General features: G+C 42.8%; 109 protein-coding genes (2 of these 109 cut by a window edge). 56 read left to right on the top strand and 53 right to left on the bottom strand.

The genetic code is table 11. From position 1 onward, the window contains the following. Together tatC and rpiB are read left to right on the top strand one after the other, a co-directional pair. Positions 1–441, top strand: partial view of a twin-arginine translocase subunit TatC gene (tatC, locus tag ACFQ21_RS23700; protein WP_377583365.1) — the 3' portion only. It extends 438 nt beyond the left edge of the window; 441 of the gene's 879 nt are visible here — the last part of the coding sequence; its start codon lies off the left edge, out of view; the stop codon is at positions 439–441. After that, a complete protein-coding gene (gene rpiB, locus ACFQ21_RS23695; protein ID WP_377584060.1) occupies positions 435–869 on the top strand; it encodes a ribose 5-phosphate isomerase B in 435 nt (144 codons plus the stop codon). The genes tatC and rpiB overlap by 7 nt, the downstream gene beginning before the upstream one ends. A 61-nt stretch (positions 870–930) precedes the next feature. Here rpiB and ACFQ21_RS23690 read toward each other — a convergent pair whose 3' ends face one another. Together ACFQ21_RS23690 and ACFQ21_RS23685 are read right to left on the bottom strand one after the other, a co-directional pair. Beyond that, positions 931–2,097 (bottom strand): AIR synthase related protein, encoded by a 1,167-nt coding sequence (locus tag ACFQ21_RS23690; protein ID WP_377583363.1) that lies wholly within the window; start codon positions 2,095–2,097, stop codon positions 931–933. 62 nt (positions 2,098–2,159) lie between these two features. Further along, positions 2,160–2,903: a 1-(5-phosphoribosyl)-5-[(5-phosphoribosylamino)methylideneamino]imidazole-4-carboxamide isomerase gene (locus ACFQ21_RS23685; protein ID WP_377583361.1), complete on the bottom strand. Its 744-nt coding sequence runs from the start codon at positions 2,901–2,903 to the stop codon at positions 2,160–2,162. Between the two features lie 299 nt (positions 2,904–3,202). On the opposite strand from ACFQ21_RS23685, the gene ACFQ21_RS23680 reads away from it, so the two are divergent. Continuing rightward, positions 3,203–4,750, top strand: a complete 1,548-nt coding sequence (locus ACFQ21_RS23680; protein WP_377583359.1) for a hypothetical protein — start codon at positions 3,203–3,205, stop codon at positions 4,748–4,750. A gap of 287 nt (positions 4,751–5,037) precedes the next feature. On the opposite strand, the gene ACFQ21_RS23675 is transcribed toward ACFQ21_RS23680, so the two are convergent. Further along, on the bottom strand, positions 5,038–5,592 hold the full coding sequence (locus tag ACFQ21_RS23675; RefSeq protein WP_377583357.1) for a DUF2911 domain-containing protein: 555 nt from the start codon (positions 5,590–5,592) through the stop codon (positions 5,038–5,040). Between the two features lie 272 nt (positions 5,593–5,864). Between ACFQ21_RS23675 and ACFQ21_RS23670 the strand changes: the two genes are divergently transcribed. Together ACFQ21_RS23670 and ACFQ21_RS23665 are read left to right on the top strand one after the other, a co-directional pair. Then, a complete protein-coding gene (locus tag ACFQ21_RS23670; protein ID WP_377583355.1) occupies positions 5,865–6,407 on the top strand; it encodes an LOG family protein in 543 nt (180 codons plus the stop codon). A 57-nt stretch (positions 6,408–6,464) separates the two neighbouring features. Beyond that, positions 6,465–7,697 carry a pepsin/retropepsin-like aspartic protease family protein gene (locus ACFQ21_RS23665; protein ID WP_377583353.1) on the top strand — a complete coding sequence of 411 codons (1,233 nt, stop codon included), beginning with the start codon at positions 6,465–6,467 and terminating at the stop codon, positions 7,695–7,697. Positions 7,698–7,700: 3 nt separating this feature from the next. Here the strand turns inward: ACFQ21_RS23665 and ACFQ21_RS23660 are convergent, their stop codons facing one another. Beyond that, complete coding sequence (locus ACFQ21_RS23660) at positions 7,701–8,171, bottom strand: hypothetical protein (protein WP_377583351.1); 471 nt, start codon at positions 8,169–8,171, stop codon at positions 7,701–7,703. Between the two features lie 134 nt (positions 8,172–8,305). On the opposite strand from ACFQ21_RS23660, the gene ACFQ21_RS23655 reads away from it, so the two are divergent. Both ACFQ21_RS23655 and ACFQ21_RS23650 read left to right on the top strand, forming a co-directional pair. Continuing rightward, entirely contained in the window at positions 8,306–9,424 is a 1,119-nt protein-coding gene (locus ACFQ21_RS23655) for an NAD(P)/FAD-dependent oxidoreductase (protein WP_377583349.1), read from the top strand. 113 nt (positions 9,425–9,537) lie between these two features. Further along, the gene (locus ACFQ21_RS23650) at positions 9,538–10,560 is read left to right on the top strand and encodes a sugar phosphate isomerase/epimerase family protein (protein WP_377583347.1); all 1,023 of its coding nucleotides are present in this window, start codon (positions 9,538–9,540) and stop codon (positions 10,558–10,560) included. Positions 10,561–10,574: 14 nt separating this feature from the next. Here the strand turns inward: ACFQ21_RS23650 and ACFQ21_RS23645 are convergent, their stop codons facing one another. Together ACFQ21_RS23645 and radA are read right to left on the bottom strand one after the other, a co-directional pair. After that, positions 10,575–11,465: a UbiA family prenyltransferase gene (locus ACFQ21_RS23645; RefSeq protein ID WP_377583345.1), complete on the bottom strand. Its 891-nt coding sequence runs from the start codon at positions 11,463–11,465 to the stop codon at positions 10,575–10,577. 48 nt (positions 11,466–11,513) lie between these two features. Beyond that, positions 11,514–12,887 (bottom strand): DNA repair protein RadA, encoded by a 1,374-nt coding sequence (gene radA / locus ACFQ21_RS23640; RefSeq protein WP_377583343.1) that lies wholly within the window; start codon positions 12,885–12,887, stop codon positions 11,514–11,516. Between the two features lie 120 nt (positions 12,888–13,007). On the opposite strand from radA, the gene ACFQ21_RS23635 reads away from it, so the two are divergent. Together ACFQ21_RS23635 and ACFQ21_RS23630 are read left to right on the top strand one after the other, a co-directional pair. After that, positions 13,008–14,948, top strand: a complete 1,941-nt coding sequence (locus tag ACFQ21_RS23635; protein WP_377583341.1) for a DUF3857 domain-containing protein — start codon at positions 13,008–13,010, stop codon at positions 14,946–14,948. A gap of 13 nt (positions 14,949–14,961) precedes the next feature. Continuing rightward, on the top strand, positions 14,962–16,872 hold the full coding sequence (locus ACFQ21_RS23630; protein ID WP_377583339.1) for a DUF3857 domain-containing transglutaminase family protein: 1,911 nt from the start codon (positions 14,962–14,964) through the stop codon (positions 16,870–16,872). Between the two features lie 3 nt (positions 16,873–16,875). Here the strand turns inward: ACFQ21_RS23630 and ACFQ21_RS23625 are convergent, their stop codons facing one another. Next, positions 16,876–17,685, bottom strand: a complete 810-nt coding sequence (locus ACFQ21_RS23625; RefSeq protein WP_377583337.1) for an SDR family oxidoreductase — start codon at positions 17,683–17,685, stop codon at positions 16,876–16,878. Positions 17,686–17,783: 98 nt separating this feature from the next. Here ACFQ21_RS23625 and ACFQ21_RS23620 point away from each other — a divergent pair, with 98 nt between their 5' ends. Next, entirely contained in the window at positions 17,784–18,638 is an 855-nt protein-coding gene (locus ACFQ21_RS23620) for a lysophospholipid acyltransferase family protein (protein ID WP_377583335.1), read from the top strand. Between the two features lie 59 nt (positions 18,639–18,697). On the opposite strand, the gene metK is transcribed toward ACFQ21_RS23620, so the two are convergent. Both metK and ACFQ21_RS23610 read right to left on the bottom strand, forming a co-directional pair. Continuing rightward, entirely contained in the window at positions 18,698–19,954 is a 1,257-nt protein-coding gene (gene metK / locus ACFQ21_RS23615; RefSeq protein ID WP_377583333.1) for a methionine adenosyltransferase, read from the bottom strand. Between the two features lie 89 nt (positions 19,955–20,043). Beyond that, on the bottom strand, positions 20,044–20,754 hold the full coding sequence (locus ACFQ21_RS23610; RefSeq protein WP_377583331.1) for an SAM-dependent methyltransferase: 711 nt from the start codon (positions 20,752–20,754) through the stop codon (positions 20,044–20,046). An 85-nt stretch (positions 20,755–20,839) separates the two neighbouring features. On the opposite strand from ACFQ21_RS23610, the gene ACFQ21_RS23605 reads away from it, so the two are divergent. From ACFQ21_RS23605 to ACFQ21_RS23595, 3 genes are all read left to right on the top strand, one after another. After that, the gene (locus tag ACFQ21_RS23605; protein WP_377583329.1) at positions 20,840–21,043 is read left to right on the top strand and encodes a DUF2905 domain-containing protein; all 204 of its coding nucleotides are present in this window, start codon (positions 20,840–20,842) and stop codon (positions 21,041–21,043) included. A 148-nt stretch (positions 21,044–21,191) separates the two neighbouring features. Further along, positions 21,192–25,919 (top strand): hypothetical protein, encoded by a 4,728-nt coding sequence (locus ACFQ21_RS23600; protein WP_377583327.1) that lies wholly within the window; start codon positions 21,192–21,194, stop codon positions 25,917–25,919. A gap of 82 nt (positions 25,920–26,001) precedes the next feature. Next, positions 26,002–27,009, top strand: coding sequence for a DUF3500 domain-containing protein (locus ACFQ21_RS23595; RefSeq protein ID WP_377583325.1), 1,008 nt, complete (start codon positions 26,002–26,004; stop codon positions 27,007–27,009). Positions 27,010–27,033: 24 nt separating this feature from the next. On the opposite strand, the gene ACFQ21_RS23590 is transcribed toward ACFQ21_RS23595, so the two are convergent. The 9 genes from ACFQ21_RS23590 to recG form a co-directional block, all read right to left on the bottom strand. After that, positions 27,034–27,516 (bottom strand): GNAT family N-acetyltransferase, encoded by a 483-nt coding sequence (locus ACFQ21_RS23590; protein WP_377583323.1) that lies wholly within the window; start codon positions 27,514–27,516, stop codon positions 27,034–27,036. Positions 27,517–27,529: 13 nt separating this feature from the next. Then, a complete protein-coding gene (gene hutF, locus ACFQ21_RS23585; protein ID WP_377583321.1) occupies positions 27,530–28,900 on the bottom strand; it encodes a formimidoylglutamate deiminase in 1,371 nt (456 codons plus the stop codon). A gap of 1 nt (position 28,901) precedes the next feature. Next, positions 28,902–29,702 carry an N-formylglutamate amidohydrolase gene (locus ACFQ21_RS23580; protein ID WP_377583319.1) on the bottom strand — a complete coding sequence of 267 codons (801 nt, stop codon included), beginning with the start codon at positions 29,700–29,702 and terminating at the stop codon, positions 28,902–28,904. 18 nt (positions 29,703–29,720) lie between these two features. Further along, on the bottom strand, positions 29,721–30,992 hold the full coding sequence (locus ACFQ21_RS23575; RefSeq protein WP_377583317.1) for a glycoside hydrolase family 3 protein: 1,272 nt from the start codon (positions 30,990–30,992) through the stop codon (positions 29,721–29,723). A gap of 18 nt (positions 30,993–31,010) precedes the next feature. Next, a complete protein-coding gene (locus ACFQ21_RS23570) occupies positions 31,011–32,336 on the bottom strand; it encodes a D-alanyl-D-alanine carboxypeptidase/D-alanyl-D-alanine-endopeptidase (RefSeq protein ID WP_377583315.1) in 1,326 nt (441 codons plus the stop codon). Between the two features lie 16 nt (positions 32,337–32,352). Beyond that, positions 32,353–32,862 (bottom strand): DinB family protein, encoded by a 510-nt coding sequence (locus ACFQ21_RS23565; RefSeq protein WP_377583313.1) that lies wholly within the window; start codon positions 32,860–32,862, stop codon positions 32,353–32,355. 54 nt (positions 32,863–32,916) lie between these two features. Further along, complete coding sequence (locus ACFQ21_RS23560; RefSeq protein ID WP_377583311.1) at positions 32,917–35,574, bottom strand: PAS domain S-box protein; 2,658 nt, start codon at positions 35,572–35,574, stop codon at positions 32,917–32,919. 78 nt (positions 35,575–35,652) lie between these two features. Further along, on the bottom strand, positions 35,653–38,403 hold the full coding sequence (locus tag ACFQ21_RS23555; protein ID WP_377583309.1) for a triple tyrosine motif-containing protein: 2,751 nt from the start codon (positions 38,401–38,403) through the stop codon (positions 35,653–35,655). 81 nt (positions 38,404–38,484) lie between these two features. After that, positions 38,485–40,578 (bottom strand): ATP-dependent DNA helicase RecG, encoded by a 2,094-nt coding sequence (recG, locus tag ACFQ21_RS23550; protein ID WP_377583307.1) that lies wholly within the window; start codon positions 40,576–40,578, stop codon positions 38,485–38,487. A gap of 142 nt (positions 40,579–40,720) precedes the next feature. On the opposite strand from recG, the gene ACFQ21_RS23545 reads away from it, so the two are divergent. After that, positions 40,721–40,975, top strand: coding sequence for a hypothetical protein (locus ACFQ21_RS23545; protein ID WP_377583305.1), 255 nt, complete (start codon positions 40,721–40,723; stop codon positions 40,973–40,975). 1 nt (position 40,976) lies between these two features. Here ACFQ21_RS23545 and ACFQ21_RS23540 read toward each other — a convergent pair whose 3' ends face one another. Both ACFQ21_RS23540 and ACFQ21_RS23535 read right to left on the bottom strand, forming a co-directional pair. Next, positions 40,977–41,369, bottom strand: coding sequence for a VOC family protein (locus ACFQ21_RS23540; protein WP_377583303.1), 393 nt, complete (start codon positions 41,367–41,369; stop codon positions 40,977–40,979). Then, a complete protein-coding gene (locus ACFQ21_RS23535) occupies positions 41,366–42,310 on the bottom strand; it encodes an NAD(P)H-dependent flavin oxidoreductase (RefSeq protein WP_377583301.1) in 945 nt (314 codons plus the stop codon). Before ACFQ21_RS23535 ends, ACFQ21_RS23540 begins: the two co-directional genes overlap by 4 nt. A gap of 363 nt (positions 42,311–42,673) precedes the next feature. Between ACFQ21_RS23535 and ACFQ21_RS23530 the strand changes: the two genes are divergently transcribed. Beyond that, complete coding sequence (locus ACFQ21_RS23530; protein WP_377583299.1) at positions 42,674–43,144, top strand: TlpA family protein disulfide reductase; 471 nt, start codon at positions 42,674–42,676, stop codon at positions 43,142–43,144. Between the two features lie 39 nt (positions 43,145–43,183). Continuing rightward, positions 43,184–43,795 (top strand): thioredoxin family protein, encoded by a 612-nt coding sequence (locus ACFQ21_RS23525; RefSeq protein WP_377583297.1) that lies wholly within the window; start codon positions 43,184–43,186, stop codon positions 43,793–43,795. A gap of 4 nt (positions 43,796–43,799) precedes the next feature. On the opposite strand, the gene ACFQ21_RS23520 is transcribed toward ACFQ21_RS23525, so the two are convergent. From ACFQ21_RS23520 to ACFQ21_RS23490, 7 genes are all read right to left on the bottom strand, one after another. After that, positions 43,800–45,035: a BaiN/RdsA family NAD(P)/FAD-dependent oxidoreductase gene (locus ACFQ21_RS23520; RefSeq protein WP_377583295.1), complete on the bottom strand. Its 1,236-nt coding sequence runs from the start codon at positions 45,033–45,035 to the stop codon at positions 43,800–43,802. A gap of 79 nt (positions 45,036–45,114) precedes the next feature. Continuing rightward, on the bottom strand, positions 45,115–45,549 hold the full coding sequence (locus ACFQ21_RS23515) for a nuclear transport factor 2 family protein (protein WP_377583293.1): 435 nt from the start codon (positions 45,547–45,549) through the stop codon (positions 45,115–45,117). Positions 45,550–45,810: 261 nt separating this feature from the next. After that, entirely contained in the window at positions 45,811–46,221 is a 411-nt protein-coding gene (locus tag ACFQ21_RS23510; RefSeq protein WP_377583291.1) for a response regulator, read from the bottom strand. Positions 46,222–46,450: 229 nt separating this feature from the next. Beyond that, positions 46,451–47,101 carry a response regulator gene (locus ACFQ21_RS23505; protein ID WP_377583289.1) on the bottom strand — a complete coding sequence of 217 codons (651 nt, stop codon included), beginning with the start codon at positions 47,099–47,101 and terminating at the stop codon, positions 46,451–46,453. Next, positions 47,088–47,885, bottom strand: coding sequence for a sensor histidine kinase (locus tag ACFQ21_RS23500; RefSeq protein ID WP_377583287.1), 798 nt, complete (start codon positions 47,883–47,885; stop codon positions 47,088–47,090). The genes ACFQ21_RS23505 and ACFQ21_RS23500 overlap by 14 nt, the downstream gene beginning before the upstream one ends. After that, positions 47,831–48,505, bottom strand: coding sequence for a hypothetical protein (locus ACFQ21_RS23495; protein WP_377583285.1), 675 nt, complete (start codon positions 48,503–48,505; stop codon positions 47,831–47,833). The genes ACFQ21_RS23500 and ACFQ21_RS23495 overlap by 55 nt, the downstream gene beginning before the upstream one ends. 23 nt (positions 48,506–48,528) lie before the next feature. Beyond that, positions 48,529–48,921 (bottom strand): hypothetical protein, encoded by a 393-nt coding sequence (locus ACFQ21_RS23490; protein ID WP_377583283.1) that lies wholly within the window; start codon positions 48,919–48,921, stop codon positions 48,529–48,531. Between the two features lie 149 nt (positions 48,922–49,070). On the opposite strand from ACFQ21_RS23490, the gene ACFQ21_RS23485 reads away from it, so the two are divergent. Together ACFQ21_RS23485 and ACFQ21_RS23480 are read left to right on the top strand one after the other, a co-directional pair. Continuing rightward, positions 49,071–50,210, top strand: a complete 1,140-nt coding sequence (locus ACFQ21_RS23485) for a trans-sulfuration enzyme family protein (RefSeq protein ID WP_377583281.1) — start codon at positions 49,071–49,073, stop codon at positions 50,208–50,210. Positions 50,211–50,240: 30 nt separating this feature from the next. Then, positions 50,241–50,690: a GNAT family N-acetyltransferase gene (locus ACFQ21_RS23480; RefSeq protein WP_377583279.1), complete on the top strand. Its 450-nt coding sequence runs from the start codon at positions 50,241–50,243 to the stop codon at positions 50,688–50,690. A 7-nt stretch (positions 50,691–50,697) separates the two neighbouring features. Here ACFQ21_RS23480 and ACFQ21_RS23475 read toward each other — a convergent pair whose 3' ends face one another. Further along, positions 50,698–51,813: a hypothetical protein gene (locus tag ACFQ21_RS23475; protein ID WP_377583277.1), complete on the bottom strand. Its 1,116-nt coding sequence runs from the start codon at positions 51,811–51,813 to the stop codon at positions 50,698–50,700. A 183-nt stretch (positions 51,814–51,996) separates the two neighbouring features. On the opposite strand from ACFQ21_RS23475, the gene ACFQ21_RS23470 reads away from it, so the two are divergent. Further along, a complete protein-coding gene (locus ACFQ21_RS23470; protein ID WP_377583275.1) occupies positions 51,997–52,563 on the top strand; it encodes a DNA-3-methyladenine glycosylase I in 567 nt (188 codons plus the stop codon). 34 nt (positions 52,564–52,597) lie between these two features. Here the strand turns inward: ACFQ21_RS23470 and ACFQ21_RS23465 are convergent, their stop codons facing one another. Together ACFQ21_RS23465 and ACFQ21_RS23460 are read right to left on the bottom strand one after the other, a co-directional pair. After that, complete coding sequence (locus ACFQ21_RS23465; protein ID WP_377583273.1) at positions 52,598–53,248, bottom strand: DedA family protein; 651 nt, start codon at positions 53,246–53,248, stop codon at positions 52,598–52,600. A 105-nt stretch (positions 53,249–53,353) separates the two neighbouring features. Continuing rightward, on the bottom strand, positions 53,354–54,946 hold the full coding sequence (locus ACFQ21_RS23460) for a M20/M25/M40 family metallo-hydrolase (protein WP_377583271.1): 1,593 nt from the start codon (positions 54,944–54,946) through the stop codon (positions 53,354–53,356). Positions 54,947–55,075: 129 nt separating this feature from the next. On the opposite strand from ACFQ21_RS23460, the gene ACFQ21_RS23455 reads away from it, so the two are divergent. Then, complete coding sequence (locus ACFQ21_RS23455; protein ID WP_377583269.1) at positions 55,076–55,300, top strand: Kazal-type serine protease inhibitor family protein; 225 nt, start codon at positions 55,076–55,078, stop codon at positions 55,298–55,300. Position 55,301: 1 nt separating this feature from the next. Here the strand turns inward: ACFQ21_RS23455 and ACFQ21_RS23450 are convergent, their stop codons facing one another. Continuing rightward, positions 55,302–55,802 carry a hypothetical protein gene (locus ACFQ21_RS23450; RefSeq protein WP_377583267.1) on the bottom strand — a complete coding sequence of 167 codons (501 nt, stop codon included), beginning with the start codon at positions 55,800–55,802 and terminating at the stop codon, positions 55,302–55,304. A gap of 121 nt (positions 55,803–55,923) precedes the next feature. Here ACFQ21_RS23450 and prfA point away from each other — a divergent pair, with 121 nt between their 5' ends. Beyond that, positions 55,924–57,000 (top strand): peptide chain release factor 1, encoded by a 1,077-nt coding sequence (prfA, locus tag ACFQ21_RS23445; RefSeq protein ID WP_377583265.1) that lies wholly within the window; start codon positions 55,924–55,926, stop codon positions 56,998–57,000. Between the two features lie 196 nt (positions 57,001–57,196). Further along, complete coding sequence (locus tag ACFQ21_RS23440) at positions 57,197–57,793, top strand: LemA family protein (RefSeq protein ID WP_377583263.1); 597 nt, start codon at positions 57,197–57,199, stop codon at positions 57,791–57,793. A gap of 60 nt (positions 57,794–57,853) precedes the next feature. On the opposite strand, the gene ACFQ21_RS23435 is transcribed toward ACFQ21_RS23440, so the two are convergent. Beyond that, positions 57,854–58,492: a DUF2306 domain-containing protein gene (locus ACFQ21_RS23435; protein WP_377583261.1), complete on the bottom strand. Its 639-nt coding sequence runs from the start codon at positions 58,490–58,492 to the stop codon at positions 57,854–57,856. 56 nt (positions 58,493–58,548) lie between these two features. Here ACFQ21_RS23435 and ACFQ21_RS23430 point away from each other — a divergent pair, with 56 nt between their 5' ends. Continuing rightward, on the top strand, positions 58,549–59,382 hold the full coding sequence (locus ACFQ21_RS23430; protein ID WP_377583259.1) for a YARHG domain-containing protein: 834 nt from the start codon (positions 58,549–58,551) through the stop codon (positions 59,380–59,382). A 55-nt stretch (positions 59,383–59,437) separates the two neighbouring features. Here the strand turns inward: ACFQ21_RS23430 and ACFQ21_RS23425 are convergent, their stop codons facing one another. Then, positions 59,438–60,433, bottom strand: coding sequence for an aspartate-semialdehyde dehydrogenase (locus ACFQ21_RS23425; protein WP_377583257.1), 996 nt, complete (start codon positions 60,431–60,433; stop codon positions 59,438–59,440). Between the two features lie 153 nt (positions 60,434–60,586). Here ACFQ21_RS23425 and ACFQ21_RS23420 point away from each other — a divergent pair, with 153 nt between their 5' ends. Continuing rightward, the gene (locus ACFQ21_RS23420; RefSeq protein WP_377583255.1) at positions 60,587–62,842 is read left to right on the top strand and encodes a lamin tail domain-containing protein; all 2,256 of its coding nucleotides are present in this window, start codon (positions 60,587–60,589) and stop codon (positions 62,840–62,842) included. Between the two features lie 77 nt (positions 62,843–62,919). On the opposite strand, the gene ACFQ21_RS23415 is transcribed toward ACFQ21_RS23420, so the two are convergent. Further along, positions 62,920–63,633: a pyridoxine 5'-phosphate synthase gene (locus tag ACFQ21_RS23415; RefSeq protein ID WP_377583253.1), complete on the bottom strand. Its 714-nt coding sequence runs from the start codon at positions 63,631–63,633 to the stop codon at positions 62,920–62,922. A gap of 74 nt (positions 63,634–63,707) precedes the next feature. On the opposite strand from ACFQ21_RS23415, the gene ACFQ21_RS23410 reads away from it, so the two are divergent. From ACFQ21_RS23410 to ACFQ21_RS23400, 3 genes are all read left to right on the top strand, one after another. After that, positions 63,708–64,160: a GatB/YqeY domain-containing protein gene (locus ACFQ21_RS23410; RefSeq protein ID WP_377583251.1), complete on the top strand. Its 453-nt coding sequence runs from the start codon at positions 63,708–63,710 to the stop codon at positions 64,158–64,160. Between the two features lie 151 nt (positions 64,161–64,311). After that, positions 64,312–65,064, top strand: coding sequence for an alpha/beta fold hydrolase (locus ACFQ21_RS23405; protein WP_377583249.1), 753 nt, complete (start codon positions 64,312–64,314; stop codon positions 65,062–65,064). Between the two features lie 52 nt (positions 65,065–65,116). Continuing rightward, positions 65,117–65,755: a CBS domain-containing protein gene (locus ACFQ21_RS23400; protein WP_377583247.1), complete on the top strand. Its 639-nt coding sequence runs from the start codon at positions 65,117–65,119 to the stop codon at positions 65,753–65,755. Positions 65,756–65,800: 45 nt separating this feature from the next. On the opposite strand, the gene ACFQ21_RS23395 is transcribed toward ACFQ21_RS23400, so the two are convergent. Continuing rightward, complete coding sequence (locus ACFQ21_RS23395) at positions 65,801–66,718, bottom strand: heme-dependent oxidative N-demethylase subunit alpha family protein (RefSeq protein ID WP_377583245.1); 918 nt, start codon at positions 66,716–66,718, stop codon at positions 65,801–65,803. A 29-nt stretch (positions 66,719–66,747) separates the two neighbouring features. Then, positions 66,748–67,527 carry an alpha/beta fold hydrolase gene (locus tag ACFQ21_RS23390; protein WP_377583243.1) on the bottom strand — a complete coding sequence of 260 codons (780 nt, stop codon included), beginning with the start codon at positions 67,525–67,527 and terminating at the stop codon, positions 66,748–66,750. Between the two features lie 198 nt (positions 67,528–67,725). Here ACFQ21_RS23390 and lysA point away from each other — a divergent pair, with 198 nt between their 5' ends. Together lysA and ACFQ21_RS23380 are read left to right on the top strand one after the other, a co-directional pair. Beyond that, on the top strand, positions 67,726–68,958 hold the full coding sequence (lysA, locus tag ACFQ21_RS23385) for a diaminopimelate decarboxylase (RefSeq protein ID WP_377583241.1): 1,233 nt from the start codon (positions 67,726–67,728) through the stop codon (positions 68,956–68,958). Positions 68,959–69,101: 143 nt separating this feature from the next. Next, positions 69,102–71,186 (top strand): protein-disulfide reductase DsbD family protein, encoded by a 2,085-nt coding sequence (locus ACFQ21_RS23380; protein ID WP_377583239.1) that lies wholly within the window; start codon positions 69,102–69,104, stop codon positions 71,184–71,186. 163 nt (positions 71,187–71,349) lie between these two features. On the opposite strand, the gene ACFQ21_RS23375 is transcribed toward ACFQ21_RS23380, so the two are convergent. Further along, positions 71,350–71,700, bottom strand: coding sequence for a YraN family protein (locus ACFQ21_RS23375; RefSeq protein ID WP_377583237.1), 351 nt, complete (start codon positions 71,698–71,700; stop codon positions 71,350–71,352). 135 nt (positions 71,701–71,835) lie between these two features. On the opposite strand from ACFQ21_RS23375, the gene ACFQ21_RS23370 reads away from it, so the two are divergent. From ACFQ21_RS23370 to ACFQ21_RS23340, 7 genes are read left to right on the top strand one after another with little or no spacing between them, the layout of a single operon-like run. Further along, on the top strand, positions 71,836–72,843 hold the full coding sequence (locus tag ACFQ21_RS23370; RefSeq protein ID WP_377583235.1) for a bifunctional phosphoglucose/phosphomannose isomerase: 1,008 nt from the start codon (positions 71,836–71,838) through the stop codon (positions 72,841–72,843). A 53-nt stretch (positions 72,844–72,896) separates the two neighbouring features. After that, on the top strand, positions 72,897–73,088 hold the full coding sequence (locus ACFQ21_RS23365) for a hypothetical protein (protein ID WP_377583233.1): 192 nt from the start codon (positions 72,897–72,899) through the stop codon (positions 73,086–73,088). Between the two features lie 24 nt (positions 73,089–73,112). Then, a complete protein-coding gene (locus tag ACFQ21_RS23360; RefSeq protein WP_377583231.1) occupies positions 73,113–73,910 on the top strand; it encodes a hypothetical protein in 798 nt (265 codons plus the stop codon). Further along, positions 73,891–74,607, top strand: coding sequence for a lipoyl(octanoyl) transferase LipB (lipB, locus tag ACFQ21_RS23355; protein ID WP_377583229.1), 717 nt, complete (start codon positions 73,891–73,893; stop codon positions 74,605–74,607). The genes ACFQ21_RS23360 and lipB overlap by 20 nt, the downstream gene beginning before the upstream one ends. Continuing rightward, the gene (locus ACFQ21_RS23350; RefSeq protein ID WP_377583227.1) at positions 74,604–75,008 is read left to right on the top strand and encodes a hypothetical protein; all 405 of its coding nucleotides are present in this window, start codon (positions 74,604–74,606) and stop codon (positions 75,006–75,008) included. The genes lipB and ACFQ21_RS23350 overlap by 4 nt, the downstream gene beginning before the upstream one ends. 31 nt (positions 75,009–75,039) lie before the next feature. Next, positions 75,040–75,933 (top strand): DUF4349 domain-containing protein, encoded by an 894-nt coding sequence (locus ACFQ21_RS23345; protein WP_377583225.1) that lies wholly within the window; start codon positions 75,040–75,042, stop codon positions 75,931–75,933. 10 nt (positions 75,934–75,943) lie between these two features. After that, positions 75,944–76,660 (top strand): 3'-5' exonuclease, encoded by a 717-nt coding sequence (locus tag ACFQ21_RS23340; protein ID WP_377583223.1) that lies wholly within the window; start codon positions 75,944–75,946, stop codon positions 76,658–76,660. Between the two features lie 5 nt (positions 76,661–76,665). On the opposite strand, the gene ACFQ21_RS23335 is transcribed toward ACFQ21_RS23340, so the two are convergent. Next, positions 76,666–77,358: a metallophosphoesterase gene (locus tag ACFQ21_RS23335; protein WP_377583221.1), complete on the bottom strand. Its 693-nt coding sequence runs from the start codon at positions 77,356–77,358 to the stop codon at positions 76,666–76,668. A gap of 100 nt (positions 77,359–77,458) precedes the next feature. Between ACFQ21_RS23335 and ACFQ21_RS23330 the strand changes: the two genes are divergently transcribed. The 4 genes from ACFQ21_RS23330 (at position 77,459) to ACFQ21_RS23315 (ending at position 83,863) form a co-directional block, all read left to right on the top strand. Further along, positions 77,459–78,445 carry an AAA family ATPase gene (locus ACFQ21_RS23330; protein WP_377583219.1) on the top strand — a complete coding sequence of 329 codons (987 nt, stop codon included), beginning with the start codon at positions 77,459–77,461 and terminating at the stop codon, positions 78,443–78,445. A 422-nt stretch (positions 78,446–78,867) separates the two neighbouring features. Then, positions 78,868–81,699, top strand: coding sequence for a TonB-dependent receptor (locus tag ACFQ21_RS23325; protein WP_377583217.1), 2,832 nt, complete (start codon positions 78,868–78,870; stop codon positions 81,697–81,699). 144 nt (positions 81,700–81,843) lie between these two features. Continuing rightward, entirely contained in the window at positions 81,844–83,217 is a 1,374-nt protein-coding gene (locus ACFQ21_RS23320) for a T9SS C-terminal target domain-containing protein (RefSeq protein ID WP_377583215.1), read from the top strand. 76 nt (positions 83,218–83,293) lie between these two features. After that, the gene (locus ACFQ21_RS23315) at positions 83,294–83,863 is read left to right on the top strand and encodes a hypothetical protein (protein ID WP_377583213.1); all 570 of its coding nucleotides are present in this window, start codon (positions 83,294–83,296) and stop codon (positions 83,861–83,863) included. Positions 83,864–83,908: 45 nt separating this feature from the next. Here ACFQ21_RS23315 and ACFQ21_RS23310 read toward each other — a convergent pair whose 3' ends face one another. Continuing rightward, positions 83,909–84,607 carry a hypothetical protein gene (locus ACFQ21_RS23310; RefSeq protein ID WP_377583211.1) on the bottom strand — a complete coding sequence of 233 codons (699 nt, stop codon included), beginning with the start codon at positions 84,605–84,607 and terminating at the stop codon, positions 83,909–83,911. Between the two features lie 44 nt (positions 84,608–84,651). Between ACFQ21_RS23310 and ACFQ21_RS23305 the strand changes: the two genes are divergently transcribed. After that, the gene (locus tag ACFQ21_RS23305; RefSeq protein WP_377583209.1) at positions 84,652–85,569 is read left to right on the top strand and encodes a TIGR01777 family oxidoreductase; all 918 of its coding nucleotides are present in this window, start codon (positions 84,652–84,654) and stop codon (positions 85,567–85,569) included. Positions 85,570–85,596: 27 nt separating this feature from the next. Here the strand turns inward: ACFQ21_RS23305 and ACFQ21_RS23300 are convergent, their stop codons facing one another. Then, the gene (locus ACFQ21_RS23300) at positions 85,597–86,175 is read right to left on the bottom strand and encodes a nitroreductase family protein (RefSeq protein ID WP_377583207.1); all 579 of its coding nucleotides are present in this window, start codon (positions 86,173–86,175) and stop codon (positions 85,597–85,599) included. A gap of 165 nt (positions 86,176–86,340) precedes the next feature. On the opposite strand from ACFQ21_RS23300, the gene ACFQ21_RS23295 reads away from it, so the two are divergent. Then, positions 86,341–86,847, top strand: a complete 507-nt coding sequence (locus ACFQ21_RS23295; protein WP_377583205.1) for a DUF1905 domain-containing protein — start codon at positions 86,341–86,343, stop codon at positions 86,845–86,847. 61 nt (positions 86,848–86,908) lie between these two features. Here ACFQ21_RS23295 and acs read toward each other — a convergent pair whose 3' ends face one another. Further along, complete coding sequence (gene acs, locus ACFQ21_RS23290; RefSeq protein ID WP_377583203.1) at positions 86,909–88,801, bottom strand: acetate--CoA ligase; 1,893 nt, start codon at positions 88,799–88,801, stop codon at positions 86,909–86,911. 332 nt (positions 88,802–89,133) lie between these two features. On the opposite strand from acs, the gene ACFQ21_RS23285 reads away from it, so the two are divergent. The 5 genes from ACFQ21_RS23285 (at position 89,134) to ACFQ21_RS23265 (ending at position 95,590) form a co-directional block, all read left to right on the top strand. After that, positions 89,134–90,081, top strand: coding sequence for a hypothetical protein (locus ACFQ21_RS23285; protein ID WP_377583201.1), 948 nt, complete (start codon positions 89,134–89,136; stop codon positions 90,079–90,081). Beyond that, complete coding sequence (locus tag ACFQ21_RS23280; protein WP_377583199.1) at positions 90,078–91,544, top strand: B12-binding domain-containing radical SAM protein; 1,467 nt, start codon at positions 90,078–90,080, stop codon at positions 91,542–91,544. The genes ACFQ21_RS23285 and ACFQ21_RS23280 overlap by 4 nt, the downstream gene beginning before the upstream one ends. Positions 91,545–91,616: 72 nt before the next feature. Continuing rightward, complete coding sequence (locus ACFQ21_RS23275; RefSeq protein ID WP_377583197.1) at positions 91,617–92,414, top strand: class I SAM-dependent DNA methyltransferase; 798 nt, start codon at positions 91,617–91,619, stop codon at positions 92,412–92,414. Continuing rightward, positions 92,411–93,823, top strand: coding sequence for a B12-binding domain-containing radical SAM protein (locus tag ACFQ21_RS23270; RefSeq protein WP_377583195.1), 1,413 nt, complete (start codon positions 92,411–92,413; stop codon positions 93,821–93,823). The genes ACFQ21_RS23275 and ACFQ21_RS23270 overlap by 4 nt, the downstream gene beginning before the upstream one ends. A gap of 246 nt (positions 93,824–94,069) precedes the next feature. Beyond that, positions 94,070–95,590 carry an ATP-binding cassette domain-containing protein gene (locus ACFQ21_RS23265; RefSeq protein ID WP_377584057.1) on the top strand — a complete coding sequence of 507 codons (1,521 nt, stop codon included), beginning with the start codon at positions 94,070–94,072 and terminating at the stop codon, positions 95,588–95,590. On the opposite strand, the gene ACFQ21_RS23260 is transcribed toward ACFQ21_RS23265, so the two are convergent. From ACFQ21_RS23260 to ACFQ21_RS23230, 7 genes are all read right to left on the bottom strand, one after another. After that, a complete protein-coding gene (locus tag ACFQ21_RS23260; protein ID WP_377583193.1) occupies positions 95,583–96,611 on the bottom strand; it encodes a glycosyltransferase family 2 protein in 1,029 nt (342 codons plus the stop codon). The two genes, ACFQ21_RS23265 and ACFQ21_RS23260, sit on opposite strands and share 8 nt — an antisense overlap. Continuing rightward, positions 96,611–97,714: a glycosyltransferase family 4 protein gene (locus ACFQ21_RS23255; protein WP_377583191.1), complete on the bottom strand. Its 1,104-nt coding sequence runs from the start codon at positions 97,712–97,714 to the stop codon at positions 96,611–96,613. The genes ACFQ21_RS23260 and ACFQ21_RS23255 overlap by 1 nt, the downstream gene beginning before the upstream one ends. Before the next feature lie 64 nt (positions 97,715–97,778). Continuing rightward, on the bottom strand, positions 97,779–98,888 hold the full coding sequence (locus ACFQ21_RS23250; protein WP_377583189.1) for a glycosyltransferase family 4 protein: 1,110 nt from the start codon (positions 98,886–98,888) through the stop codon (positions 97,779–97,781). Next, positions 98,885–99,799, bottom strand: a complete 915-nt coding sequence (locus ACFQ21_RS23245; protein ID WP_377583187.1) for an FkbM family methyltransferase — start codon at positions 99,797–99,799, stop codon at positions 98,885–98,887. The genes ACFQ21_RS23250 and ACFQ21_RS23245 overlap by 4 nt, the downstream gene beginning before the upstream one ends. Before the next feature lies 1 nt (position 99,800). Beyond that, positions 99,801–100,826, bottom strand: a complete 1,026-nt coding sequence (locus tag ACFQ21_RS23240; protein ID WP_377583185.1) for a glycosyltransferase family 9 protein — start codon at positions 100,824–100,826, stop codon at positions 99,801–99,803. A 24-nt stretch (positions 100,827–100,850) separates the two neighbouring features. Next, complete coding sequence (locus ACFQ21_RS23235) at positions 100,851–101,630, bottom strand: ZIP family metal transporter (RefSeq protein WP_377583183.1); 780 nt, start codon at positions 101,628–101,630, stop codon at positions 100,851–100,853. Positions 101,631–101,642: 12 nt separating this feature from the next. Further along, complete coding sequence (locus tag ACFQ21_RS23230) at positions 101,643–102,641, bottom strand: FAD:protein FMN transferase (protein ID WP_377583181.1); 999 nt, start codon at positions 102,639–102,641, stop codon at positions 101,643–101,645. A gap of 166 nt (positions 102,642–102,807) precedes the next feature. On the opposite strand from ACFQ21_RS23230, the gene ruvB reads away from it, so the two are divergent. From ruvB to ACFQ21_RS23215, 3 genes are all read left to right on the top strand, one after another. Next, on the top strand, positions 102,808–103,839 hold the full coding sequence (ruvB, locus tag ACFQ21_RS23225; protein WP_377583180.1) for a Holliday junction branch migration DNA helicase RuvB: 1,032 nt from the start codon (positions 102,808–102,810) through the stop codon (positions 103,837–103,839). A gap of 80 nt (positions 103,840–103,919) precedes the next feature. Next, a complete protein-coding gene (locus tag ACFQ21_RS23220; RefSeq protein ID WP_377583178.1) occupies positions 103,920–105,500 on the top strand; it encodes an FMN-binding glutamate synthase family protein in 1,581 nt (526 codons plus the stop codon). 88 nt (positions 105,501–105,588) lie between these two features. Then, positions 105,589–106,095: a hypothetical protein gene (locus ACFQ21_RS23215; protein WP_377583176.1), complete on the top strand. Its 507-nt coding sequence runs from the start codon at positions 105,589–105,591 to the stop codon at positions 106,093–106,095. Between the two features lie 11 nt (positions 106,096–106,106). On the opposite strand, the gene ACFQ21_RS23210 is transcribed toward ACFQ21_RS23215, so the two are convergent. Beyond that, entirely contained in the window at positions 106,107–107,180 is a 1,074-nt protein-coding gene (locus tag ACFQ21_RS23210; RefSeq protein ID WP_377583174.1) for a hypothetical protein, read from the bottom strand. Positions 107,181–107,363: 183 nt separating this feature from the next. Between ACFQ21_RS23210 and ACFQ21_RS23205 the strand changes: the two genes are divergently transcribed. The 3 genes from ACFQ21_RS23205 to recO are packed head-to-tail and all read left to right on the top strand — an operon-like array spanning position 107,364 to position 110,910. Then, positions 107,364–107,969 carry a thymidine kinase gene (locus ACFQ21_RS23205; RefSeq protein ID WP_377583172.1) on the top strand — a complete coding sequence of 202 codons (606 nt, stop codon included), beginning with the start codon at positions 107,364–107,366 and terminating at the stop codon, positions 107,967–107,969. Continuing rightward, positions 107,966–110,239, top strand: a complete 2,274-nt coding sequence (porZ, locus tag ACFQ21_RS23200; RefSeq protein ID WP_377583170.1) for a type IX secretion system anionic LPS delivery protein PorZ — start codon at positions 107,966–107,968, stop codon at positions 110,237–110,239. Before ACFQ21_RS23205 ends, porZ begins: the two co-directional genes overlap by 4 nt. A 5-nt stretch (positions 110,240–110,244) precedes the next feature. After that, positions 110,245–110,910: a DNA repair protein RecO gene (gene recO / locus ACFQ21_RS23195; protein ID WP_377583168.1), complete on the top strand. Its 666-nt coding sequence runs from the start codon at positions 110,245–110,247 to the stop codon at positions 110,908–110,910. Positions 110,911–110,912: 2 nt separating this feature from the next. On the opposite strand, the gene ACFQ21_RS23190 is transcribed toward recO, so the two are convergent. The 4 genes from ACFQ21_RS23190 to ACFQ21_RS23175 form a co-directional block, all read right to left on the bottom strand. Then, positions 110,913–111,308 carry a helix-turn-helix domain-containing protein gene (locus ACFQ21_RS23190; protein WP_377583166.1) on the bottom strand — a complete coding sequence of 132 codons (396 nt, stop codon included), beginning with the start codon at positions 111,306–111,308 and terminating at the stop codon, positions 110,913–110,915. A 35-nt stretch (positions 111,309–111,343) separates the two neighbouring features. Continuing rightward, positions 111,344–111,772: a helix-turn-helix domain-containing protein gene (locus tag ACFQ21_RS23185; RefSeq protein ID WP_377583164.1), complete on the bottom strand. Its 429-nt coding sequence runs from the start codon at positions 111,770–111,772 to the stop codon at positions 111,344–111,346. 90 nt (positions 111,773–111,862) lie between these two features. Beyond that, on the bottom strand, positions 111,863–112,750 hold the full coding sequence (locus ACFQ21_RS23180; protein WP_377583162.1) for an SMP-30/gluconolactonase/LRE family protein: 888 nt from the start codon (positions 112,748–112,750) through the stop codon (positions 111,863–111,865). 30 nt (positions 112,751–112,780) lie between these two features. After that, positions 112,781–113,410 (bottom strand): L-threonylcarbamoyladenylate synthase, encoded by a 630-nt coding sequence (locus ACFQ21_RS23175; protein WP_377583160.1) that lies wholly within the window; start codon positions 113,408–113,410, stop codon positions 112,781–112,783. 92 nt (positions 113,411–113,502) lie between these two features. Between ACFQ21_RS23175 and mltG the strand changes: the two genes are divergently transcribed. The 3 genes in view from mltG to ACFQ21_RS23160 are tightly spaced (at most 4 nt apart) and all read left to right on the top strand, a layout consistent with a single transcriptional unit that may run on beyond the window. After that, positions 113,503–114,558 carry an endolytic transglycosylase MltG gene (gene mltG / locus ACFQ21_RS23170; protein WP_377583158.1) on the top strand — a complete coding sequence of 352 codons (1,056 nt, stop codon included), beginning with the start codon at positions 113,503–113,505 and terminating at the stop codon, positions 114,556–114,558. A 4-nt stretch (positions 114,559–114,562) separates the two neighbouring features. Then, entirely contained in the window at positions 114,563–114,970 is a 408-nt protein-coding gene (locus ACFQ21_RS23165; RefSeq protein WP_377583156.1) for an acyl-CoA thioesterase, read from the top strand. Beyond that, positions 114,967–115,343, top strand: the beginning of a protein-coding gene (locus ACFQ21_RS23160) for a YihY/virulence factor BrkB family protein (protein WP_377583154.1). The gene runs 643 nt beyond the window's last position; the window shows 377 of its 1,020 coding nt (coding positions 1–377); the start codon lies at positions 114,967–114,969; its stop codon lies off the right edge, out of view. Before ACFQ21_RS23165 ends, ACFQ21_RS23160 begins: the two co-directional genes overlap by 4 nt.

Below are 115,343 nucleotides of genomic sequence, written 5' to 3'. Positions count from 1 at the left end.
TCAGCTTTGTTCCTGGCCGGTATATCTTTTGGATATTATGTTATTGCTCCGCTGATGGTATATGTTATGGTTAACTACCAGATCAGCGACATGATCAAAAACGAATTTGATATTACTTCGTATGTATCTACGGTAGTAACGCTGGTGTTTGGTAGTGGTTTACTCTTTCAGTTACCGGTAGTGATTTTCTTCCTTTCGAAAGTAGGATTGGTAACACCGGCATTCTTACGCAGATACCGCAAGCACTCGGTTGTAATTATACTCGTAATCGCAGCGATCATTACGCCTCCGGATCCGCTTAGCCAGACACTGATTTCTATACCATTGTATCTGCTTTTTGAAATCAGTATAATTATATCTGCAAGAGTTGAGAAACAACGAATGAGAGACGAGGAGGAAGAACGCAGACGTGAACAAGAATCAACCCCATCACCATCATGAAAAAAATAGCAATCGGCAGCGACCACGCTGGATTTGAATATAAGGAAGCCCTTCGCACCTGGTTGGAAAAGAATGGCTATACCTATAAAGATTTTGGAACCTATAGCACCGCTTCGGCTGACTATCCTGACTTTGCTCACCCGGTAGCCAATGCCGTGGAGGGCAAAGAATTTGATATGGGTATATTGGTATGCGGCAGTGCTAATGGAGTAGCGATTACAGCCAATAAACATCAGGGCATTCGCGCGGCTATCTGCTGGACAGAAGAGCTGGCAGGTTTAGCGCGTCAGCATAATGATGCCAATGTGGTTTGTATTCCTGCGCGCTTCATCAGCCTGGATGATGCAGAGAAAATAACAAATCGTTTTCTGACCGAGAACTTTGAGGGAGGAAGACACGCTAACCGCGTGGGAAAAATAGGTTGCTAGAATTTTAAGTCTGCATTCCTCCTGACTCCTGGTCGGGAAGAATGCAGATATATACCATGTCTCAATAGCTGAACTCGCCAGCTTCGCTTTTCACAGTAACCTTCTTGCTATCTGATGCTTCTACCCGACCGATAATTTTCGCGTCTACCTGATAGCTTCGTGCTATATCAATAACAGATTGAGCGTACTTTTCTTCCAGGTATAGCTCCATGCGATGGCCCATGTTAAATACCTTATACATTTCTTTCCAGTCTGTTTTACTCTGCTTCTGAATAAGCTTGAACAGCGGAGGTATAGGGAAGAGATTATCTTTTATCACGTGTACATTATCAACAAAGTGTAACACTTTGGTTTGTGCACCACCACTGCAATGTACCATGCCGTGAATTTTTGATCGCAGGTCTTTCAGTACTTCAATAATTACCGGTGCGTAAGTACGCGTTGGTGAAAGCACAAGTTTACCAGCATCCAGTGGAGACCCCTCAACTTTGTCTGTCATTCGGCACGTGCCGCCATATACCAGGTCTGCCATAATATTGTTGTCGTACGACTCCGGGTATTTAACTGCGTACTCCTTATGAAAAACATCGTGGCGCGCGGAGGTAAGACCATTGCTACCCATACCACCGTTATAGGAAGATTCGTAGCTAGTTTGTCCGTACGAAGCCAAACCGACAATAACATCACCACCCTGAATTTTACTGTTGTCAATAACATCGCTTCGCTTCATGCGCGAAACAACTGTGCTATCTACTACAATGGTTTTAACAAGATCACCAAGATCGGCAGTCTCGCCACCCGTGCTGACGATGTTAAGTCCGTGACTGCGCAGCATCTCCAGAACTTCTTCCGTTCCGTTAATGACGGCTGCAATTACTTCTCCGGGTATAAGACTTTTATTACGACCAATGGTTGATGAGAGGAGTATATTTTCAGTAGCACCCACACACAGCAAGTCATCTATATTCATGATGATGGCATCCTGTGCTATGCCTTTCCATACAGAAAGGTCGCCTGTTTCTCTCCAGTATACATAGGCCAGCGATGATTTTGTACCCGCACCATCGGCATGCATTACGGTGCAAAAATTTTCATCATGTCCTAAATAGTCGGGCACGATCTTGCAGAAAGCTTTCGGAAAAAGACCTTTGTCCAGTTTGCTGATGGCCTGGTGAACATCTTCTTTGGAGGCCGAAACGCCCCGCTGATTATAGCGATCGGAGTTCAATGGAATATCGATAAAGTAAAAGAAGATCTTTCATAAAAAGATCTTCCGGTTAAGAGTATATATTAAAGTTCTTTCTTGACCAGGAATTGCTCAAGGTCTTTCAGGTTGAGTACGCCTTCATAATATGCTTTGCCAAAAATTACAGCAAATACACCCATGTCATTCAGACGCTTGATGTCATCAACACCGCGAACACCACCACTGGCGAGTACACAGATCTCCGGAAAAGTATTGATGATCTCCTGGTAGTAATCAAACGCAGGTCCTTCCAGAACACCATCGCGCGAAACATCCGTAGACTTTACATATTTTAATCCGCGTGAATAGAAAAATTCAAGCTGCTCGAAAAGTTTAGTCTGCGTTTTACGCTGCCATCCGCGGAAGAGTAACTCTTTTGAATTGCGATCTACAACATCGGCACCCAGTGTTATTTTTTCGCGACCGTACGATATAATCCAGGAAGCAAACAACTCCGGATTTGTTACGGCTATACTGGCGGCAGTTATATAGTCTGCGCCAAACTCATATGCTTTGCTAATGTCTCCATCGGTAGATATACCTCCGGTAAAATCGATTTTGAGATCAGTATACCCGGAGATGGTTTCCAATACAGCCCAGTTAACAGGCGAACCTTTCTCGGCACCATCCAGATCTACCAGGTGCACTACTTCTATACCATGATCTGCAAAGCGCTTGGCCAGATCAAGCGGGTTTTCGTTATAGGCTTTTTCACTGGTCGGATCGCCTTTGCGCATCTTTACGACCTTTCCTTTCCGAATGGCAATAGATGGGATTACCTGGATCATTTATACTGGATTTTCTGAGGAGCCAAGTTACGATGCAAAGCTGAAAAACCCTTGAGGTAGCTGAAAAACTGAAAATTATTCACGGCAACGAATTTGCTTTACAAGCCGCATGGGCTTTGTGTTATTTGTAGCTGCTGTTTCCCCGCAGGGCGAAAAAAATCCGTGCTTCGCGCGCTTTATTTTGGAATAATTCTGCGGGTATCTGTGCAAATCAGCGGGCCATAACTTTTTCCCTATAAGGGGTAATGTAAAAGCTTCGCGTGCTTTTCACTAATTTTAGTAACTACATGAAAACCTATATGAGAAAAATTACTGTGTTGCTAGCACTGGCGAGTGTTGCCTTCAGCGCACTGGGCCAGGCGAAAGTCCGCAGAATGCCAAGTATTATTAATCACCCGTCACTAGATGTTTCCACTCCGTTTATCAGTCTGGATGGTAACGCACTGTTATTCGTTGCCAACAACGGTCAGGATGGTGGGCTTAACATTTTATATACTTCCCGCGAGTCAGACTGGAAGGAACCTGTTGATTTACCGAAGCACCTGAATACGCGTCTTAATTTTTTTAAAGGATATGCACTCAGTGCGGATGGCAAGAAACTATATTTTACCTGTGCGAAATCGCCTGTTATAGGGGGCTACGATATTTTTTCTTCTGAGCTTACCGGCAGCACCTGGAGTCAGCCGGAAAACCTCATGCTTCCTATAAATTCAAAGAGCAATGACGGAGCACCTTCCTTTACAGGCGATGGCAACACTATATATTTTATGCGCTGCGACAAGATGGATCAAAGTAAAGCGAGCGGTTGTAAAATTTTTGTGTCGAAGAAAAAATCAAATGGTCAATGGGAAGAGCCTCTGGAATTACCCGCTACTATCAACACGGGTAATTCACAAACGCCTCGAATTATGGCCGATGGCGAAACGCTCATCTTTTCATCGGATAAAATTACTCCGAACAAAGGAGGAATGGATTTATATATATCCAAACTCAGAAACGGCACGTGGTCAAATCCTGTGGCAATGGATTTTGTAAACACTGAAAAGGATGATCAATATGTAAGCGTAGCAGCATTGGGAAGATACCTGTTGAAAGAAGCGCCCGGTGCCCGAAAAAATTCAGAGATAACAGAGTTCCTGATTCCTGCCGAGATCAAGCCGCGCGGTTTAATGATGGTGGAAGGCAAGGTGACAGACAACACTGGTGCTGCTATACCAGCTTATATTTCCATTACAGATATAAATACCAAGAAGCGTGTTTATAGCGGTCGGCCAAATGCGAATGGAGTATACTCGGTTTTTTTATTGGAGGGTACCCGTTATGAAATGTCGGTAGATCCGGAGCAAAGCAATATATCTTTCTTCTCCAGAACGTTCGATCTTACCAGTGATAAAATTCCGCAGAAAGAGAAAGTAAATATAACATTGAAACAACTTCAACCTGGTGACGAAGTGCCGCTCAATGTTTCATTTAAACCCAACTCAGCTATACCCGATCCATCGGCAGAATCGGAGTTAAAGAGACTGGTGCGTGTTGCTAAAGCAAACCCATCGTTGAAATTTGAGATACAGGTTTTACTAAGCGGCTATGAAGAAGATACGATAAAATCTTCGGCTGATCTTACTGAACTTATTGTTGATTCTGTACACACCATAGTGAATAATGTCGATACCGTTGTTGTACGAAACACCTACCACAATGACAGAACGCGCGCGCAGGCGCAGGCATTGATTGATTATGTTGTTTCGCAGGGAGCAGACTCTAAAAACTTCCGCTACTTCGTAAATGCAATTCCGGCTGTTACTCCGGAAAACAGAAAGCTTACAGTGAAGGCTGTAGTCCGTTAAAAATACAAAGCTGCTACGACAAAAAAATAAAAAGAGCGGTTATCAGTACATCGATAGCCGCTCTTTTTTAATTCTTACAGCGTTTATTGCCTTCAATGCTTTCGGGCTGGCAAACACGGTTCTACATTCTCTCTGTTCGGTACTTCATGCAATTGCGATGGCCATTGCCTGTGATGGAGCTTCCGAAACAATATATAGCTTTATACTATATTTTCTCTGGCACTTATCTCGCTGATACTATACTTCGTACTCCAGCGCCATTAGTAAAGATTCTGAGAACTAAAATTCTAATACGAAAATGGAACAGCCACCAGGGTCTTGTCCCATATCAAAACCATTTCGGCATCCCCGCCTACTTTTTCAAAAGCGATGGTAAATTGTTCAAAGAGTCTGTCTTGCTTCACGGCATGGACATCAATCTTCAGCACATCACGCGCGGGATCGCGGTTGGCTTCACCTCCGGAATTAACACCCCATTGTCCGAATTCAGAATTTAGAATTATGGTCCACGTTTCTTCGCCTGGAATTGTCCACAGAGAATACTTTCCGCTCTTCAAAACCTTTCCTTCAAAGCGGAGGTCTTTCGATGTTTCAAAAGTTGTAGCTTCGTTGGCTCCGGTGCGCCACACAACACCATAAGGCACCAGGGCGCCAAAGATTTCACGTTCCTTTTTATACGGGCGATTGTAGAAAACTTTAACAGTCAGGTCTTTATCATTAAAAACCACCTCTTCTTCAGGACTGAAAGATTTGGTCTGTTTCTTCATATAGTACATCGTAACCCGGCCCAGCAGAATGAGAACAACAATTGCTATTCCGGTAAAAATCAAAAACTTTTTCATACTTACGTTAAGGTGGCCTCGCCGACAAGATCGTTATTCAAAACAATTTTTCAATCTTCTGATACAAAATACTGTCCTAGAACCTATTTTTACGGTCCTAAAAAAATATCAAAGTTATGGACGTAGCATCTTGGTGGCCTTTTTACGTGGTAATCACATTATTTGTTTTAGCCATCGTTTCTCCCTGGATCTTTCCGAACAAACAGGTGAGCAAAAACAAACACGACAACAAATTCTAAGAAGGCTCCCTCCCGGGCTTTCTTACCCAACCCATGAACATTTGTGTTTTCTGCGGCTCTTCATTAGGTCATAGTCCGATCTATGAAGCCGCTGCTAAAGAGTTAGGCGCTTTAATGGCCGCACAAGGTCACACCTTGGTATATGGTGGCGGCAATGTTGGGCTCATGGGTGTCATTGCCGATTCTGTTCTGCAAAATGGTGGTGAAGTGATTGGTGTGATACCAGACTTTTTACTTCAGCGTGAAGTCGGGCATCGTGGTGTATCGAAACTCGAAGTAGTGGGCTCGATGCACGAACGCAAAAAAAGAATGGCTGATCTTTCAGATGCATTTATAGCCATGCCAGGTGGCTGGGGCACACTTGATGAACTTGCGGAGATACTCACCTGGCGACAACTCGATCTCATCACGCAACCTATCGCATTACTGAACACAGCAGATTTTTTCAAAACGCTGGTAGACCAGATGCATAAAATGGTGGATGCCGGTTTTCTTCGGGCTTCCAACCTCGACTTTCTTTTGATCGAGCACTCTCCTGAAAAACTTCTCTCATCGATCCAGAGAGAAAATCAATAAACATTCGCACATTTTGACTTATCTTGACGTATAACCGAATACGGTTCACACGTTTGTATGGTGCGTATAATTCAGGTCTTCGTCCTTGTCATTGCTTGTGTTGGTAATCTCTCCGCTCAAACATTGGGCTTCTCTCTTCCTCCGGGTCAGAAGAAGGTTCAAATGCCCATCGAGATCTATAATAACCTGGTGGTGGTTCCTGTAGTGTTAAACAAAACACTCCCGCTGAAATTTATACTGGATACAGGAGTACGCACCGCCATCCTTACGCAAAAAACATTTACGGATATTCTTAATTTACCCTATTCACGCAAATATACTATATCCGGACCCGGTGGAGAAAAACTTGTAGATGCTTACGTCACCAACAACGTCACACTCGATCTTCCGGGTATACAAGGTCGTGGTCACGCCATGTTGGTACTTGAAGAAGATTACCTTGAACTCAGAAATTATCTTGGCACGGATGTGCATGGGATATTAGGCTATGAATTGTTTAGCCGTTTTATAGTACAGATCGATTACGAAAAGAAAGTGCTTACCTGCACTACTCCCGACCGATTTAGAAAATCACGGAAGTTTCAAACTATACCGATGAAGATTGAAGACACCAAGCCCTATATTATCACACCGATCTCCTTTCAGGATGGGACGAATATGAATGCAAAGTTACTCATGGATTCTGGTGCAAGTCACGGGTTAATGCTCGACCCGGCAACGGATCAGCGAATTACGGTGCCCGCACATGTTGTGAGCAGTGTTATCGGCCGTGGACTTGGAGGTGAGATTGTTGGTAAGGTAGGTCGGATCAAATCCATCGAGTTTGGAACCTACAAATTGAATAACGCGATCGCTAATTTTCCCGATCCCAACAGTTATTCCGATAGTATAAAGATTGGTAATGTGTTTCGTAACGGAGCTGTCGGTGGCGAGATTATGAGTCGCTTTACCATTATCTTCAATTTTCCGCAGGAAGAAATATATATCAAAAAGAACGCAGCCTTTAAAAAAGGATTTCACTATAACCTGAGTGGGCTTATTGTGAAAGCAAAAGGCTCGCAACTAAATGTTTTTGAAGTAACAGAAGTACGCAAACTTTCAGTTGCCGACAGAGCCGGTGTTATGGCTGGCGATATTATTACCAGTATAAATGGTATAACAACACAAATACTCACACTGAATCACCTGAACAGCTTTTTCAACAGTAAGCCTAATAAAAAAATACGTTTAGAGATCGAGCGAAAAGGTCAGCGTATGCGCAAGGAATTTTTGCTGGAAGATCAGATCTGAAAATTATCCGTGTGACAGCTTCAATATAAAATCCTTTCTTTTCTGATACACCTGGTATAAGTAAAGCTGTGTTCTTTTAAAGCGGAGTGAATTCTTCAACGTATTGTAGATCGCATCTGAGGAAAGATTTTTCTTTAACAGAAAATCAAGTATGCTGTTAGCCGTGAGTGATTCATGGTAATTTGAATTCTTCAGCACGGTGATGGGTATATCTTTTGTCTTGGCGTTGCTGGAAAGTGTGTTGATGGTTTCCTTTAATTCTGTCTTGCCGAGGTTATCGTCAATCAGAATAAAGTTTGGATTGAAACGGATCAGGCGTTCCATAATGCTTTTCACATCGAACGCAATCTCGGTAACAATTTTAAAACCACGCACGTCCTGCAGCTTTTTAAGGACAGCACTTAACTCGATCGGGTTATTCCCAACCAGTAATACGTGCATGGGTTCAGATGTAGAGGTGTCTTTCGTAGTCATATTGCCAACTGTGTAATGTAACAGTATATTAACGTAAAAGGTTACTCAACAAGATTTATTCCGGTGCTATTTTTTGTGCGTATACGTACTAATTTTCATCCGGAATTCTCAAATACGGAAATACTGATCTGGAATTGAAAAAAATAGTAATCATTGGTGGCGGGCTTGCTGGTCTTGTATCAGCCATTATCCTTTCGCGAAAAGGACTTCATGTTCATGTTATTGAAAAAAAGGTATACCCCTTTCACCGTGTTTGCGGAGAGTATATTTCGAACGAAACAATTCCATTTCTTAAGTCGCTTGATCTTTTTCCGGAAGAATTTTCACCACCGCACATTCGTAATTTTTTACTTTCAGCTACCAGTGGTAAATATGAAAAACTGCCGCTTGATCTCGGAGGCTTCGGCCTGAGCCGCTATATATTGGATGAATTTTTATTTAAGAAAGCGCAGGCATCAGGTGCCGGGTTCTGGCTTCACACCGAAGCCGAAAATATAATATTTCACGAGCGTGAGAATAAATTTGATATTAGTACTTCGCGGGGAAATATAGCAGCCGATGTTGTTATCGGTTCATTTGGTAAACGCTCCAGGCTCGATGTTCAGCTTAACCGTTCGTTCATACAAAAGCGTTCACCTTACGTTGGCATAAAGTATCACATCAAAACAGATCACCCTGCTGATCTTATAGCACTCCATAATTTTCCGGGCGGCTATTGCGGCATGAGTAATGTAGAGGATGGCAAAACCAATCTTTGCTATTTAACACATCGCGATAATGTGAAGAAGTATAAGAACATTCGCGATATGGAAGAAGCGGTGCTTTTTACAAACCCGTTATTGAAATCTGTTTTTACCAATGCCGATTTTCTTTTTGATAAACCCGAAGTGATCAACGAGATCTCTTTCGAAACGAAGTCTCCGGTTCAAAACAATATACTCATGGCCGGTGATGCTGCGGGTATGATTACACCGCTGTGCGGCAACGGTATGGCTATGGCCATACATGCTTCTAAAATTGTAAGTGAGCTTGTAGAAAGGTATTGTACCGATGAGCATTTCTCAAGAGAAGAACTTGAGAAGACTTATACATATCAGTGGAGGAAAAATTTTGCAACGCGACTGTGGGCCGGCCGGCAGATTCAGAATCTGTTTGGTAATGAATGGGCTTCCAACGTGGCTATAAATCTCGCGATTCATGTAAAGCCGCTGGCGCGAATCATTATGCGCAACACCCATGGAAAGGTGTTCTGACTTTCATAAGACAAATTTACCGTTAGTTGAGCGATACTAAATGTTGGTTGAGTTATAGGTAATTTTTCAGGAATCAATTGTTATCTTCCCTTATAATCAACCATCATACAACCATGAATCAAGAAACGAATCGCAGATCATTTTTACGTTCCCTCGGACTCATCACGGTTGGCGCAACAGCCGGAGCTTCTTTTCTATCTTCCTGCGGAAGTAAACCTTCCGGTGATCAGCAGGCAACGGCTGATACAACAGCCGTTACGCCTGCGGCTCCGAAAGAGCTGTTCTTTAAAATTTCGTTGGCCGAATGGTCGCTGCATAAATCACTTTTCGATGGAAAATTAACGAACCTCGATTTTCCTGCGAAAGCTAAAAATGACTTCGGTATATCTGCCGTGGAATATGTAAATCAGTTTTTTAAAGACAAAGCGAAAGATCAGGCATACCTGGCTGATCTGAAAAAGCGTTGTGATGATCTCGGTGTAACCAGTGTATTGATCATGTGTGATGGTGAAGGTGAGCTTGGTGATGCTGATGTGAAAAAACGGAAACAGGCGGTTGAAAATCATTATAAATGGGTGGAGGCCGCGAAGTTTTTAGGTTGCCACTCCATTCGTGTTAATGCTGCGGGTGAAGGTAAACGCGAAGATGTTGCCAAAGCTGCAACGGAAGGACTGCGTCAGCTTTCTGAATTTGCTAAGGGTGTAGGTATAAATGTTATAGTTGAAAACCACGGAGGTTTTTCTTCGGATGGTCAATGGCTGAGCAGTGTTATTGCCGGCACGCAAATGGATAACTGCGGTACGTTACCAGATTTCGGTAATTTCTGTATTAACCGTACAAAACCTGAATCGAATACTCCGGAAGCCTGGGCGAAAACAAAATGCCTCGAAGAGTACGATCGCTATAAAGGCGTACAGGAGCTTATGCAATATGCCAAAGGTGTAAGCGCTAAAACACATGAGTTTGATGCCCAGGGTAATTGTACCGATACGGATTACACCCGCATGCTGCCCATTGTAAAAGCTGCAGGTTATACCGGCTATATTGGCATAGAGTATGAAGGACAAACCCTTAGCGAAGACGAAGGTATACGTGCAACCAAAGCGCTACTGGAGAAAGCAGGCGCTATAGCGTAACACGATATACACTGTCAGAACATCTGCCAAAGCTGGGTTGAATCCAGCAGCAGGTATATAAAGAATATATTTAAACATGTGGCTGAAATAAAATTCAGCCACATAGTGTTTTTATGGTTCGCCTTTGTCTCATCTTTTATAACGCGAATGAACCAGTATAAAAAGAAGATCATTACGGGAAATAAAGCCGCTACAAATGACACGCTATAGTCATTCACAAAGAATGCATTGAAATACAGTATATATCCGATCGTAACCACAGCGAACAAAGCGCCCACAAAAAGAAACGTTCCGCGTACACCTAGCATCAAACTAAATGTTTTATCTCCACGCTTGGAATCCTCTTCGTGTTGATATACTTGTGTCATGGGATACGTTCCCAACAACATCGCACTGCTCAAGAGTCCAGGTATAATTACAGAAGCCCTTAGTGCATTCTCCAACGGAAAGCGATTGATGCCAACATAGCACATCACAAATGCAAACAGTCCCTGAAACAAACCGACTGTTAACCATCCTCCGATTGGATATTTTTTAAGGCGTATAGCAGGGTGACTATAGGCTTTGGAAATTAAACCGTAAACGAAAATGAGCACGGCAAATACAATAGAGATATTAACAACAGCCAACACCAGCGCGATAACATCAAACAGTAACGAAAGATAATATAGTCCTTTTGTTACTTTGGGAGGATTCTTCAATCCACCAATACTCTTTTCATCTTTATCGAAGTAGCTGTTATAGCCATTGCTGGCCGGATACAGGAACAGGTGTATAATAAGAAAGGTCCAGATCAACGGATTCACACTGATGTTAGGCGAGATAGCCAGACTGAAAAAAAATACCGGCATCAGGTAGTACGAGAACGGTATACGTAAGTGAAGCCAGGCTGAACGCGAAAACATAATTGTTGAAAATATATAGTGAATATCTCTTTGTTACTTGAAGTAAAACTAACCGAATAGCTCCTGAAAGACTTCGGTTAATTTGCCAAACGACTTTACCTGTATATTAGTCTTCTTCAGGTCTATTGATTTTTGATTGAACTTGGAAATATAGATCTCTTCAAATCCAAGTTTTTCCGATTCTGAAATACGTTGCTCGATCCGGTTGACTGCACGAAGCTCTCCTCCCAGCCCGATCTCTGCTGCAAAACATATTTTATCAGACACTGGAATTTCTTCCATGGAGGATATAATGGAAATACAGATTGCGAGATCGATAGCAGGATCTTCTACTTTTATACCGCCCGCCATATTTAAAAATACATCTTGCGTACCCATGCGAAAGCCACAACGTTTTTCAAGTACGGCCAGCAACATGTTCAATCGCTTCTGATCAAAACCGGTAGGGGTGCGTTGTGGCGTACCGTATGATGCCGGGCTCACCAGCGATTGTATCTCGATCAGTAAAGGTCTGTTTCCTTCTATCGTTGCGCCAATGGTAACACCACTCAGTTGTCCGTCTTTCTGTGAAATTAAAATTTCCGATGGGTTGGTAACTTCACGAAGTCCTGTGCCCAGCATTTCATAAATTCCTATTTCAGAAGTAGAGCCGAAACGGTTCTTGGTTGTACGCAAAATTCTATAGGCTAAATGTCTGTCGCCTTCAAATTGCAAAACGGTATCGACCATGTGTTCTAATACTTTCGGACCTGCCAGCATGCCATCTTTAGTAATGTGGCCTATCAGAAAAACAGGGGTCTCTGTTTCTTTGGCAAACTTCATGAGTTCAGCGGCACATTGCCGGACTTGTCCTATACTTCCCGCAGCGGAATCCATCAGCGGAGAGTATAAAGTTTGTATCGAATCGATAATAACCAGTTGGGGTTGCAGCGATTCGATTGCCAGAAATATATTCTTGGTATTGGTCTCGGTAAGTATATAAAAACCTTTGGAAGAGTTGCCAAGGCGGTCGGCCCGCATCTTGATTTGTTGCTCACTTTCTTCACCGGATACATAGAGTACACGAAGCGATTTCAGTTGTAACCCTACCTGTAACATGAGTGTTGATTTACCGATGCCGGGTTCGCCACCAATCAACACGAGCGAACCGGGAACAATGCCTCCGCCCAATACGCGGTTCAACTCATCATCTCCGGCATGGATGCGCGCTTCGGCTGTTGCTTCAATTTCAGATAGCGCTTTTGCCTTTATTGACTTGGCGCGCGAAGATTCCTGTCGCCACTCATTCTTGTTGCTCTCTTCCTTGGTTACTAATTCTTCAGCAAACGTATTCCATGCACTGCACGATGGACACTTGCCAAGCCACTTGGCAGATTCGTACCCGCAGCTCTGACAGAAGTAGGTTGTTTTCGCTTTCGCCAATTTGAATAAATAGTTAAGTGTTAAACGCAGCCCGAAGCTGCAAAAAGAATCGATAAAGTTGCACTAATTTTTTTTATACTTACGGAACAAATAAATCTAACTAACCTGCCTTTGTTGTTTATGAGAGCTTTAATGCTTGGCCTCATGGCCACCCTCTCTGTGCATATAGTCTGTGCGCAGAAATCTCCTGTTAAATTTGGCGACATCCCGTTGGAAGACCTGAAGATGAAGGTCTACGATAAGGATTCATCTGCCGCTGCTGTGATGCTCGTAGATTATGGCGAAGCCTATGTTTCGGTTACCGCCATAAATGCTTCGCTCGTTTTTGAACGACACGTTCGTATCAAAATTCTTACGAAAGAAGGTATGAGTTGGGCCGATGCCGGTATACCCCTATACCATTCGGGTTCTGCCGAAGAACGCGTAACAAAACTGAAAGCAACAACTTACAACCTTGAAAATGGTAAAATTGTTGAAACCGACATGTCGAAGGACGGTATCTTCAAAGAGAAGTTTAATCGCAATATCAACCTTCAGAAATTTACATTGCCGAATGTAAAGGAAGGTTCTGTTATAGAATATTCCTATACCGTTACATCTGAATTTCTTTCCAACTTCCCGAACTGGCAGTTTCAATACGACATCCCGGTTCGCTGGAGTGAGTACTGGGCGATGTTTCCGGAATTTTTCTTCTTCGAAAAGTATATGCAGGGATATATAGCGCCTACATCATACGAGATAAAGAATAAAGCCAATTCTGACTTCCAGATTCAGGCACACCACTGGATATCGAAAGATGTACCAGCCTTTAAAGAAGAACCATTCATGACGTGTGAAGATGACTATGTTTCAAAGATCAATCTGGCCTTATCGCACATCAGTTTTCCTGGTCAGCCGGTAAGAGAAATCATGGGTACATGGTCAAAGCTCAATACGGTGTTGCTGGAAAGTGAAAGTTTCGGTAAAGCTATTTCCGGATCAAACTTCCTCAAGAAAAAAGTAGAAGAGATCACGACAGGAGTTACGGACCCACAACAAAAAGCTGCAGCGATTTTTAGCTACGTACGCAATAACATGGAGTGGGATGGCGTGAAAGACAAGTATACCGATAATCTTAAGAAGGTATTTGAAAGTAAGAAAGGAACAACTGCAGATATTAATCTGCTATTAGGTGCCATGTTGGATAAAGCAGATCTTCCGGTAGAGATGATGCTGCTTAGTACCCGTGACCACGGTTTTGTTCGCGAGACGTATCCGATGGAAGAACAGTTTAACTATGTGATCTGTACTGTGAAAATTGGAGACAAACGCTTATTGCTTGACGCAACAGACAAATATTTACCAATAGGTATACTACCGGAACGATGCCTGAATGGGCAAGGTCTTGTTATATCTAAAATAAATCACGGCTGGATTAGCCTGGATGCGAAGGCAAAATCTAAGACTGTCGTAAGCAGTGATCTTGTTTTGAAAGAGTCTGGCGAACTAACCGGTAAGGTGAATTATACTTTTGATGGATACGATGCACACCGTGTTCGTAAAGATTACTTTGCAAAAGGCGAGACGGACTATCTGAAAAAATTCCTGGAAGATAAAACGTGGGAAATTCAGAAGAGCGAATTCCAAAATCTGAAGGAGATAGATCAAAACGCGAAACAACTTCACGAGCTCATCATCAGCGAACACTGCACACTGGCTGGTAATGTTATATATCTGAACCCCTACGTTACTTCACAAGTAAAGGAAAATATATTCAAGCACGAGAAGCGTGAATACCCGGTTGACTTTGGTAGTCCGGCAGACAGAACCTATATGTGTAAAATTGTTTTACCGGAAGGATATGCGGTAGATGAACTTCCAAAACCAAAAGTCATTGTATTGCCAGGCAACGCAGCCAAATTCAGCTATAACATTTCGCAAACGGGCAATGTACTCAACGTAATCAGCATGCTGCAAATCAACAAGGCGCTGTTTTTACAAGATGAATACCCGCACCTCCGTGAGTTCTATAACCAAGTTGTTGCCAAGCAATCTGAACAGATTGTGTTAAAACGTAAATAAGAGATATACCTCTATGAAAAGAATTGTATCGTTGCTTTTAGTTCTGTTTTCGTGTGCAGCTGTTTTTGCCAAAGAAGATCCAAAGTACCCGGTAAGCGCTATACCGGAAGATATGAAGACGGGTATGTATGCCGTTATACGCGAGCAGGAATTGAGATTCGAAATTAATTCGGTTAGCAGCTCTACTACGTATTATCGCGTTGTCATTACCATTCTTAACTCCAACGCTAAAAGTTATGGCAAGGAAGTTATCGGTTACGATAAGTTCAATGTTGTAAAATCATTCAAGGGTGTTGCGTATGATGCTGCCGGTAACGTCATCAAAAAATTAAAGCAAAGTGATATATATGACCAGAGCGCTTTTGATGGCTTCTCCCTTTATAGTGATAATCGCTTGAAAAGAGCTGACCTGTCGCAAGGCACATACCCATATACCGTTGAGTTTGAATATGAGACAGAACAAAAGTGTCTGTTCTTTATACCGGACTTTCGTTTATATGAAGATGACGAGATCTCGATCCAGAAGTCGAAATATACCTTGGCCTATCCCGTTGCTCTGAAACCACGTTATAAACTTTTTAAAATCCAGGAGCCGAAAACGTTCAGTCTGGATGGAAGAGAAGTACTGGAGTGGAATTTTGAAAACGTTAAACCGGCAAAATTTGAGCGCTTAAGTCCAGATCTCGATCAGATAATTCCAAACATTTCAACAGCACCACAGGCTTTTGAGTTTGATAATTATGCTGGTAGAATGGACTCGTGGGAAAATTTCGGAAAGTGGATAACGCTGCTCAATAAGGATAAAAATGTTTTGCCGGAAGCCACTAAAAAGAAAGTTCAGGAGCTGACAAAGAATGCTGCTACAACGGAAGAGAAAGTGCGTATACTTTACGAATATCTGCAGGGTAAAACCCGCTACGTAAGTATTCAGCTTGGTATAGGTGGCTACCAGCCTTTTGCCGCATCGGTCGTGGAGCAAAACGGTTATGGCGATTGCAAAGCACTTTCAAATTATATGGTATCTATGCTGGATGCTGCAGGTGTGAAAGCAAATTATATACTTATTCGTGCAGGCGAAGACTCTCCGGATATCGATATAAATTTCCCGAGCTCACAATTCAATCATGCTATTGTAGCAGTTCCTGATAAGAAAGATACGTTGTGGCTGGAATGTACGAGTCAGACAAACCCATTTGGCTATATGGGAAGCTTTACCGGTGGTCGCCATGCATTGATGATCACCGAGAACGGAGGAAAACTTATCAGAACCCCGGTATATACTGCCGACCAAAACACACAATCACGTACAGCAGATGTCTTTGTAGAACTAACCGGAGATGCCAAAGCAAAAGTTAAAACGACCTATCGCGGTCTTCAATACGAAAACGGTGATCTCAACTTCATTGTGAATGGTAAATATGATGATCAGAAAGAATGGGTGCAGGATAACACCGAAATACCAGCTTTCGACATCGTGAATTTTAACATGACGAATCATAAAGACAAGATTCCGGCTGCCGTGGTTAACCTTGATCTTACACTGAAGCGTTTTGCAACGGTAAGTGGCAAACGAATATTTCTGACGCCCAACCTGATGAACCGATCAACCTATATTCCGGAGAAACTGGAATCGCGCAAGACGAACGTAGTGTTACGTACGGCCTATACCGATCTTGATACCGTTCGCTATCATTTACCAGAAGGTATATATCCTGAGTTTTTGCCGGAGCCTGCAAAAGTAAAATCGCGCTTTGGTGAGTATGAATCAACGTTCACAGTTGATCAGGGCAGTCTTCTATACATTCGCAGAGTGCGAATGAACAAAGGCGAGTATCCGGCAGAGACCTACAAAGAGCTCACCGAATTTTATCGTAACATCAATAAAGCGGACAACACCAAACTGGTGTTTATGAGTAAAACGTAAAGGTTATTTACGGATGGGAGCGTTGGCTTCCTTCGCCATTACGTTGTAGACCATCTTATCTGCCAGTCCTGGCAACCACTTATTTAGAAATACTGCAAGCTTACCCTGTGTCGTTAAGACCAGGGTACGTTTGCGTTTAACCGTAGCGTTGTATATATGTTCGGCACATTCTTCGGCCGTCATCATTTTTTCTTCCTGCCGTGGCGACTCTCCCTGCTGACTTCCGTCTTTTGTTAACGACCGCTTCCGAATGTTAGAGGCCGTAAATCCAGGGCATGCTGTTAACACATGTACTCCTGTTTTTAAAAGTTCGGTGCGCAATACTTCCAGAAAACCGTTCAGCGCAAATTTAGACGCAGAATATCCGGTGCGCCCGGGCAAACCGCGAAAGCCGGCAATGGAAGATATACCCACAATCGAGCCGTTGTTCTTGGTGATTTCCGGAAGGCAATATTTAGTAGCGTATAGCACACCGTAAAAATTGATATCCATTACTTTTTTCACAACAGCTATATCAACTTCTGAAAAGAGTGCGCGCATGGAAATACCTGCGTTATTGATCAATACATCTATAGTTCCGTAATGTTTGATAGCTTCTTCTGCCATTTTACGGTTGTCTTCCTCCACACTAACATCGGCCTGAAATGATTGAACAGTAATTCCGTTTTGACGAAGTTCTTCCGTTGCTTTTGCAAGCTCCTCTTTGTTTCGGCCGGTGATAAGAATTTTAGACCCTTCACGTCCGAATTTTTCAGCCATTGCTTTTCCGATACCGGAAGATCCCCCGGTAATGATGACAACCTTATTTTTCATGCTGCAAAATAAAAATTACTGAGCACAATGAGATATAGCGCCATGAAGAGGAGACTGAATTACTGAATTCTTAACTTGCCACGAGAACTTTACTTTCAATGTTTGTAATCAGTCTATTATCGCGATTACCTTTTGGTGTACTGTATGCTATTTCTGATTTCCTTTTCTTTATTACCTATCGTGTTGTAGGCTACCGGAGAAAGATGGTACAGAAAAATCTGCGGAATTCTTTTCCTGATAAAACAGAACAGGAGCTTAAAAAAATTGAAAAGCAATTCTATGTCAACCTGTGTGATTATGGAGTTGAGACACTAAAGCTTTATTCCATTCGAAAAGAAGAATTAGCCAGGCGAATGCTTTTCAGAGATGTTAGCGCCATTGAAAAGTATAAACAACAAAATCAGTCGGTACTTATTCTTTCATCTCACCAGTTCAACTGGGAATGGCTGCTTTCTTCCGGTAATTTTAATCTGCCTGTACCTGTTGATTTTGTATACCAGCAACAGAGCAGTGAGTTCTTTAATCGATTCTCGTTACTGTGCCGTACGCGTTTTGGCGCACATCCTATAAAACGATCGGATGTTGCCCGTGAGCTCATCAGACGAAAAGATATACTTCGCGGCATCGCTATTGTAAGCGATCAATATCCCGGACTTAAAAAGGATAAAAAATATCAAACCCGCTTTCTTAATCAGGATACAGTGTTTTTTCTGGGAGCACATCAAATTGCAGTGCTTACACAATACCCGGTGGTATATGCGCAGGTTCGAAAAATAAAGCGCGGTTATTACGAAGCGTCCTTTGTGAATATAGCGGAGCCTCCTCATGCCAAAGAAGACTTTACACTGATTGAAAACTATATCAAGGCGGTTGAAAAAATAATCTATGAGAATCCTTCCGGTTGGTTATGGTCGCATAATCGTTGGAAGACCCGGCATTTGAAAAAGAACTAGAAAACAAAAGGCGATGATTTCTCACCGCCTTTCTTTTTTATCAAAGTTTCACAAATGCATTAAGCAAGTTTGAATGCTTTTTTCACCTGGTCAACGTGATCAAGTTTTTCCCATGGGAACAACTCAACTTTCACTTTCTTCTCGTTAGCCTTACCCTTGTTGAAGATTTTGTCAACAACTTTTGATTCGCGACCCATGTGTCCGTAAGCAGCAGTTTCTGCATATATAGGGGTGCGTAGGCTAAAGCGTTGTTCGATAAAGTAAGGACGCATGTCGAATATCTTGGCAACACGCTTCGCGATTTCGCCATCGCTTTCTTTTACTTTAGAAGTGCCGTAGGTGTTTACATACAAACCAACCGGTTGAGCAACACCAATAGCATAAGCTACCTGTACAAGAACTTCGTCACAAAGACCAGCCGCCACCAGGTTTTTAGCGATGTGGCGTGTAGCATACGCTGCAGAACGATCTACTTTCGAAGGATCTTTACCAGAGAATGCGCCACCACCGTGGGCACCTTTACCGCCATAGGTATCAACAATAATCTTTCGACCAGTCAAACCTGTATCACCGTGTGGTCCACCGATAACAAATTTACCTGTAGGGTTAATATGATACTTGATGTCATTTCCGAAAAGCTTCTGAACACGCTTCGGAAGTTTTTTAGTAATGCGTGGGATAACGATGTTGATGATATCATCTTCGATCTTCTTCAACATCTTGGCATCTTTATCGAAGTCATCGTGCTGTGTAGATACTACAATGGTATCGATACGCTCAGGTTTGTTATCATCGCTATATTCAATTGTAACCTGCGATTTTGCATCCGGGCGCAGGTATGTCATTACTTTACCTTCTTTACGGATGGCAGAAAGTTCGCGTAATAGCATGTGAGCAAGCTCCAATGGAAGCGGCATGTAGTTGTCGGTTTCGTTAGTGGCATAACCGAACATCATACCCTGATCGCCAGCGCCTTGGTCTTCTTTCTTTCTACGCACAACACCCTGGTTGATATCAGGCGATTGCTCGTGAATAGCCGAGAGTATACCGCAGGAGTTTGCTTCGAACATATACTCGCTCTTGGTATATCCGATCTTGCGGATTACTTCGCGTGCTATGTCTTGCACATCCAGGTAGGCTTCAGATTTCACCTCGCCAGCCAGTACAACTTGTCCGGTAGTAACAAGTGTTTCACATGCAACTTTAGAAGATGGATCGTAGGCCAGGAAGTAATCGATAAGAGCATCAGAGATTTGGTCAGCGACTTTGTCGGGATGGCCTTCGGATACCGACTCAGAGGTGAATAGATAAGGCATATGAAATTATTTTATTGATTAGTACAATTTTGCAGCGTCAAATTTAGATTGAAAAGTGTAAACCCCAAACTCCAGCATTTCAATAGTGTTTACTGAGCCAGAAACAAAAACACCGCCGGGCTTTTCGGAAACTCTGTTTTCATCGTCTTCCACTTTTTAACCGGCAGTGTCTTTATCCGTTCGTCTTCCCCGGTAACGTTTACCGCTACACATAGCAGTGTATTGTCTTGAAGATTTTTAAGAAGCGTAGTCATGATGGAATTATTACGATAAGGTGTTTCAATAAAAATCTGTGTTTGATTTTTGGTGTGTGATTCTTTCTCGAATGTTCTGATAACTGCAGCTGCATCTTTACCATCAATCGGCAGGTATCCGTGAAAGGCAAATCGCTGTCCGTTGAGCCCGGAAGCCATTAACGCGAGCAATAATGATGATGGACCCACTAACGGAACCACGTGGATGTCATTCTCATGTGCATACTTTACAGCAAGCGCCCCGGGATCTGCCACACCCGGACAACCCGATTCAGAGAGCACACCTATATCCTTTCCTTCAGTTATAGGCTGAAAGAACGTTTTGAGACTTTCAGGCTTTGTGTCTTTGTTGAGGACTTCAAACTTCAGCGGTTCGATAGACGGATATACTTTTAAACTACTCAGGTATCGCCTGGCAGTTCGTACATCTTCTGCTAAAAAATGTTGAATCGAAGGAAGCGCCTCCCGAATATGAGGAGGAATAACAGCGTGCTGTGTTTCTTCTGCGATTACCGTTGGTATGAGGTATAATTTTCCTGTAGGCATTTACTAAAATGAATTCAGCAAAGAGCTGATGCAAGCAGTTTTAATTCGTGCTAAATTTCGGCAAGAAAAAGAAGCAATGGGCAAAATGCTTATCATAATTGGTGCAATTTTTATCGTGGCCGGTATACTTGTAACCTATAGCAACAAGATACCGCACCTTGGAAAGCTGCCAGGTGATATTCGTATTGAACGGGAGAATTTCAGCTTTTATTTTCCTGTTATGACGAGTATACTACTTAGCATCATTGTCTCATTGGTGCTGTACTTTATCAATCAGTGGAAAAATTAAGCATCTTTCGTACGGTAACATGTCGTTAAGCGTTTAGCTTCTGCAAGCCTTAGTTTATTTAATCAATATTTACGAATTTCAGGGTTTAGTTTTTGTGAAGCAGGTTAGAACATATTTTTTCCTACTTTCTTTTCTTCCGGCTCTGATTGTGTCGGCTCAAAAGAAATCTCAGACTTCCTCCATTCCGCTTAATTTTCCTGACAGCGTAAGAATTGTTCTGGAAAATACCCGGAACGTTGATGCTACAGTCGTGGGTACCAGTTTTGCATCCGCATGGTCAAGCCTCGGTGCAGATCAACAATTAATTATACAACAGCAGCTTCGGAAGATGAAGAAGAAAAAACTTCCGCTCAAGCCTGCACTCATCAATTACTTTGGTGCTATTGCAAACGCAGTAACCGTTGAACGTGCTGATGCATCCAAGCTCTCCGGGTTCTTCACCGTTGTCGGGCAGGTGATTGATAATGAAACTACGCCACGCATTCTCAATTTCTTGCAAGGAAGTCGTACGTTCTTTGAACATCACGCACTGCACTATGAAAAATCCTATAGGCTGTACGCCAGAGATGACGACTATACATTTGATTATATAGCTCCGGCACCGTCATTCGATATGAATGACACCACATCGACTCCCACAACAGACCAGCAGGATTATACCGAATCAACACCAACGAACGACTACAACGATCAACCTGTTGATTCTATTTTTACAGAAGTACCATTGTGGATGAATCCGCCTCCTCAACCTGTTGTAGAAGGTCCGGTAATTCGTTTCAACCGCGTCACGCTAAACTTTGTAACAAAATACGACTCGGCATTTCTGAAAAACACAAAAGGGTCGCTTTCACTACGCGATAATACTTTTGTTGGTAAAGACGGAACGTTCGACTGGTCTTCGGCCCTGCTCAGTCCCGACAGTGTATACTGCAATTTTACAGACTATAATTTCAAGGTCAATAAAGCCGAACTCAAAGCCGATCTTGTAAAACTTAATTATACCGGCAAAACACCCGGTTTGATTCCCGGAACATTTGAATTCAAATCGCAGACACGCAAAGATTCAGTTGCATCCACCTATCCTCGATTCAAATCCTTTCAAAGTACATTGCCCATACAAGGTATAGGCGATGAAAATGTAAAATACTACGGAGGCTTCACACTTACCGGCAGGAAAATTACCGGAAGTTCCGTGGGAGGAAATCCTTCAACTGTAGAAGTATATCACAATGGAGAAATGAAGGCCAAGGTGCTGTCGCCCGACTTTGAGTTTTCAGATTCCACTATATTCTCCCGTAAAGCACGCATCTCGCTGGTCGATAAAGGCGATTCTATAACACACCCGGCCGTGCGCATGCGCTATACCTTTGGTAAAGACAGTCTTCAAAAAATATACGTGCAGAAGGAAAGAGGTTTACTAATGCACACGCCATATTCTTCAACGTTCTTTAATGTAGATTTCTCCACCGATGTGATTCAATGGAATTTGTTTGCCGACAGTCTGGATATGCGCACGGATGGGGGAAGAAACACGATACCAATGATCATCGAGTCGGTTGACTATTACGATCCGGAAGATTTCAGGTTATTAAAAGGCGAAGGATTCTCCTTCCATCCGCTGGCGTTGGTAGTGAGATATTGTATGAAGAACAAAACGCGAGATTTCTATTCAGGCGATCTCGTGCAGTTTTCAGGTAAAGAAGTAAAAGATATTAAAGCCGCTATAGATTTTTTGAATGAGAAAGGCTTGGTCACTTACAATCCGAAAACAGATATAGTACATGTAAAAGAAAAGGCAGTTGTGATCTATAAAGCTCATTTAGGAGAAATGGATTATGATAACCTCAAGATCCATTCAGTTATTGATAGTACAGCCAATGCTTCCGTTAATTTCAGCAAAGGCTATATGACAGTGCGTGGTGTAGATGAATTTAAAGTGAGTGACTCGCTTAACGTTCGCATTAAACCGGATAGTAACGTAATTACACTGCTCAAGAATCGCGACATTAAATTCGATGGAACAATCAATGCCGGTAACTTCGAAATAAGCGGCAAAGGATTTACACTTAAGTACGATAGCTTCTATATAAACCTGACGCGCATCGACTCCATTAACTTCTACGTAACGGAAAAAAATGCGAAAGGACAGAGCATACGCAGAAAACTGAACAACAACATGGTGGGGGCCGACTCTACGGCAGCTGCAGTGGGTGGCTTGGCCAGCACGAGTCAGAAGTCTGGTACGCTCTTCATCAGTAAAGCCGGTAATAAATCAGGAAAGAAAAAAATACCCAACTTCCCACGACTCGATGCCAGTGGTGGTGGTGTAATTTACTTCGACAGGCCGGAAGTACTCGGAGGTGTATACGATCGATCGATGTTCTTTGTGGTGCCACCTTTTAAACTCGACAGCTTGAACGATGCGGACCCTGCCTCAATTAACTTCGATGGTACATTTGTTTCGAGTGGTATGTTCCCGAACTTCAAAGAGAAGCTTCACTCGAAGCCTGATAAGTCTCTTGGTTTTGAGCACAACATTCCAAAGGCTGGTTATCAACTCTATAACGGTGAAGCTAAAATGCGAGGAGGACTGAACATGGATAACCACGGACTTCGTGGTGCCGGTCAGATCGATTACCTCGCAGCAACGATTCGCTCTTACGATTTTCTTTTCTATCCGGATTCTGTGATCACGCGCGGTAATCGTGCCACCATCGCAGAAAAACAATTTGGTTCTGTTATGTTCCCGCAGGCTTCGCTGCCTGACTTTGAAATGAAGTGGTATCCTAAGCAGGATAAAATGCGGATCAAGAACATGAAAGCTCCTTTCAACTTCTACGATTCAACCGCACAAATGCAGGGAACACTTACCATTTCAAAAGAAGGTGTTGCCGGTATGGGTAAACTTGAAACACGAGGCAGCGAGTTGATTTCGCGTAACATGAATTTTACCGCGAACGATTTTAGCGCCAGACACGCTCGCTTCAAAGTAAAATCAGAAGATCCGAACAAGCCGCTGTTGTATGGGGTGGATATTCGTATGAAGTTTAATCTGAAGGAGAACTATGCGGATATTAGCCCAGAAGTAGCCGGTATAGCAGCGATTGAATTCCCGTATGCGCAGTTCAAAACATCTATACCTGAAATGCGCTGGGATCTGAAAGCAGAGAAGATCACCATGAAGAAGGATCCGAACACTCCGCTGGAAGATTCATATTTCTATACCACGCGAAAAGAACTCGACTCACTGAACTTCCTTGCAGAGAAAGCAGAATATAATTTGAAAACGCAGGAGCTCAAGGTGAGCGGTATACCATATATCATTGTGGCCGATGCTAAAATTACGCCTGAAAATAACGAGGTATTGATTCTCGAGAATGCCAAGATTGGTACACTTAAAAACACCACCATCATTCTTGATACCTTGAATGCGTACCACCGACTTACTGAAGGTGTGGTGGATATAATTTCGCGTAAGCAATTCAGCGGTTACGCTACATACCAGTATGTAAACTTTTTACAGGATACGTTTGCCATCAAAATGACCGACTTCCATTTGGAAGATATAGCACAGGAAGAAGTGTCGCGCAAGAAAAGAAAGACAGTGGCTACACAACAAACTGTAGCTACCGGTTCGGTTACCGATAAGGAAAAGCTTGTACTCGGGGCTGGTATGTATTATAAAGGCGACATGACGATGTACGCTACACGCCCAGCGTTACAGCTTACCGGCTTTGTGAAGCTCGACATCCGCAAGATCAAAAACTATAATACGTGGATCCAATATACTCAGACCGGTGATGAAACAGATGTACATATAGATTTTGATAACGCTATAACGGAAGGAGGAAACCGGGTTAATGCAGGTCTGCATTTCTCTACCGACAATGAATTATATATCACCTTCATTAACGATAAGAAAATGGAGGAGGATGAAAACTTTTTCGAACCAAGTGGCTCGCTGCACTACGATACAGCGACACAGGAATTTAAAATTGAAAGCCTTGCGAAAGCAGCAGGAAATTCTCTCTCGGGAAAAGTATTCGCCTATAATGATGAAACATTGTCTGTGCGCTTCGAAGGTCCTGTGAAATTATTCAGCGGCTCGAAAGATTTTAATATTACCTCTACCGCGATCGGCCAGGGTAACATGACCAACAACGATATCCGGATGAATTCATTCATCATGGTTGATTCAAACGTACCGGTTACTGCTTTTGATTTGATGGCGCGACAGATACAGGATGTCATCAAGAACGAAGGTGCAGATGAAGGTCTTGGTGATCAGACCGAGTTGCTTTATAAGATAGCAGACATCGTTGGCGAGCGCATGGCTAAAGATTACGAACAGAAAAGCCTGCAAGGATATGTTTCTTTAGGAACGTTGACACCTCTTGCCAAGCCACTCGTATTCTCAAACGTAAACCTGAAATGGTCGCAAAAACAGAAAGCATTCTATAGCGAAGGCACGCTTGGTATGTCAAACATTGGCCGTCAGGATATCAACGGTGCGTTTGAAGGTTTTATGGAAGTGAAGAAAACAGAAGATGGCGGCCCTGTGTTTCACGTGTTCATAAAGGCTTCGCCTGAAGCTTGGTATTACTTTGGCTTTGAAGACAATCGTTTAATGGTGCATTCATCCAATGGAGACTTCAATACCATTATTGCCAAGAAGAGCAACGCTGGTAAAGCGAAGGTTGGCGAAGTTGCATTTATACCCGGCAGTGATGATGAAACGCTTTCATTCATTAACCGCTTCCGTCAGCAATACTATGGTATTGACATTCCGTATAGTCTGAGTGATGGATCTTCTGCAGCGAAGAAGAAAGAAGAAGCAAAAGAAGACGCACCGAAGAAAGAAGACGATGGATTTTGATCCATATAGACACCACGTTGTAGCCTACCAATACTGACCCGAACAGGAGAGTTTTATTCTGATTATTCAATAACTTTCAAGTATGACGAAGTTATTGTGTGCATGTGTGTTCTTCTATGGTGTTGCCGTACAGGCGCAGTCGGTTGATGTTACGCAGCGGGCAAATGATTTTCTATTAACGCTGTCACCTGCGCTAAAGAGTAAAGTGCAGTATACCTGGGACAATGACGAGCGTCACAACTGGCACTTCGTTCCGAAAGACAGAAATGGTATATCTCTGCACGATCTCAGTGAGAAACAACGAGCAGCAGCTTTCGCGTTGTTAAAAGCATCGCTAAGCAGTCAGGGTTATCAAAAAGCAACCGGTATACTGGCTCTTGAAAAAATTCTGCAACAGGTTGAAGGTCGCGATGACAACGACTCGTACCGCGATCCGCTTAATTACTACTTCACTATATTTGGAACTCCTTCCGCTGATAAACTCTGGGGATGGCGCCTCGAAGGCCATCACCTTTCGCTTAACTTTTCAACAGCCCATGGTATAATTGAATCGTCAACGCCATCGTTCTGGGGAAGTAATCCCGCGGTAGTGCCTTCGGGAAATGAACGTGGTAAGAAAACGTTGAAAGATGAAATGGACCTTGGTTTTGCGTTGATCAACGCTTTGAACGAACAACAACTCGCGAAAGCCCGATTTTCAGAAACAGCACTTCATGAAATTGTATCGTATAACAAACAACAGGCAGAACTTCTAACACCGGCAGGTATACTCTATAAAGATCTGACGCCAGAACAGCAACAACTGTTTATGAAGCTGTTGAACACCTATGTTAAAAACTATGAGTTTGGTTTCGCGGAGAAACTTATGGAGAAGATTAAAAAGGCGGGTATTGATAAATTAAGCTTTGCCTGGGCGGGTGCATTAAAGCCGGGCGCGGGTCACTACTATCGCATACAAGGGCCGATGCTGTTGATTGAATATGATAACACGCAGAATAATGCAAACCATATTCACTCCGTTGTGCGCGATCTTACCAACGATTTTGCCGGAGACATTTTGCGCGAGCACTATCAGAAAGAACACAACTGATCTACACTTCGCTATATTCTACAGTTACAGTTGAAGTAAATAAAAGCGATCGCATGCAAAGTGCCCGGTATTCCCCAGCGGACCATCTATTTTTTCGAAGCCTGCTTTTTCGTAAAGCTTCATTGCCTTGTTCATGGTGTTGAATGTTTCAAGGTAACAGAAGCGATATCTCTTTGCTTTCGCGGCTTGCAGGCATGCTTCCAATACTTTTTGTCCTAAGCCTAAACCGCGTGCTTCGGGTAGAAAGTACATTTTCTTCAATTCACAATAATCCGTATCACCGCCTGCTAACGGTCCTATACCTCCGCCACCCATTACTTTTCCCTCGGCTTCACAAACGAAGTATGCTGTGCCTGGTGAAGTATAGGCTGTATACATATCGTCTACTTCGCGATCGTGTATAGCGAAGCCAGCACCTCCCGCACCAAACTCAGGCATAACAGTTCTTATAACATGGGCTACAACAGTAGCATCGGAAGGTTGTATCGGTCTGATCTCAACTGTCATTTCAAAATATAGTTTATGCGTGGAGGCGTTTTTGTGCAGCTAGAAAAGCTGCGGTAATTTTCTCCGATCGCAAATGAACCTGATTTTTTACAATCCACTTTCCATCCACAATTGTTCCCAGCACGTCACTCGAATCAGAAGTATAAAGAATAACCGAAAGTATATCGGCTATAGATGCCTGTGCCAGCAAAGGTGACTTGGCGTTGTATATAACAGCATCAAACGATTCTCCGATACCAAAATATTTCCGGTTGAGATTACCCATGGCGGCTTTGCCTGACTGCAATGTCTTTTCGGTTAACAGGCGAGCACCATCATCAAATGTATTTCGTTTGTGTGTGGTAAAGCGTTGTGCATAATCGAGCCAGCGAAGATCTTCCAATGGATTAAGGCTGATATGACTATCTGTACCGATAGACCACGAGCCGCTATAAGAAGCATATTCAGTTAATCGAAATATACCATCACCAAGATTACCTTCCGTGCCGGGGCAAAGTACAGCATGCGCTTTACTTTGTGCCAATCGTTTTACTTCCTCATCATTCATGTGGGTGCAATGAACGATGTGAAAACGTGAGTCCACCGGCAAATTATTCAACAGCCACTCAATAGGACGTTGTTTGAGATGGGCGACACAGTCTTCAACTTCTTTCAGTTGTTCGGCTGCATGCAGGTGGAAAGGTATATTTCGCGGACCGTTCGTAAATGTTGATACTATATCTTTTGAATCGACCGCCCGCAACGAGTGTACACTAAAGCCGAGCGAAGCATGTGTATGGTTCGATACAATGGTAGCACTATCGTCCAGTAAATGAAAATATTCATTCACGGTGTTGGATATAAACCTGCGCTGACGAGGCTGTGGATCTTTTCCAAAACCACCTTTCTGATAAAACACCGGTATCAGTGTAATTTTTATGCCGGCTGTTTTGGCGGCAGCAACCAATCGCTCCCCCATCTCCGCCAGGTTTGCATAGGGCTTGCCGTCTTTATCGTGATGCAGGTAATGAAACTCTGCTACGTGCGTATAGCCCTTCCGTAACATTTCGGCATATAGCATGGCCGCTACTTTTTCAACCTGATCGGGATCAAGGCTCAGGGCACAATGATACATCGCTTCGCGCCAGCTCCAGAAATCATCGCTTGAGCCGGGTGCGTGCCGTTCAGCCATACCGGCCATCGCATATTGAAATGCATGCGAGTGCGCGTTCTGAAAACCCGGTATAGCAAAACCATTAACAGCTTCTATCGATACCGGCTGTGTCGGCTTTTGATTGGCTATATATTGAACAATTCCCTTTTCATCCACCCCTATATAGGCAGGCGCCATCCATCCATCGTTCAGCAATAAACCTTTGAACTGGAAATATTTTACCGTACTCATACTAGCGTAGTAGTTCAATCAGTTGCCGGAAATTTTCTTGCAGCAATTGCCGCATGTGCCGTGCACGCTCTTCGTGGTAATTTACTTCGGCATCGTCCATATAGTGTACCTTCGGCATTTCGAGTTGAAGGGCGTGTTGATCTTCAGAAGGCTTGCCAAAGGAACGCGTGATGGCGCCCCCCTTAAACGGATGGTTATGACTCAATGAATATTTATCGGATGATAAAGTCTTGAGTGTTGATTGAATGAATTCTGCACCCGCAGCTTTTCCATCGGCATCACCGAGAATGAGATCTGGAAATTTTTCTCTTTGTATAGTTGGTACGATTTGCCGGATCGAGTGGCAATCCCACAACAATACCTTTCCGAATTTTGACTTGAGATCGTTGAGAAGCTCCTGTACTTTGACGTGATAAGGTTTATAGTATAGTGTATATCGTCTTTTAACTTCTTCATCCGCCACTGTACTGCGCTCATCGTTGTAAAGCGGCTCGCCCAAAAACGTTGTTGATGGACAAAGCGCTGTTATAATGCGTCCGTCACTATACAACGGCTTACTTTCCGGATCCCGATTCAGATCGATGACCCAGCGACTATATACTGCCGTGATCATCGTCATGCCCATGGAAGGTGCAAAGTCATAAAGTTTGTCTACAAACCAATCCGTATCATCGGGCGCTTGTGCCAGGGATGATTTATACTCATCACGTATATCATCCGGAAAAGAAATGCCACAGTGCGGCACACTTACCACGATGGGCACTGTTGATGCTGTAGGACTATAGATCTTAAAAGGACTCACACTATATATATCAGATAACTATTCGTCTCTTTTCTTTTTCTTCTTTTTCTTTTTGGGCTGTTCCTGTGTCAGTGCATCCTGTGCTTTTACAAGCTCTTCTGATTTTACTTTCAACGCTTCTTGTGTGGCAGCAAGGTCTGCCTCGGCTTTGTTAAGTGCAACCTGCAGTCTGTCTATACTTTGTTGTTGTGTTGCTTCAGCGGAACTTTCACGCAGGCGTTTCTTCAGCAGCATGATTCTTTTGAAACTCTCGTCAATGCGTGCGTGCGGTATTTCTCCTTTTTCTACCATCGCCCGAACAATGCTGTGAACTTTATCAACCGTGCGTTGATCGCTGCCTGCAATGTTGTTGGAGAACGTCATGATATCAACACCACCGAGTATAGCAAGTTTTATAGCCTGCTCAAATCCATAGTGTTTTGCAATGGCATGCATCTGCATATCGTCAGTGAAGATAACACCATTGAAATGTAAACGCTTGCGCAGTATACCGGTGAGCACATCAGCCGAGAGCGTTCCGGGATTGCCGTTCTTGTCGAGTTTTTTATTAACGATGTGCGATGTCATGATCGCATCGGTATAGCCCGAGTCGATGAGGAGTTGATACGGTTTAAGCTCACGTTCTTCCCATGTATTGGTAACATCGGCAATGCCTAAGTGTGTATCAGCTTTTGAACTTCCGTGACCCGGAAAATGCTTGAGCGATGTAATTACACCATACTTGCGATGTTGCTTGATAACTTCTTTCGCCATTAATGCTACGGAATCTTCATTCGCAGAAAATGCACGACCGAATTTGGCGATGATCGGGTTATCCGGATTGGAAGCAAGATCTACTACAGGCGCAAAGTTTACATTTATACCCAAACCTGCCAGTGTTGATGCTGTTGCTTCACTATAGAATCTTACCGAGTCAAGTGTTGGAGATTTAGCCATGGCAGCGGCAGTGATGGAGCGCGGAAAACCATATTTGTCTTTCAAACGATTTACTCGGCCTCCCTCCTGATCTATGCATATAAAGAGTGGTATAGGAGCAGCTTGTTGATAGGTCCAGGTAATTTTCTTTAAAGCAACGAAAGAATTTTTAGCCGGTATGTTTTTTTCGAAGATGATGATCGATCCGACTTTGCCTTGTCTTATTTCGCGTAGCACCTCCGGATCAACATTGTCTTTCGGAAAACCAATCAGAATCATCTGACCAATTTTAATATCAAGACTATCGATACTCTGGGCAAAAAGTCTTCCTGAAAAGAGTGCCACCAAAAAAAGTGAGTAAGAGAAATACTTCATTCTATAAAAATATTCAGTTTAATAAGCTTCATAAATTCTATGCAGTATCTCCTGCATATTGTTTCGCACCTCACCGGTCGATTTGGCGAAGTGGGTATTCATAAACGAGAAGATCAGCAATCGGCCACTCTTGGTTACTAAGTAGCCACTCAATGCATGGTTGTTGCTTAATGAGCCGGTCTTTCCAAAAATATAGGGCTTGCTTTCTTTATAGTAATTGCGGATGGTTCCCTTTTTACCACCGATAGCAAGCAACGTAAATAAACGTTCCTGCGGTATCAGTGTATATATCTTCTCCCAAAGCTGCACGACCGATCTTGGTGTAAACAAGTTGAACCGTGATAAACCGGAACCATCTTTCCAGATGGGTTCATCGGCCAGATCATTCAGAAAGAATTTTTTGGAATAGCGAATGGCTATCTCCGGTTTAATAGAATCGCTAAGGGTGTTGGCACAGAGCAGCAGCAGTTGTTCTGCTATAAAATTATCGCTGTCCTGCATCATAATGCGGTACAGGCTATCAGCCGGTGTGCCATATATAGTCTTTGCTGTTGTATCGAAAACGTGGTGAATTAAGGTAACGTGTTTGTTCAGGGTGTCGCTTAGTAGTGTTGCTGTTAATTCCGGAGAGATCTTGATCGGAACATCAATAACCTTGGATGATGGTTTAGCTCCGGGTAAGTAAATAAAAACATTCTTCTCCGGCTCGCGTGTAGCATCTGCACTTGACTGCTGGCCACCTGTATAAATATCATTTTTGAAAAACAGCGGTTCTATAACTGGTTTGTTGCCTGCAGCATAGATAGAAGCAATATTACCATATATAGGAAGTGGAGAACGTTCGGCAGAATAGTAAGCATTGTAATCATCCCACGCCCAGCCCGGACCGAATGGATCGGTATAAAAATTATCGACTGAGAAAAAGAGTTGATATGGTGATGTCTGTAAAAAGCTATAGACGCGATTGTTGGTAAAAACATTTTTATAAAGCAATCCGGGATCACCCGTTCCCCAGAATATCAGGGAGTCCCCCCGAACAATATACCGGAGGCCCGGTATGGAATCGCCCAGCACTTTAAGACTCGTAAAGAATGTAAAGATCTTGGTGTTGGAAGCAGGAGTAAAGTACTGCCCTCCCTGGTAATCAAATATAGTTTTCTTTTTGGCCGGGTCGTACAACACAAAGCCAACATGATCTTTAAACTTTGCTTCGGTTGACTTGAATGTTTTGGTGAGCGCAGATTTTGAGACAGGCGAACAACGGAAGAGTACGGTGGAGAAACCAATTGCTATAAGAATCCAAAGGAATGATCTGAACAGAAATGGTGGTGCACTGTACTTCATCCGAGATATAGTTTGTTTAGAGATAACGCTCTTTCAGAATTTTACGATGGTGCGATTCGTGGCCGGCAATAATATAGCCCAGGTTCAACACCGATAACTCTGCTTTATTCGCGGTACCTGTTCGCTGCAGCATTTCAGGAGTAAAGCTTTTGTATAAATCAATTGTGGTTGCGCGCAGGCGTTCAACTTCATTGGCCAGATCGTGTAGGGTGCGCGCCTCAGCGTTGGCTTGTGGTGCATAGTCATTCTCTTCAAAACCAGACAAAGGCGTTTTGTCGTTTCTGGCAAAGCGCAATGCTCTGTAAGCAAAAATACGTTCAACATCCAGCATATGGCAGAGTAACTCTTTTATACTCCACTTTTCCGGTTGATAGCGATAACTTCCTTTTTCTTCCGGAATGGATCGGATCAGATCAACCGTAAGCTTGTTGGATTGAATTAACGCATCGAGCATGTCCTGATCTTTTACATACTCAACATAGCCTTTGTAAAAAGGAGCAACATTTTGAAGGTCGGGTCGTGTCATAATTTCAAATGTACTTAAAAGTTAATCGAAGGCAACGGTCTTTCCATTAACGGACTAACCATTGGGCAGAGTTATTTTGATGTTCGTTCCTTTACCATACTCACTGATTAACCGGATTGTACCCCGGAGTTTTTCAACGGCCTGCTTCACGATGTACATACCCAGCCCGGAACCCTGCGAGCGATCGGTGGCGCGGTAAAACATATTAAAGATCTTGTCGAGATACTCGGTCTTTATACCGATGCCGTTGTCGGTAAACTCAAGCGTTACCCTCTCGCGCGTAATGTGAATATCAATCTGAAGACGACTGCTGGTTTCCGAATTATAATATTTATAGGCGTTGGAGATTATGTTACTGAAGATGATCTGTATGCGAAGCAGATCACTTACAAAAGGAATGTCTGCTCCCTTCTCGTTAATCTCTACCTGCACTGAAGAAAAGTTATCGAGGTACTCCAACTCGCGAATGCAATTCAGGGCAACGCTCTTCAGCGGAATGGTTTCGCGAATTACATCCACGCGATTTACCCGTGCATAGTCAAGCATCGATCGGATAAACTCGTCCAGCTTTTTGATGCGCCCTTCGATCTTGTCGAGGTATTGATGATGATTGGCGGCATCGCTATCCAGGTTTGCAAGGTTGATCAACCCCATAATTGAACTCAAAGGCGAGCGCAGATCATGAGATGTTTTATACATGAGTTGATCGAGCTCAAAATTCCTTTCCGAGAGTTCTTCCAGCGTTGCTTTCAGTTCTTCTTCCTGTGCAGCGAGTTGTGAATTCTGTTGAAGAAGCTCTTCGTTCAGTTGCCTGAATTTTTCTTCGATATTCTTTCGCAGCGTTATGTCTTTGGAGAAGATAGCGACACCGGTAACTATACCCGCTTCGTTTCGAATCGGGTTAAAGGATATCTCCGCTATAATTTCATTACCGATTTGTTTTTCAATTACAAACTGTTTGCCTTTTAATGCAAGTAACAATTCATTTCGTGCACCTTTGCGAAGAGCAACCGGCAAAGCGTTTACAAAGGACTCGCCAAAGCTTATTTCAGATTGAAAAAGCGTACTCATTTTTTTAGCGTGCGCCTTGTTGAATGTTATATACCTGAGCCTGCGATCAACAGCAAATACATCGTCACTGGTACTTTCAAGGACAGCGCGAAGATTAGCGTTAATGGATTTGATGATCTCTTCAAACTGTTTGCGCTCTGTTATGTTATGAACAAATACAGCCGCTCCTTTTATTTCGTTTCCATTGCGTATAGGGTTAAACGTTGTTCGGATGTGGCCGGTAAATCCGGGATACTTGAGAAAATGTTCAGAAACAAAGTGGTGTCCTTCCAGCGCTTTTTGTATTTCGGTTTTAACCCATTTATAGTCAACTGATCCTTTCAGGTAGTTTAGTTTGTTTTTGCCGATCTCTATATCTGCACCATACAACACCTTCATGATGCGCTGGTGATTTTGATTGAATGTTATATAGTTAAAATGAGCATCGACCGCATATATAGATTCACGAGTGCTCTCCAGTACACCTCGCAGATTTGCATTCAGATGGTTTATCTTCTCCTCGGCATTTTTCAACTCGGTTATGTCTGTAATAAAACCGATGACGAATTTTTCTTTCTTATCGTTAACGAAAAGTGATTTAACCGTCAGGAGGTCGTGTTTTGTACCGTTTCGTGACGTGATCTTTTCCAGAACGCGTACAGTCTTACCGTTGTGTAACACTTCATCGTCTACTTCCCAAAAAGCATCTGCTTCTTTTCTGGGCAGGAAATCACGGTCGGTTTTTCCGCGCATGTCGTGCTGGCTACGGCCTATCAGTTCACTGAATTTTTTATTAAACATCAGCCAGCGATGCTTTTCATCCTTTACAAAGATGGGAGCAGCTACCGTATTGATGATGTTGTTTAGAAAGTTGCGTGATTCTTCCAGTGCTGCAGCGGCTTCTTTCTCCGATGATATATCGCGTATCGTACCAACAAAGTAATTGTCTTTGCCTTCGTGCTTCAGCAAACTGATGTTGATAACACCTGAGAAAGTCTCCCCGTTTTTTCTTCTGAACGATGATTCAAACTCTTTTAGTACCGGACCTTTCCGCAGTACGCGCAAAATCTGTTCATGATCTTTTTTATATCGATATATAGCCTGCGTCTTTATCTTCTGTACAGCCGAAAGATTTTTATACCCAAACATGCGCAGAAAGGCTTCATTAACATGAACAAATTGTCCGCGCAATATGCCCATGAAAATGCCTTCTGATAAATTTCGGTTGATGCTCTCCAGCAGTTCCTGGTTGTGCAGTGCTTTTTCGGCTGTTATCTTTTGCTCGGTGATGTCGCGAAAGTTTGATACGATGCCTTCTATACCAGGTATGTGCGAGAAGTTGGTGAGTACAGATTCGGCCCAGATATAGTATCCCTTCTTATGACGTAAGCGTTGAATCAGTTTAATGCTTTTGCCCGGAGTTTTACGGAGCTTGATAAAGGATTTACGGGCATCGGTTATATCATGCGCATGAACAAAGAAGGTTCCGTTTTTACCGAGTACTTCTTTCTCGCTATAGCCACAGACTTTCTTGACAGACTTACTCGCGAATTTTATATCGCCTGCTGTATCGTACACTACAATTCCTTCATATGCATGCTCGATAAGCGCCCTGAAGCCACTCTCACTTAACGTAGATGCTTTTTCTCTGGCCGATTTCACAATTTCCTTTTCAGTTAAGTGCAACGCTGCAAGTCATCTTCTCAGAACCCGTACTATATATTCGTGCTTTTGCGTGGGTCAGGATACATTATCTTTTCCGCGCGAAATACCGGCTTTGGGTTCCAGGAAGCGATATAGTCTGCTTGAAGGATCTACCGAACGAAACATTAGGTTGCGCAGGTAGCCTTCCACCGGCAAAATTAGAAATGCAATGACTACTTGTATGAAGAAATCAGTAACCGGACTCTCTTTTGTTTCAAAGGTAGCACTGGCCACTGTCTGGATGAACTGAATGAGCATGATGATGGTAAGCAGTGACAACAAACGACTTATAATGCGATACCGGTTGCTGAGACGGAACGATAAGAGTACAAGGCCTGAGAACACAAAAAACTCAAGCGCATAAAACCACGGGCGCTGCCAGTAAGGTGGAAGAACTTCAAAGGTAACATTTGCCAGTTCATGCACTTTACCAAAAATGTCGCGCGACTGTACCATCAATATGTAGTCATCCGCAGGCAGGTATGGATAATTGATGATGTAGTTGTTGGTAGACCACTCTGACCAATCTTCGTCAAGACCTTTCAACCTGTATCGATACTCTATAGACTGTGGCGCAAGAAAATCGGGTTGAATTACCTCGAACGTAACAGTGCTTTTATTTTGCGATACTTCAAAGTTGAGTAAATCTACTTTCGTATCGTTATTGCGGACAGCACGCAGCAAAGGCTGATTGCCGGCTTCGTAAGGAGTAAATTTCTCGCCGAAGAATTTATAGAGCTCGTTGTTCTCGGTAATCAGCCACAGGTTTTCAGCATTCTGGTCAATCGAAACAAAGCGGAGGTTCTGCAATAAATTCAGAAGCTGTAGGTTGCTTTGACCGTGTGCTTTACCCAGAATGTTCCATGCGTGATTGTCGTTGTAGAGTATATTTTCTCCGTCCGAGAAGTAATGTATCGGTTTGGCAAGCGAGTCAATATGCTCAAATATATTCTTCTGGCGGTCGAAGCGAAGAAACCCCTGGTCGTTAGCCAGTATAATATCGTTATTCCAGTGTATACAGGTAATGTTATTATAGGTAGGATTATCAATCGATATAGTTTGTATGTTCTTTACCTGCCCGTCTGCTATATCCAGACGATATGCTTTGTCAAGCGCACAGAGCCAGAGTTCATGACCAATACCATCCACCATTGCATCAATACGGTCGTCTACATTTTCAAGAAAGTTTAACGACTTCCACTGGTCATCTTCAGTTGGTTGAAACACGCGCACTTCGCTGGCATATGTAGAGAAGAGCACTACGTCGAGGTTGGCAGAAGCATAGCCGGTTAATATAGGTTCCTCCAGAATTGGTTTCGCGGTGAGTTCATTTATTTCAAATGCACCGGCAAGTCCGGCAGCAATCAGCTTACCATCCAATTCGAAGAGCTGCGTTACTTTGGCATCTATACCATTAACCTTTTTATATACATATTGGGATGAGCGCAAAACCCGTTGTGTCTTTTTTACGGAGCGATATGTTTTTTTAGGACTTGAGTCTTTGGGGGCAGCTTCATTATCCTTCGCGGTGGTACTCTTGTCTTTTTCGGTTGCTGTAGTCTTTTCTTCATCGCGACTTCTGCGGAAGAACTGAAGGAATCCTTTTTTCTTTGACTCCTGTGATGGATTCGCCTTTTCATCTTTACCAGCTGGCGTTTTTGTTTTACCAGAAGGTTGAGATTTGTTGGGTTTTACTTCTACTTCTTCGTAGTACGTTATCTCGTCATATACTTCTTCTTTTTCAAGGCGAAATAAACCAAGCGATGTGCCTACATATTCTTTTCCTTCGAACGATGTGGCGCAAAGTAAATTTCCGGCAAGTCCGTTATAATGACTGAACGAACGAAAAGGAAGGTACGGTGCCACGCGCGTAAATCCGTATTCATGTGCAGCCCATACACACAAGCTCTTGTCGAGCATCAACGTATATACTTCATTATCCGGCAGGCCTGTATTATAGTTAACGATCTCTTGTGTATTTCCGGAACCCGACTGTACGAAGATCATACCACCGCGCAACGTGCCGAGTACAAACAGGTCGCGGTTTACCCAGTTTCCGTTTACCACTACACTGGCATCGGCATATGCCTGGTCTTCCATGTTCAGCTCCTTCATGCGAAGATCTTCGCCTGTAAGCAGCACCTTATTATTGGAGAGACCAAGTATATAGAAGTTATTCATTCCGCTGGAGAAAGTAACGTCTGCATCCGCAGGGATATCCAGTGCAGACCTCAGTAGCTTATCATCGCCTACTTTAAAAATTCCTCCGCGTTGTGTATTGATATATACTGCTCCGAATAATTCAAATATAGTTCCGAACGAACCGGTAAGGTTGGATGCTTTTATGATCGTTACAGGTTGATTCTTTTGCTCGATATATACAGCCTGTTCGGTAACGAAATATAGCTTGTCGTTTACAATCAGATTTTTATAGACATCAGATACGCCTTCGCCTGAAAGTACCTTCAGTTTGTGATCGCCCGGTACACTGGTATCAACTTTGCCATAACCGTTTGTGCCGCTCCAGTATATTTCCTTTTGCCGGTTTAGCTGAAGGGAGTATACAGCACCATTGCCAGAGATCAGATCCCAGTTGCGTCCGTCAAATTCAAGCACACCGCTTCGCGTTGCGAAATACATCACACCACGATCGCCCTGCACCATATCAAAACAGACATTGCTGAATCGCTCTTTTCCGGGCGAGTAATGGGAGAGAAAATAATTACCGGTTTGGCTATAGGATTTGAAAAAGCCTAGCAGCAGAATGAAGCAAACTATGTGACGCATGCAGGATGAGCTTAGCAGTAAAGGTAAAGAATGGTGGAGGTTAATCAAATAGAAGACACTGGCATTTAGAGGCTTGCAGATTTAGCTGATGCGGCTCCAGTTAACAACTGTCTTGCGCATGGATTCTATTTGCGTGCGAATTACTTTGTTATCGGGCTTTTCCAGTTCCGGGTCCTGGTTTAAAACTTCAATGGCTTTTTCGCGGGCTCGCTGTAAAATGGCGCCATCCTTGGCAAGGTCCGATATCATCAAGTCGAGTGCACCACTTTGTTGTGTACCCATCAGGTCTCCCGGCCCGCGGAGCTTAAGATCCGTTTCTGAAATTTCGAAACCATTATTGGTTTTCACCATCGTATCGATCCGTGCTTTTGAGTCTGCGCCTAATTTATAGTCGGTCATCAAAATACAGTATGATTGCTCGGCTCCGCGACCAACACGACCGCGCAACTGGTGAAGCTGTGAGAGCCCGAAGCGCTCCGCATTTTCAATAACCATCACCGAAGCGTTGGGTACATCTACGCCAACTTCGATAACCGTGGTGGCCACCATAATTTTTGTTTCTGCCTTGATGAAGCGCGCCATCTCAAAATCTTTTGCTTCAGGCTTCATCTTGCCATGCACTATACTCACTGCTACATCCGGAAAGGCACGGCATACACTTTCATAGCCATCCATCAAATGTTTCAGATCCAGTTTTTCAGATTCTTCAATCAGAGGATATACCATATATACTTGTCGGCCCGCTGCTATCTGGTCGCGCAGAAACTGATTTACCTGCAATCGGTGCGCATCAAACCGATGTATAGTCTTGATAGGTTTTCTTCCGGCCGGTAACTGATCAATTATAGATACATCGAGGTCGCCATACAAAGTCATGGCCAGAGTACGCGGTATAGGTGTGGCCGTCATTACCAACACATGCGGATATAGGTCTGCATTTTTCTGCCAGAGTTTAGAGCGCTGTGCTACACCGAAGCGATGTTGTTCATCCACGATCGCAAGACCAAGATTTTTAAATTGTACTTCTTCTTCCAGCAGGGCATGTGTACCAATAAGTATTTTCAATTCGCCTGAACGAAGTGCTTCATGAATTTCTTTGCGTGCTGATTTTTTTGTGGAACCTGTTAGTAAAGCAACGGACAAATCCATTTTATCAGCATAGCGCTTTAAACCATTATAGTGTTGCTGTGCAAGAATTTCCGTTGGTGCCATGAGTGCAGCCTGTGCACCGCCACTGACTATAACGAGCGTACATATAAAGCCTACAATAGTTTTACCGCTTCCTACATCGCCTTGTAAGAGGCGATTCATTTGTTTGCCGGATTTCAGGTCAGCATATATTTCCTTGATTACTTTCTTCTGTGCGTCTGTTAAAGCGAAAGGTAAATGTTCGTTGTAAAATTTAGTGAGCAATGAAGTATCCTGAAATACTTGCCCGCGAAATTTCTCCTGGCGCACAAGCTTCATCTTGAGCAGACGAAGTTGAATGTAGAACAGCTCCTCAAACTTCAATCGCTGTTGTGAACGAATGAGTAAATCTGTACTCTTTGGAAAGTGTATATTTAGCAACGCTTCCCTTTTGGCAATGAGGTTTTCACTACTCAACAAATGTGAAGGAAGTGTTTCACGAATTTTATCGTTGGCTTGTGCTAACAACTCCTGCACCAGCTTCGCTATAGCTTTACTATCGATATGTCGTGTTCGCAGCTTCTCGGAGAGCGGATATACCGGGTGCAGAAATCCGCCCTGCTCATTCTTTTGCGTTAAAACTTCAATCTCTGGATGTGCTATATTAAACTTGCTGCCAAAGCGAGCGGGTTTTCCGAAGATAACATAGGAGACACCAACTTTTAACTTTTCGTTAATCCAGTTAATTCCCTGAAACCAAACTAACTCCAGTTCGCCTGTTTCATCGCTTACATGTGCTACCAAACGTTTCTTAAATCCCGCTCCAATTAATTCTTTCTTTCGAAGTATACCTTTCACCTGCACAAAAGGCAGGTCATCGGATAGTTCTTTAATACTGTAAAATTTTGTGCGGTCTTCGTATCGGAAAGGGAAATGCTGGATCAGATCACCGAACGTAAAAATATTCAGCTCCTTGTTTAATAATGACGAACGCTGCGGCCCCACGCCTTTCAGGAATTCTATAGGGGAATCAAAAAAATTAGCCATTCGTTGTTACTTCTTCAAAACAAGTTTATAAATAATAACGTATTGCACACAAAGAGAATTTAATTTTGCTCTTAAAATAAGAAGTGGAAAAGACGGGTTACTAAACAAACTATAGTACGATCAAGTAAATGTTGTATCAAGTATGAAAGCGGAGATTAAAATTTACAAGGGGATTGAGTACGTGCAGGTAAATCTATTACCAGCCGAACAGCAGAATATTATCTCAGAAACATTGAGTAACAAACTTTATATCAAAATTCTTATTGACGGTAAAATTATAGGTAACTGTCTTCAGTATAAGGATTATGAATTATGGTATAACAATGTTTATCGTTTACCACACAAGCGTTCGGACGCTGTTATGATTGAAGAACTCGAAGAGTCTTTGAAAGACTAGTCTAGTCCCAAATACCTTTATCCGGAACAACCTCCAGTATGTTTCCTTCCGGATCTTCAAAGTAAAATGATTCTTTCCCGCTTTTCCAGATCACCTGGTCTGTTATAGCTATACCTTTTGCCTTGATCTCTTCTTTTGTTGTGTTATACTCCTGCGCTGGAACTTCAAAAGCAAAATGTAGTTTACCGTTTCCATAATGTGCCGGTGGACTTGTTTTATGCATTGAATCATCCGGGTTAAAACATAACAATACTGAACTGCCGGCACGAAAGAATATATGTTTATCCTTTACGTAGCTGATTACAGGCAAGCCCAATACATCGCTGTAAAATTCTTTGGCTTTATCCAGGTCGCGTATGTATAAACAGGTTTCTTTTATTTTGATGAGGTTCATAAACAAAGCGATTGTTTAACCGAACTATACTCTTGCCACATTTGTGTGAGAATTGTTGCCGCAGGCTCAATGGAATGTATACCAGCTGACACCTGACCGATTTCAAGTTCACCATCTTCCAGGTTTCCTTCAAACATTCCACGCTTGGCTCTGCGCGTGCCTAATAAATTTTCGAGTTCTTCTTTAGTTGCACCGCGTGCCTCTGCTTCTTGCACTTGCTGATAAAATTTATTCTTAATGAGACGCACTGGGGCAAGCTGCTTAAGTGTTAACACTGTTTCGCCTTCACCGGCCTCCGTAATTTTCTTTTTGAAAAATTCATGTGCGGAAGATTCTTCACTTGCAGCAAAGCGACTCCCCACCTGAAAGCCATCGGCTCCTAAAGCTTCGCAGGCAACCATTGCTCTTCCACTCGCTATACCTCCTGCTGCTATCAATGGAATGCTGACAGCATCGCGCACTAAAGGTATAAGAACAAGTGTAGTGGTTTCTTCTCTTCCGTTATGTCCACCGGCTTCGAATCCTTCTGCTACAACAGCATCTGCACCTGCCTGCTCAGCTTTGCGTGCAAACTTTATACTCGATACAACATGCACAACAGTTACACCTTTGTCTTTTAAAAAACCTGTCCATGCAGACGGATTACCTGCGGATGTGAAAACAATTTTTACCTGCTCATCAATGATCACCGTCATGAGCTTATCTATCTCCGGGTATAGCAAGGGTACGTTTACACCAAAAGGTTTTTGTGTTGCAGCTTTACACTTGATGATGTGCTCACGCAGAACTTCAGGATACATCGAGCCCGCACCGATCAGTCCTAATCCACCGGCATTGCTTACAGCCGATGCGAGACGCCAGCCGCTACACCAAACCATGCCCGCCTGAATGATAGGTATATCAATGTTGAAAAGGTGTTTAACACGATGTGTTGGCTTCATGGAAACAAGACTTAGAATTTGATTATTTCAGTTCACTTTATGCTGCCATTATACCATTTAAAACATTACCTTCTATGCCCTATATTTTGCATATTCAGGCGAGGCCTTAAAAGTTGTCCACAAAGAATTGATTTAGAAAATCCATTGTAACTTTTTGATTGTGTGTGCTTTAAGTGATAATACTATGGTAATGTGGATAAGTACTTAGTTTTGTGGATTACTTTTACTTAAAAATATTACATCTTCTAACTACCTGAATTTTAAGGTTTTCTTGGTCTGGTTTTTTCATCTGTTTGTCAAGTTTATACACATTTACAGATGGAATTTTAAACAGCCCTGGGTGATAAACGTTATCATGAAAATATGAGAAAAATAGCTCTTATCGTGTTCGTGTTTTTTTGTGCCTGTCAAGTTCGAGCACAGCAGGTTGAAGTAGTGAAATTTGATCGGCTTCAAAATGTAATAGACAGCAAGACAGATAAAATCCAGGTTATAAATTTCTGGGCAACATGGTGTGCTCCGTGCGTGAAAGAACTTCCGCTTTTTGAAAAATTGAATGCGGATAAAAAAGATGTGAAAGTAACGTTGATCAACCTCGACTTTGCTGATAAAGAAAAAAAAGTAGAATTATTTCTCTCCAAAAAGAAAATGACAACAGAAGTATTGCTGCTGGACGAAATAGATTATAACACATGGATTGATAAAGTAGATCAAAGCTGGGGCGGTGCTATACCGGCTACACTCATCATCAATCCCAAAAATGGTAAACGAAAATTTATTGAACGAGAACTTCAGGAAGGAGAACTGCAAAAGCTTCTGGCAGAAGTTGAATAAATCTTATTACTTTATTGTACGATTAAATCTGATCCGATTATGAAAAAAACAAAATTATCTGCACTGCTAGCGTTATCGCTCGTATTGTTGTTTGCAGGCCGCGCACCTAAATATGAAATAGGTGATTCTGTAACAGATTTCAAGCTGAAAAATGTAGATGGTAAAATGGTCGCGCTCTCAGATTATAAATCTGCCAAGGGTGTGATTGTTATTTTCGATTGCAACACATGTCCATACTCAAAAGCATATAACGAACGTATACAGACGTTGAATAAGAATTATGCTTCAAAAGGATTTCCGGTTATCGCTATAAATGCTAACAGCCCTGAATTATCTCCAGGCGATTCATTTGAAGAAATGAAGGCTGTAGCAAAAAAGAAGAACTATGAGTTTCCATACCTCATCGATGAGACACAACAGGTGGCAAAATCTTTTGGAGCTTCTAACACACCACACGTTTTTGTATTGCAACACGTGGGTAGTGATTTTAAAGTGGCTTATATAGGAGCGATTGATAATAACACACGCGATGCTGCTGCTGCCGATAAAAAATATGTTGAAGAAGCAGTAGATGCATTACTGGCTGGTAAAGCTATACCCACTGAAAAAACAAAAGCGATTGGCTGCGGTATTAAATGGAAGAATGTATAATTGTTCAGACAGCGTTACGTTCTGAAATTTTTCTGGCTGCTATATACGATGTTGTCCACGCTGCCTGAAAGTTATAGCCTCCGGTTTCTCCGTCAATATTTAAAACCTCTCCTGCAAAGAAGAGGTTTTTTATTTTCTTACTCTCCATAGTTTCCAGGTCTACATCACCGAGTGCTACACCACCACACGTAACAAACTCTTCCTTAAAAGTTGTTTTACCTTTTATCTGAAACGAAGAGCGAATGAGACCTTCAATTAATTTATTGATGTTCTTTTGAGGAAGCTCGGCCCATATTTTCTGTTCATCAATTTCTGCAAGTGAACATAGCAGTTGCCACAGGCGGATGGGAAGTGCAAACAACGGATTATTATATACTTTCTGCTTGCCGTGCTTTGCTTTATGATTGATAAGCTCTTCGCGAAGTATATCTTCTTTTACATTGCCGATCCAGCTTACAAGTGCAGTAAATTGATAGTTGATCTGGTGTAGATACGCTGCCGCCCATGCCGATAATTTTATAACGGCAGGTCCGCTTAATCCCCAATGTGTAATGAGCACCGGGCCTGACTGTGAGAATTTGGTGGAAGCAATCTTTACTTCTGCATTGGGCACTGCTATACCCATGAGTTCTTTAAATTGTTTCTGCGAATCGTTGAATGTGAAGAGCGAGGGTATAGGAGGAATAACCTGATGTCCGAGGTTTTGTATCCATTGATAAAATTGCAGATTCGGATTCCCTCCGGTGGCCAGCAAAACTTTTTTAGCTATATATACTTTGCCCGAAATGCATTGTATGTGCAGGTGACCTTGTTGTTGTGTTATACCGGATACGGCTGTATCAAGCTCTATTTTTATTTTGTGTTTTATAGCTTCGTTCAGAAAGCAGTCGATTATAGTTTGAGAGCTGTCGGTGATGGGAAACATTCTTCCATCGTCTTCAGCTTTCAACGTAATACGTTTCGATGCAAACCACTCGACTACATCTTGTGCCTGGTATTTTTTGAATAAACTCTTTAGTGGTTTTTCTCCGCGAGGATAATGTTTCGCCAATTGTGTGGCATCAAAGCAATGTTGGGTAACATTACAGCGGCCTCCTCCGGATACTTTTACTTTGGAGAGAAGCTTGTTTGACTTTTCAAGAATGAGAACGGAGAGTTCCGGATTTAACTCTGCTGATTGAATAGCGCCATAAAATCCTGCTGCACCTCCACCAATTACAATCAGATCGAATGAATTCATCTTCCAAATCTAATGTATACCGGCAAACTGTACCAACAGGATTTTTAAGACAGCATAGATGTTACCGTTAATTTGCAGACTATGGATGGCGGTAAAATGATTTACTTATAATGCGCCATCCTTCTGAGAACTTGTGCAGAACAAGGTAATCGGTAAAAGTTCGTTTACCCTCACGGTAAAGATCAAGTTTAACCGTAGCCGCCGTTCCGGTTATATCGACATTGATAAATTTACCTTCGGCCTTTGGTACAGGAGCACTGTTTTCACTTTTTCTTTTTTCAATGGCAGCGATCCATTCTTCTATCGGATACGGCTTAACATCATTCTCGATTACACGAAGCATGGTAAAGCTTGGATGGAATCCCTTGCGAATGGCATCCGTGCTTCCTCCGTTTTGAATGCCATCGATATACGCAGACGTGATTACCTGTTTGATAGCAGCTTCATCGGATTGTGCATGAAGTGAAAAACTGAAGAGTGCAAGCATGCACAACAGCATGGTTCTGGTTTTCATAGTAATGTTTGAAGTTTTGATCTTACTATATACCTATAGATCGGTATACAGGTTGCTTCTTCCGGATGAAAGATGCTCTGGTATATATCAATAGCAATTGATTCGGGATGAAGGGCACCCTCCCTCACTCCGGGCAGTGAGCCCGGTGCGAGAGGGGAAACATTCTTTAGATTAAAGTGCCAACTCTTTCCGCGTGCAGGATAGAATGTTAGGCAGAGGGGTCTTTATATTCAACACGCTAATAAATCAAGAGGAATAAAATCAGTTGAGTCGAGTATTTGAGAGCAGATCATTCCAATCTTTATCTGCTTCCGGTTTTACGTTCTCCTGTACAATCTCAGCTAACCGGTTATCAACATCACCTGAAACGAGCATGGCAGCAACGCCCAGTGCATTGCCGAGGTGTTGTGTCTTTTCATCAACTTCATCGGCTAAAAATATAACCGGCGTATTACGGTTTACGGAATGTGTTCGAATAGAGCGAACGAGTTCAAAGCCTGTGACCACAGGCAGGTCAGTGCCGCAGATTATCAGATCGAAATGTTCGATTCGCGAGGTTAGGAGCCCATCCAAACCAGACTCGGTGTGAAGCACAACGGGATTACATCCGCTAAGCACTGACTTAATTTGTACAACGGTTTCTTTCTGCCTGTGAACCACAAGTATCTTCATTACTTGAAATGTCGCCGTGTTAAACATCTAATTCCCTAAACCTTTTAGGAAAGTTCGCTATTCGCGTGCACTTCAGATTGGGGTAGAGCTTCGGAAAGAAATTATGTGTTTAAACGAATCGCACGGAATACGCTGAAACTGAAGAGAATAAAAAAACATGCCCAACCGGTCGGGGGTAAAAAACTACTATGAAAATAGTACAATTATACTAGTGAGGGTTTGAGGAAAATCAGGAGACGATGCCCGCTTCGTAGGCATATTTCACCAATCCAACGGTGTTATTGACCCCAATTTTCTCCATGATGTTAACCCGATGATTGCGAACCGTGTTTTCACTGAGCGATAATTTCTGGCCAATTTCACGGATTGTAAGTTCGCGGCATATCAGTACCAGAATTTCTTTTTCGCGGTCGGTAATCTCAGCGTGTTTGAAATGTGGGCGTTGTCCTGCTTTTTTTTCGGTTATGTTTTTGCGAAGTACAGAGGCAACCAGGTCGTTGTGGTAAAAATCTTTTTCTGCAACCGAGTAAATCGCCTTTTCAAGTTCGTTGGGCTCAGTGTTCTTCAGCAGAAAAGCATGAACACCCATCTCCATCATGTGCAGTATATACTTGTGGCTATCGTGCATGGTGAGGATGATGATCTTAACTTCCGGATGTTTTTTAATGATCTGTTCACAGGTTTCTGCGCCATCCATTACCGGCATCTGTAAATCTACAATAGCAACATCGGGCGTGTCGTATTTGATCAGGTTCAACAGATCTTTTCCGTTCTCGGCATCCTTTACTTCCTCCACACGTTCGAAGCTGCCCAACAGATTTACCATAGCCTTACGAAAAAGCGTGTGGTCGTCAGCTATATATACTTTAAACTTTCTCATAAGGTACAACGAGGGTTATCTTGCTTCCTATCGCTCGCTCTTTGTCAAAAAATACAGTGGCCCCTAAAACACGGGCACGGTTCTCAATGTTAAATAAACCCAATCCTCTTCCACTCTGCGCAGAGTTTTTTATAGCATCCGGATCATATCCTATACCATCGTCTTCTACACAAACCGAGAGTGAATCATCGCCTGTAAGTGTTACCTGGATGAGCGATGCTTTAGCGTGCTTCATAGCATTGTTCAGGAGTTCCTGTACGATACGGAAAAGCATGAGTTCTCTACTTTTCTCGAAGCTACGAACTTCTCCCTGTTCAACGCAATGAATCGGTAAAAGAGAAGTTTCGTGAAAACGTTCGCACAGTTCTTTTACTGCCGGAGCAAAACCAAACTTTTCCAGGGTAGAAGGCATGAGTTCGCGGCTGATGGAACGCACCGATGAAATAGTATCATCAAGCATTTGCTTGGGCTGATCAAGACTATCGGGGTTAGGCAACTGTCTGGCTACTGTAATTATACCCACACGGATCGTAGAGAGCATCGCTCCTATGCTATCGTGCAGTTCTCCAGCCAGCCTTCTGCGCTCTTGCTCCTGCGACTCGAGTGCCGATTCCATCATCTTCTGCTGGTATATAAGTTCGAGTTGCTGACGCTTGAATTGCTCCTGGATCATCTTCTTCTGGTAAAATACCATGAAGAGAATGATGGCAATAGCAAGCAATAGCATACCTACGGTACCGAGGGTGATGAGGAGGGCGATTTGATATTCCGAAGGTCCTGCCATAAGCCTATCATCACAACCATATGTTGGATGATGTACATGATAATTTGAAATGTACCGTAAAACAAGAAATCATTATGCAAAACTTCAACTAAATAGGTAGTAAAAACAGAAAGAAAAAGTGTTCCGGCATTAAAAATTAATATAGACGTACAAAACCAGAACATGGGCAGGCGATGCAGCTGCTGCGCGGGCAGATCAATAAGCAGCCTGTAGAAGTAAAGTATACTGAAGAACAGAAAGATAATGGCGCTGCCGATCTGGTTATAGGAGTTGATATCTTTCTTCTGAACAAAGAGCAGATTGCAGATGGCCGCGAGTGAAAACAACACACAGAGCCATGTTATCATCGTTTTGTATTTGTTCTTCAACGACAGGTTGAACAAAACACAGGTGATGATGAATATTAAAATGAATGAGATGTGACTGGGTATGTTAACATCCTTTCCCCGTAAGGGCAGAAAGTATACAGCGAAATCGCCTAACATACTCAGTAGAAAAGCCAACCCTATCAGCTTGACTTCTATTTGTCGCTTGTCAAAAAAGATGAACGACAGAATAACGATCAGGGCCGACAGGGTTGTTTGAGTTTTAAACAACAACAGAAATGACTCTAGGGTCATAGCAGTTATCAATGATTAAAATTTTATTTAGGGCAATAAGGCGGGCACAATGCTCCGTCATCGTACGACATGTCTTTTGTTAGCGCCTGCGCACTTGTCGTTGTTGCTGCAGCGGTGGCTTTGTTGGCATCGTCTGATGTCCAAATGAGTGTACCATCTTCGGTGGTTGGTACCATTACCAACTGGATTGTTTCTTTTCCATCGAAGTTAGGGTTGGGTTGATAGGTGAGGAAGAAAGTGATACCTGTACTTCCGTCTTCTGCGAGCATTTTTAAAATAGCATCGCGACCAAAGAAGACAGACTTGGTGTCAACATTCGGATCCTTTCGGAAGTGTTTGTCGAAATTCTTGATCCACTTTTCCGCATTACTTTTGGAAGTCCGTTTTCCAACATTAGGCTTAAAATCCTTTGCCATAGGTAAAAAGGTTATGGTTAAACATAGCCGAAAAGTATTGAAAAAAATTATATCAAATTTTTTGGAGCCTGTTTGAAACCTATCTTTGATACCGTGCGATTGAACACGGTCGCTATAAATATCAGGTCTATTTTACTGACGTCACTTCTATGAAACACACCAGTCATTCTAAATTAACACTCAGTGTACATGCCGGCTCACCCGGTGACAATGTCTATAAAGGTATGGTTACTCCGGTTTATCCTTCATCTGCTTACGACTATGAGGATATGCCGGCAACACTATATCCGCGTTACTTCAACACACCCAACCAGAAAGCTGTTGTGGAAAAGATAGCGGCTCTTGAAAATGCTGAAGATGGCGTTGTGTTCAGCTCCGGCATGTCGGCCATCATGACGTCCCTGCTGGCTGTGTTACAACGGGGTGACCATGCGGTGTTTCAAAGCGATCTCTACGGAGGCACTCACTACGCTATTGTTACCGAGTTTCCACACTACGGTATAGATTATACATTGGTAGATGCCAGTATACCTGAGAACTTTGAGAAAGCGATCCGACCCGAGACGAAAGTAATTTTTATCGAAACACCTTCTAATCCAACACTCAAAATTACTGACATAAAAGCTGTGGCAGAAATAGCGAAGCGTCACAATATTGTTACCATCATCGACAATACATTTGCTTCACCGGTAAATCAAAATCCCATCGATCTGGGCATCGACATAGTTACACACAGTGGTACGAAATATATAGGCGGGCATAGTGATATCTGTTGTGGTGTAGCGGTAACATCGAAAAAATATGTTGAGAAGATCCTGAAGAAGGCAATCAATACCGGTGGTGCACTGGATGCCCATACATGCTGGCTTGTGGAGCGAAGTTTAAAGACGATTGTGTTGCGTGTCCGCCAGCAGAATTATAACGCACTGGCAATCGCAGAATATTTAAAAACAGATTCGCGCATTGGTAAAGTATACTATCCCGGACTCACGGACCATCCCGGTCACGCGCTCGCGAAAGCCCAGATGCCCGGCGGCTTTGGCGGTATGCTTTCGTTCGAGGTAAAGAACAGCGCAACTGAATTTACACATAAACTAAAACTGATTAAGCGAGCTGTTAGTCTCGGGGGTGTTGAGTCTACCATTACGAGCCCGGTAAAAACATCGCATGCTAAAGTAAGCGCTGCTGATCGTGCCGCCATGGGTGTAACGGATAACCTGCTGCGCTTTTCAGTAGGTATAGAAGATACCCAGGACCTGATCAATGATATAAAACAGGCGCTCGCTTAAATTAATTTTCTATTCAGCATTCTTAAAGTAATGATAACAATACGAAAGGCAACCCTTGCCGATATATCTTTTCTGGTAGACTTTCAGCAGAAGCTGGCCCAGGAAACCGAAAATGTTACGCTGGATACCGTTGTACTTCACAAAGGAATGCAGGCCTTGTTTGACGATCCGTCAAAAGGATTTTATAATGTAGTGGAAGACAACGGTACGGTTATTGGCTGCCACATGATAACGTACGAGTGGAGCGACTGGCGTAATGGCCTTGTATGGTGGCTGCAATCAGTTTATGTTATTGAAAGCTATCGCAAGCAAGGTATATTTAAACTGATGTACGAAAATATAGTGAACATCATTCAGAAAGATCCTTCGCTGATCGGACTGCGGCTGTATGTTGACAAGAGCAACGCCCGCGCAATGAAAGTATACGAATCCATTGGCATGAATGGTGAACACTACACCGTTTATGAATGGATGAAGTAATGCTACGTTAAGGAGTATATTTCCGAATTAAAAATTCTTTCCACGTAGTGTAGGCCTTGCGTGGTATACCTTTTTCATCAACAATGCCGGTGTCGCGCCAGTTTGTTTTGGCATTAGCTGATGAACCCATTTCTTCCGAGAGCTTGTCGTAATCACGAACGGCAAAGTTGATTACGAATACGGCTTTTCTTTTCAGACAGGCTGTAAGCAGGTCGCGTATATACTTTTCTTGTTTATCGGCATCGGCTTCTATTGTTACTCGCCCTGCTCCTGTGTTAATCGAAAAGGACTGTGCTGCATATCCTGTTTCAGCAATAGCCAACGGTTTTTCACTGATGTTAAAGAGATCATCGAATGTATTGACAGGATAAGGATTACCGAGCAGCGAGGTCAGGCAAGGATAAAACGAGAGCGAGTATAGATCAGAATATTCCAATAGTTGTAAAGCGGCAAGCCGTTGCTGTACATAATCATTGTTGCTGATGAGACCTTTCAGTAAGTGTGCTCCGGATATAGAACAAAAAACCATTAGCTTCGGATACTTCTTTTTCAGTTCGGTATAGATATACTGGTGGAACTCTACATAGCTACTCCATATAGTGGGCTTGTTTACGTAGAGTAAATTTGCCTCCATCGCCATGTTAAAGTAATCAGGATTGAAGAAGTCGATGATGCGTGAGCAATAATTCAGGTAAGCCGTTTTTACTTCATCGCTGTTGAAAGTATAAGAGTCCCACGGTGCGGGTAGCGGTAAATTTTCATCGGCAGTGCGGTAAGACGCCAGGCCGTTGTGTAAAGAATTGAAAGGGTTAACCGATATATAGATCTTCTGTGATGCGGTTGTCTGGTTCTTGCGAAACGTCCAATCGTTGATAATCTCATCATTGAAATTTTCGCCTGCCAGTGCTTCAACCCAGGGTACACCGTTATCAAACTGATGACTGATGATGTCGGCATTTTCACGAAGCGTGCGGTACGTATAGGCTGCAGCATCGACTGACGATTCGTATGGAACAGGCGTGAAGCCCATGTAATAACTGCGGGTTTGTTCCTGGTCTTCTTCATCGCAGGCCAGAAGTATAGCAGCTATCGAGATAAAAATCGCAATGGCCCTCGTCCGCATAGTTCTTCGTTTTTCCATCGTTCCGGTATTTTGACGGTATACAATTTAACAGTTATCAGCCAATGAACCATCACTACACAAAAACTTTACATATCACCGCTATTTCATAACTTCCAATATTCACCTGCTGACATACTATTGACACATGATGTGACATATTTGTACGATAAAACAATGGTGTTTATGAAAGAAAAAGTTCGCTGCCCCTGGTGTCTAGGTTTCGACCAGTACATTGAATATCACGATAACGAATGGGGTGTGCCCGTTTATGACGATCGCGTGCATTTTGAGTTTTTAATCCTGGAAGGTGCACAGGCAGGTTTGAGCTGGTCAACTATTCTCAAAAAACGGGAAGGTTACGGAAAAGCTTTCGCGGATTTCGATCCCGTTAAGGTTTCTAAATTTACCGAAGCTCGACTTGAGAAAATTCTGCAGGATCCGGGCATCGTTCGTAACAAGCTTAAGGTTTATGCAGCCGTTAACAATGCGAAGCGCTTTCTGGAAGTGCAGAAAGAATTTGGAACATTCAGCGACTATATCTGGGGTTTTGTTGACGGTAAACCAATCGTGAACAAACGAAAATCACTCAGTGAAGTACCTGCTACCACAAAAGAATCGGATGCGTTAAGTAAAGATCTGATCAAACGGGGATTCAAGTTTGTAGGCAGCACCGTGATGTATGCGCACATGCAGGCCTGCGGATTGGTGAATGATCACCTTGTAGATTGCTGGAGGTATAAAAAGGTATAAATGCCGGAGTATATATACACTCCGGCATTCTTTATTAGGCTTGCTGTGATTTTGTTCTGCTGCGAATAACTTCAATGATCGGAGGAAGTATAGATACGAAGATGATTCCGAAGATCACGTATGTGAAATTATTCTTGATAACCGGAATGCCTCCGAAGAAATAGCCGAGGAAAAGAAAGCTGCCCACCCAGGCAATACCACCAATTACATTGAAGCTCGCAAATTTGGTATAGCTCATCGCGCCTATACCGGCAACAAAAGGAGCAAACGTGCGGATGATGGGAATGAAGCGCGCATAGATAATTGTTTTGCCGCCATGCTTGTTATAGAACGCCTGTGTTTTGTTCAAGTAATCAACCTTCAATAATTTATATTTTCCACTGAAAGCGCGCGGACCTATATATTTACCGATGTGGTAGTTTACCAGATCGCCCAGTATAGCAGCAATGCATAACAACACAAACATGAAGAAGACATTGAGACCTGTATCAGGTTTGGCAATGATAGCACCGGCAGCAAACAACAACGAATCGCCCGGAAGAAACGGAGTAACTACCAAACCAGTCTCAGCAAAAATGATCAGGAAGAGAATGAGGTACGTCCACGTTTTGTAATCGCTAACAATTTCAACGAGGTGATGATCGATGTGAAGAATGAAATCGATGATCGACTTAATGAATTCCATAAGGGTTTTTTAGTAAGATTTAAATTCAACTATAACGCACAAAAATAACAAAGCCTTCCATGTATCACAGAAGGCTTTGTTTTATAATACTGTAAATTCTTCCTGTTATTTTCTCGGAATCAGTCCGTCACGGTTTGCAGCGAGCCATGCAAATGCAGCAATCATGGTAGCGTTGTGTTTCAGATCCGGTTCAAGAGCTTTGTCATACAAGTCCATGCTGGTGTGGTGCGTACGCGTTCCATACTCGATCGGGTCTTGAATGAATTGAAATCCGGGTAACCCGATAGCATCAAACGAAAGGTGATCTGTTCCTCCTGTATTCTGCAACGTTAATGTAGAGGCTCCCATTTTGTTAAAAGGTTTTAACCAGCTGCGGAATACCGGCGCAACGTTGTTATTACCTTGCAGATATACTCCGCGAAATTTACCGGTACCATTGTCCATATTCAGGTACACTGAAAATTTCTCTGCACCTGGTTTCAGTTGAACAGAATCGTAAGGATAAGCTTTATCAAGACGCTCGCCATAAGTTCGTTTTACATACGAGCGTGAACCGAGTAATCCTTGTTCCTCACCACCCCACAACGCAATGCGTATAGTACGCTTTGGTGTTACGCCTAATGATTTTAAAATGCGCATCGCTTCCATCATCACTGCGGAGCCTGCGGCATTATCAGTAGTACCCGTGCCGCTATGCCACGAGTCCAGGTGAGCACCAATCATTACAACTTCATCTTTCAAATCGCTTCCCGGAATTTCTCCGATAACATTATAGCCTGGGGCTGATGGCGTGAACTCTGTCTCAAGCGTGAGTTCCAGCTTTACAGTTTGTCCTTTTTGAATCTGACGAAGCATGCGGTTATAGTGTTCGGCAGCAACTACAACCTGTGGAAGAATTTTAGGGGCATTTGCTTTATAAGCCGATACACGTTTGCTGAAAGGTGTTTCAGCAGGATATGGGATGGTAGCGGCAGAGACGGTTAATGTACCATCCTCCAGGCGTGCCGATGAACTTGCTTCCAATACAGCAATAGCACCTTCTTTCTGGCAGAGGTCCCATTTCAGGTAGGCCAACCGTTGTGGCTCTGTGGGTGCCTGAAATCTTCTGCCACTAAATGATTCGCTCACATCCGCATTAGCCATTTGAAGCAACGTTGAATCATTCAATCGCGAAGCATCAGCTTTGAAGCCGGGCTTTACCGGTGTTGGCAGACTAAAGAGAACAATTTTGCCTTTCAGCTTTCCTTTATACTGATTCAGATCTTCTTCTTTTTTTATATCGAGGTAAACGGCTTCAGCACTTACTGTTCCTTTTACTCCGGGGGTCCACGCTTTTGGGTACGCGATTACCGGGAAATATACCGGCCCCGTATTCTGCAAGCTAAATTTCTTCAACTGCCAGCCGCGACCGAAGTCTTCTTCCCATGTATCGAAGTGTACATTTTGTACGCCCCACGATTCCAATGTAGACTTTGCATAATCGGCTGCTTTTTTATACCCGGGCGAGTTGGTTAGACGCGGTCCGTGAATATCCGTGAGCATACTCAGAATGTCCATCACTTGCGAATGGTCCATTCCTTCACGTTTTATTTTTGATACCATCGCGGTATCAATCTTTTCGGGTTGCTGTGCCAGCACAACGCCCGGTATGAGCGCAGGCAGCGTAATTAAAAGCTGCTGTAAAGATCTCCTTATCATAATCAGGTTTAAAGGTTAATGATTCTCTTCAAAAATAAAGAACAGCCTCCTGGTAAGGGTTACCGCTTATTTAATTTTTATGAAGACGGGCATGATTCTTTTTATATACCTCACCGGAGGAGCCAGAACATGAAAAAGATATTAATACTGTTTTTTGTAATGCTGGGATTACTCGCGTGTGATGATGATGACAATGACAGCAGGTCTTGTATCGATCCATCGAAGATTAAAGATGTAGTGGCCTGCCCCCAGGTTGTTGACCCAGTGTGTGGTTGCAACCACCAAACGTATCAGAACGAATGTATAGCAGAAGGATCGGGCGTTACTTCCTGGACTAAAGGTGCCTGCCCTTGATTTACTTTTTAGTGGCTGCTAATACTGCTTGCTTCTTCGTTATATAAATATGCCACACGCCCTGCAGTTGTTCTATACCATCGGGCATGGGCATAACAATAGGCTTGGAGTACAGCAACTCTTCGTATTCATTTTGTTTATCGTCAGTATATAATTTTTGAATATTGTCCTGAACGGAACCTGTTACCATGCCGGCTACATACGCCTCTATCAGTTGTTGCTCGATCAGGTCGGCTGTACTTTTACCAGGAACTGTCCAATGGATTTTCACTTCGTATTCGCCGGCGATGGAATCAACTTTTGTTGAATCGAATTTCACTTTTTGAAGCGCTGCAAAAACAGTCTGCCCTTTAGTCAATGCGGCTGTTACAATATCAGAATCGCTGAGCTTCACAATTTTCTGTTCTTCCATGCCTTCGTGTAAGCGCTTGCGTTGCTCGTCAGACAATCTGCCACCACAAGCCGTTAACACCACCAATGCGAAAAAAATGACCTTCTTCATGGCTGTAAATTTCAGGTGGCAGACGTCAAAATCCAAATTGGTAGCGGGTTCATCAGAGTGTTTGTTTCATCCATCTGATGTATCGTATCTATTAGCTACCTTTGCCGACTGATTTTAGAATATGATCGAAAAACTCGAAGAAATTAAGCTGCGGTTTGAGGAAGTGGGCCTGCTCCTGGCGCAACCGGACACCGTTAATGATATCAAAAAATTTTCGCAGCTCAGCAAAGAATACAGAGACCTCGAAAAAATTGTTGTTAAGTACAACCAGTATAAAGATGCACGTGGCCACCTGCAGCAGGCGAAAGAGGTTTTGGAAAAAGAAAAAGACCCGGAGTTGCGCGAGCTTGCCAAAATGGAAATCGATGAGCTCGAGCCGAAGATTGAAGAATTTGATGGTCAGTTGAAAGAACTGCTCATTCCGAAAGATCCCAACGATGATAAAAATGTACTGCTCGAAATCCGTGCAGGTACAGGTGGTGATGAGGCTGCAATTTTTGCCGGAGACCTTTGGAGAATGTATCAACGCTTCTGCGATAAACGTGGATTGAAAATGGCCGTGCTCGATGTAACAGAAGGTACAGCCGGTGGCTATAAAGAAGTAATCAGCAGCGTAAGTGGCGAAGGTGCTTACGGCTTGTTAAAATTTGAATCCGGTGTACACCGTGTACAGCGTGTACCGGCTACAGAACAACAAGGTCGCGTGCACACATCAGCCGCATCTGTGGTAGCGCTTCCGGAAGTTGAAGACGTGGAAGAAGTTGTTATTAACCCGGCAGATATAGAGATACAGACCGCACGCTCGAGCGGTGCCGGTGGACAGAACGTAAACAAGGTTGAAACAAAAGTACAGTTAACGCACAAACCATCCGGTATAGTTATTACCTGCCAGGTAGAACGTTCGCAGCACGGTAACCGTGAGCGTGCGTTGCAAATGCTGAAAACAAAACTCTATGAAATAGAAGTAGAGAAACAGCAAAATGAGTTAGGTACTGCGAGAAGATCGTTGGTAAGAAGCGGAGATCGTTCTGAAAAAATAAGAACCTATAATTACCCGCAAAGCCGTGTTACGGACCATCGCATAGGCTATACGGTATATAATCTGCCCGCTGTAATGAACGGAGAGCTTGATGATTTTATAGAGCAGCTTCGTATAGCAGACAGTGCTGAGAAAATGACAGAAGGTTCCAATCAGTAACATTTATTTAGAATATAAATTCTGGCAAAAGGCAAACTAACCTGAGTGTGTTTCGTTTCTTGCTTGCTAAAGGGGCTTTGCTGAAGATCTACAATAAAATAAAGGATATAGACGTCTTCAGCTAGTAAAAAGAAAAAGCGTTGAAATATAGTATCAGCGCAGTTTTCGTTAATTTTAAATTGAGATAATTCACAATATGAAAAAAGGACTAATTGTTATCGGGGTCATTCTTCTTCTAGTTTTGATTCTGTATGGTTTTTTTGCAGGCCGTTACAACACCATGGTTGAACTGCAGGAAAACATTCCAAAAGAGTGGGCTCAGGTTGAAACACAATATCAGCGCAGAGCTGATCTTATTCCGAACCTGGTAAACACTGTAAAGGGCTATGCTAATTTTGAACAGGAAACACTTACCAAAGTAGTGGAGGCCCGTGCCAGCGCTACACAGGTAAAGATCGATCCGAGCAATATTACTCCGGAGCAACTTCAGCAATTTCAACAGGCACAAAATGGTTTGAGCTCTGCTTTGAGTCGCCTTTTAGTAGTAGCCGAAAATTATCCTGAGTTGAAAGCCAACCAGAATTTCCTTGATCTTCAGGCTCAGCTTGAAGGTACCGAGAATAGAATTACAGTAGCTAGAACTCGCTTCAATGAAGTGGTTCAGCCGTACAATGTATATATCAAGCGCTTCCCGAATAATATGCTTGCCGGTATGTATGGATTTACACCGAAGGGATATTTTGAAGCTGCAGCGGGTTCAGAAAAAGCTCCAACTGTAGATTTCGGAAAGTAAAAGATCTTCAAACTCTCCGCTTGCAAACAGAGAGAAAAGCCTGGCCGCGGTGGTCAGGCTTTATTTTTTGTTAACGGTTAAGATTTCTGCAGCAGCTTTTCTTCGTATCAGCCACTCGGCAATCAGCAGATTCGGTATCCATCCCAGCCAGGCAACAATCATATAGCCATCCATCGGATGTGGGTGGAAAACCAATACAATAATATACTTCCATGCGCGCAGTGTCAGTGCAGAAAGTGTTAGTGCATAACTGCGCAACATAAAATTTCCGTGCTCTATATAGTTCTGTTTCCCAATTTCAATCCAGGCTTTCGCAGTAAAGAAAATCCAAAGTATACTGAGTACGCTAAAGGCAATCTGCGAGGGCATTCCTCCATTTGCATATAGCGCCATAACGAAACTTGCTGGTCCGGATATAAATACGATGATCAGGATATATATTTTGCCAACCATTCGGTGAACGGTAGAGAATTTCCGAAGTGGATCATAAAACTGCGTAAATCCGGCAATCAAAAGAAATATACTGGAGAGCACATGTATAAAGAAAGACACCTTCCAAACAGGATTGTGAATGATCCACTGCTTTAAGTTTAGAAATTTAATATCCGTCTCCAACGAAAGATAGGGCAACGTTATACGAATCATCAATAGCGTAAAGAACAAGAGCAGAGCATAACGAATAATTTTAGTTGCTTTCATGATCGGAAGTATAAATCTCCTTAACTTAAAATTAAAATCAAACCAGAAATTCATTCATGAAAAGTCTTTTCGGGTATAGCTTCGTTTTTCTTTTTTTCCTGGCATCGTGTGGTAAAAAGGAAACCACAGAAAATAAAACAGCCGCCAGCGATCCGACTTCTGATGATACAACATCGGTTATGAAACCTGTCAAGATCGATGCAAGAAAGATTGGTCCGGAAAAATCAACCGAGCAGGAGAAGATAGAGCAAGCTATCGAGCAGATGGAGAAAAACAAATCGCTGCCGATTGTCGGGTATTGGGTTGGTGCATTCGGAAAAAACAAAATTAATATAGCGCTGGCCGGTATAGCAAACGATCAGGCAATCGGCTATACCGTATGTGCAGGCAACTATAGACCTATAGAAGGAAAAGTATCTGTGACGGGAGATTCCATATATACCTTTCAGATGAAGGAACCCGGAACGGATCAATATGATGGCGAATTTCATTTTATGGTCAACACGAACCAAGGGGTAATGAAAGGCTCATGGGCACCCTTTAAGAAAGGTGCCGCTACATCAAAGAAGTTCACTTTAACGAAAAAAGCATTCGAGTATAACACAGACGCAGGAATCTATCCGCAGGCTTCGAGCGAGCTGCTGGGAGAAGCGGATGTGGAAAATATGTTAGAGGAGGAACTCGAAGTGATGCGAAATGAAATTTATGCACGCCATGGATATTCCTTTAAAGATAAAGAGATGCGTGCACGATTCGATTCAACTTCATGGTATATACCGATGGGGGTTGACATCCGCGAACAACTAACGGATATAGAAGTGCAGAACATTGATCTTATATACCGGTACGAAGAATACTACGAAGAAAATTACGATTCGTACGGCCGGTAAAAAAGAAAGGTCATCTGTTTAGATGACCTTTTTTATATCTGTCAGTGCTTTGTTGTTACTCGGCCACTAGACTTTTCTCTAACATAAACTCAGCGATCTGCACTGCGTTGGTAGCGGCACCTTTACGGAGATTATCAGCAACGATCCACATGTTTAATGTGTTAGGTTGTGATTCATCTCTGCGCAGACGACCTACAAATACTTCATCACGACCATGTGAATTGATCGGCATCGGGTAAATGTTGTTCTTCGGATCATCTTGAACAATTACGCCCGGAGTATCAGCAAGTATGGAACGTACTTCGCTCAGCTTGAAGTCTTCGTAAAACTCTACGTTAACAGCTTCTGAGTGACCGCCTACTGAAGGAATACGCACTGTAGTAGAAGTAACGCCAATGGTATTGTCGTTAAGAATCTTGCGCGTTTCATTCACCATCTTCATTTCCTCTTTGGTATAACCATTGTCAAGGAACGAATCGATGTGTGGAAGCGCGTTCATATCGATCGGGTGTGGATAAACTTTAGGACCATCAATGCCTTTGCGCTCGTCCATCATTTGTTGAACTGCATCTTTACCGGTACCGGTTACAGACTGGTACGTAGAAACAACAATTCTTTTGATCTTATATTTCTTATGCAGCGGAGCCAACGCCATTACCATTTGAATGGTAGAGCAATTCGGATTCGCGATAATGCGATCATCTATTGTGATAACATGACCGTTGATTTCAGGAACAACCAATTTTTTAGTCGCGTCCATTCGCCAGGCAGAAGAGTTGTCGATCACGATCGTACCAACTTCAGCAAATTTAGGAGCCCACTCCAGTGAAGTTCCTCCACCAGCAGAGAATATAGCAACATCCGGAGCAAGCTTTACAGCTTCTTCCATCCCCTTTATAGTATATTCCTTACCCTTAAACTTAAGTTTCTGACCTACTGATTTAGCAGAAGCTACTAAATACAATTCATCAAATCTAAAATCCCGTTCCTCCATTACTTTGAGGATCTCTTGGCCCACGAGTCCGGTGGCGCCTACAACTGCGAGTTTCATTTTATTTTGTACTTTTAAGTTTTAAGGTTTGCAAAAGTAATCTATTCCGTTGTGCCTAATAAAAACATGCAACAAATATTCATATTTTCTATTCTGAAAACGTTTACGAAAAACACATTCATAACGTTTTTCTTCCTGGTCTATTCCCAACAAATGTTCGCTCAAGTCATTGATAGCTTTGACGATAGCGATTTTCTGAGCAATCCGACATGGTCTGGTAACGCCACAAAATTTTCAGTTACAAATAATCAGCTGAAATTACAGGCTCCGGCCGTTACAGATGCCGCGTACCTTTCATTACCAAGTCGAGCCATTAACGATGCAAGCTGGGAGTTTTACACTCACCTGGCGTTTAACACTTCGAGCACCAACTATGTAAGGGTATATCTGGCGTCTAGTCAGCCTGATCTTTCTGATACCCTGAGCGGATACTTTGTGATGCTTGGCAACACGGCCGATGAGATCAGTCTCTATAAGCAATCAGGCTCCACGCGCACAAAGATCATTGACGGTACCGATGGTAAACTAAATCTCGCATCGGCAGAGGCTAAAGTAAAAGTTACACGCGATGCCTCCGGTAACTGGCAATTATACTCGGATGTGGGACTGACCGGAAGTTATACATTGGAGGGAAGCGCCACGGATGCCCAATATTTTTCGTCTGCCTACTTTGGTGTGTATTGCAATTACACCGCCACGCGCTCCGATAAATTTTACTTTGATGATTTTGTTGTCAGCGGTAAGCCTAATATACCACCGGCTCCACCAACACACAAAGACATAATCTTTACCGAAATTTTTGCAGACCCTTCACCACGTGTGGAACTTCCTGAAGTTGAATACCTGGAAATATATAATCGCGGTGCTGAAGCCTTTAATCTCGCTGGTTGGAAATTGACCGATGGTACTTCGGTTGCCACGCTGCCATTATATACTCTGGCTCCCAACAGTTACGTGTTGCTGGTAGCAGCATCTTCGGTAGCCGGTTACAATACAACTGAAAATATACTCGGACTGACTTCCTTCCCCTCGTTAAATAATACGGGTGACAAAATCGTCTTGAAGTATAAAGATGGAATAACGATAGACTCGGTTAACTATAGCGACACCTGGTATAAAAGTGATGATAAGAAAGAAGGGGGCTGGTCGCTCGAATTGATCGATCCAGCGAATATATGTGGAGAAGAAAATAACTGGGCTGCCTCAGAAGATGAAACTGGTGGTACTCCTGGTAAACAGAATTCAGTCTTTGCTAATAAACCTGATCTTACCGGACCAAAATTAGTAGCAACAGTACCTGTAAACACTGCCCAGATCCTTTTACAGTTTGATGAAAAATTGTCGGGTGTATTGCCCGATCAGAGTAGTTTTGATTTTCGGCCTGCAGTAAATATACAGTCGATCGCATTTGCGGATGGATCACTCCGGGGCATTATGCTGTCTGTTAGCGATTCAATTCTCTCCAATACACTTTACACCGTAACAGTAAAAGATATATATGACTGCAACGCCAACACGATTCAAAATAATTTTACCTCCGGTGAATTTGCATTGCCAGAAGACGCAGAATCGCTGGATATAAAAATAAACGAGATACTCTTCAACCCCCGCCCTACCGGCACAGACTTCATTGAGATCGTTAATACCTCGGATAAATTTTTGAATCTTAAAGATTGGTCTCTTTCAACATTTGAAGATAACCAGGCCGGCCAGCCATATCCTATTGCAGCGACAGACTTTCTGTTGAAACCAGGTGCTTATCTTGTATTAACGGAAGATGCAGATATACTAAAAGGCGAATACCCACAAACCCGCATAGAGAACGTACTGGAAGTAAAAGATATACCTGCCCTGAGTGATGATGATGGTTCCGTTGCCATTCTTACAGATGCTAAACAAGTTGTGGATCACTTCTCGTATTCAAAGGAATATCACTCTGCTTTTATTAAAGACGTTGAAGGTGTTTCGCTGGAAAGAATATCGTTTACCGAACCCACCAACGATCGTAACAACTGGAAATCTGCCAGCACAACCAGCGGTTATGCTACACCCGGATTTATAAATTCAAATTCACACACGGAATCTATTGTATCATCAGAAGATGTTGTTGTATCGCCGGAGATTTTTACACCGGGCACCGGCCAGCCTGACTTTACAGAGATACAGTATAAATTTAACCAGGGTGGTTATGTAGCCAATGTAAAAGTATTTGATGCCAACGGCCGAATGATAAAAGAACTTGCCAACAATGCTTTGCTTGGCGCAGAGGGTTTTATCCGCTGGGATGGCGACCGCGAAGATGGCTCCAGAGCCAGAATAGGTTACTATATGGTGTGGTTCGAAGTGTTTGATACCGCTGGCACTGTAAAGACCTTCCGGAAAAGACTTGCAGTGGCCTCGAGATTTTAGTAGTACAAATACTCTCCTATATATAGCATTCATTCTATAGCAGTAATTTTCTACTGCTATAGAATTTGAAACATCTGCTATTTCAATTGCTTCAGGTATAACTGAATGGTATTTTCAAGTCCGAGGTAAAGCGCATCACAAATCAACGCATGCCCGATTGATACTTCATCCAGAAACGGAATATTCTGTTTTAGAAATTTCAGGTTGTGGAGGTCCAGATCATGGCCGGCATTTATACCTATACCACCTTCTTTGGCTATACGCGCACTCTCCATATAGGGCTTAATGGCAACCTCTTTGCTAACGAGGAACTCGCTGGCATAAGGTTCGGTATATAATTCAATACGATCGGCCCCAAGAGCTATAGCACCTTCCACCATACGAGGCGAAGGATCTACAAAAATAGACACACGTGCACCGTGCGATTTAATCTCCTGACAAATGTCGCGAAGCAATGCAGCATGTTTTATAGTGTCCCAACCAGCATTCGAAGTAATGGCATCAGGCGCATCAGGCACCAGTGTTGCTTGTGCCGGTTTTGTTTCACGTATAATTTTCAGGTAACGTTCGTCAGGGTATCCCTCTATATTAAACTCGGTCGTTACTACATCTTTCAATTGTATAACATCGCTATAGCGGATGTGACGTTCGTCCGGGCGTGGATGTACTGTGATACCTTGGGCTCCAAATCGCTCACAGTCAATCGCTGCCTTGATAACATCCGGATTATTTCCTCCTCTGGCATTTCGGAGTGTAGCAATTTTGTTAATATTGACGCTTAGTTTGGTCATGAGTATAGAACGCTTCGGTGGAAAAAATGATCTGCTAAATTTGATTTCGCAAAATAATACTAAAGACAAAAATTATGAGTCTCAAACAACAAATTGATAACGACATTAAAAAAGCGATGTTAGCCAAAAACAAAGAAGAGCTGGAAGCATTGCGCAGTATCAAGTCGCTCATCTTGTTGGCTGAAACCGAGAAAGGTGGCAGCGGTGATGTATCTTCTGATGTTGAAAATAAATTGTTGATGAAGGCTGCCAAGCAGCGTAAAGAATCTGCTGATATATTTTCGCAGCAAGGCAGACAGGATCTGGCTGACAAGGAAGTGTTACAACTTGATATTATAAATCGCTACTTACCAAAACAACTTTCTGCTGAAGAGATAGAAGCAGAGGTAAAGAAAGTGATTGACGAAGTGGGCGCGAAAGGTCCGCAAGACATGGGCAAGGTAATGGGTACTGTTACCAAAAAGCTGGCAGGACAGGCCGATGGAAAAGTTATTTCCGAGCTCGTAAAAAAACTGCTGACGAACTAAGTGCCTGCAGAATTCTGTTAGAGTGGAAGTCAGTCCATATAAAGTAATCAATTTTTAGCAATTGTTCTTAGTGTATTGGGAAGCTGCATTGAAAATAAATTTTTCATACTGATCATTTTTTTTCCTTACTTATCAACATTAATTCATCGACATGGCCATTTTGGTTAAAGAAGAGAGCGGGTTCAAGTTTGTAGACGAAGGACAAGGCGAGCCATTGGTTTTGCTGCACGGTTTGTTCGGAGCGCTCAGCAATTGGGAAGGAGTAGTAAACCGTTTTTCAAAAAACTTCAGAGTTGTTATTCCGATGCTTCCAATCTATGAGATGCCTATAAAAGAGGCCGGACTTGAAGGCTTGCGTAAATTTTTGGAAGACTTTGTGGCTTTTAAAGGCTTGAAAGATATGATCATCATGGGAAACAGCTTGGGTGGTCACGTAGGTTTGATCTATACATTGAAGAATGGTGATAAAGTAAAAAAACTGATTCTTACCGGCAGCTCAGGTTTGTTTGAAGATTCGATGGGAGGTTCTTATCCCAAACGTGGAAATTATGAGTACATTAAGGAACGCGTTTCCTATACTTTTTACGACCCGGCCGTTGCATCAAAAGAACTTGTGGACGAAGTTTTCGACATAACGAAGAGTATTCCCAAGTGTATGCGCATTGTAGCCATTGCAAAGTCGGCACAACGCCATAACATGGCAGAAGAAATTCCAAACATAAAAGCTCCTACATTGTTGGTATGGGGTTTGAATGATACTATAACACCACCGATGGTGGCTCATGAATTTAACAGGCTGATACCAAATTCTACATTGAAGTTTATAGACAAGTGTTGTCATGCTCCGATGATGGAACATCCTGAAAAATTCAATGAGTTAGTTGAAGATTTTTTACTTCAGTAGCGTTATATAAACTAAGAACAACAGCGTGATTGCAGAAGATTTGATAAACCACATGATTCCTCCATTGAAGGGATCGGACGATGCTCACAAGGCTATCGTGTGGATGGAAGAATTTCGCTGCAACTACCTGCCTGTAGTAGATGATGGTAAGCTGCTCGGCTTCATTTCCGAAGAGATCATTTTAGAGACTAACGACATTGAAAAGAATGTGCGTGACTTTAATCTCACTGGTCAGCAATGTTTCGTTCAGCTGGATACGCATTTCTACGACATTCTGAAAGTTGCTGCTGAACATAAATTACAGATGGTGGCAGTGCTCAATGAAGACACTACCTACTTCGGTGTTATTACGGTACAAGACACGCTTACTTCGTTCGCACAAACGGCAGCCGTGCAAATGCCCGGTGGCATACTGGTGTTGTCGATGAATCATATCGACTACTCACTCGCTGAAATAAGCCGGTTGATCGAAGAGAACCACGCTAAGATATTAAGTAGCATCTTAAAAGAAGATCCGCTTGATCCGGGTAAGATTCGTCTTACACTGAAGATCAATCAGCAGGATCTTTCTCGCGTAGTAGCAACGCTCGAGCGCTTTGGCTATAAGGTAATTGGTCGCTACCAGGATACAAAACCTGTTGTGGGTGAAAAAGATCGCATTGATATGCTGTTACGCTACCTCGATATATAGCTATACCTCGAGTTCCTCAACAGCGTATACCCGCTGAAAAATCATTTATACTTTCAGGTAATCTTGAAGCACGTTGATGGAGCCTGTCAGTCCTTTGTACGCAAGTGCTTCAGGCGACATACTCTGCAATGCTTTTAAGAGGAGGTTCCTCTCCTGCTGATTCAATTCATCTACGCGGTAGAAATAGGTGCGGATCGTAAACAAAAACGCATTTACATCGGCCAGCCCCACCAGGTTTTGCCGCTCCGTGCGTATAAACCATCCGTTGTTTTCATGATGTGTGCGTCCCTGCCAGTTGCTATGGTCTTTATCCGGTGGTGCCATCGGGTGATGGTTCAGTCGCGTATCCGTTGCAATTCCCCAGGCAAATCTTGTAAAGGGCGTGTTCGCATGTATAACAGAGTCGAGCATTTTACGATAGTGCTGCAACGTTTTTTCCATGCCGGGTACCGGTGCGTGTGCCGTAGAAAACGGTCTGCCTATTTTCTCACCCGGAGCCCAGTGATTTGGAGAACATAAATGTACAGCGGCTATCCAGTCTTCATCATTACTCAATTGAACAATCGCTATATCTTCCTGCACCTGGCAACACAATGCATCAAACAACGACTCGTAAGCATTACCGTTGAGGTTGAGCCAGTCTTCATGCCATAAAAATTCTTCGCGTGTTGCTGTATTGATAAATTGTCGATTAGTATAATTTACCTTGAACTGCTTCGGATGCTCCTGCACAAGTTGCTTCACCAGGTATTGATTAACCGAGCGCATCGTCTCTGGCTGCAGCTTCGCTTCACAATAATATTTGTGAATGTTCTCCTGCCGGCAATCTCTTTTATTGTCGAGGTATAGCGAATACAATTCATCAATCTGAAAGATCAACGCATCGTATCCTTCAGCACGGGTTGTTGAGACAAGACCTGGTGCTGTTGTATATATACCCGAAAGAAAAGGCAGATACCGCATGCGCAATGGTGGCAATTATATACTATATATTACGAAAGCCAGTTCATAACAAGCTCCACAAACTCTTGTGGTTTTTCAGCTTGTACCCAGTGGCCGGTCTCCATGGTTTCCAGTGAGGCCTGTGGGAATACTTCTTTGATTCTGTCCAGGTCACTATCGCGAACGTAGTTTGATCTTCTGCCCCTGATAAACAATGTGGGCTTATCAAATTTACCCGGATACTGCATATCTACACCAATGTTGGCAAGCTGCTCTGTTATAAGAGGTAGGTTGATCTTCCACGAGAAACCTCCCTCTGCTTTTCGCTGAAGATTTTTCAACAGGAATTGACGCACGTCCGATTCATGAACATAACCAGCGAGTACTTCATCCGCTTCATTGCGTGAAGTAATGGTATCAATCGTGATTGCGTTCAGGCCTTTCAAAATCGTATAGTGTTCAAGATCGTAATACCGCGGAGCGATATCAACCACAATAAGTTTTGATAGCGAATCAGGATGCGCGAGCGCAAAATTCATGGCAGTCTTTCCTCCCATGGAGTGACCGAGTATAACAGGCTGCTTGAGTTTCTGGTCGTCTATAAATTCTTTCAGATCGCTTACCATCGTTGCATAATCAAACGAAGCGCTGTGGTAAGACTGGCCGTGGTTGGCCTGATCGATGGTATATACTTTATAGTTATTGTTGGATAAGAAACGAGCCTGCGTTAACCAGTTATCAGAAGAACCAAAGAGTCCGTGCAGGATAACCAAAGTTTGTTTTGATGCGCTGGCATCGGCCGGCAGGTATTCTCGGAAGAACAATTTCATTTCGGATGAGCGTTATATGAAAATTTTAAAAAGGTAAAAAACGTATGCGGCTTTGGGATTTTCAAGCATTAAAAATAAAGATCGCGCGCGGAAATTTTTTCAATGTATAAAGACCAACATAAAAATCCTGCAAATCGATCCTGATAATCCCGAAATCCTGTAAATCCTGATATATATTTGAACCCTTTTAAATTTCGCATGGAGCTTATAAACGGAACTTACACCATCCAAGGCATTGACGTTCTTAAACTTGCAAACCAGTTTGGCACACCGCTATATGTGTATGATGGTGCCCGCATAGCCGAGCAGATCACCAAACTGAAATCAGCATATTCAGCGGCTAACGTAAAGATAAAGTATGCCGCCAAGGCGCTTACCAACGTCTCGATACTGAAGCTGATGCGCAAAAATGGTGTAGGCATGGAAGCCGTTTCGCTTGGCGAAGTGCATCTTGCACTACGGGCTGGCTACCTGCCGGGAGAGATAACGTTTACACCCAGTGGTGTTGACTTTAGCGAAATTGAAGAAGCGGTAACGCTCGGTGTAGCCATCAACATCGATAACCTTTCCACCCTGCAAAAATTCGGAGCACGTTATAAAGATACTTACCCGTGCGGCCTCAGGCTTAACCCCAACATTATGGCCGGAGGAAACATCAAGATCTCTACCGGACACAGTAATTCAAAGTTTGGTATATCTGTATTACAGCTTGAAGAGATACTTACGTTGATGAGAACGTTCGGCATTCGCATCAGCGGTTTGCATATACATACCGGTTCGGATATAAAAGAGACAGAAGCATTTTTGAAAACGGCCGAAGTACTTTTCGAAACAGCCAAGAGTTTTCCTGATCTGAACTTCCTTGATTTTGGCAGCGGCTTTAAAGTAGCCTATAAGGATGGAGATATAGTAACCGATATACAGGAACTGGGAGGTAAACTTGCCAAAGCCTTCAACGAGTTTTGCCAGCGTTATGGACGCAACCTCGAACTGTGGCTCGAGCCCGGTAAATTTTTAGTAAGCGAAGCCGGCACCATGCTGGTGCAGGTAAATGTAGTAAAGCCTACACCCACTGTAACGTTTGCCGGAGTAAATTCAGGATTGAACCACCTTATTCGCCCGATGATGTATGATGCCTATCATCATATCATCAATGTATCAAATCCATCGGGTACCCAACAGCGATATACTGTTGTAGGTTATATATGTGAGACGGATACCTTTGGAAGCGATCGGGATTTAAATGAAGTTCGCGAAGGCGATATCCTGGCCTTCAAGAATGCCGGTGCTTATGGTTTCTCCATGGCTTCTAATTATAACTCGCGAGTTCGTCCGGCCGAAGTACTCCTCATTAATGGTGAAGCAAAGCTTATCCGCGAACGCGAGAAGTTTGAAGACCTCCTCAAAGGTCAGGTAGTGATTGACCTGTGATTTGTTAAAATTTGTTAATCAATCATTCTTTTTATTCACTGTAATACCTTTCTGCGAAAGGATGAACTTTTTTGGATGGTTGTTCGCTATTTTAGCGACCAATTTTCTTTTCCATGCTAAAACGAATTCTTTTTTGCCTCTTTTTGGCAATATCAGCAGGTGTCGCCCATGCACAGGTACTTCAGCCTGCCAAACTTGCAGCAGAAACTCCATCTAAATCCTATAAAGTTGGTGATGTTATAGAGCTGGTATTTAAAGCATCTATCCAAAAAAACTGGTATATCTATTCAGTAGGATTTGATCCGGATTGCGGACCTGTGCCGATGTCGGTAACACTCGATAAAGATCCAAGCTATGAATTGGTTGGCTCATTGGCAGCTATACAAGACAAGACCAAGCACGACAAGATATTCGATTGTGATGTGCGCATCTTTGAAGGCTCTGGGGAGTTCAGACAGAAAATTAAAATACTATCTCCTTCTCTTGTTCTGAAAGGTACATACGAAGGTCAGGTATGTTCTGAAGTAGAAGGTAAATGTGTTTTGTTTGATGGTGATCTTTTATTCGGAGCTATAAAAGTTGAAGGTGCAGCGATCGAGCCAACGAAGCAGAATGAAAACACCAGCGCAAAAACTGACAATGAAAAAACAGAAGAGAAAGTTGCCGCTGTAAAAGAGAACGCCAGCACACCGGTTGACACCGTAAAAACGGTAACAGCACAGAGTACATCCAATGACACTTATGGGCCGATTAAAGGGCCGGTACTGGATCATACTCTGATCAAAGAAGATCCTGCTAAAAATTCCTTTCTCGGATTTTTTATACTCGCATTCATCGCAGGTCTTGCTGCCTTGCTAACACCTTGCGTTTTTCCGATGATACCGATGACGGTGAGTTTCTTTACACAAGGCCGTTCCAAATTCCAGGCGCTGCTATACGGGCTTTCCATCATCATCATATATACTTTGATTGGTGCTGCGATAGCTCCCCTTATGGGGCCTGAAACCGCGAACCACCTTTCAACGGAGTGGCTACCCAACCTGATTTTCTTTATCGTGTTTATTGTTTTCGGTCTCTCCTTCCTCGGATTGTTTGAAATAACATTACCGGGAACATTCATTAATAGAGTTGATCAGCAATCAGAGAAAGGCGGATTGATTGGTGTGTTCTTTATGGCGTTTACACTCGTACTCGTTTCTTTCTCGTGCACGGGCCCGCTGGTAGGAAGTATACTTGTCTCCTCAGCCGGTGGCGAATTCCTTAAGCCGATTGTTGGCATGTTTGCATTCTCACTGGCGTTTGCTATACCCTTTACTTTGTTCGCGTTTTTCCCGGGCTGGTTAAGTTCTATGCCGAAGTCGGGCGGATGGTTAAATGCCGTTAAGGTTGTATTAGGCTTTATCGAGATAGCATTGGCATTTAAATTCTTAAGTATAGCAGACCAGGCTTTCCATTGGGGAATTTTAGATCGCGAGATCAACATTGCCATTTGGATAGTGATTGTTATGCTGATCGGTATATACCTGATGAAAGGTTTCCGCCTGCCGGGCGATACCGGTAAAGATGCTGAAGACAAACGCGTAAGCATCATCCGACTCACGTTTGCTACCATCGCTTTTGTGTTTGTAGTATATATCGCACCGGGCATGTGGGGTGCCCCGTTAAAAGCACTGGCCGGATATTTACCTCCGATGCACACCCACGATTTTGATTTGATTGCTGCATCGCGTAATGCCAAACCAAACCAGATCTGTGACGAACCGAAGTATAGCGACTTCCTGCACTTGCCACATGGTATAAATGGATATTTTGATTACGAACAGGCTATGCTCTGCGCACGTCAGCAAAACAAACCTGTGTTTATCGATTTTACAGGACACGGTTGTACAAACTGTCGTGAGATGGAAGCCGTAGTATGGTCTGATCCACAGGTGCTCGATAAACTGAAAAATGAATTCATAGTAGTAGCGCTATATGTAGATGATAAAACAGAGTTGCCGGAGTCAGAATGGTATACTTCGAAGTATGATAGCAAAGTGAAGAAAACTATCGGTAAACAAAATGCCGATCTGCAGATCGCGAACCTTAACAACAACGCACAACCTTTCTATGTACTGGTAGGTAAAGATGAACGCGTACTGGTTACACCGTATGGTTACGATAAGAGTGTTGAGGGTTTCCTGAAATTCCTGGACGAAGGCAAAAAGAAATTCAACGAGCTTTACTAAAATATTCTTTCCCTCCCGATAGTTATCGGGACAGATGTACGCAGAAAACTAAAATTCTGCCTACATCTGCTCTGCGGATAGCAAGTGGCTGATAATTGAAAAAGGTGTATCTCAGTCTTGCATACTACGCATTCCTCACAGCTCAAAACTCGCAGCCCAAAGCTTAATTTATAGCATCCTCAAAGAGTTCAACAACAGGCTCCTTCCCAAGTTTTACGGATACAATATCGAAACGAATGTGTCCATGCCAATCAGTTGAGTAGATATACTCTTCAGCGGCTTCAAAAATTTTGTTGACTTTTCGCGCATCTACAAATTCTTCCGGCTCCCCGAAATCGTTCGAGCTGCGTGCCTTAACTTCCACAAAAATAAGCCAGTCATCGCGCTTGATGATCAGGTCGATCTCAGCATGTTTATACCGGTAGTTTCGCACAACAATTTCGAATCCCTGTTTTATCAGAAATTCTGCGGCAAGCTGCTCGCCTTTTTTGCCTATGGCAGTTTTGTTTTCCACGAGGGGCTAACGTGTTTAAGTGTTTAGGTGTTTACGTGTGTATGTTTCGAAGTGTGGAGGTACGGTTGTTGTTCAAATAAATTGCTGCTATACTTGATTGTTATATCGTATCTTTGAAAACCCAAATTACGAACTATGTCGTCTACGAAAAAATACATTGAAGGCTTTACGCGTCAACTGGCAGATGCTTTGAAGATCGGACAATCGCTGGACCTCGATCGTCCGGGTAGCGATATTCGTAATATTGTTATAGCCGGTATGGGTACTTCGGGTATAGCTGCCAACCTGGTAGAGTCGCTCACCTTTGGTCGCATCCCCATCCCCATCACCGTTTGTAAAACGTACAACATTCCACAGTTTGTTAGTCCGCATACCCTATTTATAGCATGCTCCTATAGCGGCAACGCAGAAGAAACCGTTTCGGCACTTAATAAAGCTTTGCTGAAGCGTGCACAGGTAATCGCTATTGCGTCCGGCGGAAAACTCCTCGACATCTGTCGCGAATACAATCTTCAATATATACAGTTGCCTTCGGGGTCTGATAGTCCGCGCGCCATGTTACCCTATAACATGATGGCGCTGCTATATGTACTATATCACACCAACCTGATTGGTGCTGCCTTTATAAAAGAAACCGAAAATGCGATTGAGTTTTTAGATCGCGGTGAAAAAGGAATTCAGTCGGAAGCAGAACTCATCGCCAAAAAACTGAAAGGAAAACTTCCTGTTATTTATTGCGACAACCGGCTTCATGCCATGGCGCTTCGCTTTCAGCAGCAGCTAAATGAAAACGCCAAGCAGCTGGCGCATACAAATACTTTCCCGGAGATAAACCATAATGAAATTGCAGGCTGGCGTTATCCGGAAGTATTAATGCCGATGTTGCAGGCAGTATATCTTTACTCCGATCACGACCATGAGCGTGTAGAGAAGCGTATGGAACTAAGCCGCGATCTGTTTGAGAAAAACTCGAAACCGGTTATTGATATTATTGGCGAAGGGGCATCGCTGCTGGAGCAATATTATTACCTGATACATCTCACTGACTGGATATCGTATTGCCTGGCAAAAGAAAACGGTGTGGAAGCGGATGCAAATGATACTATAGTATATCTGCGAAGCGAACTGGACAAACAAAAATAGAACTTGTTTTAACGTTGTTTCGTTGTAACTTTATAGAACACAATGGCAAGGCTATGAAAGCACCTATTAGTAAGCGAACACGGAAGATTCTTGATAATCCGCAGTTAGCCAAACAGCTTATGTTAGCCATTATTGCTGATCGCCTCGTGGAGCGTTCCATGATATCAGAAGAAGAACGCCCCACTATTAAAGTTGACGGAGAAGAACTCAAGCTCGTCAGGTTAAAGGCGATTGATAAGAAATAAGAAAACGTTTTTGGAGGGTTATGCATGAATCTCATTCTTGGGTCGATTTTTCTATTTATACTGATCATTCCCGGGCTGGCATTCCGGTACTCCTATCTTCACGGAACGTACGCCAAGCAATCCTTTAAGATCTCGGCCGTTGATGAAATTTTCTGGGCCATTCTGCCTGCGCTATTCTTTCAGCTGGCCGGTATTGTTGTGGTTGAGCATCTCACATCATATCAGATACAACTGGAGTTGATTTACCAGATCATCACAGAATCCAGCAGCAATATCAATTTTGAAATCATCCGTCAGAGCATCCTGTATTTTCTGATATACCTCGTCTGCATGATAGGCGTATCAGTAGCATTAGGACTGCTGATGCGATTGATTGTGCGCAGATTCCGATTCGATCTCAAGTACCCGTTTCTCCGTCTTAACAACGAGTGGTATTATTTATTCAGTGGAGAGATATTGGATCTTGAGCAACCCGGCGAATCGAAGAACATTGACCTGATACAGGTTGATGTATTGATGCAAACCGGAGAAGGACCGCTGGTATATAGTGGTACACTTGAAGATTACTTTCTGTCGAAAGACAATGGACTTGACCGTATATACCTTTCGCAGGTATATCGCAGAAAGATGCAGGAAGATCTGAAACGTAACGAACGCAACGTTGGCTACCTGGAGCGTTACCTGGATGAGCGCTACTATTCCATGCCTGGCGATTTGTTCGTTATCACCTATAGCGAAATCCTGAACCTGAACATAACCTACCATGTGTGGTCGAATATTCTGGAAGATGAAGTAAATACCAATGAACAGCATACCGAATAAGAAAGTAAAGTTTGTAGAACTGGGGTTGAAGGATTATCAGGAGGCGTGGGATTACCAGGTTTCTTTGTTCGAAAAAACACTGGCTGTAAAATCAGAGAACAGGAATCTTCCGGCTGAACAACAAAAGGCTACCGATAATTATCTTCTCTTTTGTGAACATCCGCATGTATTTACATTGGGTAAAAGCGGAGACGAAAAAAACCTGATCATTTCGAAAGAAGAGCTCAACGCAGTGCATGCTACCTATCACCACATTAATCGGGGAGGCGATATTACGTATCATGGTCCGGGACAGATTGTGGGCTATCCGATTCTCGACCTCGAGAATTTCTTTACCGACATACACAAGTACATGCGTTTAATGGAGGAGTCAGTTATACAAACGCTGAAAGAGTATAGCATTGATGCCGGGCGGATAGCCGGACTCACCGGCGTGTGGATTGATTTTGAAAATGAACGAAAGGCACGCAAAATCTGCGCGCTTGGTGTAAAGACAAGTCGATGGGTAACCATGCATGGTTTTGCTTTTAACATTAATCCCGACTTACGATATTTCGCCTATATCGTACCGTGTGGTATTCAGGATAAAGCGGTGACTTCATTGGAAAAAGAACTTGGTAAAAAAGTTGATATCCGCGAAGCGCAGGAAATCCTTAAAGAAAAATTTCGTGAACAGTTTGATATGGAGTGGCTATGATGAAGGACATTGAAAAACCGGAAGTAAAAAACGTAACGCTGGCCGTTGCGCGGAAAAAAAATATAGGTGAGCAAGACGAGTGGAAAGTATATCTCATCAACAATAATGATTTTGCTATTGAGAATACACTCGTGGCCAGCAAAGGCTATGGTGAGAAAGATGGCGAACCTCAGCAGACATCTATACTGCGCCACTATCTCGATACCATTGCTCCGAATAGTGCTGTGTTGATTGAACCGATTGACCAGACTGTATTTCACCTGAACAATGAATACTGGGTAAGTTATTATATAGGCAGACAGATTTTTGATAAGCGTTTTGTATTCGTGCCCGACACGATTTGCGAAGAGAACATTACGTTTATAAAAGAGTTGGAGATGGAGGGTGTACTGCATTCTTAACCGGCAAGCTATCAACTACTCCTAACCCTATATGAAAATTGTTTTCAAGAAGCGCCTGGTACGCACGATCGCCATTTTGCTGATCGGATTTTTTGTACTGTTCATCTTCCGTTTTATCTATGGATACTCTACCGGCCTCTCGGAAGTGCAGGAAGAATACTTCTCTGATTTCTTCTCGAATCTTGAAGATGTAAAACGGAATTATGCCAGCGATAGCTATAAATTCAAAACGTATCAGCAATCAAGTCCGGCACAAAGTCAGCAGCCGCACGAGTTTGATGTTAACCAGAAATACGAGAAGACCGCCACGATAAAATCAAAGTCTTCCGATTTTGATCGTGATGAAAAGAAGCTTCGCGAACACATAAAAAAACAGAATGGTATAATTCAATACGAAGAGAATGCAGGCAAGCGTGGCAATCGTTCGTTGCATTTGCTCATCGGTATACCTCCTGCCAGTTTTGATTCTTCGTATACCGACATGCTCAAGATCGGTAACATCCGCTCGAAGGAAATCACCAAGATCGACAAGACTAACGAGTTCAAAAATCTGAATGCTCAAAAAGCTTCACTTGAAATTACACGTCAGTCGCTGCTGGATATAAAAAAGCAAAGCGGGCGGATTGAAGAGTATATCAATTTGCAGAATCGTATTCTTGAAATAGAACAGGAGCTGCAAGGCCTCGGAGTGCAGTTAGGTGACTTTGATGTAGAGAATGAATTCTGTACCATTCGTTTCTCCTTGCTCGAAGGCCGGGAGGTAAAAGTAAGTATGCTACATCGAATAAAGGTAGCCTTCGAGTGGACTGCACAATACTATCTTTTGTTTATAGCGATTGCCGCAGCAGCCAGTATATTTGCATTCTTCTTCCTGTTGATCATTGATAAATTGATACCGGGAATAATAAACAAGATCAATCAGTAAAAACCGATGTATGAATTCTGAGCTGCGCGAAATTTTATTCCTCGACATTGAAACGGTATCGCATACCTATGATTTCAACTCGCTTGATGAGCGATTGAAATCACTGTGGACGCGAAAGGCCAGTCATTTGCGCAGAGATCCGAATCAGACTGACGAGCAGATATACCTTGATCGTGCTGCTATATTTGCCGAGTTCGGAAAAGTTATATGCATCTGCGTAGGCAAACTATACGAAGCCGAGAATGGCGTGGTAACGCTGCGTACAAAAGCATACTACGGTGATGATGAGAAAGCGCTGCTCACAGAATTCAAGTGCATGCTCGAGAAGCTGAATGCCTCTACCGAAAGACTTTGTGCACACAATGGTAAAGAATTTGACTTTCCGTACCTGTGCCGAAGAATGCTGGTGAATGGAATTCAGCTTCCTGCTATACTAAACATCTCCGGAAGAAAACCCTGGGAAGTACAGCACTACGATACCATGGAACTCTGGAAATTCGGAGATTATAAACACTTTACTTCGCTGGACCTGCTCGCGGCTATATTTAATATTCCGTCCAGCAAGAATGGCATAGATGGCAGTAAGGTAAACCAGGTATACTACGAAGAGAAAGATCTGGCGAGAATAAAAGACTATTGCCTTCGTGATGTGGAGGTGCTGGCACAGCTCTTTTTAAAACTCCGCGGTATACATCTGGAGCACGAGCTTGTGGTGCAAACATCCTGACAAGATCAGCCTGCTTTTTTTGATCGCCCTTCAACACCCGGGTATAGCGAGGGCACGGCATCGCTGCAGAATATTTCTTTTGTCTCCAGGTTCATTATAGACAATACGCCTGACCAACCGGCACCGGTATCCATCATCCATACTTCGCATGACTTGATGGGCTTTGCAAAAGGTATTGGCGTATGACCGATGTAAATCTCATCGAACGTGCTAAGCTTCCCCTGTATTTCTTTCATATACAGTTCCAGGGCTATACGCGCCAGGTTCCGATCCCACAGGAAAATATTGGGACCTTGCTCTTCCAATGGAAGCTGCGTGTTGATGCCGGCATGAACAAACAGTTTGTTATCAGCCCGGTAATAGTGTCGTGCATTTTTTAAAAGCTCAAGGTGCTTAACAGGCACGCCATCCGGATACGATTTTATGGTTGCTTCGCCACCCTGCGAGAACCACGCACGGTCGATGTAGCCTGTCTCAATCCACTGGCGAGTCCACAGATCGTGATTGCCCAGAATATAGGTGAGGTTCCTGATCTTCAACAGTTCGTCAATGCATTGCCGGGTTTCGGGCCATCCATCACAAACGTCTCCCAGGCTGACGAGGTGATCATTCTCAAAATCAAAATCAGCCCGGGCCAGGCACTGACGTAGCGCGTGGTAGGCCCCGTGAATATCTCCGATTACAAAAGTTCTTGCCATCTTTCCCTCAACATCTTAATAAAGCAATCCATCAAGTTTGGGGCTTACTTTTTCAATAATTACGCTATTTTTGACAGGTTTAAAAATCAAATAACTGTGTATGGAAGCCGTAGCCGTTGAAAAGCACGAAGAACATAAGGAGAAAATAAGAGAAGTTTATGCCGAAGTAGGTAAAGTGGTGGTGGGCCAGCAATATATGGTGAACCGCCTCATGATCGGTCTCTTTACCAACGGACATATACTTTTGGAAGGTGTACCAGGTCTTGCCAAAACATTAACGGTAAGTACGCTGGCACAAGTACTGCACCTCGATTTTCAACGCATTCAGTTTACACCGGATCTTCTTCCTGCCGACCTTGTGGGTACAATGATCTACAACCAGAAGGATGGAAAGTTTGAAGTAAAGCAAGGGCCTATATTTGCCAACATTATACTGGCTGATGAAATTAACCGCTCGCCTGCTAAAGTTCAGTCTGCATTACTCGAAGCGATGCAGGAGAAACAAGTAACTATAGGAGAAACAACTTTTAAACTTGATCGTCCGTTCCTTGTACTCGCTACACAAAACCCGGTTGACCAGGAAGGAACATACCCGCTGCCGGAAGCACAGGTAGACCGCTTCATGATGAAGGTATATGTTGACTATCCTACCAAAGATCAGGAGATCGAGATCATGCGCAGGATTTCCAACATGCAGTTCAACTATAAGGTAACAACCATGCTTACGAAAGAGGAAATCTTCTCTATTCGTGACCAGGTGAACCGCGTAAAAATCTCCGAATCATTAGAGCGCTATATTATCGAGCTGGTATATGCTACCCGCAGACCGCTTGAATATAAATTGAATGAGCAGGCTCAATATATACAGTTTGGTGCATCACCGCGTGCCAGTATAAATATGAACCTGGCGGCGAAAGCTGTTGCCTATATGGAAGGCCGTGACTATGTATTGCCGGAAGACATTAAAGAAGTAGCGCTGGATGTAATGAGTCACCGCATACTTCTGAACTACGAGGCGGAAGCTGACAACGTTAAGCCTTCTGATATTATTAAGGTTATATTGAATAAGGTGCCGATTAATAAATAGTGTTTACGTGTTTAGGTGTGTACGTGTTTGTGTTGAAAGACACGGTATAGCTAAATCCAATCTATATAGAAGCGCAGAAAAGTTATCTGCGCTTTTTTTATTTTCTTCTTCCGGGCCTTTTGGGGCTTTTTCTTTTTTGCGATGCGCTAGCCCACCAGGTTTAAAGTATATATAATTTTGTTTCCTGTCGATAAACATCCACAATGTTTTATTACCCCCGCGTTATCTGCTTTAAAAAATCTTGTAAAAATTGTTAAGTCGAAATAATTGAAAGGTGTTGATAATCATAGCAGATAGCAAACTTTGGCCCGGTAGCTTTTAAACAAGCGTTAGCAATGCATTATCTCCTTAACAATTTCGTAACACAGGCGTCCGCGTGAGGTAATATTAGAGATAGACCTTTGTGGCAAATAAAAAGGTTTATGTTCAGAAGATTACTTCTTTCATTATCGCTGCTCACGCTTGCCGTTTGTGCCCTGGCGCAGTCTGGAACCATTAAAGGCAATGTAAAGGACGCAGTATCCGGTGAAGCAATTATTGGTGCTAACGTTCTGGTGATGGGAACAGCACAAGGTGCACAAGCTGATATAGAAGGGAACTTTGAGATCCCAAAAGTAAAGGCAGGTACATACTCAATCGTTGTTTCCTTTATTTCATATAAGACTGATACATTAAAGGATATCACGGTATATCCTGATCAGACAACGATGGTTAATGCAACCATCATGGAAGAAGGTCATGAGTTGACCGAGGTTGTAATTACCGGTGCTAAAGTAACGAACACGGACGTTTCGGTTATCACTGAAATCCGTAAGAGCGATCTGGTTGCTGTGGGTATATCTGCACAACAGATATCACTATCGCAGGATCGTGATGCTGCGCAGATCGTTAAAAGAATTCCTGGTGTAACAATTATCAACAATCGCTTTATTAATGTACGCGGGCTCAGCGAACGCTATAGCACGGTAATGTTGAATGGTGTTATAGCGCCTAGCTCTGAAGTAGATTCCAAAGCCTTTGCATTTGATTTGATTCCGAGTTCTATGATCGACAGAATGTTGGTATATAAATCAGGTTCTGCCGAATTATCAGGTGAATTTGCTGGTGCGGTAGTAAATATCGAAACCAAAAGTGTTGTAGATGAGAATTCACTTTCTGTAAACATTACAGGTGGTTATCGCCTGGGAACAACCTTTGATGATTTTTACACTTACCAGGGAAGCAATACAGATTGGTTAGGATTTGATAACGGAACGCGTCAGTTACCTTCATCATTTCCAGACGACAATCTTAGCAACTATTTATATGATGATGCTTCACGTCAAAAATTGACTGACGCAAGCCGTAGTCTTCCGAATATATGGGGAAAGAAGAAAACTTCTGCTATGCCTGACTTGCGTACAACCATCAACTTTTCTCAGGTTGGAAGTATAGGCAGCAAACGTCTTAGCAATATCACCTCACTTAGCTATACCAATACCCGTCAACATATCGAACAGGAAAACTACTACTACGATCGTTATGTGGCTTCCGAGCAAAAAAGCGATCGCAGGTATTTCTTCAACGATGTTCGCGATATGACGAACGTACGCCTTGGTGTGATTTCAAACTTTACACTCGAATTGAATCCTGCCAACAAGATTGAGTTTCGTAACTTATTCAACCAGCAGGGAATGTCACAGGTTACATCCCGAACAGGTATCGAGGATTTTAACCAGTATGAAAATAATAACCTTGCATTAAACTATATGCAACGTGGCATATATACCGGGCAGCTTTCAGGTAAACATAGTGTGAACGACAGATTGAGCGCAAACTGGATATTAGCATACTCCAATACATCAGCCAGCCAGCCAGACTACCGAAGAATCCGTTCACAACGCCAGGTAGGATCAACCGATCCGTTCGCGATTGTGTTACCCCCTAACTCCGGTACACAAGACGCAGGTCGTTTCTACTCGGATCTGAATGAAAATGTATATACGCATGCGTTAAACCTCGAGTATAAATTGAACCCAGATGCCGAAGAGAGTAAGCAAAGCAAAATTCAGGGAGGTTACTATATAGCATCAACAGATCGCGATTTCAAAGCAAGATGGTTTGCATACGGCTGGTCAAATCTGAATAATCAGCCATCTGAAATTCTTGACGACTATACTTTCGAAACTATATTTTCTCCACAGAATATAGGTTTCTCAACTACATCTGGCACAGCTCCCTATTTCATCTTAAAAGAAGGAACCAACTTTTCAGATGCCTATACTGGTAATAATCTTCTCACGGCAGGTTATTTAAGTACAGCCATCCCGGTTGGTGATTTCAGAGTAGCTGCGGGTGTACGTGTTGAGTATAATAAACAGGAATTAAGTTCCTTCGATACAAATGGCAGGAAGATCACTGTAGATAATCCAGTAACAAGTATCCTTCCATTCTTGAACGTAGCCTATAACTTGTCAGAGAAAAATCTCATCAGACTTGCCTATAGTAAAACAATTAACCGCCCGGTATTTCGTGAGCTTGCACCGTTCAACTTCTACGACTTCGACCGTAATGCAAACATATATGGTAACAAAGATTTAAAGACAGCAGACATTCACAATGTGGATTTGCGTTGGGAAAACTATCCTTCTAAATCAGAAAGTATATCGTTCGGTGTATTCTACAAATATTTCCAGAATCCGATCGAAACAGAATTAGTGGGAGGATCCAACCTGATATATACTTATCGAAACGCCTCTTCAGCGAGAAATTTTGGTGCGGAGGTTGAGATCAGAAAATCATTCGAAACACTTTTCGCAAGCAGCTTCCTGAAGAACTTCTCGGTAATGCTAAATGCAGCAGTTATTGACAGTGAAATTGATTTAGGTAATGTTACCAATCAGGAACAAAAGCGTGCCATGCAGGGCCAATCACCGTATATCATTAATGCTGGTTTGAACTACAATGACTTTGAAAGCGGCTGGCAGGCGAATGTATCATACAATGTATTTGGTAAGCGCATTTTCGCAGTAGGTGACCTTGACCAGAATGCTACACAGTATGAGATGCCGAGAAACCAGATTGACTTAACTGTGTCAAAATCATTCTCTGAAAAGGTTGAATTGAAATTTGGTATACAGGATATACTCAATCAGAAATACAGATTGATTCAGGATTCTGATCGCAGCAAGAGTATAAACGATATTGACGAACCTATTCAAAATTATAAGCCTGGCCAATACATTACGCTGGGTGTGACCTATAAGATTTATTAAGATATAAAGATGAAAACAGGAGTGCTACGCTCCTGTTTTCATTTCACGATTTTGTTTCCAATAGATAAACAATCGCTAATACTTGCTTAACACGAACATAATACTCTGCATATAGCTTTGTCGCAAATTCAAAAAAGAATAATCATGAAAAATCTGAAGAAATTAAGCTACCTGATGGCCCTGTTAGCTTTGTCATTTGCAATGACATTGACGTCTTGCAGTGATGACGATGATGATGATACAGACACCACAACAGAAAATCAATTGAGTGGTTCTATAACAACTAACACAACATTAGTGGCTTCTAAGAAATATACTTTGGTTGGTAATGTGTTTGTTCAATCAGGCGTTACGTTAACCATTGAGCCGGGTACTATCATTTTCGGTGATAAGGCATCAAAAGGTTCTCTTGTTATCGATCGTGGTGCTACTATCAATGCAGCTGGTACAGCGGATAAGCCTATCATCTTTACTTCTTCTGCTCCTGTGGGATATCGTAACTATGGTGATTGGGGTGGAGTAATCATTCTGGGTAAAGCGCAAAACAACCAGAGTGCCAGTCAGTCAATCGAAGGTATCTCTGCTACTTCTGGCGATGCTGGTAAATATGGCGGTACAACCGACAATGATAACTCAGGAACACTTACATATGTGAGAATCGAGTTTGCTGGTATAGCATTGTCAACTGATAACGAAATCAACGGTCTTACGCTTGGTAGCGTTGGGAGCGGAACAACGATTCATCACATCCAGGTTTCATACTCTGGTGACGACTCTTTCGAATGGTTCGGTGGTACTGTAAATGCACAATACCTGGTTGCATATCGCGGATGGGATGACGATTTCGATACTGACTTTGGTTTCAGAGGTAAAGTTCAATACGCTGCTTCTTTCCGTGATCCTAACATCGCTGATAAATCGGGTTCAAATGGTTTCGAATCAGATAACGATGGAACTGGTACAACGAACACTCCTAAAACAGCTCCTATATTCTCAAACGTTACATGGTTTGGCCCTTATGCATATGCAGCATTAAGCGGTAGCGCAGCAAGCTCTAACTATCAGTTCGGCGGACACCTGAGAAGAAATTCTGATATACAGATCTACAACTCTGTTCTTGTTGGTTCTAAACTTGAAGCTGTACACTTTGATAAGACTGGTTCTGAAGCAGTGTTTGTTGGTAACTATATCGGAAGATCTGGCGTGAGTGTGAGCAAGGCTGTTAAGAAGGTTACTACTGGTAACAACTACGATGATTCAAGCTTTGATGCTGATAACTTTATCGAAGCAGATCAGGCTACAGTTGATCTTTCTGCGAAATTCGCTGGTTTGTCAACTGCAACCTCTCTTGATATAAACAACCCTTCTGCATTGCTTGCAAATGGTTCTTCATTATTGAGTGGTGCTAAAGAAGTTCCATCAGGTGTTGAACAAACTACTTATATCGGTGCATTCAACAACAGTAGTAACTGGATGTCAGGTTGGACAAGCTTCAGCCCCAACACCAATACATACTAAGCGAAGTTCATTGTCTTTATATTTTAAAAAAGAGCCCACTCGTTGGGCTCTTTTTATTTGGTACATTTGCAACCTTATGCGGATACTATATTTATTTTTAGCGATAGCAATTCTTGCGTCTTGCAATAACAAAGACTACAATCCTGCACTATATATATCAAAACAGGAACAGGATAGTCTAATCTATAGCGTGATCAGATACTCGTCTAAATTGCCACCGAATTCTAATCACGAGAACAAATTTGAGTCACAATTTGATGAGTACTACCGCGCAGTTGCAGCCGATTATGATATACGTGCATACTATAAGGATGAGAAAGGCACACACTTTTTTTTGATGACGCGTCCTGCCAGAAGCATTACGCCCATGCGCGAAAGTATAGGCTGCAAAATGGTGTACGGACCAGATAAAGAAATAAGAGAGTACGAAGAAGTATTTCGCACGTGGAAGATGCCGGAAGATCAGCTTAACGAAAAATTCCCGATGTTGTTTGACAAGATGGTGCGAGGCGAATCACTCGAAAAGTATTATCCCAAGAATGCCGGGGATCAGTATATAGAATTTCCCGATGGTAGATTCTACTTTGATAAGAAAGAGAGAAAGTGGCGTGATCATTTGATTGATAGCCTTAATAACCGCCAATAACAAAATGGCTATATTTTTTAATGGCAAACAAGGCAGCGGAGGTCATTAATTCACCCTCCGCTGCCTTTCCTTATGTAACTCCGTAACTTTTTTAATCTGCTCGCCAGCGATTGCTACGGAGTCTTGATCGAGTTTGTTCTTTTCTATTTTCTTTAGCAGCAGCTCGTTTTCGAGTTTGTTGTTCGCGAGTGCTTTTTCGAGTTGGATTTTTTCGCGCTTGTTGTCTTCGATTTTGGTGAGTAATGTTTTGTTCTCATTCACAAGTCGCTGCTTTTGTTTTTCAACAGCTTGGTAGGCGCGATTCGTTTCATCGATCTGTACCTGAATTTTGTCGCGATAAAATTTCACGCCAAAGTCGTAGAGCATCTTTTCAAGTTCTTTACTTACTGCTGCAGCATCGTCAGCTGGCCAAGCGGATGTTTTAATGCCGATCCATGTTGTTGAAGTTTTCCCATTGTCTTTTACAACCGCGAAGACAGGATTTGTGTAAGTGCGGCTGTTGATGACTGGCTCTGCTAATATCAGAATACCTTCGCTTTGTTTTGGCTTTCCATAAATTTTTAGAAATTTGACGAAGGAGGTGTTCACATCACTCAGTGTTCCTTCCAATTCTACTGCATAACCTTCCGCTACTTCTCCCTTAACGTTGGAGTTTTCTTTTTTTACTTTTACCGTCTGAGCTGACATTGATAGCGTACTGAACAGCAGCCATGTTATCAGTGTAAACCTTTTTGTAACGAACATGTTTAAGTATAGTTAAATTATAGGGCATCAAAACTAAATAAAAATTGAGTTCAAAAAATATATTAATCACAGGGGCCTCCGGATCGATCGGAAAACGATTAACGCAATTACTACTTGATCAGGGATATCAGGTATCACATTTGAGTCGTAATCACCAACGGAGTAAAGCAAGAATATATTTGTGGGATATAAATAAAAAACAAATTGATCCGCATGCCTTCGAAGGAATAGACACCATCATTCATCTCGCAGGTGCAGGTATAGCAGAAAAACCCTGGACAGATGAACGTAAATGGGAGATACTGAAGAGCAGAACGGAATCGACCAAGTTGCTGTTTGAAGAGCTGCGTAATCACAAACATGCTGTAACCACTTTTATATCGGCTTCAGCAATCGGCTACTATGGCTTCGAAGACAATGAAAAACTTTACAAAGAGAATGATGAATCGGGAACGGATTTTCTTGCAAATGTAGTACGACAGTGGGAAGCGGAGATCGATCGCATAGCAGAGTTAAACATTCGTGTCGTGAAGATCAGAATAGGTATTGTATTGGATGCAAACCATGGTGCGCTGAGAGAACTTGTCAAGCCCGTTAAATACTATGCGGGTGCACCGCTGGGCACGGGCGATCAGTATGTAAGCTGGATTCATCTCGATGATCTTGTAGCTATATTTATAAAAGCCTTGCAGGATGAAACGATGCAAGGTGCTTATAACGGTGTAGCGCCAAATCCGGTAACCAACCGCGACCTTACAAAAGCAATAGCCACTCAGTTGAATAAGCCGCTCTTCCTTCCTGCTGTGCCAGAGTTTATACTAAAGATATTGCTGGGCGAAATGGCTAGTCTTGTATTGAAAGGCAATAAAGTCTCCTCAGAAAAGATACAGCAGGCTGGATTAAAATTTCAATATGAAAACGTGGAGCAGGCATTAGCGAACCTTCTTCCCAAGAAAATATAGTATATATAGCAGAAATTGTGGTTTGCTTCAGAATGGTTTGTTCATGACAAACTCCTGCTGTAAAAATCGCTCGCGCGGAGCGAGCTCACGTTGCTTTAATTTTTCGGGGAGGTTATCTGGATCGCCCGGATAGCCTACCGCTATAAATACACCTACATCATATAGGTTGGGTATATTGAAGCTTTCAACTGCTTTCAGGTGATTAAAGCCGGCCATTTGTCGAACCTGTAATCCCATCTCAACAGCCTGTAGCGATAGAAATGAATTGGCTCCGCCCAGGTCGTACATGGCGTGCGCGTTGGCACTGCCGTAGGTAGTAAATTCTTTTCGTGCCAGACTCAGTATAAGAAGTGGTGCATCTTTAACCCAGATTTTATTGCCTTCGTTGAGACACTCAAACATTTTATTCCAAAGTTCGGGTTGCTCTTGCGTTGCGTAAATATATACCCACGGTTGCTCGTTGCTGCTGGATGGAGCCCAACGCGTAGCCTCGAATAGCGAGCAGATCTTATCCGCGGCAATAGGCTCGTTTGAAAAAGCACGTATGCTCCTGCGCTTTTTTATCAGTTCCAGAACCGGGTGTTCTATGCTGGACGATTTTTCCATTGCTGACATGCTGTTTACGGTCAAAGTTACACATTCTCGTAACCACCAAACAACATGGTTACAACAGTGGTTCTTAACAGGTGCTCTATTCAGGCCATGATCGTGGCATTCATGGATTTATAAAATATTTGTAAACTTGGTACCAACCGTAAAAGGATTTATAAGATGCTCCGGTACACAACCACCATTTTAAAATTTAACAAGAAGGGAGAAAAGTCGGGCTGGGTTTACATTGAGATCAGCGAAAGTCAGGCTCACAAGCTTAAACCCGACACACGCGTTTCGTTTCGTGTGAAAGGTGTGCTGGACAGATACGCCTTTGAAAAAGTAGCTTTGTTGCCGATGGGCGATGGATCTTTTATTATGCCGATCAATGCCACGATGCGGAAAGCTACAGGTAAAAAAGAAGGCGATAAGGTAAAGATTGAAATGGAGTTGGACGAACGCAAGCTGACACTGTCGCCTGACCTGATGAAGTGTTTGAAAGAAGAACCGGAATCACTCGCGTTCTTTAAATCCCTGACGATGTCGCATCAGGTTTATTTCAGCAAATGGATTGAGAGCGCCAAGACGAGTGCTACAAAAACAAAACGTATTGTAATGGCATTGACTGCCTTCAGCAAAAAACAAGGCTATTCGGAAATGATACGTGAAAACAAAAACAAGTTCTAGTAGCGGCTATATATAGCATAGGTGTTACAATAGAATGCGATCTACTGTAACACCTGTATATTTAGATTGCTCCGGCTTTGATTTCGTCTACTACACCCGGATCAAGCAATGTTGTTGTGTCTCCAAGATTAGAAGTGTCACCCTCTGCAACCTTTCTCAGAATTCTGCGCATAATTTTTCCGGAACGGGTTTTAGGAAGTCCGCTTACAAATTGAATCTTGTCAGGCTTGGCTATAGGACCGATAATCTTCGACACCGTTTCCTTTATCTCTGCGCGCAACTTATCTTCTTCGGCCGGTTTTTCATAACAGATAACAAAGGCATATATACCCTGGCCTTTTATATCATGTGGATAACCTACAACCGCTGTTTCGCATACAGCAGAATGCTCATCAATAGCGCTTTCAATTTCTGCCGTGCCAAGATTGTGACCGGATACAATAATGATGTCGTCTACCCGTCCCGTTATACGATAATAGCCATCTTCATCGCGCTTGCAGCCATCACCTGTAAAGTACTTGCCGGGGAAACTTGAGAAGTATGTTTCCTTAAAGCGCTGGTGATCGCCATAGATCGTACGTGCCATCGAAGGCCACGGATATTTAATAGTAAGCCTTCCTTCGATATTATTTCCCTCAATCTCCAATCCGCTTTCATTCATTACGGCAGGTTGTACGCCCGGTAGCGGCAGCGTTGCATGCGCAGGTTTCAGATTAGTAACATTTGCAATTGGCGAAATCATAAAGCCGCCCGTTTCGGTTTGCCACCAGGTATCGATGATTGGACATTTATCTTTACCGATGTGCTTGCTATACCATTGCCATGCTTCTTCATTTATAGGTTCACCCACGCTGCCTAAAACTTTAAGCGATGACAGATCATATTTCTCAACAAAACTCAATGGAGCCTGTTGCAGCGAACGTATAGCAGTAGGTGCCGTATAGAATATATTTACTTTATGACGATCAATAGTCTGCCAGAATCTTCCCCAATCAGGCCATGACGGCACGCCTTCAAAAATAACAGTAGTTGCTCCGGCTGATAAAGGACCATAAAGAATATAGGAGTGCCCGGTAATCCAGCCTATATCTGCCGTACACCAGTACACTTGTCCTTCATGATACTGAAAAGCTGTTTGAAACGTGTAATTGGTGTATACCATATAGCCACCGCATGTATGCACCATACCCTTTGGTTTACCGGTAGAGCCGGAAGTATAGAGTATAAAGAGCATATCTTCCGCGTCCATTTCTTCAGCTTCACAGTGTGGAGCAGCATTTTTTATTTCATCGTGCCACCATACATCACGTCCTGCTTTCATAGGAGCATTGGAGCGTATATGTTCTTTCACGATAACTTTTCTTACATCCGGACAACTTTCCAGTGCCTGATCAATAATACCTTTCAGATTTATAGTCTTGTCGCCACGGTATGCTCCATCCGATGTGACAACAATTTTACATCCGGCATCAGTAATGCGATCGGTCAGCGATTTGGCAGAGAACCCTGCAAACACAACAGAATGCACCGCGCCTATACGCGCACAAGCCAACACAGTATAGGCCAGCTCGGGTATCATCGGCAGATAAATACATACCCGGTCTCCTTTTTTTACACCATTTGCCTTTAACATGTTGGCAGTACGGCATACCTCATCATATAGATGTTGATACGTTATATGTTTAGCGCTGTCTTCCGGATTGTTGGGTTCCCAAATGATAGCGGTTTGATTAGCACGTTTAATGAGATGACGATCAAGACAGTTTTCAGTGATATTTAGTTTGCCTCCTATAAACCATTTTACTTCCGGTTTAAGAAAATCCCACTCAAGCACTTTATCCCATTTCTTTCTCCAGTAAAAATGACTGGCGACTTCACTCCAGAAATTTTCGGGATGTTCTACGCTCTTTTTATACTGTTTTTGGTAGTCTTCAAAAGTTCTGATCACGTTCATGGTTGTTGTTTGCAGGTTTTTTTTGATGAAAAGTTTTAATGTTTAAAGTTTGTTGGCAACCTAATTTAATAAAGTAGCGTCCCGGAGTTTATATAAACAAGTGTGATAAAATTCTATCCTTTTTCCGGAAATTCAAATTTTGTTTGCAGTGTGTTCCGACACACTGCAAAAAATTTTGTAAATTCAGTAAGTACTATACTGGGTGGAAGAACTTCACAACTTGATTGCAGGTGCTCTTGCTGCTCAACCTATAGCCAGGTTTGAAGTGTTTGCATGAGCGTTCGAAGTTTGAATAGAAGCGAAGATAAAGCTTCAATCAATTGAAGAATTGTATGATAGAATCCGTGGTTGATAGTACATTGAAACCTCTTAGCGAGAGTATCCTGCGTACAATTTTGTACTACGATATTTTCAACTACCCTTTAAAGGCCGATGAAGTTTACCGTTTTCTGCCCACTAATCATGCATCAAAGCATAGTGTTGAACAGGAGTTGAAAGACCTTTCATCAAAAGGATATCTATATCAGTTTGGTGATTTGTTCTGTGCCCAGAATAAAATAGAGTTAATAGACCGTAGACGCAAGGGCAACGCGGAAGCAGAAAAGCTTCTTGATGTTGCGCGGGTGAAAGGTAAATTTATATCGGGCTTTCCCTTCGTGCGTGGTGTGCTCGCATCGGGTTCGCTATCGAAAGGGTATATGGATGAAAATTCTGATCTTGATTTCTTCATCATTACAAAGCCCGGCAGGTTGTGGGTAGCGCGTATGATACTGGTGCTCTACAAACGCATGTTTCTTTTCAACTCTCATAAATACTTCTGTGTAAATTATTTTGTTGACTCCGATCACCTGGAGATCGAAGAGAAGAATATGTTTACTGCCACCGAGCTGGCAACGGTTATACCACTGTGTGAGGCCGATCTATACACCCGCTTGTTTAAAAGTAACGATTGGCTTACTTTTTTTTTCCCAAACTGCGAACAGCGTTCACTCGATGCTGTAGTGCCGGCTTCCAATAGTGTTGTGAAGAAGATACTCGAAAAGGTAATAGATATTGCAGGAGGTAGCTGGTGGGAAAATTACTTTATGAAGCTTTCGCTGAAGCGCTGGGAAAGTATATATAAGAAACAATACGCTAACAACGATTTTAAAGTAGCCTTTAAAACAAAGAAGTATGTTTCTAAAAATCATCCGCGTAATTATCAGAAAAAGGTAATAGAGCTTTATCGTGAGAAGATGGAGGGATTTAGTAAAAAATTTAACATCGTATGGAAGGCATGAAGCGAACAGCTCTTTTTACTCATTCATACTTTTATAAGTTCGACTGGAAGCAGTGGCAGTTTAAGCAGCCATACCCTCCGTTAGCTACTATACTTGCGGCAGCCGTTATGCGCGAAGCCGGTTTCGAGGTTGCTTTGTTTGATATAGCACTTAAAGACTCACCTGCAGAAGTTGCCGATGCCATTGAAAAGCATGACTCGTCATACTTTATCATATATGACGATGGCTTCAATTACCTCACCAAGATGTGCCTCACTAATATGCGTGAAGCAGCATTCGAAATGGCGCGAACCGCGAAAGAGGCAGGTTGCATTGTAATCGCATCAAGCTCGGATGCCGCTGATCATTACGATAAATATCTCAATCATGGCGTAGACTATGTTGTTCGCGGTGAAGGCGAAGAAACATTGAAAGAACTCTTACTCGCACTGGATGCAAATGCAGACATCAGCAAGCTTCCTGGTATAGCATACAGAAAACAATCGGAAACCATCACTACGCCTGCGCGACCTGTGATGCGTGATCTTGATGCGCTGCCATTACCAGCGTGGGACCTGGTAGATGTTGACTCGTATCGCCAGATCTGGATAAAGCATCATGGATACTTCTCGCTAAATATAGCCACTACGCGTGGATGTCCCTATAAATGTAACTGGTGTGCCAAGCCCATCTATGGCAATCGCTATAATTCGCGAAGTCCGCAGCATGTTCTGAAAGAAATTGAATTCTTGCTGAAGCACTATCAACCCGATCACTTCTGGATGTGCGATGATATTTTCGGATTAAAACCCGGGTGGGTACAGGAGTTTCGCGATCTGGTTCAGGCAAAAAATCTGAAGTTCAAGTATAAAATTCAGTCGCGCGCAGATTTACTGTTGCAGGAAGATTCACTGGAAGCACTTGCTCAATCCGGTGCCGATACTATTTGGGTGGGTGCTGAGTCTGGCTCTCAGAAAATTCTGGATGCGATGGACAAAGGCACAACGATACAGCAGATACACGATGCTACGCGGTTGATGAAGCAGAAAGGTATTAAAGTAGCTTTCTTTTTACAGTTCGGATACCTCGGAGAAACGAAGGAAGATATCGATGCTACCATTGCCATGGTGCTCGAACTAATGCCTGACGAAGTCGGCATCTCCGTTTCATATCCGTTGCCCGGTACGAAGTTTTATGACACCGTGAAGGAACAACTTCGTGAAAAGCAAAACTGGAGCGATTCGGACGACCTGGCAATGATGTTTAAAAGCACCTTCACAAGCGAATACTATAAAGAACTACATCGATATGTACACAGCATGTACCGGAAACGGAAAGGCTATATCACATTAAAGAAACTTGCCCGCAATCCGCTACGTGTAAACTATAAAGATTTACGCACAGGACTCGCAACTTTTTACTATATTCCTACTGCTTTTGCACAGCGATTAAAACTGAAGGGACTGGTTGCTGCAGGGTCTTGATTATTTGGATATCCTTTTTATTTAGAAGAGTTTTTAAAATACGTATTGCTTACATATAAACTATATATGCGTATGGCTGCTCCGTTCGATCACATCGCCTCTACCTACGACTCTGTTTTTACGCAGAGCGCTATCGGCCAGTTACAACGCAAACAGGTATGGCAATACCTGGAGCAAATTACACCGGAACTGCAGGGCCTTGAAATTCTGGAGTTGAATTGCGGCACCGGTGAAGATGCCGTGTTGTTCAGTGAAAAAGGATTCAACATCGTTGCAACGGATGTATCGGAAGAGATGCTGAAAGTAACGCAGCAAAAGGCGCATCAATTTTCATTGCAGAGCAAGATCAGTTCACATTACCTCGACCTCGACAGCTTTGATGAAACGCTGTTCGACAAAAAGTTCGACCTTGTGTTTTCAAATTTTGGCGGATTGAATTGTATCAACGCGGAGTCATTTAGAAAGCTTTTGCAAAAGTTACCGCATATACTAAATCCGAAGGGAAGGTTTGTGGCGGTGATCATGCCGAAGTTCTGCTTGTGGGAATCTATATATTTCCTCGCCCGCTTTCAGTTTAAAAATGTTTTCCGCCGGTGGACACAGAATGAAGTGTTGGCCGATCTCCACGGCATGTTTGTAAAGACGTGGTACTTCCGCCCCTCACAGATCAAGGCGTGGTCGTCTCCGAATTTCAGCATCGTTAGCAAAAGACCAGTAGGCTTCGCGTTGCCACCATCATACCTGGAGAAATTCTTTGAGCGCAGAAAACGCTTTTTGTTTGGGTTGAATATTCTGGAAAAGAAACTCTTTCGTGTTTCATTGCTCTCGGGCATGTCCGATCACTTTATCATTGATCTCAGGTTGCGATGAGTGTACTTCTTACGCACGGTTATTTTCTCGCAGATGATGAGAAGGAGCAAAGCATTATGCGACCGTATGCTCCACTGGGTATACTGTATATCTCGGCTTACCTGGAGCAGCACGGTATAGACAACGAAGTTTTCGATACTACATTTTCAACCAAAGAGAAATTCAGAGATCACCTCATTACACATAAACCACGCATTATAGGTATATATGCGAACTTGATGACGAAGCTGAACGTGTTGGAGAATGTGCACTTTATACGCGAAAACCTGCCTGACAGTAAAATTGTACTTGGCGGACCCGATGTTCGTTACAATGCTAAAAATTACCTCGAAGCCGGAGCCGATTTTATAGTATTGGGAGAAGGTGAGGCAACAATGTTGGATCTGGTACAGACTATATATAGTCACAGCAATCACACTGCGCTGTCAAAAGAAGTTCTCGAAGAAATACGAAGTATAGCTTTTCTGCACGAAGGCAATGTATTGGAAACTGCAGAACGTGATAAACTAAAAGATTTGGATCAATTACCGATTCCCAATCGTAAAAAGATAGACCTGAATTTATACCTTGACGCCTGGAAGAAATTTCACGGCTCCAATGCTATATCGGTAAGCACTATGCGCGGTTGCCCCTATACCTGTAAGTGGTGCAGTCGTGCGGTATACGGACTAAGCTATAGAAGGCGCTCGCCCGAAAAAGTTGTACAGGAATTAGAGCAAATAAAGAAAGAGTACAATCCGGATGCACTCTGGTTTGTAGACGATGTGTTTACCATTAGTCACAAATGGCTGACAGCTTTCCGCGATGAGCTTCAGAAAAAAGATATACTCATTCCATACGAGTGTATAACGAGAGCAGATCGCATGAATGAAGAAGTTATCAAAATGCTGAAAGAGACGGGTTGCTTCCGTGTATGGATCGGAGCAGAAAGCGGATCACAACGTGTTATCGACCTGATGGATCGCAGGGTAGATGTAAACCAGGTTCGCGATATGATCAAGCTCACCAAGAAACATGGTATACAAACCGGCACATTCATCATGCTGGGCTACCCCGGAGAAACCGAAGCCGACATTGAAGAAACTATACAGCACTTGAAGGAATCCGATCCTGATCTTTTTACCATCACCGTTGCCTATCCTATAAAAGGTACAGAATTGTACCAGGAAGTAGAAGCAACACAAACTCCTGACCTGGATTGGTCCAACACTACAGATCGCCAGATAGATTTCGAGCGAATGTATTCGCGGAAGTATTATGACTATGCAGTAACACGTGTTATAAGCGAAGTAAATTACTTCAAGGCTAGAAATAAGAATCAAAATAAATCTGCGATCAAGTTAAAGGTGAAATCTACCATGGCTAAAGTGGCTATGGGTTGGCAGAAGATCACTTTTAATATTCTATAGAGTGAGCGCATGCAGCAAAGACAAAAATCAGCCTTGAATACTTCCTTCCTTTCAGAGGTCTTCGATATATTGGATTTACTTTCGTATAAACAAAAAGTAGGTGCCATAGGTAATATAGCTTGCTCCATTGGTATAGCTTTACTGGAAGTATTTTCGTTAACCGTTATTTTGCCTTTGTTTTATTACCTCATTGATCCTGCTAAATCGTGGCACGTTCCCGAGATCATGAGAAGTACTATACTTTTGATGAAATCAGTTTCCTGGGTTGCAGCAATAACCACGGTTATACTAATATTTACATTTAAGAATATCTTATCGATATGGCAAACACACAGGCAGTTACAATTCCTGAATAAGCTATACCTGAATTTTTCCAGGCGCATCTACCTACGTTTTTATCGCCTCAACTGGAATGACTATGCACAAACAAATTCGGCAGAAACATTCCGCAAGATTAAAGACACGCCCTTTGAATTTATAAACTATGTGTTGAACAGTTGTTTTCTGCTTATAACAGACGGTGTTATTTGTTTGACGATGGTTGGTATTGTAGCCTGGTTCGATTATCGAATTCTCTTTATTCTGATGGTATTATGTATACCAGTATTTGTTTTCTATTTCTTCTTTAGAAGAAACGTTATTTTGAAAACAGATCGATCGTTCCGTGAGCTTACCCCTGTAACCAATGTAATTTTAACACAAGGTATAAGCAGCTATACGGAAACTAGAATATATCAGAAAGAAAATTACTTTGTCAACAGGTTTATCGATGCGAGCAGAGTTACAACAACGCAATTGATAAATCTAAAGACTTTTACCAGCCTGCCAACGCGTATATTTGAAACTATTGGTGTTATTCTCTTTGCCGGCATGATTATATATGCCCGCACAGCCAATGTTGATACACAAAACATAGTGGTGTTTGTCGGTTTGATTTCATTGGCTTTGTATCGTATTATGCCTTCTCTTAATCGAATTTTGCAGAGCCTGTCACAAATTCAGTCGTATGCTTATACGGTATCGACCTTGAGAGATAATCTTAATCATTCTGAAGAACCGCCTGCCAAGCAAACTGTAATTAATTTTGATGGTGGTATCGAACTGCGTGAGCTTTCATTTCAGTATACTGACAAAACCCGATCATTACTTTTAGATCATGTCAATATAAAAATTTCGAGGGGCGATTTTGTAATGCTTCAAGGCCCTTCCGGAACAGGTAAAACAACATTGCTCAATATTCTGGCAGGGATAATACAAGGCTACCTGGGCAAGATTATTATTGATAATAGATATACTCTAGATGCGCAATCAATTCATGCATGGCAATCACGACTAGGTGTAGTATCGCAATCTCCGGTCATTCTCCAGGATACAATACTTCACAACATTGCGTTCGGAGTGCCGCACACTGAAATAGACCGAGCCAAAGTAAAGCAGGCGATAGCTTTAGCCGGGATAAATGATTTTGTTGATATGCTAACAGCGGGTCTTGATACACCTATAGGAGAAAACGGCATAACCCTTTCCGGCGGTCAGCGTCAAAGGCTCTGTCTGGCGCGAGCTCTTTATCGCGATCCGGATGTATTGCTTCTGGATGAAGTAACAAATCAGCTGGACGAGCAAAATAAAGTATATATATTAGAACAGCTGCAGTCTCTATGCCGAAATGGAAAGACCATTATTTTGGCGTCACATGATCCGGTTGTCAGGCAGTATGCTTCGCATATTTTAAGCCTCGATAGCAAAGTACTGGAGGAGCTTAAATAAAATTAGGCTTCGTTACCTTTTTATTTTTCCTGAATGCCACCCAGTATGGATTTTTATTGGTGAGGATGAGCGCAATTATTTTCAGATTAGCCCGTATCATATTTTTACTTCCCTTCGCTAAATATAGCAATGTGTTGCCTGTTAATGACCATAGGAAAAATAACGCAGTAACTTTTGTGAATCTTTTACTTTTCTTAATGAAATAATGCAATGCCAATACTCTTCGGTAGTATGCAAGCGTACGATCCAACCGATTTTCATTAGCACGATGATGATATGCCACGGTTGAATCTATTACATGAATTCCCCGGTCTTGCGGAAATCCAATCGCTACGCCATAGTTATCACCTATACCACTGGGATCCAATACTTCATCGTAAGGTGATTGCAACAGCCAATCGCGCCTGATAAGATCTGCACCCAGTGAATATATAGTGGTTTGAAAAGAAGCGCTCCATGATGTGATGATCGGCCAGCCCGCCAGTGTAAAGCCGTTGCCTCTTCGGGAGTAGAATTTCTTAATATATACCAGAAGTAAATTTGCCGGAGAAAAAGATGATTTGATATTCTGCAGATCGCCCCATACCGATAACTGGAATATAAATCGCCAGATAAGATCCCTTGCTCCTGTAACGGGATATTGGTCGACCCACTTGTCGTCCTCTTGTTGAAGCAAGCGCCCTGCAATAGCGCCACATTCCGGATGTAGTGTTGTATAGAGCTCCAGTTTTTCGAGGTAATCTTTGCTTAGTTCAATGTCATCGTCACAAAGGAAAACCCAATCTCCCGTTGCTTGTGCAATTCCTATATTTCGCTGTATACATACAGATGCCTCTGAGGAAATATACTTCAGGGGCAAATCTGGGAAAGATTCTTTTATGACTTCGAGATATTTTATTTCATCGCTGGAGTCTACAATAATTATCTCGTCGGCCTGTCGCGTCTGTGCTTGCAAGGTTGCTAAAACCTTTCTAACGTGATTGGGTCTGTTTCGAGTAGGTATAACTGTGGTTATCTTCATTATTTCGACACGATGAGCGAATCATATATATTACGCAATGCGGTTACACATGTGTCAAGATTATTTTGCCTGGACCATGCATACCCGTTTTCCCGAAGTGTACTCATTCTTTCTTTATCTTTTAGTAATGCAAGAACGTTTTCTGCCAATGCTTTATAATCTCCAGGTGGCACCGTGATACAGCATTTTCCAGACAGATCGGCCATCAGGCCTACGTGCGTTCCTAATACAGGTATACCAGCAGCAAGTGCCTCTGCCACAACAACGGCCTGACTTTCGTAGACAGACGTTAAAAGAAAGAGATCTGCTTTCTTATAATATTCCGGAATTTCTTCATAGGTCAAATGTCCTTTAAAGAATACCTTATGCTCTATGCCCATCTCCTTAACCAGTTGATGAATGGAGTTGTTCATATAGTCGCGGCCGATGTGTATCAAACTGCAATTTATACTTTGCTGAACAAGGAAGAATGCTTTTACAAGTGTTTCCGGATCTTTAACCGGGCTTAAATAAGAAATGCTCAACATAGTTATGTTACCACTTTCTTTTTGCGTGGTTACGCTGGAAAATTTGTCGGGATCAACACCTCTGGGGATTACGCTAATTTTATTGGTGATCTTTAAGTTAGTATATACCTGATCGCGGTGGAAATTTGTTAAGGCGGTAACAAACGAAGCCTTGTTTATAACCCATTGATTTAATTTAGCTCTTCGTTTGCTCAGCAGATCTCCGAAATTAATTTCCGGAAAGGCGCTACCTTCGGCAGCATCAAGTGCGACTACTACCGGAATTTTGAAAATGGTTTTTAAAAGTATAGCAACAAGCCCTGTAGGATAGGTAGAGTGGGCGTGTAGCAATGCGAAGGGATTTTTGAGATGATCCCGAAGAACCAGGAGAAGTAAAAGGAAATCCCGTATCCTTCTTGGATATTTTCCGGCAGGAATTGATTTTATAGTATAACTATGTTCAAGAAGCAGCCAGTCTGGAGTCATGGCTACTTCTGAGTAAATTGTAATAGAATAATGTGCCGCCAGACTATTTAGCAATGCCCGGTACGTTGGTAAAGTGTGTGCGCCTCTGCCCAGAATAGCAATTCGTTTCACGGTATAGTTTAATATATATACTTGGCTTGCGATTAAAGAATTAGATCTTTCAGTATCCTTAAAGTTACATCACCTGTTCGAATATGGCAGCAATTTCTTTTATGGTGTAATCTGAATTAATTCTTTGTGTCCATTGCAGTGCAGCTAGTCGCATTGCTTTTATTTCTTCTGGTTTCTTGACAATATTCAGAATTTTTTCAGCCAGTAGCTTCGACTGGCCGGGTTCAACTATAATTCCGCAGGTTTCTCCCATATCAGCTAACATACCCACTCGTGTGCCTGCTATCAGCGTTCCGCAGGCGGCAGCTTCTGCAAAAACAAAACCTTGTGCTTCATATAGTGAAGTATGAAGCATAATATCTGCCTGGTGGTAATAAGTAGATAGACTTGCGTTCGGTTGTGGCTCTATAAACCTAACATGATTCCCAATGCCCAATGAAACGCACCAGGTTTTCAATTGGCCCTCGAAAAAATCGGGGCCCACAATTGTTAATGTAGCTGGTATATTTTGAACAACAAGCGAGAATGCTTCCAACAGCGTGTGCTGATCTTTGATTGGGGTTTGATTGCCAACGTGAATAAATCGTATGGAAGATGTATTGAATCGTTCTTCTTTAAAAGTAAATACAGATGAATCTATACCGTAAGGAACTACATCTGTTTCTTTTGCTACGCCATGGGTTTTTAAGCGCGATGCCTGGTAGTGACTTATGGTTAACAATCGCGAAGCACGTGCATAGGCCCAGCGACAAATTCGGGCGCGCCTGGGATCACAAAATACTCCGTAGGGTATGGATGGAATGCAAACGGAATCGCCACCATGTAAATAAACTACCGATGGACGTCTGGTAACTAACCCCAATGTAACAGATATAGCTCCGGCCGGGTATCCCCAAAAGCTAAACAGAACTTTATAGGGACTTTTAATGTGCTTAACGAAGAAAATAAAAAATAAATACATCCACCGAAGCGTCCCGGATTTTATCTTCCTGTCAAGCGAGTAAAATTTAAACCCTTGAGGTATATAGTCTGGGTTAGCGGGAAGTTGTGAGTATATATCGATATCATACTGCGTAGCGAGCCCGGCTATAAGTTGATTAATGGCAGGGTACCCTTGAGAGAACAAGCCTCCTCCAATCCCTCCTTGTATCCAGATTGAAATCTTCTTCTTCAAATGCTGTTGTCTGATTTAGGAAAACATAAAATATCAGTATGGTGATTGTCGAAGTCTCTGTCAATAGGTTGCATCGTGCGTGCGTCTTCAACACTATAGTTGAAACTCTCAACGAGCTCAATTAATTTTCTGGCCGTATATCCTTGCTGTCTGAGGTTTACTTCAGCCAATTCGATAAAAAGGATGGGGCGCCAGGTTTCAATAATCTCTTTTGCTCCTTTCAAAACGAAAGGTTCGAATCCCTCCACATCAATCTTCAGCAGGTTAATTTTTTTAATAGCCCCGTTCTTCTTGAACTCATCCAATACAGCTATTTCAATTGTTTCTGATGCTATATTCTGGTTGGGCTGGCTGGACAAAATACGATTTGCCCCGGGGTTGTTGTCATACATCTTATATAACTCCGCCTTTCCTGTTTTTTCACCCAACGCGGTTTTAAACAGATGTATATTGGTGAAGTGATTGTTGTTTTTATTCCGTTGCAGGTAGCCAAAATTCTCGCTGTCTGGTTCAAAACTATAAATGAAACCTTGCGGGCAAAGTTTGGCCAAGTTCATAGACAGGAAACCTATATTGGCACCGGCATCAACTATATAAAATTCAGGCTTGATTACTTTGAACAGGTTTGTCCACGCCTTATCCTGTATGCTGAAGAAGTAAAGCGAATGATCTATAAGTTTGCTGATGTCAAGATCATAGAGTATAGTATCACGTTTTGCTTTTCTAACGCTTCCATGTTGATAGAAATATACCGGTGGGATAAATTTAGGCCACCATTTGCTGTTGCCTCCTGCTAACTGCGCAACCAGGAATCGCTCCAGTACCGGATATGTAAAAAAGTAGCGAATTACGTTGAAGAACTTCGTTCTGAATGGAACCGGGAAAGGGTATCTTTTATATACTCCAAGCATGTTATACCGATGGACTAGTTAATTGTAAAGCTTTATCAAGCACAAAGCCAGGAGTATATCTGGTCAGGCAGCGGTTATCCTGGAACTTGCATTCCTCCAGACCACACGCGCCACATTCCAGGTCAGACGAATCAAAGCAATATGACCATTCTCCCTGCGGAGCAGACCAGTCTTTTCTGCTTGAGCTGAACAAGGCAAGTGTTGGTATACCTTGAACCCATGCCATGTGCATCAATCCTGAGTCTTCCGACAATACGAATTTACTCATTTGTATAATTTTAAATGCTTCAACCTGATTTGCCAAACCGGTAAGGTTTATACATCTGTCTCCTAATTCACGTTGAATATATAGACTTTTTTCAAGATGCGTCTGAAGTAAAAGCAATACAAATTGTGTATTTGGTTTTCCCTTTAACCAAAGCCTTGCGAATTCTACGTATGATGATAACGGCCAGTTTCTGGAAGAGCAGTATCCGGCAGGATTAAGTACTACCAGATCACTCCCCGGTATATAGCCATTTTTATAAAGCAGAGTATCCATACCTGTTGCACTCTTAAATTTGAAATGAGTACTCATGGATATCCTCCATCGCCATAGAGCTTCAATAGTTTTTCTGGTTCTTTCTCCTGCAGAAATGGGAGACTCCCGGTCAAATTCAACCCAGGCTTTTGTCCATACAAGCTTTCGTATAATTCGACTAAACCTGTGATTTTGCAAATCCAGTACAGCATCATAGCGAGAGCTCCAGAATAAAGGCAGTTTAAGAAGTGCTAAGAAAAATTGAAGCCTGGCATTTCGTTTACCTCCGAGGGAAATAATTTTATCAAAGAGTAAAATACTCTGAGGAATCGGGTCTACTTCTTTGCGAGTAAACAAGTGTAATGTTACCTCAGGGTATTGTTGTTTTATACTTTGTAAGTAAGGAAGGGTAATTATAGTATCCCCCAACGCCTGGAAGCGCATCACAAGGATTTTTTCAGGAGGGTTCTTTCCTTTCCAGGGCTTCGACCTTACAATAGCTTTCACGCACTAAATATAGTGAAGCGAATGTCAAATTATATACTCCACTCCCACTGCCACAAGTGCCCCAAATACCGCCACGGCCATTTTCTTTGCGTTAAAGCGATGATCAGGACTGCTTTCAAAAACAATCGTGGTTGATATATGCAGGAAGTTACCGCACACAAGTGCATATAAAAGAATAAGTCCTTCTTCGGTAAGTATCTGTGCATCGGCCAAGGTGCTGCTGATGAGCAAACCAATTGGAGCAGCCAGTGAAAAACCGATAAGATATGGCAGCGCTTTGTGCTTTGATCCTAACTGGAAAGAAAGTACAGTCATTAATGCAAAAGCAGCGGGAGCACGATGAAGCGCTATACCCAGTAGAATTGCATTTATATCGTAGTGCGGGCCCATGTGCGCAGGCTCGGCCAACATACCGCCTTCCAGGAAGGCGTGAATACAAAGGGCCACCAACAATACAATCGCTGAAATAGATTTTTGGGTTTGATCGTGTGAGTGATAGTGATGATGGTGATCGTGTGAGTGGTGCTCGTGCTTGTGGATATGTCCGTGCTCGATGCCTGACGTAAAATACTCGAGTAATTGTTGCAGGAAGAATCCTCCCAATACAAATAGTCCGATCCACTCCGTTGCTACGGGTTGATGATATAGCTCAGGTAAAATATGAATAACGGTTATGCCAAACAGATAAGCACCGGCAAACACCAGAAGCAATTTGAACGTAGTTGGTTTACTTTTAGGAACCAGGTATATAAACAGACCGGATAACAGCGGTGTAAGAAATAGTACAAGTAATTTTAGCGTCATGAGTTTCGTAGTTCAGCGTTCCAGCGTAACGTGATTTTTTATTTCGGGTGATATATATATAGCGGTAGAGCCGTTTTGCGATGTATACATGAGTATGGCATGCAGGTCTTTATGTTTTTTCAGAAGCGATATAGCTTTGGTGTGACCCATTACCATAAAGGCTGTATCCCACGCATCGGCTGTTGTACAATCTTCGGCAAAAACGGAAGCGCTTAATATAGGCATGTCTGCAGGATAGCCCGAGGCCGGATCTATGGTGTGAGAATATTTTTTACCATTGATCTCCCGATAGTTAAAATAATTTCCGGCTGTTGTAAAGGACTGATCTTTTATCTCGGTATAGGCTTTATAGAATTGATTGTCGCGCGTGGAATTTGGATCGAGTATACCGATTGTCCAATATTTATTCTTCTTCAGATTTTTACCGAAAGCCATACCTTCTCCTCCCAACTCCACCAGCAGATTTTTAATTCCTTTTGATCTTAAAAAATCTGCGATCACATCGGCACCATAGCCTTGTCCTATACCACCGAAGTCGAGTTGAACGCGGGGATCAAGTTTAAGGAGACTATCACGCGTGATGCGGATTTTATCGAAGCCTATAAATTTTTTAAGAGAATCGACTGATGCCTGGCTCAACGTAAGTGCTTTACCCGGACCAAAGCCCCATGCGTTTACCAATGGCATTATCGTTGGATCGAATGCTCCGCGTGATGCCTTGTAAACTTCATCTGATTTTTTCAGGATGACCGGCAAATGCGAGAGCCCGAAGGCAATGCCGCGCTTACTCGTATTGAAGCGTGAAACTTCTGAAGCAGCATCGTAAGTATTGATAGAATGATTTACTTTTTGAAGAAGCGAATCGATGGAACCTTTGAAATTTCTGTTCCGATTATCAAAATACGTAATGTGATACGTTGTGCCCATGGTATAACCATCCACCTGAATCGGTTCAGGAGCTGCCTTCGTTTGCCCGAAACTCAGAATAAGTGGTAGAAGTATGGAAACCATGCTGAATTGATCTGCAAGTTAATCGTAAAAATGTAAATGCAACAATGTTGCTCATTGGTTCCCGGAGAGATTCTTTTTTTGAAAAATAAATCGTGCTGTCTTCTTATACGATTTAGTCGATTTCAATAACTTTTTTTATGACCTTTACCACACTAAGATCAACATCATGCGTGAAGATTACCTGAAGAGTGATGGCGAAGGCCAGAGTGCTGTTGAAAAGGAGATTGAGAAAGCACTTCGTCCATTATCATTTGAAGACTTTACAGGTCAGCAAAAGGTAGTAGATAATATTAAAGTTTTTGTTCAGGCGGCCAAGCAGCGAAGCGAACCGCTCGATCACGTGTTGTTACATGGCCCTCCCGGACTCGGGAAGACTACACTTTCGAACATTATTGCCAACGAGCTTCAAGCCAATATCAAAATAACATCTGGTCCGGTGCTTGATAAACCCAGCGACCTTGCGGGCCTACTCACCAACCTGGAGCCTCATGATGTTTTGTTTATTGACGAGATCCACCGCCTTAACCCTATCGTGGAAGAGTATCTATACTCTGCGATGGAAGATTTTCGCATTGATATTATGCTTGACTCCGGGCCGAATGCACGCTCTGTTCAGATCGGACTAAATCCTTTCACGCTCATAGGTGCAACAACGCGGGCTGGTCTGCTAACGTCACCCCTACGCGCACGCTTCGGTATAAATGCGCGACTTGAATATTACGATTCAGCGTTGCTTACAAAGATTGTGAACCGTTCGTCTGCTATATTAAATACTCCGATAGAGCCGGATGCTGCTTTTGAAATTGCGCGCAGAAGTCGTGGAACCCCACGTATCTCCAACAACCTGTTACGGAGAACGCGCGACTTCGCCCAGATAAAAGGAAACGGAACCATTACCAAAGCTATAGCACAGATTGCATTGAAAGCACTGGATGTAGATGAGAATGGTCTTGATGAAATGGACAACCGCATTCTTCTCACCATCATTGAAAAATTCAAAGGTGGTCCGGTGGGTATCACTACGATTGCCACAGCTGTGGGTGAAGAAAGTGAAACCATTGAAGAAGTATACGAACCGTTCCTGATACAGGAGGGCTACATCAAGCGAACATCCCGTGGGCGCGAAGCCACCGAGCTGGCATACAAGCACCTGAAGGTTGTTCCGCCGCTCGGAAAAAGACCGGGACTGTTCGACTAGCCGTGTGTCTTTTTACTATATACTTCCTCTAAACTTTAAGCGTCTATCGTCAAACTATATATTTTGATTCCATTATCTATATGAGAAAAATTTTTGTTGTCACCAGCATTGTCGTTACGATGCTGATGTTGCTGTGGGCCTGGTTCTGGTGGCCAGCGCTTTTCGGATTTATACTTATAGGCCCTGTTATCGGCATGGGCATACAGGATATGATCCAGAAGAAACAATCGATTAAACGAAATTTCCCGGTGCTCGGAAGACTTCGCTATGTTTTTGAAGACATGCGTCCGAAGATCCAGCAGTATTTTGTTGAGTCGGATACGGATGGTTCACCTATCAACCGTATTGATCGCTCCGTTATATACCAGCGCGCTAAAAAACAAATTGATACTACGCCATTCGGTACACAACTCAACGTGTATGCAGAGGGTTATGAGTGGATGAGTCACTCCATCGTTCCGCTTGATTTTCATAAGATGGATCAAAGTCCGCGTGTACTCGTGGGTAACAAAGATTGCAAGCATCCTTACTCCGCCAGTATATTAAATGTATCGGCAATGAGTTTTGGTTCGTTGAGTAGTAATGCTGTTATAGCATTGAATTCTGGCGCCAAAATCGGAGGCTTTGCTCATAACACGGGTGAAGGTGGTATCAGTCATCATCACACCGATAATGGAGGTGACTTGATCTGGCAGATTGGGACAGGTTATTTTGGAGCGCGTGATGAAGCCGGTAATTTTAGTCCGGAAGGTTTCAGGAAGAATGCGCTGCGCCCCGAAGTAAAAATGATCGAGCTGAAACTTTCACAAGGAGCCAAGCCTGGGCATGGAGGTATACTTCCCGCTAAAAAGAATACACCGGAAATTGCCGCGATACGTTTGGTGAAAGCAGGTACTACGGTTTTCTCTCCTCCCTATCACAGTGCATTTCAAACTCCGCGTGAAATGATACTGTTCATCAAGCAGATGCGTGACTTGGCAGACGGTAAACCCGTTGGATTTAAACTTTGCATCGGCCGCAAGAGCGAGTTCATTTCAATTTGCAAAGCGATGGTTGAGCTTGATACGTATCCTGACTTTATCACTGTAGATGGTGGCGAAGGCGGAACAGGTGCAGCACCTCCGGAGTTCTCTAACTTTGTAGGGATGCCGTTGCTCGAAGGTCTCGCATTTGTAGATAACATGCTGAAAGGCTATAACATCCGTCAGCATATACGGGTTATTGCTTCCGGAAAAATTCTTACCGGCTTTCATATGATCCGTGCTATAGCATTGGGTGCTGATATGTGTAACAGCGCCCGCGCCATGATGATGGCACTGGGATGTATACAGGCACTGGAATGTAACAAGAACACCTGTCCGACTGGCGTTGCAACGCAAGATCCCGAGCTGGTGCAAGGTTTGGATATTGACGATAAGAAAGTGCGCGTTGCCAACTTCCACAAACATACCGTGGAGAGTTTTGTAGAATTACTCGCGGCAGCCGGTCTTGATAATCCACGCAAACTCAACCGCCACCAGATCAGCAGACGTATATTTATGAACGAGATTAAAACCCTCGAAGAAATATACCCATCTATACCAACAGGTTCTATGCTGGATTGTTCCGTGCCTGATCCCTATAAAAAATCTTGTGAGTCTGCGAGTGCCGATCGCTTTTAAATTTTTGTTTATGAAAACGGGTGATGGGCTTTCGGAGCATCACCTGTTTTTATACCTTTGTTAACATATAACTTTTTAAACCAGACTCGTGCTTCGTAAGTTTTTCCCACGCGATAAAAACTATGTTCTTAAAGAGGTACAGTCGTCTCTTGAAATTTCGTTGCTGCAATACCTGGTAGACTATGTTAAAGTAGAATACCTGCTCCGTTTCAATGCGTTAGGCTTAATGGACGAGACTGCCGAGCGCATCAAGCAACACACTACGTCTGATTATTCGCACCTCAGTGAGTTTTACCAGCACCTGGCAGCCGTATACCGTTACAAAAACTATAGCGATAACCAGCTCGAATTTATTTTTGATGGTCGCGACCCGGCAATAAAATATAATGAAGAGTGGACGGCAACATTCCGTCAGTGGGCAAAGGAATTCTGCAGGCACGAGCAGTTTATCCGTGCAATATTAGAACTCACGGTTTTCTATCCGGAAGACTATACGCCACAGATGGCCGGCTTACGTTTGAGCACGTTCATTACCCGCATCTTCGAACTGAAGATTGACAATAACAAAGGCATCATAAAGATTCGTGTAGCCTGATTTACAGGACACTACGAAAATCTTTTCTCAACCAGTTCCATAAATTCGTGAAACTCTTCGCTGTCGCGATCCCAGGTAGAAGCATACTCTTCATCGATATAGCGTAATGCTGCCGAGAGTGTATCCAACTGGTCGATACGATCAATGGCTTTGCTGAATAATTCAAAGTCACCGTGGAACAACACTTTGGTGAACATGAACTTCTGGTTGATCGTGAGACTATCTTTTATCTTGAAGATCTTGAAATTACCGGCCACGGTTTGTTTTGACTCGCGGCCAATTCGGTCGTTAAGACTTGATGCCTGCTGAGGCTGTTGTACGCGCGGTGTGTTCTGTGCAGGTCGTGGTGGTGGCTGCTGTATAGTTTGTTGCTGAGGAGGAGGCGTTGCTGTTACAACTTTCGGAGCCTCAATGGGTCTTGCAGGTTGAGATATCGGTTTGGCTACCGGTTCTTTACTTACAAAGAAGCGAGCCGGATCGAGTGGCACCACAGCCGAGAATTTCTCGATATAGTCTTCTACATCTTCCGGAGTAAAATTTACTTCTTCCAGTATCTGGTCGAGTATAGCAAATGCCTCATTGCCTGATAGTTCTTTAGCACCTTTCTCTTCCATCTTCTGCAGCATGCGGTCGAGTGGCGCCTTGTTTACCTTCAGGTATTTTATCTCTTCACGGAAAGATTCTACTTCAAGCTTGTTGTTCTTTCCGGTAATGATCATCGAAAAGAAATCATACGGATCGAAAATTACCATTAGTGCATGGCTGGAGGCTTTCTTTAGTAGCGGAGCAAAATGCAGGCGATCGATGGAAATATTTTTTGAAAGCACACCCATAAAATTTTCGAGCGCTTCCTTTACGTCCGGGTTTTCATAGTCGAAGTAAGCACTCTTGAGCTTTTTGGTTTCTTCTTTCCACGCGCGGAAAAGCTCGCGGATCACAAAGAGATTTACCTGCTGCACATTACACAGCGTGAGAATTTCCTGTCCACTGATTTTGTCTTTCGAAGAAAAAAATCCCTTCAGCACACTTTCTGCGTACGAATCTCCATAGAGGGCTATTGCTTCGAGACTTATCTTTTCATCCATGCTTCGATACGTTGATGAGTATTAACCGCCTTAAAGATATTAATTAGATGCGATACATTTAGTTTGTAAACAGACTTTAGACAGCAGAATTGAGACAGACCAACGGGAACGAAGCTAAATCTTACCGATGCCTGTTCATGTTACTGCGTATTTTTATTTCATGGCTATGCTTAATTTTAACGAATGTTTATAGAACCACATTTAGGCAGCAGACGCGAACAAGGTCGTGTTGGGTGGATTGAAGTAATTGCCGGCTGCATGTTTTCGGGTAAGACGGAAGAACTTATCCGCAGACTGAACCGTGCTATTATAGCCAAGCAAAAAGTTGAGATCTTCAAGCCCGTTATTGACAAACGCTACCACCACGAACAAATTGTATCGCACAACGCAACGGCCATACGATCTACACCCGTAAATTTTGCCAGCGATATATTACTGCTGGCCGGAGATTGTGAAGTGGTAGGAATTGATGAAGCTCAATTCTTTGACGATGCCATTGTGGAGGTTTGCAATACACTCGCCAACAACGGTAAAAGGGTAATTGTAGCCGGACTTGATATGGACTTTGAAGGTAAACCTTTCGGACCAATGCCCTACCTGCTGGCCGTTGCCGAGTTTGTTACAAAAGTTCACGCCATCTGTGCACAGAATGGTGAACTCGCTTCGTTCTCCTTCCGCCTCACGCCCGGTGAGCAACAAGTGATGTTGGGCGAACGCAAAGAATATGAAGCCCGCAGTCGCCAGGCATTTATAGAAGGCATGAAAGCAAGAAAGAAGCCTGACCTATGATCGTGATACTAAAATTACTTTGCCAAACTATATTTAAGAAAATGGCGTCCTCCTCCAGGTCGTTCGTTACCTCCTTACTCCTTACTTCTCACTTCTTACTCCTTACTTCTCACACCATCGCCCAGGAAATCCCAATAGGCACCTGGCGCGTCCACATCTCGTATAACTCCGTAAAAAGTATCACGCTGGACAATGACTATATATTCGGTGCTACATCCAACGGAGTAATGATGCTCGATCTTGATGACAACAGCATAACGAGTTACTCCAAAATGAACGGCCTGAGCGGAACCACCGTAACGTTTATTCAATACGATGGTGTGCATGAACAATTGCTGATTGGTTATGAAGACGGCAAGATTGATGTAATAAAAGGCAATGCGATAAAAGCACTTGACCCCACACGCACTACATCTATAACCGGAACAAAAAGTATAAATCACATAGCCTTGCACAATGGGCTCGCCTATCTCTCAGCCGACTTTGGTGTTGTTGTATTTGATCTTGCACGCGCTGAAGTAAAAGAAACCTGGCGCGACCTCGGTGCCAGTGGTGAAACACTAAAAATAAATGCAGCCACCTTTAAAGACGATAGTATATATCTGGCAACTGATAAAGGTGTAATGGCCGGTGATCTTGATGATAACCTGCTAGACTTTAACAATTATAAGCGCCACAACACCGGTACATTTAGTGGCGCGATACAAGGCATTGCAGCTTTTAATAATAAGATCTATGCTGCTATCGATAACTCAGGTTTGTTCAGCTATACTTCCTTAAGCGGAACATGGACTATAGAAAGTTACCTCACCGGTGAGACATTTACTTTTCTGAGTGCTTCAGGGAATAATTTGTTGACAGGTGCTGACGGTAAACTGTGGGAGATCGATGCTGGTAACAACATTACACAAGTTGCTAATGAAAAAATTGAAGCTCCGCTTTACGCGTTAGAAGATAACGGCAAACTATGGATTGGTGATAACGTAAACGGATTACTCTCAGATGCCAATGGAACATTTCAAAGTTATCTGCCGAATGGCCCGTCACAAACAGCTACATTCAGACTGGCTTATGCGGATGGAAGTATATATGCTATAGCGGGTGGCTATACATCTGCGTTTGTTAAACTCAATAACAAAGGTGTTGCTGATAAATTTACCAATGGCGTCTGGGCAGCGCAGTCAACATCGCTTACAGATATAACGGATGTGGTGGTTGATCCATCCGGTAACTCATACTTCGCTTCGTTTGGTGAAGGGTTTGAACGACAGAAAACCGATGGCTCGGTTAACGTTTTTAATGCCAACAATAGTCCACTAATAAACCTGAATCCCCCCGGTAAATTTGTAAACATTACAGCGCTTGCAAATTCTGACAACGGCCTTTGGGTTGCTAACTATGGCGCGGTGAATTCGCTTCATTTACTGAAGACGGATGATACGTGGGAATCATTCTCAGCCCCGGTTGTTGCTGCACGCTACCCGGTTGATCTGGCTGTTGATTTATCAGGCTATATCTGGATGATAACAAACCCCACGCAAGGCGGAGGCATATATGTATACGACCGAACCAGCAAAGGCTACGAGTATATAACGGACGCCAGTGGAAGTGGTGCTTTGCCAAGCAAGAACGTGCGATCTATAGCAGTTGATCATGACGGACTCGTATGGGTAGGCACAGATATAGGTGTTGCGTATTTTTTTGAACCATCCGGTGAAGCGATTAAGCCTATATATGAAAGCCGGTTTTTGTTGCGCGATGATAAAGTTACTGCCATAGCCATTGATGGCGGCAATCGTAAGTGGATGGGGACGGAGCGAGGTGTGTGGCTCTTTAATGCTACAGGCGAAGAGATGATCTATAATTTTACCACCGATAACAGTCCGCTGCTTTCGAATGTTATCAGAGATATAGCAATCAACCATAAAACGGGTGAAGTATTTTTTGCGACTGATAAAGGTATAGTATCGTACAGAGGCGATGCCACGGAAAGCAATTCTGTATTTCAGTCGGTGAAGATTTTTCCGAATCCGGTTACGAATAATTTTAACGGAAGCGTTGGCATTAACGGCTTGGCTACAAATGCTACTGTAAAGATTACGGACATCCGTGGTAAACTAATCTGGCAGACACAAGCTAATGGTGGAACGGCAATGTGGGATGTGCGCGACTATAACGGCAGACGCGCAGCCACCGGTGTATATCTTGTGTTCGCAGCTTCATCCGATGGCGTCGAAAGTGTAGTGGGTAAAATTGCAGTGGTAGAATAATACTCATGCTTCATAAAACACGCGGCATAGTTTTCAGGTATACACGGTATGGCGATTCGTCCATCATCGTAAATATTTTTACCGAGGTGTTTGGTATGCAGAGCTATATCGTGAATGGTGTGCGTACGCAATCAACAAAAAGTAGAATAGCGCTATATCAACCACTCACGTTGCTCGATCTGGTGGTATATCATCGCGAGAATGCGAACATCATGCGTATTAAAGAAATGAAATGTTTCTATCCTTACATTACTATACCCACCGATGTGCCAAAGTCTGCGCTGGCGATGTTCATCAACGAAGTGATTAACAAAACGGTAAAGGAAGAAAGTCATGCGCAGGAGTTATGCGATTTTCTGATTCAATCGATGATAAAGCTCGATCAGCAAACAAAGGTTGAAAACTTCCACCTGGTGTTTCTTATCAAGCTGAGTCGCTTCCTGGGTTTTGGCGCGCAAACCAAAAACGAAATTGTTGGCGGACGACTTGCATCGCTTGAAGCCGAGGCCATGCTCGAGAAGGTTGTTATAGCTGAGTATGATACTCCGCTGACTATATCAAACCCGTTACGCAGGGAAATACTGGAAGTGTTATTGAAATTCTATACCGACCACATTGAAACTATTGGCGAGATGAAGTCGGTGCAGGTGTTGCGTGAGGTGATGAGTTGAAATTACTTTGATTCCAACATCTTTGTGAGCAATACGATCTGTTCTTCTTTTTCTTTCAACAACGCTTCGTATAATTTCTTGTTTTCTTTCACTTCCTTTTTGTACTCATCCAAAAGGTAGAAAGTACCTTGGTAGTTTGGTCCCTGGTTGCATGAAGCATTATCGTAGTTGTTTTGAATGTTATAGATCACGCCTTCTTCAGTAAAATTTTTGATCTGATCGGGAGTAACGTTCAGTGCTTTTGCTATCCGCGAAAGCATAATTTCGTCAATCGTTTCGCTTTGTTCAAGCTTGGAAACAGCTTGCCTGCTCATACCCAATGACTCTGCCAATACCTCCTGATTTACTCCACGCATTTCGCGAATGCGCATCAACTTTCTGCCAACGTGTAAATTCATGAACCTATATTTAAAATTGCCGCAACGGGTGAAAATTACTTCGACTCCAGCATCTTGTTTAGCAGTGCTATCTTTTCGTCTTTTTCCTTCAGCAGTGCCTCGTAAAGTTTTTTGTTCTCGATCACCTCATTTCGATATTCATCTAACGGGTTGAAAGCACAATGATAATTATTGCCTGCTGAGCTGCCCGATTGATGCGGCCCGGAGTTATTCGTTGCGTTGTCGTAATTGTTTTGAATGTTGTTGATCACAGCTTCATCACTGTAATATTTGATCAGTTCGGGAGTAACATCCAATGCTTTAGCTATCCGCGCAAGCGTTGTTTCTTCAATCGATTCACTTTGCTCCAGCTTCGAAACCGCTTGCTGACTTATACCCAGCGTCTCAGCCAGTGCCTCCTGTTTTATACCACGTATCTCGCGAATACGCGCAATCTTTCTACCGATGTGTAATTTCTCAGCCATAGTTCAAATGTAAAAAATAATGTATATGTAAAAAACAACCACACGGGTTGTTAAAAACAGGATGCTTGACGGATCGCTATACTATATATCTCAGTACCCTTTACCCGCTATATCATTCCGGAACATTTCCATTCCCTTACGGTCTTGCAGCGTAACGAAAACGAGTTTTCCATTTATACCACCAAATACAAGGTTGCTGCAGTTCTTGCCTTTTAATTGGACTTCGCGAATTAACTCGCCTTTGGGCGATAGCACAGCGATGGTGCCTTTACCGTAGCGCGTTACATAGAGATTGCCTTCTTTATCGCACTTCATACCATCGAAACCAAAATCAGGAAACTCAGCAAACAATCTTTTGTTGGAGATGTTGCCATCGAAGTCCACATCAAAGGCCCAGATCTTTTTCTGTACACTTTCATTTACATAGAGTATACGTTCATCCGGACTTAACTCTATACCATTGGTGGTGCCCATCTTGTCATCCAGCAACACAGCTTTACCACCTTTGTCGATTCGCCATATTTTTCCGGTGCCGTCTTTCCAGTTCGGATCAGATGCAAACAATTGATTCTTGCTGTTGATGCAGAGATCGTTCGGCTGGTTAAAGCCATCGTTGTGCGCGTATACCTTTACCTTCTTATTCTTCATATTTACTTTCAACACATTATGTGCGCTGAAGTCGGCAAGGTACATATTGCCTTTGCTGTCGAACTTTATACTGTTGGCCGTGCTGCCTTGTGGAAGCGTAAGGAACAACGATACTTTTTTATCAGGAGTAATGATGGCGATGGTTCCATCTTTCTGATAGTTCACTACATATAGATTGCCGTCCTGATCGAAGCACGGTCCTTCGATGTTGTTGGTGAAAATATTTTCGGCTGTATAATCTTCAGACATGAAATGTCGCTGATAGTCCTCCTGTGCGTGTGTTGCCATTACTTGAATGAGTAACGCTAACGATAAAAGTATTCGTGCCATGGGTTTGAGTTGGTTACAGTATAAATGTAGTTATAAGTATTGATCAAAGTCTCCGAGTCCCTGGCGGATAATTGAAAAATCATCACCTGTGCAATCAACAACAGTAGAGGGTACGTTGCCTCCTATGCCGCCATCAATCACCACATCAACTTTGTGCTTAAAGTCTTCATAAATTTCTTCCGGATCGGTAGTATAGGCTTTGATCTGATCATCATCTTTAATAGACGTTGTGATGAGCGGGTTCTGCAAATGTTCCACGATGATGCGCGGTATGGCATGATCGGGTATACGTATGCCAACGGTCTTTTTATTTACATCGAGAATTTTAGGTACGCGACTGCTCGATTCCAGTATGAATGTGAACGGTCCGGGCAGTGCTTTTTTCAAAACCTTGAACACAGGAGTGTCGAGTCTTCGAACAAATTCTGAGATGTGACTGAGGTCGTTGCAGATAAACGAAAGATCAAGTTTCTGTGGTTTGATGTTCATGATCTGGCACAGGCGCTCAATGGATTTCCGGTTCATCAGGTCGCAACCAATACCATAGATCGTATCGGTAGGATAGACGATGATACCTCCGTTTTTCAGCACGTCAACTACGTGGTTGATCTTGCGCATTTCCGGGTTTTGTGGATGTATTTTCAGTAATTCTGCCGCCATTTGTTTCTAAAGATAGATAATCGGCAGAAATCAAAAGTTGTTCCTGCGGAGGTTGGATCGGTTTTACTATTTTTGGTGTTCTTAGTTTCAATATGAAAGTCAGTACACGTTTAATTGTATTTCTTGTGGTGGCGATTCTGGGGATCTCCTTCAGCTATTATGCGTACCAGATTGTATACACACCCAACATTCTTGTTGGTAAAGATGACAGACTGTTTATAGTCAAAGAAGGTTCTACATTTAAAGATATTCAGAAGCAACTGCACGATGGCAAGATTGTGAACGACCTGGTGTCGTTTAGTTTTCTGGCCAAGCTCAGTGGGTATGATGATGAGCTGAAGCCCGGTCGTTATATACTGCGCAAGAACATGACGAACCTGCAGGCGCTGAAAATTTTACGCTCCGGAAAACAGGAGCCTGTAAAAATTACTTTCAACAACGTACGTCTTCTTCCTGAACTGGCTGAGCGCATCACACGCAACCTTGGCATGAAGCCTGAAGAGTTTGAAGCGGCACTCATCAAGTTTGCCATGAGCAATTCTTACGGCTTTAACCAGGATAACATCATGACAATGTTCATTCCGAACACATACGAAGTATACTATAACGTGACGCCAGAAGCACTGGTAGAACGCTTGTATGAAGAGTATGAAAAATTCTGGACGGACGAGCGCAAGGAAAAAGCAAAAGCAGTTGGGCTCACACCGGTAGAAGTTTCGGTGCTCGCATCGATTGTACAAGCTGAATCGATCAACGCGAAGGAAGCTCCAATCATTGCCGGACTATATTTGAATCGTTTAAGAAAAGGTATAGCACTGCAGGCAGACCCTACACTGGTATTTGCTGTGGGTGATTTTAGTTTGAAGCGCGTGCTGAATGTGCACAAGCAGATTGACTCACCTTACAACACCTATAAATATCCGGGCTTGCCTCCGGGACCGATCAACATGCCGGAGATACGCTCGCTGGACGCTGTGTTGAATTATACTCCGAGTGATTATTACTATATGTGTGCGAAAGAAGATTTTTCGGGTAATCATAATTTCACCAACAGTTACGAAGAGCACATGAAGAATGCTGCCCGTTACCAGAAAGCACTCACGATAGAACAGCAGAAGGGCGCTGCGTTGAGAGGAGAAAGCAGGTAAGTCTATGTATCAATCAGAGACAACCGTCCGCGTTCGTTATGGAGAAACCGACCAGATGGGATATGTATACTATGGATTTTATGCGATGTACTATGAAGTAGCGCGTGTAGAAGCGATGCGGCAGTTGGGACTTTCGTACAAGGATGTAGAAGCCATGGGTGTTATGATGCCTGTGCTGGAGAACCACTCCAAGTATATGGCCCCCGGACGATACGATGAGTTGCTTCGCATTGTGACAACGATACGCGAGAAGCCCACGATAAAGATTAAGTTTGAGTACGAAATTTTTAACGAAGAGAATAAACTTATAAACAGAGGTGAAACACTTCTTGTTTTTGTAGATAAGAAAACGAATCGTCCGTGCCGTCCACCCGAGGCGATGGAAAAATTACTGGAGCCATTTTTTAAATGAAGTATAAACAGAAACGCATTTTACTACAGTGGAGCCCCGGCAGGCGCGTTATCACCTGGCTGAAGAAAGTGCGTTTTAAAAAATACGAAAATGTATCGTTGTATAAGATCCTGAAGCTGTTCATCGAAAACCTGATGGACGATGAGATCATGGATCGCGCCAATGGCGTAGCCTATAACTTTATACTGGCTATATTCCCCGCAGTCATCTTCCTCTTCACACTGATTCCATATGTAACGCCAGCCTTCCCCGGAATTACTGATAAAAGTATATTGGAATTTTTAGGAGGCATGATCCCACCATCCATGTTTGAGGTGGTGGCTCCTACGGTGATGGATATTGTACGCAACCAACGGGGTGGCTTGTTGTCGTT

It is taken from the genome of Ohtaekwangia kribbensis, assembly GCF_042676245.1.
Taxonomy (GTDB): Bacteria; Bacteroidota; Bacteroidia; order Cytophagales; family Cyclobacteriaceae; genus Ohtaekwangia; species Ohtaekwangia kribbensis.
The sequence above is the reverse complement of the archived record's forward strand: the minus strand, read 5'-3'. Positions and strand labels throughout refer to the sequence as shown.

What these genes read in the sequence shown, in the direction of transcription:
- ACFQ21_RS23390 (WP_377583243.1), bottom strand. Translation starts at nt 67,527, where the DNA reads ATGAAATTGTTCTTCCGAGAATACCTGCCGGCCGATGCCAGCGCATCA.
- ACFQ21_RS23555 (WP_377583309.1), bottom strand. Translation starts at nt 38,403, where the DNA reads ATGCGTCACATAGTTTGCTTCATTCTGCTGCTAGGCTTTTTCAAATCC.
- ACFQ21_RS23515 (WP_377583293.1), bottom strand. Translation starts at nt 45,549, where the DNA reads ATGAAAACCAGAACCATGCTGTTGTGCATGCTTGCACTCTTCAGTTTT.
- ACFQ21_RS23365 (WP_377583233.1), top strand. Translation starts at nt 72,897, where the DNA reads ATGAAAGCACCTATTAGTAAGCGAACACGGAAGATTCTTGATAATCCG.
- ACFQ21_RS23450 (WP_377583267.1), bottom strand. Translation starts at nt 55,802, where the DNA reads ATGAAGAAGGTCATTTTTTTCGCATTGGTGGTGTTAACGGCTTGTGGT.
- hutF (WP_377583321.1), bottom strand. Translation starts at nt 28,900, where the DNA reads ATGAGTACGGTAAAATATTTCCAGTTCAAAGGTTTATTGCTGAACGAT.
- ACFQ21_RS23490 (WP_377583283.1), bottom strand. Translation starts at nt 48,921, where the DNA reads ATGGCAAAGGATTTTAAGCCTAATGTTGGAAAACGGACTTCCAAAAGT.
- ACFQ21_RS23470 (WP_377583275.1), top strand. Translation starts at nt 51,997, where the DNA reads ATGAAAGAAAAAGTTCGCTGCCCCTGGTGTCTAGGTTTCGACCAGTAC.
- ACFQ21_RS23530 (WP_377583299.1), top strand. Translation starts at nt 42,674, where the DNA reads ATGAGAAAAATAGCTCTTATCGTGTTCGTGTTTTTTTGTGCCTGTCAA.
- acs (WP_377583203.1), bottom strand. Translation starts at nt 88,801, where the DNA reads ATGAACGTGATCAGAACTTTTGAAGACTACCAAAAACAGTATAAAAAG.
- ACFQ21_RS23185 (WP_377583164.1), bottom strand. Translation starts at nt 111,772, where the DNA reads ATGGCTGAGAAATTACACATCGGTAGAAAGATTGCGCGTATTCGCGAG.
- ACFQ21_RS23175 (WP_377583160.1), bottom strand. Translation starts at nt 113,410, where the DNA reads ATGGCGGCAGAATTACTGAAAATACATCCACAAAACCCGGAAATGCGC.
- ACFQ21_RS23510 (WP_377583291.1), bottom strand. Translation starts at nt 46,221, where the DNA reads ATGAAGATACTTGTGGTTCACAGGCAGAAAGAAACCGTTGTACAAATT.
- ACFQ21_RS23635 (WP_377583341.1), top strand. Translation starts at nt 13,008, where the DNA reads ATGAGAGCTTTAATGCTTGGCCTCATGGCCACCCTCTCTGTGCATATA.
- ACFQ21_RS23235 (WP_377583183.1), bottom strand. Translation starts at nt 101,630, where the DNA reads ATGACGCTAAAATTACTTGTACTATTTCTTACACCGCTGTTATCCGGT.
- ACFQ21_RS23650 (WP_377583347.1), top strand. Translation starts at nt 9,538, where the DNA reads ATGAATCAAGAAACGAATCGCAGATCATTTTTACGTTCCCTCGGACTC.
- mltG (WP_377583158.1), top strand. Translation starts at nt 113,503, where the DNA reads ATGAAAGTCAGTACACGTTTAATTGTATTTCTTGTGGTGGCGATTCTG.
- ACFQ21_RS23525 (WP_377583297.1), top strand. Translation starts at nt 43,184, where the DNA reads ATGAAAAAAACAAAATTATCTGCACTGCTAGCGTTATCGCTCGTATTG.
- ACFQ21_RS23300 (WP_377583207.1), bottom strand. Translation starts at nt 86,175, where the DNA reads ATGGAAAAATCGTCCAGCATAGAACACCCGGTTCTGGAACTGATAAAA.
- ACFQ21_RS23420 (WP_377583255.1), top strand. Translation starts at nt 60,587, where the DNA reads ATGTTCGCTCAAGTCATTGATAGCTTTGACGATAGCGATTTTCTGAGC.
- ACFQ21_RS23545 (WP_377583305.1), top strand. Translation starts at nt 40,721, where the DNA reads ATGAAAGCGGAGATTAAAATTTACAAGGGGATTGAGTACGTGCAGGTA.
- ACFQ21_RS23645 (WP_377583345.1), bottom strand. Translation starts at nt 11,465, where the DNA reads ATGTTTTCGCGTTCAGCCTGGCTTCACTTACGTATACCGTTCTCGTAC.
- ACFQ21_RS23675 (WP_377583357.1), bottom strand. Translation starts at nt 5,592, where the DNA reads ATGAAAAAGTTTTTGATTTTTACCGGAATAGCAATTGTTGTTCTCATT.
- ACFQ21_RS23455 (WP_377583269.1), top strand. Translation starts at nt 55,076, where the DNA reads ATGAAAAAGATATTAATACTGTTTTTTGTAATGCTGGGATTACTCGCG.
- ACFQ21_RS23475 (WP_377583277.1), bottom strand. Translation starts at nt 51,813, where the DNA reads ATGCGGACGAGGGCCATTGCGATTTTTATCTCGATAGCTGCTATACTT.
- ACFQ21_RS23165 (WP_377583156.1), top strand. Translation starts at nt 114,563, where the DNA reads ATGTATCAATCAGAGACAACCGTCCGCGTTCGTTATGGAGAAACCGAC.
- ACFQ21_RS23540 (WP_377583303.1), bottom strand. Translation starts at nt 41,369, where the DNA reads ATGAACCTCATCAAAATAAAAGAAACCTGTTTATACATACGCGACCTG.
- ACFQ21_RS23410 (WP_377583251.1), top strand. Translation starts at nt 63,708, where the DNA reads ATGAGTCTCAAACAACAAATTGATAACGACATTAAAAAAGCGATGTTA.
- porZ (WP_377583170.1), top strand. Translation starts at nt 107,966, where the DNA reads ATGATCGTGATACTAAAATTACTTTGCCAAACTATATTTAAGAAAATG.
- ACFQ21_RS23210 (WP_377583174.1), bottom strand. Translation starts at nt 107,180, where the DNA reads ATGGATGAAAAGATAAGTCTCGAAGCAATAGCCCTCTATGGAGATTCG.
- ACFQ21_RS23440 (WP_377583263.1), top strand. Translation starts at nt 57,197, where the DNA reads ATGAAAAAAGGACTAATTGTTATCGGGGTCATTCTTCTTCTAGTTTTG.
- ACFQ21_RS23480 (WP_377583279.1), top strand. Translation starts at nt 50,241, where the DNA reads ATGATAACAATACGAAAGGCAACCCTTGCCGATATATCTTTTCTGGTA.
- ACFQ21_RS23605 (WP_377583329.1), top strand. Translation starts at nt 20,840, where the DNA reads ATGCTTATCATAATTGGTGCAATTTTTATCGTGGCCGGTATACTTGTA.
- ACFQ21_RS23595 (WP_377583325.1), top strand. Translation starts at nt 26,002, where the DNA reads ATGACGAAGTTATTGTGTGCATGTGTGTTCTTCTATGGTGTTGCCGTA.
- ACFQ21_RS23395 (WP_377583245.1), bottom strand. Translation starts at nt 66,718, where the DNA reads ATGCGGTATCTGCCTTTTCTTTCGGGTATATATACAACAGCACCAGGT.
- ACFQ21_RS23265 (WP_377584057.1), top strand. Translation starts at nt 94,070, where the DNA reads ATGAAATCAGTTTCCTGGGTTGCAGCAATAACCACGGTTATACTAATA.
- metK (WP_377583333.1), bottom strand. Translation starts at nt 19,954, where the DNA reads ATGCCTTATCTATTCACCTCTGAGTCGGTATCCGAAGGCCATCCCGAC.
- ACFQ21_RS23610 (WP_377583331.1), bottom strand. Translation starts at nt 20,754, where the DNA reads ATGCCTACAGGAAAATTATACCTCATACCAACGGTAATCGCAGAAGAA.
- ACFQ21_RS23405 (WP_377583249.1), top strand. Translation starts at nt 64,312, where the DNA reads ATGGCCATTTTGGTTAAAGAAGAGAGCGGGTTCAAGTTTGTAGACGAA.
- ACFQ21_RS23465 (WP_377583273.1), bottom strand. Translation starts at nt 53,248, where the DNA reads ATGGAATTCATTAAGTCGATCATCGATTTCATTCTTCACATCGATCAT.
- ACFQ21_RS23575 (WP_377583317.1), bottom strand. Translation starts at nt 30,992, where the DNA reads ATGAAGTATTTCTCTTACTCACTTTTTTTGGTGGCACTCTTTTCAGGA.
- ACFQ21_RS23430 (WP_377583259.1), top strand. Translation starts at nt 58,549, where the DNA reads ATGAAAAGTCTTTTCGGGTATAGCTTCGTTTTTCTTTTTTTCCTGGCA.
- ACFQ21_RS23280 (WP_377583199.1), top strand. Translation starts at nt 90,078, where the DNA reads ATGAAGCGAACAGCTCTTTTTACTCATTCATACTTTTATAAGTTCGAC.
- ACFQ21_RS23220 (WP_377583178.1), top strand. Translation starts at nt 103,920, where the DNA reads ATGAGAAAAATTTTTGTTGTCACCAGCATTGTCGTTACGATGCTGATG.
- ruvB (WP_377583180.1), top strand. Translation starts at nt 102,808, where the DNA reads ATGCGTGAAGATTACCTGAAGAGTGATGGCGAAGGCCAGAGTGCTGTT.
- ACFQ21_RS23505 (WP_377583289.1), bottom strand. Translation starts at nt 47,101, where the DNA reads ATGAGAAAGTTTAAAGTATATATAGCTGACGACCACACGCTTTTTCGT.
- recG (WP_377583307.1), bottom strand. Translation starts at nt 40,578, where the DNA reads ATGGCTAATTTTTTTGATTCCCCTATAGAATTCCTGAAAGGCGTGGGG.
- ACFQ21_RS23485 (WP_377583281.1), top strand. Translation starts at nt 49,071, where the DNA reads ATGAAACACACCAGTCATTCTAAATTAACACTCAGTGTACATGCCGGC.
- ACFQ21_RS23275 (WP_377583197.1), top strand. Translation starts at nt 91,617, where the DNA reads ATGGCTGCTCCGTTCGATCACATCGCCTCTACCTACGACTCTGTTTTT.
- ACFQ21_RS23295 (WP_377583205.1), top strand. Translation starts at nt 86,341, where the DNA reads ATGCTCCGGTACACAACCACCATTTTAAAATTTAACAAGAAGGGAGAA.
- ACFQ21_RS23670 (WP_377583355.1), top strand. Translation starts at nt 5,865, where the DNA reads ATGAACATTTGTGTTTTCTGCGGCTCTTCATTAGGTCATAGTCCGATC.
- ACFQ21_RS23500 (WP_377583287.1), bottom strand. Translation starts at nt 47,885, where the DNA reads ATGGCAGGACCTTCGGAATATCAAATCGCCCTCCTCATCACCCTCGGT.
- ACFQ21_RS23685 (WP_377583361.1), bottom strand. Translation starts at nt 2,903, where the DNA reads ATGATCCAGGTAATCCCATCTATTGCCATTCGGAAAGGAAAGGTCGTA.
- ACFQ21_RS23310 (WP_377583211.1), bottom strand. Translation starts at nt 84,607, where the DNA reads ATGTTCGTTACAAAAAGGTTTACACTGATAACATGGCTGCTGTTCAGT.
- ACFQ21_RS23205 (WP_377583172.1), top strand. Translation starts at nt 107,364, where the DNA reads ATGTTTATAGAACCACATTTAGGCAGCAGACGCGAACAAGGTCGTGTT.
- recO (WP_377583168.1), top strand. Translation starts at nt 110,245, where the DNA reads ATGCTTCATAAAACACGCGGCATAGTTTTCAGGTATACACGGTATGGC.
- ACFQ21_RS23520 (WP_377583295.1), bottom strand. Translation starts at nt 45,035, where the DNA reads ATGAATTCATTCGATCTGATTGTAATTGGTGGAGGTGCAGCAGGATTT.
- ACFQ21_RS23270 (WP_377583195.1), top strand. Translation starts at nt 92,411, where the DNA reads ATGAGTGTACTTCTTACGCACGGTTATTTTCTCGCAGATGATGAGAAG.
- lysA (WP_377583241.1), top strand. Translation starts at nt 67,726, where the DNA reads ATGGAGCTTATAAACGGAACTTACACCATCCAAGGCATTGACGTTCTT.
- ACFQ21_RS23370 (WP_377583235.1), top strand. Translation starts at nt 71,836, where the DNA reads ATGTCGTCTACGAAAAAATACATTGAAGGCTTTACGCGTCAACTGGCA.
- ACFQ21_RS23400 (WP_377583247.1), top strand. Translation starts at nt 65,117, where the DNA reads ATGATTCCTCCATTGAAGGGATCGGACGATGCTCACAAGGCTATCGTG.
- ACFQ21_RS23665 (WP_377583353.1), top strand. Translation starts at nt 6,465, where the DNA reads ATGGTGCGTATAATTCAGGTCTTCGTCCTTGTCATTGCTTGTGTTGGT.
- ACFQ21_RS23625 (WP_377583337.1), bottom strand. Translation starts at nt 17,685, where the DNA reads ATGAAAAATAAGGTTGTCATCATTACCGGGGGATCTTCCGGTATCGGA.
- ACFQ21_RS23230 (WP_377583181.1), bottom strand. Translation starts at nt 102,641, where the DNA reads ATGGTTTCCATACTTCTACCACTTATTCTGAGTTTCGGGCAAACGAAG.
- ACFQ21_RS23460 (WP_377583271.1), bottom strand. Translation starts at nt 54,946, where the DNA reads ATGATAAGGAGATCTTTACAGCAGCTTTTAATTACGCTGCCTGCGCTC.
- ACFQ21_RS23320 (WP_377583215.1), top strand. Translation starts at nt 81,844, where the DNA reads ATGAAAAATCTGAAGAAATTAAGCTACCTGATGGCCCTGTTAGCTTTG.
- ACFQ21_RS23180 (WP_377583162.1), bottom strand. Translation starts at nt 112,750, where the DNA reads ATGGCACGAATACTTTTATCGTTAGCGTTACTCATTCAAGTAATGGCA.
- ACFQ21_RS23315 (WP_377583213.1), top strand. Translation starts at nt 83,294, where the DNA reads ATGCGGATACTATATTTATTTTTAGCGATAGCAATTCTTGCGTCTTGC.
- ACFQ21_RS23620 (WP_377583335.1), top strand. Translation starts at nt 17,784, where the DNA reads ATGTTTGTAATCAGTCTATTATCGCGATTACCTTTTGGTGTACTGTAT.
- ACFQ21_RS23260 (WP_377583193.1), bottom strand. Translation starts at nt 96,611, where the DNA reads ATGAAGATAACCACAGTTATACCTACTCGAAACAGACCCAATCACGTT.
- ACFQ21_RS23660 (WP_377583351.1), bottom strand. Translation starts at nt 8,171, where the DNA reads ATGACTACGAAAGACACCTCTACATCTGAACCCATGCACGTATTACTG.
- ACFQ21_RS23565 (WP_377583313.1), bottom strand. Translation starts at nt 32,862, where the DNA reads ATGACACGACCCGACCTTCAAAATGTTGCTCCTTTTTACAAAGGCTAT.
- ACFQ21_RS23335 (WP_377583221.1), bottom strand. Translation starts at nt 77,358, where the DNA reads ATGGCAAGAACTTTTGTAATCGGAGATATTCACGGGGCCTACCACGCG.
- ACFQ21_RS23415 (WP_377583253.1), bottom strand. Translation starts at nt 63,633, where the DNA reads ATGACCAAACTAAGCGTCAATATTAACAAAATTGCTACACTCCGAAAT.
- ACFQ21_RS23360 (WP_377583231.1), top strand. Translation starts at nt 73,113, where the DNA reads ATGAATCTCATTCTTGGGTCGATTTTTCTATTTATACTGATCATTCCC.
- ACFQ21_RS23190 (WP_377583166.1), bottom strand. Translation starts at nt 111,308, where the DNA reads ATGAATTTACACGTTGGCAGAAAGTTGATGCGCATTCGCGAAATGCGT.
- ACFQ21_RS23345 (WP_377583225.1), top strand. Translation starts at nt 75,040, where the DNA reads ATGAAAATTGTTTTCAAGAAGCGCCTGGTACGCACGATCGCCATTTTG.
- ACFQ21_RS23285 (WP_377583201.1), top strand. Translation starts at nt 89,134, where the DNA reads ATGATAGAATCCGTGGTTGATAGTACATTGAAACCTCTTAGCGAGAGT.
- ACFQ21_RS23350 (WP_377583227.1), top strand. Translation starts at nt 74,604, where the DNA reads ATGATGAAGGACATTGAAAAACCGGAAGTAAAAAACGTAACGCTGGCC.
- ACFQ21_RS23425 (WP_377583257.1), bottom strand. Translation starts at nt 60,433, where the DNA reads ATGAAACTCGCAGTTGTAGGCGCCACCGGACTCGTGGGCCAAGAGATC.
- ACFQ21_RS23495 (WP_377583285.1), bottom strand. Translation starts at nt 48,505, where the DNA reads ATGACCCTAGAGTCATTTCTGTTGTTGTTTAAAACTCAAACAACCCTG.
- ACFQ21_RS23435 (WP_377583261.1), bottom strand. Translation starts at nt 58,492, where the DNA reads ATGAAAGCAACTAAAATTATTCGTTATGCTCTGCTCTTGTTCTTTACG.
- ACFQ21_RS23570 (WP_377583315.1), bottom strand. Translation starts at nt 32,336, where the DNA reads ATGAAGTACAGTGCACCACCATTTCTGTTCAGATCATTCCTTTGGATT.
- lipB (WP_377583229.1), top strand. Translation starts at nt 73,891, where the DNA reads ATGAACAGCATACCGAATAAGAAAGTAAAGTTTGTAGAACTGGGGTTG.
- ACFQ21_RS23330 (WP_377583219.1), top strand. Translation starts at nt 77,459, where the DNA reads ATGGAAGCCGTAGCCGTTGAAAAGCACGAAGAACATAAGGAGAAAATA.
- ACFQ21_RS23340 (WP_377583223.1), top strand. Translation starts at nt 75,944, where the DNA reads ATGAATTCTGAGCTGCGCGAAATTTTATTCCTCGACATTGAAACGGTA.
- prfA (WP_377583265.1), top strand. Translation starts at nt 55,924, where the DNA reads ATGATCGAAAAACTCGAAGAAATTAAGCTGCGGTTTGAGGAAGTGGGC.
- ACFQ21_RS23245 (WP_377583187.1), bottom strand. Translation starts at nt 99,799, where the DNA reads ATGCTTGGAGTATATAAAAGATACCCTTTCCCGGTTCCATTCAGAACG.
- ACFQ21_RS23535 (WP_377583301.1), bottom strand. Translation starts at nt 42,310, where the DNA reads ATGAAGCCAACACATCGTGTTAAACACCTTTTCAACATTGATATACCT.
- ACFQ21_RS23680 (WP_377583359.1), top strand. Translation starts at nt 3,203, where the DNA reads ATGAGAAAAATTACTGTGTTGCTAGCACTGGCGAGTGTTGCCTTCAGC.
- ACFQ21_RS23630 (WP_377583339.1), top strand. Translation starts at nt 14,962, where the DNA reads ATGAAAAGAATTGTATCGTTGCTTTTAGTTCTGTTTTCGTGTGCAGCT.
- ACFQ21_RS23590 (WP_377583323.1), bottom strand. Translation starts at nt 27,516, where the DNA reads ATGACAGTTGAGATCAGACCGATACAACCTTCCGATGCTACTGTTGTA.
- ACFQ21_RS23325 (WP_377583217.1), top strand. Translation starts at nt 78,868, where the DNA reads ATGTTCAGAAGATTACTTCTTTCATTATCGCTGCTCACGCTTGCCGTT.